Here is a 113,743-nt window from a genome sequence, read left to right on the forward strand (position 1 = left end):
CCACCACTCCCCGTGGCCCGCGGCCGGGCGCCCCTCACGTGCGCCCGGCCGCTTTCCCGCAAGCCCACCCGCCGAACGGTCGCGCCTTCGCCGTCGCGGGCCCCCGGAGGTGGGCAGATCATCGGTGCGAATCGCCCGTATCGGGATCAAAGCACACGAATACCTGCGGACGCCCGGTCGGACACGCCGGGACACGCGCGGACACGCCCGGGCGGCGGCGTACACAGGAATCCCACCCGCACCACCGAACCGGGAGAACCCGTGACCATCGCCACCGCCAAGCTCTCCGACCCCACCGTCCGCGCCGCCGTCGCCGCGATCAACGCCGGCGACCGGGACGCCTTCACCGCCCTGCTCACCGCGGACGCGACCATGTCCGACGACGGCAGCGACCGCGACCTGCAGGACTGGATCGACCGCGAGATCTTCACCGTCCGCGGCCACATGGAGGTGCAGACCGAGTCCTCCGGGGGCCGCGCGCTGATCGCCGACTACCGCAACGAGACCTGGGGCGAGATGCGCACCGCCTGGCGCTTCACCGTCCAGGACGGCCGGATCAGCCGCTTCGAGACCGGCCAGGCCTGACCGCTCAGCCCGGCAGGCAGTCGCGCACCGCCCGGACCAGCGTCCGCGAGCGGATGTCACCGGTCACCCCCGGCTGCATGCCGTTGGTGACGTAGCCGAAGCCCAGGCCCAGCTCCGGGTCGGCGAAGCCCAGCGAACCGCCCCGCCCGGGGTGGCCGAAGCTCGCCGGCGAGGCCATCGGCGAGGTCGGGCCGTGCCGGAAGAAGCCCAGCCCGAAGGAGGTGTTGACGATCAGCACCCGGTCCGGGCCGTCGGACTCCGCGGCCGCCGCCCGTGCCGACAGCCCGGGGCCGAGCAGCGGCGCGGTCGGCGCCCCGTCCACCGGCCCGGCCAGCGCCGCGTAGAAGCGGGCCAGCGAACGGGCCGTACCGATCCCGCCGGCCCCCGGGACCTCGGCGGCCCGCACTTGCGGGTCGTCGAGGCTCACGTCCGCCCGCACCGAGCCGAAGGCCCGCGAGGTCAGCGAGCCCGGGTCCCGGTAGGCGTCCCGGACGCCCGGCTTGGCCCGCAGCCGCAGCCCGCCGGCCGCGGGGCGCGCCGCCGCGGCCGGCAGGTCCACCAGCCGCCCGACCCGCGGCGCCGCCCCGGCGGGCAGCCCGATCCACAGGTCGAGGCCGAGCGGGCGGGCGATCTCCTCCGCGAAGTACCGGCCGACCGTGCGACCGCTCGCCCGCCGCACCACCTCCCCCACCAGCCAGCCGAAGGTGTACGGGTGGTAGCCGTGCGCCGTGCCCGGCTCCCAGGCCGGCGCCTGTGCGGCCACCGCCGCCGCGGCCGGCTCCCAGGCCAGCACCTCGGCCCGGCCCAGCGGCACGTCCAGCGCCGGCAGCCCCGCCCGGTGCGAGAGCAGCCAGCGCACGGGTATCCGCTCCTTGCCCGCCACCTTGAACTCCGGCCAGTACGCGGCCACCGGCGCGTCCAGGTCCAGCAGGCCGCGCTCGGCGAGCAGCAGCGCGGTGGTCGCGGTCAGGCCCTTGGTCACCGAGCGCAGCACCTGCGCGGTGTCCGCCGTCCACGGCACGTCCGGCCCGCCGTCCTCCGCGGGCCGGGCCTCGCCCGCCCACAGGTCCACCGTCTTGCGCCCGCGCACGTACAGCGCGAAGGCCGCGCCCAGCTCCCCGTGCTCCCGGAAGTTGCGGGCGAACGCCGCGCGCACGGGCTCGAAGCCCTCGGCCGTCCAGCCCTGGATCTCCACCACCGCGTGCCGCCTCTTTCCGTTCTCCGCCCCCCGTGAGCTGCCGGGAAACCCTAACCTGTCTGCCATGACCAACCCCGCCGAAGAGCTGCTGGACGTCGTCGACGAGCACGACCGGGTCACCGGGACCGCGCCCCGCGGGGAGGTGTACCGCCTCGGGCTGACCCACCGCTGCGTCTTCGTCCTGGTCCGCGATCCGGAGGGGCGGATCTTCGTCCACCGGCGGACCGACACCAAACTGTTCGCCCCCGGCGCGTACGACATGTTCGTCGGCGGCGTGGTCGGCGCCGGCGAGGGCTACCGGGAGGCCGCCGTGCGCGAGGCCGAGGAGGAGTTGGGCGTCACCGGCGTCCGGCCGCGCCCGCTGTTCAAGTTCCTCTTCCACCGGCCCGGCCTCTCCTGGTGGTGCGACCTGTACGAGGCCGACTGGGACGGCCCGGTCGCCCCGCAGGAGTCCGAGGTGGCCTGGTACGCCTGGCTGACCGAGGAGGAGCTGGCGCAGCGCCTCGCCGTCGACGACTTCGTCCCGGACGGGCGCGAGGCCTACCGCCGCTACCTCGAACGGTGACCCTCGGTAGGGTGGCGCCCATGGCTTCCCGTACGCCGTCGGCGGCGCCCAGGACAGAGGACGAGCGGGCCGGCACCGGGCCCTCGGGCGGCGAGCGGCCGCGCCGGCGCCTCAGCGTGGACGAGCGGCGCGAGCAGTTGATCGCCGTGGCCCTGGAGCTCTTCGGCCGCCGCCCGCCCGAGGAGGTGTCGATCGACGACATCGCCGCCGCGGCCGGCGCCTCCCGCCCGCTGGTCTACCACTACTTCCCCGGCAAGCAGGCGCTGTACGAGGAGTCGCTGCGCCGGGCCGGACGCGAACTGGCCGGACGCTTCGAGGAGCCCGCCGACGGCCCGCTGTCGGAGCGGCTGTACCGGGTGATGGGCCGCTACCTGGAGTTCGTGGAGAGCCACGGGCCCGGCTTCTCCGCCCTGCTGCGCGGCGGTTCGGTGGCGGCCAGCGCGGGCACCTCCGCGGTGATCGACGACGTCCGGCGGGCCGCGCACGACCAGATCCTGTCCCACCTCGCCCTGCCCTCGCCCTCCCCCGGACTGCGGCTGGCCGTCCGGGCCTGGATCGCCAACGCCGAGATCACCTCGCTGGAGTGGCTGGCCGAGCGGTCCGTCCCGCGCGAGGAGCTGCAGCTGCGCCTGGTCCAGGAGTTCGTCGCCTCGCTGGCACTGACCGCCGCCCGCGAGCCCGCACTCGCCGCCGAACTCGCCCGGTTCTTCACCGAGGAGCGCCCCGACGGCCCCACCGGGCGGCTGGTGCGCCAGCTCGCCGGACTGCTCGCCGTCCCCGGCATGGCCGAGGCGCTCGGCCCGCTGGCCGCACCCGGCCCCGACACGCCCCGGCCGCACTGACCGCGGGTCCTGCCGGAGCGTCACGATCCGGGAGCCGGGCCCCGGGCCGGTTCGGCCGCGTCGGCGGCCTCTGATAGGAATGTGCCCGGACCTGCGCACACCTGCGCGAGGCCGACGGACGAGCGAACGATCACGAGTGGAGCGGGGGGCTCATCAGGTGACCCAGGACGGCCAGTTCAGTACGGAAGCCGGTCCCTTCACACCGGCGGAGCGGATCGCCGCCAGCCTCGGCGCACTCACCGACGCGCTGTTCGACAAGAGCGTCTCGCGCGGCCCGGCCGCCGCGCTCACCGCGCTGCGCCCGCACGCGCACCCGAACGCCGAGACGCTGTTCAACCTCGCGCTCGCCCCCAACGGGCCGGTGCACACCGCGGTCGCCCGGCTCGGCACCGTCGTCAGCGCGGGCACCGCCCGCCCCGGCAGCGGCGCCGCCTTCGCCGGCCCGACCGTCGGCGCGCTGCTCGCCGGCCACGACGGCACCCGGGTGCGCGGCGCGGTCACCGGCGGCGGCACCCCGACCGCCGCCCTGTTCGAGCTCCCGGTGGCCGGCGAGGCCGCCGAACCCGGTCTGCGCCCGCCCTTCGCCCCCGCCCTGGCCGCACTGGCGGACGGCCAGCAGAGCCGCCGGCCGGTGGAACTGGCGACCGGCTCCGGCGCCGAGGTCCGGATGGTGGTCCCGCCCGGCTTCCATGCACTCACCTCCCCCGGCGGCGCGCCCGGCGTCTCCGCCCGGACGGTGCCCACCGGCCCGGTCGGCGGCAGCGGCACCGACGGCGACCCGGCCGCGCGGGCGGCGTCCGTCGAACTGACCGCCCATCTAGAGGAGGTCGCCGCCGAACTGTTCAGCGGCACCGGACCTGCCCCGCGCCGCGAGTTCGCGGTGGTCGCCGCCTCGCTGGCCGACCTGATCGCCTCCTCCGGCACCGTCTACGCCGGCCTGGCCGCCGTGGAGCACGACGGCAGGGCCGGCGAGGCCGTGCTCACCGTCGCACTGGCGCCCTACCCGCGTCCGATCACCGAACTGGCCACCGAGCTGGCCACCGTCCGCCGGCACGCCGAGGTCTGGACGGTGCTGCTGCCGGCCGGCCCCGCGGCCGTCCTGGTCGAGGCCCGCAGCGTTCCGGTGCCCGGCCCGCTCACCGCCGAGGGGCTGCGCCGCTCGGTGGTCACCTCGGTCGTGGAGGCGTTCGTCCCGCTGCCGGACGGCGGTTCGGTCCTCTGCGTCCAGCTGGCCACCGGGCAGTCCCAGGACTGGGAGCTGTACACGGAGGTCTTCGCGGAGCTGCTGAAGACCGTCCAGTTCGGCTGGGACGGCGTGCCGGGCCGGGTGGCCGCTCCGGTGACCGCCGCCGGCACGGTGCCGCCCGTCGCAGCGGCCGCAGCGCCGACCCCGCCGCAGGGCGTCCCGGTGGCACCCGTACCGACCGCCGGCCCGGCCGAGCCGCCGGTCGCCCCGCCCGCGCCGACCGCCGCCCCCGTGGAGCCGCCCGCCCCGGTCGCCCCGCCCGCCCCGGTGCCGCCGACCGCGCCGCCGGCCACGGTGCCCGCCTCGGTGTCGGCCCCGCCCGCCGCGCCGGCGGCCGAGCCCGAGCCGGAGCCGGCCCTGCGGGGGACGCCCGTGCGGATCCCCCCGGCCGACTTCAACCCGTTCGCCCCCGTCGCCGACGCGGAGCCGGCCGCGCCGCTCCCGGCCGGCAGCGAGGACGAGACGCTCAAGGGCACCCCGGTGATGATCCCGCCGCCGGACTTCAACCCCTTCGCCCCGCAGCCGACCCTCACCGACACCACCGTGCCCGTGGACGAGGAGGAGGAGCGCCGGCCCAAGGGCACCCCGGTGATGATCCCGCCCCCGGACTTCAACCCCTTCGCCCCGCAGCCCACCTCCACCCCCGCTGCGGCGGCGGCGCCGGCCCCGGCCGCCGCACCGGCTCCCGCGGCCGCTCCGGCCCACGACCCGTTCGGCACCGTGGTCGCGGCCGACGCGCCCAGCGACCCCTTCGGCACCACCGTGCCGCAGCCGTCCGCGCCGGTACCGCCGCCGCCCGCCGCCCCGCCGGCCGTCCCGGCCCCGGCGGCTGCCCCCGCCGCCGCGGCCTCCGCGGACGAGGACGGGGAGGAGCGCCGGCCCAAGGGCACCCCGGTGATGATTCCCCCGCCGGACTTCAACCCGTTCGCCCCGCAACCCACCTCCGCCGCGGCCGAACCCGAGCCCGAGCCGGCGCCGCCCGCGGCCCCGGAGACCAGCCCCTTCGGCTGAGCCGCACTCCGGGGGGACGACCCCGGCACCGACCCCGCCCGGCCCGGCGCACCCGTTGCGCCGGGCCGGCGGCGTCCGCGTCCGGCCCTCGCACCGCACGGCCCTCCTGACCTGGACACGGCCGGCAACTGGTACAGACCTATTGCCAGGTGCCGACCGGCTCCCTACCCTCGGGAGGCACGGATCCTCCGCGGCAAACCCCGACGGCCCGAGGCTCCGCTCCGCGCTGCACCCAGCCGGAGCGCGCACCTGCTCCACGCATCTGACACCTGCACCTGACTCACCTCCCCACAGGTACGGGGCAGTCCGGCCTGCCCGGACGCCCCGGGACAGGAGCCACCTCCATGCGTCGACGTCGGATCAGAATGCCGCTGCTGGCGGCCGGGACCCTGCTGGTCCCCCTGCTGGCCGTCGCCCTGCCCAACTCCACCGCCCACGCCGCCGGTTCGGCCACCGCCACGTTCGCCAAGGGCAGCGACTGGGGCACCGGGTGGGAGGGCGGCTACACGATCACCAACGGCACCACCACCGCACTCAACGGCTGGACCCTGGAGTTCGACCTGCCGTCCGGCAACACGGTGTCCTCACTCTGGAACGCCACCTACACGACCTCGGCGGCGCACGTCACCGTCAAGAACCCGGGCTGGGCGTCCACCCTGGCCCCCGGCGCCTCGTACAACTTCGGCTTCAACATCGGCGGCTCCTACAAGCCGCTGCTGAACTGCAGGTTGAACGGCAAGCCGTGCGACGGCAGCGGCGACGACACGGTCGCCCCGACCGTGCCCGGCAACCTCCAGGTCACCGGCACCACCGACACCACGGTCGACCTCGACTGGACGGACAGCACCGACAACGTCAAGGTCGCCGGCTACGAGGTCTACCAGGACGGCACCAAGGTCGCCACCACCAACGGCACCACCACCGCGGCCACCGTCCCGGGCCTGACCGCCGCCACCTCGTACCGGTTCACCGTGCAGGCGTACGACGAGGCGGGCAACCGCTCGGCCGCGGCCGGCCCGGTCACCGGCACCACCAAGGCCGCCGAGCCGGACACCCAGGCCCCGACCAAGCCCGGCACGCCCACGGTCACCGGCAGCGGTCCGAGCAGCATCTCGCTGGGCTGGACGCCGAGCACCGACAACCGCCGGGTGACCGCGTACGACGTCTACAACGGCACCGCACTGGTCCTCACCGTCACCGAGCCGGCGGCCACCGTACCCGGCCTGGCGCCCGACACCGAGTACACCTTCACCGTCCGGGCGCGCGACGCGGCCGGCAACGTCTCACCGGTCTCCGACCCGGGCAAGGGCCGCACCACCGACGGCAGCCTCCCGGCGCTGAAGATCGGCTACTTCACCCAGTGGTCGGTCTACGCCCGCGGCTACAGCGTCAAGAAGCTCGACACCTCGGGCAGCGCCGGCCGGCTGACCCACCTCAACTACGCCTTCGCCAACATCCACCCGAACACCAAGCAGTGCTTCATCACCAACAAGGCGGCCGGGCCGGACAACGACCCGAACGCGGGCGACGGCGCCGGTGACGCCTGGGCCGACTTCGGCCGGGGCTGGGACGCGGGCAGCTCGGTGGCCGGCACCACCGACACCTGGGACCAGAAGCTGGCCGGCAACTTCAACCAGCTGAAGCAGCTCAAGGCCAAGTACCCCAACCTCAAGATCCAGATCTCGCTGGGCGGTTGGTCGTACAGCAAGTGGTTCTCCGACGCCTCGCTCACCGACGCCTCGCGCAAGGCGCTGGTCAGCTCGTGCATCGACATGTACATCAAGGGCAACCTGCCGGTCATCGACGGCCGCGGCGGCGCCGGCAGCGCGGCCGGCATCTTCGACGGCGTGGACCTCGACTGGGAGTGGCCGAACTCCGAGGGCCACGTCGGCAACGTCATCCGGCCCCAGGACAAGGCCAACTACACCCTGCTGGCGCAGGAGTTCCGCCGCCAGCTGGACGCGCTCGGCGCCACCACCGGCAAGCACTACACCCTGAGCGCCTTCCTCCCGGCCGACCCGGCCAAGATCACCGCCGGGATCGACATCCCCGGCCTGTTCGGCGCCTTCGACTTCGCCACCATCCAGGGCTACGACTACCACGGCGGCTGGGAGAAGGTCACCAACCACCAGTCCGGCATCAAGGTCGGCGCGGGTGACCCGAACACCCCGGACCGCCAGTTCAGCTCCGAGATCGCCATCAACGCGTACGTCAACGGCGGCGCCCCGAAGAGCAAGCTGACCCTGGGCATCCCGTTCTACGGCCGCGGCTGGACGGGCGTGCCGCGCGGCACCACCAACGGCCTCTTCCAGACCGGCACCGGACCGGCACCGGGCACCTACGAGGCCGGGTTCGAGGACTACCACAAGCTCAAGACCATGGCCGCGGGCGGCGGTTACACCGTCTACCGCGACCCGGTCGCCGGCCACGCCTACATCTACAACGGGAGCGTCTTCTACACCTACGACGACCCGATCGAGATCGCCCGCAAGACCGCCTGGATCAAGTCCCAGAACCTGGGCGGCGCGATGATCTGGGCCTTCGACGGCGACACCGCCAACGGTGAACTGATGGCCGCGGTGGACAACGGCCTGAAGTAGGCACCCCGGCCCGACCCCGCACCGCCCCGTACGACCCTGTACGACCCGTACGGCGCCACCCGGCCCGTCCCGCCTAACCGGCGCGGCGGGCCAGGTGCACGACGTCCGGCACCCCGCGGGCCACCGGGATCTCCAGGGTCTCCACCCCGGAGAAGCCCGCCGCCCGCAGCGCGTCCTCGAAGGCCGCGGACGGCTGCGCGCTCCACACCGCCAGCACCCCGCCGGGCTGCAGCCGGTGCCACAGCACGGCGAGCCCGTCGGCGCCGTACAGCCCGGCGTTGGCGTCGGTGACCGTCCAGTCCGGCCCGTTGTCGATGTCCAGGCAGAGCGCGTGGTACCGCTCGCCGTCCGCGCCCGCCAGGTACTCCAGCAGGTCGGTGTGGAGCACGGCGACCCGCCCGTCCGCCAGCGCCCCGGCCGAGTGGGCGCCGAGCGGCCCGGTGCGGTGCCACTCGATGATCGCGCCCTCGCGCTCGACCACCGCGATCCGCCCCCACCGCGGTTCGGCCGTCGCGTACGCGAGCGAGAAGCCGACGCCCAGCCCACCGATCAGCACCGAGGGCCGCTCGACCTCCGCGCCCAGCGCGTCCAGCGCGGCCTGGACCAGCAACCGCTCGGAGCGGCCGTCCGCGGTGTCCATCAGGAAGCAGCCGTTGGCGATGATCTCGAAATGCTCCCCGCGCCGGCGCAGCACCACCTCTCCGTAGGGGCCCTCGCGCCGGTCGAGGGTGACGACGGCATCGAAGCCGTCCCGTTCGGGCAGGACCGTGGACATGCGCGTTCCTTCGGGCGCTCGGGAGCGAGGCGTACCCGCCCGACAATAGCCGAGCCGCCGGGGCTCCCGATCAGGTCGTGATCAGCACGCCCGCGTACGAGACGCCCGCGACCACCACCCAGGAGCCGAGCCCGAGCAGGGCGATCCGGCCGCCGGTACGGGCCAGGGTCGGCAGGTGGACGGCGCTGCCGAGGCCGAACAGGGCGGCGGCGAGCAGCAGCTCCTGGACGTGCCCGGCCAGGGCGAGCGCCGGTTCGGGGAGCAGTCCGGTGGTGCGCAGGGCGATCGCCGCCAGGAAGCCGCCCACGAAGAGCGGCAGCACCGGCGGGCGGGTGCCGCCGACCGCGGCGGCCCGGCGGGTGCGGCGCATCGCCAGGGCGACCCCGGCCACCAGCGGGGCGAGCGCGGCGACCCGCATCAGTTTGACCAGGACGGCCTCCCGCAGGGCGCCGGAGCCGCCGCTCTGCGCGGTGGCGACGACCTGGCCGACGTCGTGCACGCTCGCCCCGACCCAGCGGCCGAAGCCCTCGGCGTCCAGGCCGAGCGGGCCCTGCAGCAGCGGCAGGACGCCGATGGCGAGGGTGCCGCAGAGGGTCACCAGGGCGACCGAGGCGGCGACGTCCTCCTCGTCGCTGCCCGCGGCCTGGCTGACCGCGCCGATCGCGGAGGCGCCGCAGATGGAGTAGCCGGTGGCGACGAGCAGCGGCTGATCACCGGGCAGGCCGAGCCGGCGGCCGAGCCAGCAGGTGCCGGCGAAGGTGGCGGCGACGACGGTGGCGACCATGGCGACGGTGGCCCAGCCCAGGCCGAGCACGTCGCCGAGCGAGAGCTTGAGGCCCAGCAGCACGATGCCGATCCGCATCAGGCGCTTGCTCGCGAGGCCGAGCCCCGGCCGGGCGGCGCCGCGGACGAAGGGGCGCAGCCGGGGCAGGTGCGCGCAGGCGGTGCCGAGGACGACAGCGACGGTCAGCGCGGGGACGGCGGGCGCCAGCCGGTGGACGGCGAGGGCCGCGGCGACGCCGAGCGCGGCGAGCAGCAGGCCCGGGGTGTTGCCGCCGGTGAGCGGGGCCGGGACGCGGGCGCGGCTGCGGCTGCGGGGGCGGGTGTGCGGGGGCCGCAGGGCGGCGGGGGCGCTCACGGCCGGTCGGCCGGCAGCCGGTAGACGCGGCGGATGCTGGTGCCGAGCCGGGAGACGTCGGCGCCGTAGACGTGCACCGAGATGGCGGTGCCGGTACAGGAGTTGCGCACCAGGTGGATGTCGCCGGGCGGGGCGAAGGCGGCGACGCTGCCGGCCGGTCCGACCACGTGCTCGGTCTCGACGAGGTGGGCGCTGCGGCCGTCGGAGACCAGTCGGTAGCGGGTCTCGCTCTCCTGCCCCTGGTGGACGCCGGCCACGCACCAGGAGACGTGGTCGTGGATCGGGGTGTGCTGCCCGGGCAGCCAGACCAGGGCGACGACGGAGAAGCTGCCGTCGCCCTCGGCGTGCAGGACGTGCTGGCGGTAGCGCCCGGGGTCGCCCTCGCACTGGGCGGGGGTGAGCAGGTCGGCGCAGCCGAGGTGGGGGGCGAGGCGTTCGCCGACCAGGTAGGCGGTGAGCTCGGGCGGGAGTCCGCGGTCCACCACGGCGGCTATCTCGCCGACCAGGGCTGTCATACGCTCGGTGAGGCGGTCGCTGCCGACCGTGGCGGAGGGTGTCATGCCTGCAGGGTCGGCCCGGCGCACCCATCACGTCCAAGGAGGGTTTGTTGACCCTCCCCCCATCACCGCTTATGGGTTGCCGGGTGCCCCGGCTGCGCGTCCGTCCTGCTCAGCAGCCCAGCCGGGCCGCGGCGGCCGAGCGGAGCTGGTCGAGGACCAGCGCGGTCGCGGGTATCCGGTGGTGCTCGCGCAGCACGTACGCGCTGACCTGGCGGCGCAGGTGCGGTTCGACGGCGCGTCCGGTGACCTTGCGGTGGCACATGAAGGACAGCACCAGGGCGGGCATCAGGGCGATGCCGACGCCGGCGGCGACCAGGGACTGCACGGCGAGGTTGTCGTCGGTGGAGAAGACGATGTCCGGGGCGAAGCCCTCCTCCGCACAGACGTGCAGCAGGTTCGCCCGGCAGCGCGGGCAGCCGGCGATCCAGCGCTCGCCGGCGAGGTCGGCCAGCCGGACGGCGTGCCGGCGGCCGAGCGGGTGGCCGACCGGGAGGAGGACGGTGAGCAGGTCCTCCATGAGCGGGATCTCCTCCAGCTCGAAGGGGACGTCCGCGCCGGATCCGGGATAGCTGAAGGCCAGCGCGATGTCGCACTCGCCGCGCAGCAGCCGCTGCAGGGAGTCCGGCGGTTCGGCCTCCAGCAGCTCGACCCGCACCGCGGGGTGCTCGGCGAGCAGGCGGGCCATCGCCTCGGGGACGAGGGTGGCGTTGGCGCTGGGGAAGGCGCAGACCCGGACGCGTCCGGCGCGCAGCCGGGCGAGCGCGGCGAGCTGCTGCTGGGCGGCGCTGAGGCTGCCGAGGATCTGCTCGGCGTGCCGGGCGAGGGCCTCGCCTGCCTCGGTCAGGCGCAGTCCGCGTCCGGCCCGGGTGAACAGCGGGACGCCGACGGTGCGCTCCAGCGCCTTCATCTGCTGGGTGATGGCCGGCTGGGTGTAGCCGAGCTCGCGGGCCGCCGCCGAGTAGGAGCCGGCCCGCACCACCTCGTGGAAGGTCCTTATGTGCCGTGAGTCGAACACCCGGCAATCATAAGCAGACTTTGGGGTGCTCCGGCATTACCCCGTTCGCACCTATGGTTTCACCCGGACGCAGTAGCCCCACCGGCCGCTACCGCTCCGGCTCCCGCTACCGCTCCGGGCGCGGCTCCGGCGCCGGGGCAGGCCCGTGGTGACCTCGGCGCGGACGACCGGCGCCCCGCCCGGAGCCGGACGGGCCGCCCCGGGGGCGGTGGTCACTTGGTGCGCCGGCCCTTCAGCATCCAGCCCAGGACACCACCGGCCAGCAGGGTGCCCAGCAGGGCGATCCAGAGGGGGGCGGTGACCGTGAAGACCCAGAACTGGATCTTCACCTTTTCGAGGTTGGCGAACAGGAACCACACCGCGAGGATCACGATCACGCCGATCCCGATGTACCGGGTGGGGATGCCCGCGATCTCGTTCTGCCGGGAGCCGGACGAGCCGTCTGAAATCTTGGTCACAGCCGCAGTCTGCTGGCCGTCCGGTGATTTGTCCGGGTACGCGCCCGGGAGTAGCCCGCACGGGCTATCCCCGGCACGCCGCGAACGGGACGGCGGGCGGGGCCGGGACGGCGGGCGGGGCCGTCGCCCAGGCCCGGGTCTGGGGCCGGGCCTGCACCTTGGACCCGGACCCGGACCCCCAACCTCGGCCTGCCCCGGCCCGCCCCGCTACCGCTCGTCCCGCCAGGAGCGCCAGAGCGCCGCGTACGGTCCGCCGGCCGCCACCAGCTCCGGGTGGCTGCCGTACTCGCTGATCCGCCCGTCCTCGACCACCGCGATCACGTCCGCGTCGTGCGCGGTGTGCAGCCGGTGCGCGATGGCGATCACGGTGCGGCCCTCCAGCACCCGGGAGAGCGAGCGCTCCAGGTGCCGGGCGGCGCGGGGGTCGAGCAGCGAGGTGGCCTCGTCCAGCACCAGGGTGTGCGGGTCCGCCAGGACGAGCCGGGCGAGCGCCAGTTGCTGCGCCTGCGGCGGGGTCAGCGCGGTGCCGCCGGAGCCGACCTCGGTGTCCAGGCCCTCCGGCAGGGCGTCCGCCCACTCGTCGGCGTCCACCGCGGCCAGGGCGGCGCGCAGTTCGGGGTCGCCCGCGCCGGGCGCGGCCAGCAGCAGGTTGTCCCGCAGGGTGCCGACGAAGACGTGGTGCTCCTGGTTGACCAGCGCCACCTGGGCGCGCACCCGCTCGGCGGGCATCCTGGCCAGGGCCGCCCCGCCGAGGGTGACGCTGCCCCGGCCCGGCGCGTAGATGCCGGCCAGCAGCCGCCCCAGGGTGGACTTGCCGGCGCCGGACGGGCCGACCAGGGCCACCCGACTGCCCGGTGCGACCTCCAGACTGATGCCGTGCAGCACGTCGGCGCCCTCCCGGTAGCCGAACCGGACGTCCTTCGCCGCCACCTCGCGGCCCTGCGGCCGAACGGTGGCGTCGGCCTCCTGCTCGGGCACCTCGCGGACGCCGACCAGTCGGGCCAGCGAGGCCTGGCCGATCTGCAGTTCGTCGTACCAGCGCAGGATGAGGTCGACCGGGCCGGTCAGCGCCTGCGCGTACAGCACCCCGGTGGTCAGCTGGCCGACGGTGATCCAGCCGCGCAGGGTGAACAGCCCGCCCAGCACCAGCGTGCCCAGCACCGCCAGGGTGTAGACGGCGTCGATGGTCGGGAACCAGACCGAGCGCAGCCAGAGCGTGTAGCGCTCCCAGGAGAGCCACTCCGCGAGCTTGCGGTCGGTCAGCCGGACCCGCTCGTCGCCGAGCCGCAGCGCCTCGACCGTCCGCCCGGCGTCGACCGTCTCCGCGAGCACCGTGTTGACCGCGGCGTACCCGGCCGACTCGTTGCGGTACGACTGCGGTGCCCGCCGGAAGTACCAGCGGGAGCTGGCCAGCAGCAGCGGCAGGCCGATCAGCGAGGTCAGCGCGAGCAGCGGCGAGGTGACCAGCAGCGCGCCGAGCACCAGCAGCAGCGACACCACGGCGACGGCCAGCTCGGGCACCGCCTCGCGGACCGACTTGTCCAGCCGGTCGATGTCGGTGGTGCCGCGGGAGACCAGGTCGCCGGTGCCGGCCCGCTCCAGCACGCCGGGCGGCAGCGCCACCGAGCGGACCAGGAAGTCCTCCCGGAGGTCGGCCAGCACCCGTTCGCCGAGGATGCTACCGCGCAGCCGCGACCACCAGGTGAAGGCGGACTGCACGACGAGCGCCAGCAGGTACCAGGCGACCGCGGCGCCGATGGTCTCCCCGGTGGTGCCGGTGGCCAGCGACTCGACCAGGGTGCCCAGCACCCACGGGCCGACCAGCCCGGCCACGGTGGCCACCGAGTGCAGCAGGACGACGGAGGAGAAGTCGCCCCGGTGCCGGCGGGCCAGCAGTCCGACGTAGCCGCGCACGGCGGCCGGGGAGCCGACCGGCAGCGTGGTCGCCGGCCCGTGCTCCTGATGGACGGGGGGCTTCATGCGGTGCTCCTCGGCGGTTGCGTACGTACGGCGTGGGCGGCGTCGGCGGTGGTGATGGCGGCGGTGGTGGCGGCAGCAGCGTCGGCGGTGGCGACGGGGTTCACCGCACGCCCTCCGCGACCGGTGCCGGCTCCTCGTCGCGGGTGACCACGGCCCGGTAGGCCGGCTCGGTGCGCATCAGCTCCCGGTGGCGGCCAGTCGCGGCCACCCGTCCGTCGAGCACCAGCACCACCCGGTCGGCCCGGTCCAGCAGCAGCGGGCTGCTCGCCAGGACGACGGTGGTGCGCCCCTGCCGGACCTCCTGCAGGCCGCCCGCGATCCGGGACTCGGTGTGCGCGTCCACCGCACTGGTCGGCTCGTCCAGGACGAGCACCGGCGGGTCGGCGAGCAGCGCCCGGGCCAGTGCGAGCCGTTGGCGCTGCCCGCCGGAGAGCGAGCGGCCGCGCTCGGTGATCCGGGCCCGCATCGGGTCGCCGCCGCAGTCGGGCGAGCCGTCCACCAGGGCGTCCAGCACGTCCTCGGCGCGGGCCGCGGCCAGCGCGTCGGCAGCGGGCACCCGGCCCGTGGCGGGGATGTCCAGCAGTTCGGCGAGGGTGCCGGAGAGCAGCACCGGCTCCTTGTCGTGGACCAGCACCACCGCCCGCGCCTCGCTCAGCGGGACGTCGTCCAGTTCGGTGCCGCCGAGCCGGACGGAGGGCTGCGGCTGCTCGCCCTCCGCCAGCGGTACGTGGCCGCCGAGCCGCTCGGCGAGCGCGCCGGCGAAGTCCGGGTCGCCACAGACCACGGCGGTCAGCTCGCCGGCCCGCGCGGTCAGGCCGGTGACCGGGTCGTACAGGTCGCCCTGCTCCGGCCGGCCCAGCGCGGACCCGGCGGTCGCGGTCGTCCGGGCCAGCGAGAGCACCCGCACCGCGCGCCCGGCCGAGACCCGGGCCACGCTCCAGGCGTGCGCGGCCTCGCCGAGGATGCGCAGCGGGGAGGCCAGGAAGGCGGTCGCGCCGTACACCGCGACCAGGGTGCCGACGGTGATCCGCCCGTCGGCGGCCAGCCGCACGCCGTACCAGGTGACGCCGACCACGAACAGGCCGGGCAGCAGCACCTGCTGGGCCTGCATCAGCGACCAGACCCGGGCGGAGCGGACGGCCGCGGCGCGGACCTTCTGCGAGGCGGCCCGGTAGCGGTCGAGGAACAGCTCCTCGCCGCCGATTCCGCGCAGCACCCGCAGCCCGGCCACGGTGTCGGCGGCCAGCTCGGTCGCCTTGCCGCCGAGCGCCCGCTGCTCCGTGTAGCGCTTCTCGAAGGGCCCGAGCAGCGGCCAGACGGCGGCCGCCAGCACCGGCACGCCGAGCAGGACGGTGAGCCCGAGCAGCGGCTCGGTGGCCAGGACGACCGTGCTGACGCCCAGCCAGACCAGGACGGCGGCCCGGACCCGGGCGACCAGCTCGACGTACCAGCCGATCTTCTCGACGTCGCCGCTGCTGACCGCGACGATCTCGCCGGTGGCGATCCGGCGGGTCAGCCCGGCGCCCAGCCGGGAGGCCTGGCGGGCCACCAGCTGGCGGACGTGGGTGGCGGCGTGGATCCAGTTCCAGACCGCCTGGCGGTGCAGCATCACGGCGCCGAACGCGGCCAGCGCGGCCAGCAGGACGGCGAGCGCGCCGGCGCGCCAGAGGCCGGTGGAGTCGCCGTCGACGGCCGCCTGCACCCCCAGGCCGAGCGGGAGGGGCAGGGCGGCCTGACCGCCCATCTCCAGCAGCGCCCAGCAGGTGGAGAGCACCTGCCCGCGCCGCTGACCGCGCTGCAGCCAGCGCAGGAAGGCGAGGGGTGAGGAGAGGTCGGGGCTGCCGGGGTCGGTCAACGGCAGGGGCTTGAGCGGCATGACGCTCCGTTGGAGGTGGGACGGGCGGGGTGGTGCGGCGCCCGGCCCGGGTCACGGGTGGGCGCGGCACCCGGCCCGGGTCGGCCGCGGGGGCGGCGCACGGGCTCGGGGGAGGTCGCGGGGACGGCGCGGGGTGCGGGGAGGGCCGCCGGGCGGCCCGGCCGGGAGCGTCACGGCGGGAGGGGGGTCAGGAGGTCATGGGGTGAGACTGCCAACCCCGGTGTGAGCTGCGCAACACATTTTCCGAAGTGCTTCGCCCACGGACTCCTGCGGCACCGGATCGCGGCCGCACGGGTGTTTCCGGACCGCCCGAAAGTTTCTTCGCCGAATCGGGAACAAAGCCGCCGTCCCGCCGGTTGGGCCACTTCGGAATGAGCCGGACAACCGGAGGGCACCCCTTCTCGTGAGCAGCATCCCGAGCGTCACCCTGAACAACGGCCTGCAGATCCCGCAGCTGGGCTTCGGCGTGTGGCAGGTCCCGGACGACGAGGCCACCGCCGCCGTCCGCACCGCGATCGAGACGGGCTACCGCTCGATCGACACCGCCGCGGTGTACGAGAACGAGGTCGGCACCGGACGGGCCGTCACCGAGGCGGTCGCCGACGGCGTCGCCCGGGCGGACCTCTACATCACCACCAAGCTGTGGAACTCCGGCACCGCCGACTGGTCCGGCGCCCAGGGCCGGGACGCGGTGAAGCGCGCGTTCGACGCCTCGCTGGAGCGCCTGGGCCTCGACTACGTCGACCTGTACCTGATCCACTGGCCGCGCCCGATGCACGGCAGCTACCTCAACGTCTGGAAGGCCTTCGAGGAGCTCCTCGCCGACGGCCGGGTGAAGTCGGTCGGCGTGTCGAACTTCGGCACCGACCACCTGCGCCGCCTGCTCGACGAGTCCTCGGTCGTCCCGGTGCTGAACCAGGTCGAGCTGCACCCCTACCTCCCGCAGGAGGAGCTGCGCGCCTTCCACGCGGAGCACGGCATCGCCACCGAGGCGTGGAGCCCGCTCGGCCAGGGCAAGACGCTGCTCGGCGAGTCGGCGCTGACCCGGATCGCCGAGAAGCACGGCCGCACGACCGCCCAGGTGGTGCTGCGCTGGCACCTGCAGAGCGGCGTCATCGCGATCCCGAAGTCGGTCACCCCGGCCCGGATCAAGGAGAACCTGGACGTCACCGGCTTCGAGCTGGACGCGGACGACCTGGCCGCGATCGCCGGCATCGCCACCGACGAGCGGATCGGTCCGGACCCGCAGCAGTTCGACTGGAACTGAGCCGACCGGCGTTCCGGCCCGCACCGGACCGGAACGCCGAAGGCCGCCGCACCCCGCTCCAGGGGTGCGGCGGCCTCGGGCCGGCCATGCTCCGCAGGCATGCCCGCACGACGTACGAACCGGCCGCACGGCCGCACACGGACACGCCGTGCACGGCGGAGAGCGGACGGCGTCCTGCACGCGGCGTGCACACCGGCCCAGCAGCACCGGCCCACGCCGACTTCGCCGACGATCTTCTGGCGAATCGTTTTGGCTGACGAACCCGGACGACGGTCCGGGTCCGGCCCCGGCCGGAGCCTAGAGCCGCGCCGCCTTGCCGATCAGCGCCAGCGCCGCCTCGTGCTCGTGCTCCTCCAGCGGTGACAGCAGCAGCCGCTGGACCTCGGCCACACCGGCGGCCGAGCGGTGGAGCAGTTCCTGACCGGCCGGCGAGAGCGACAGCAGGTTGCGCCGCCCGTCCGACGGGTCCCGCCGGCGCTGCACCAGACCGCGGCGGACGAGACGGCTGACCATCTCGGCCATCGTGGCCTTGTCCAGCGACGCCAGCTCGCCGACCGTCCGCTGGTCCGAGCCGGGCTCCAGCTCCAGCGCGTCGAGCACCGCGTACTGCGGAGCGGTCAGCTCCGCACCGACGTGCTCCGACCAGAGCTTGGTGTGCACCTGCTGGCTCACCCTGATCAGGTAGCCGATCGCCCGCTGGGCGTCCAGCATCGGCCGCGCGTCCGAGAGGACGGCGACCTGTGCGGGCTCCAGCCTGGCTATCTTCGCCATCACGCGGACGATCTCCAGCTGCTCCTCGGGCGTGAGCGGCTCGAAGAGCGTGCGCTGCACCCGCACGACTCCGCCGGTGGCCTCGCGCACCGCCTGGGCACCGCTCTGCGAAAGGGCGAGCAGCTTGCGCCGGCCGTCGGCCGGGTCGCGGCGCCGCAGCACCAGGCCGCGCCGGACCAGCCGGGCGACCATCTCGGCCATCGTGGCCTTGTCCAGCGACGCCCGTTCGCCCACGGTCCGCTGGTCCGCGCCCGGTTCGAGGGCGAGGACCAGCAGTACGGCGAACTGCGGAGCCGTGAGATCGGCTCCGACGTGTTCGGACCACAGCCGGGTGTGAACCTGCTGTGCAACTCGAATCAGGTGTCCGGGCGACTGCTGCAGTCGCGCGGACACGCGGGTCGTCGGGATCTCCCCCAGCACCATGTATCCGTCCCGATGTCACACCCGGTGTGTGTGGGACACCCGGGTGGGGCAGTAACGGCGAGTGGGCGTCCCGCTGTGAGGGAGGGCGCTCCAGCCGTGCAGCCGGTGGCTGCTGGCGCACACTATACAAACGGCGGGCCCGTGCTGGCAGGCAGGGGCAGATAGTAGACGCAGGTTCGGCAAAGTTGGCATATTTACGCGCCGTACCGACCCGCCGGTAGCCCGTTCGCAGCAGAAAGCCGACCGGTCGGTCCTTACCCACGGTCACCTGCGGCTCTGTCCTCTGGTCGATACCCCTACTGGCGAGTAGGGTGTGGCCACCCCAGCGGTCCTCCCCACCGAGAGAGACGAGAAGCCAGCATGACCGAGCAGAACAGCGCACCCAGGGTCGCGGTCGTCACCGGCGCCGCGCGCGGCATCGGCGCCGCCACGGCGGAGCGACTGGCCGCCGACGGCTACGCGGTCGCGGTGGTCGACCTGGAGGAGGCAGCCGGCAAGGACACCGTCGACCGGATCACCGCCGCGGGCGGGCGCGCCCTGGCCGTCGGCGCCGACGTCTCGGACGCCGCGCAGGTCCAGGCCGCGGTGGACCGGATCGCCGCCGAGCTGGGCACGCCGGTCGTCCTGGTCAACAACGCGGGCGTGCTGCGCGACAACCTGCTCTTCAAGATGTCCGAGTCCGACTGGGACACGGTCATGAACGTCCACCTGCGCGGCGCCTTCCTGATGACCCGCGCGATCCAGAAGCACATGGTGGACGCCGGCTTCGGCCGCATCGTCAACCTCTCCTCCTCCTCCGCGCAGGGCAACCGCGGCCAGGCCAACTACTCCGCCGCCAAGGCCGGGCTGCAGGGCTTCACCAAGACGCTCGCCATCGAGCTGGGCAAGTTCGGAATCACCGCCAACGCGGTCGCCCCCGGATTCATCGCCACCGACATGACCGCCGCGACCGCCGCCCGGGTCGGCATGGAGTTCGAGGACTTCAAGGCCGCCGCCGCCACCCAGATCCCGGTGCAGCGCGTCGGTACGCCCGAGGACATCGCCCACACCATCTCGTTCCTCGCCTCCGAGGGATCGGGATTCGTCTCCGGCCAGGTCATCTACGTGGCCGGCGGCCCGCTGGACTGAACCTGTGACGCGTACGCGCCAAAGTACGCAGGGTGACCGCGGGGCGGCGGGCCGAGCAATCGACCAACCGCCCCGTTCATATTTTCGAATTCCCGGACACTGATTCGTTCATCGCGCTGACATTCGACCGGAGAACAGTCGAAATCCTCAACCGAACCATCGGTTTCACCCGGCACACATGCTTCTCCGGGCAAAAGCGAATACCTCCGGGAATGGCGCCGGTCCGGTCGGTAGGGTCACCCTCGTGCAAGCCCCGAGTGGATCACCGCAAGACCTGAACCCACCGCCGGGCCCCGCCGCGCCGCGGCAGCCGGACGACCACCGCGCCGCTCCGCGGACGGGACCGGCCGAGCCACCCGCGGGGCCGATCGCGCCGCGAACGGCCCCGTGCACGCCGACCGCGCTGCCCGGGCCCAGGACGGCGCCGCCCAGGACCGCGCCGCCGCGGTCCGCACCGCCCGCGTCCGCGGTGGCCGGGTCCAAGGTGACCGGGTCCGCGCCGCCCCGCGCCGGCGAGCCGGGCTGGCCGCCGATGAGCCGCCGTCAGGCCCGCCTGCTGGCGCTGACCTCCTTCGGGTACCTACTGGTGGTCGCCGGGGTGCTGCTCGACACCGTCCTGGTCGACCTCGACTGGTGGGTGCGCCTGCGCCGCCCCTACGACCGCTGGCCCAGCCTGGAGCCGTTCCTGGACAACTGGGTGGTGGCCGGGCAGCGCGGCCCCAGCGCGATCGCCGCCTGCGCCTGGCTGGCCTGGCGCGCCCACCGGCTGCAGCGGCTGAGACCGCTGCTGGTGATGGGCACCGCGCTGCTGCTGCTCAACATCACGGTCGGCGGCGTCAAGATCGTCACAGGCCGGCTCGGACCGCACTACGCCCACTACGTCGGATCGCCCGAGCTCTTCTCCGGCGGGACGATCTTCCCCTCCGGGCACACCGCCAACGCCGTGGTCACCTGGGGCGTCCTGGCCTACCTCGCGGTCCGCTGGCGGCGCACCGGTGCCGTGATCGCCGCCGCCACCGCCTGCTCGATCGGGCTCACCACGATCTACCTCGGCACCCACTGGGTGACGGACGTACTGGCGGGCTGGGCCGCCGGGCTGCTGGTACTGCTCTCGCTGCCGCTGCTCGAACCCCTGGTCGCCGCCACCGAGCAGCGGATCGCCGAACGCCGCGCCGCCAAGCGGCGACAGGCTCCGGCGCGCGACGGGTCGGCCGACCGGGTGAGCGGCTGACCGGGAGACCGGCTGACCGGCCTCAGCCCTCCCAGCTGCGTGCCACCACTCCGTCCCGGACGGCGAGGTTCAACCGGCCCTCCCGGTAGTCCATGGTCATCGCCGTCCCGGGCGGCAGGATCCGCACCGAGGCCCAGCCGTGCTTCCGCGCGAGCTCCTCGGCCCGCTCCACCGGCAGCCCCGCGTACTGCTCCGCGTCGACCTCCGCCATCGCCCCTCCCCCGCTCCGTCCCGCCCAGTCCCGCCCAGTCCCACTCGGTCCCGAACCCACCCGGGCACCGAACCGCACGGAGGAGCCGGACCGCCCGGACCCGGACGCCCTGACGCCCGTACACCGGAACGCCCGTACGCTGGAATCGTAGAGCCCGAGGAGGTGGACGGCCATGGGCACCCGGACACCGAGGCGTTGGCGCAGCGGCACCGAGCCGGCCACCGCGCGCAGCGACCTCAAGCTGCGCTACCTGCTGGCGCTGACCTTCACCCCGCTGTTCGCGCTCGCCACCGTCGCCTTCGCGGTCTGGGCGGCCACCGCCCCCGACTACGGCGCCCCCAGCAGCGGCACCCTCACCGGCTTCGCGGTGGCCTGCGGCCTGCTCACCGTGTTCGCCGCGGTCGACCTGGCCGTGGTGGTCCGCCGGCGGCGGACCGAGCTCTGACCCCGGACGACCGGTACCGCGCGGCCGACCGCTATCGCACTGCGGCGAGGACGCCCGCAGGGTCACCGGCCTGCCCGGTCGCCGTCCCCGTCCTCTCCCGTCCCTCCCCCGCGCCTCATTTGCTGCCGACCGCCTGCTTCACCAGCGTCCGCCCGAAGTCCCACATCAGGCCGGAGCCGCGGTGGGCGTCGTCCATGACGTCGGTGAAGGCGTCCATGAAGCGGTCGACGTCACGCTCGGTGATGATCAGCGGCGGGATCAGCTTGATCACTTCCAGGTGGTCGCCGGAGACCTGGGTGAGGATCCGGTGCCGCTGCAGCAGCGGGACGACCACCATCTGGGCGAACAGCCCCTTGCGCGCCGCCTGCAGGGCCGTCCAGCCGGTGCGCAGCTTCAGTGACTTGGGCCGCCCGAACTCGATGCCGATCATCAGTCCGCGGCCCCGGACCTCGGCCAGCAGCTCGTACTTGTCGACCAGTGCGGTGAGCCGCTCCTTGAAGTGGTCGCCGACCCGGCGGGCGTTCTCGACCACGCGCTCGTCGCGCAGCACCGCCAGGGTGGCGAGGCCGGCGGCCATCGCCTGGGCGTTGGAGCCGAAGCTGGCCGAGTGGACGAGCACCCGGTCCATCGAGGAGTAGACCTTCTCGAAGATCCAGCTCTTGCCGAGGGTCGCCCCGATCGGCACGTAGCCGCCGGAGAGCGCCTTGGCCGCGCAGACCAGGTCGGGCAGCACGCCCTCCTCGTGCTGGTAGGCGAAGAACTCGCCGGTGCGGCCGATCCCGGTCTGCACCTCGTCGCAGATCAGCAGGGCCTTGTGGTCGTGCAGCAGTTCCTGCGCGGCGCGCAGCCAGCCGGTCGGGGCGGACTGCACCCCCTTGCCCTGGATCGGCTCGACGATCAGCGCCGCGACGTCGCCCCGCTTCAGCTCCTTGGCCAGCGCGCCGAGGTCGCCGAGCGGAACGGCCGTGTCGGGCAGCAGCGGGTCGAAGCCCTTGCGGAAGCCGGCCTCGCCGTTGACGGAGAGCGAGCCGACGGTGAGTCCGTGGAAGGCGTGGTCGGCGTAGAGCACCCGGCGGCGCCCGGTGGCGTAGCGGGCGAACTTCAGTGCCGTCTCGACGGCCTCCGTCCCGCTGTTGCCGAAGAACACCCGGTCGAGTCCGGGGGTGTGGGCGAGCAGTTGCTCGGCGAGCAGGCCGGGCAGCGGCGGGCAGTCGAAGCGGACCAGGTCGGGCAGGTCGAGGTCGATCACCTGCCGGATCGCCGAGCGGACCACCGGGTGGTGGCGGCCGAGCGCGAAGATCCCGAAGCCGGCCAGCATGTCGAGGTACTGGTGGCCCTCGGCGTCGTAGAAGTACGGGCCCTCGGCGCGCTCGTAGTACTTGTCGAAGCCGATGGTGTGCAGCATCCGGGGCAACTGCGGGTTGAGGTGTCGGCTGTGCAACTCGTAGCGTTCGGGGCCTCGTTCGGCGATCAGTGCGGCGAGGTCGAAGCCTGGTCGGGTGCTGTCGGGGTCAGCCGGCATGGCGCGGGTCCGCTCCTCGGGTCGGTAGCAGGTGCTTGGCGAAGGCTGCGGTCTGGGCGGCGACCCCGGTGCCGGTGAGTCCGGCCTCCTCCAGGATCTCGCCGCGGGACGCGTGGGCGAGGAACTCCTGCGGGATGCCGAGCACCCGCAGCGGGGTGTCGACCCCGGCGTCGCGCAGGGCCTGGCCGACGGCGGCGCCGACGCCGCCCGTGCGCCCGTTGTCCTCGACGGTGACGACCAGCCGGTGGTCGGCGGCCAGGGCGGGCAGGGCCGGGTCGACCGGTTTGACCCAGCGCGGGTCGACGACGGTGGCGGTGAAGCCCTCGGCGAGCAGCAGTTCGGCGGCGTCCAGGCAGGCGGGTGCGGTGGTGCCGACGGCGACCAGCAGGATCTCCGGCAGGGGGCCGGTGCGCAGCAGGACGTCGAGGCCGCCGATGCGTTCGAGGGCGGGGACGGCGGGGCCGATGTCGGCCTTGGGGAAGCGCAGGACGGTCGGCGCGTCCTCGACGGCGACGGCCTCGCGCAGTTGGGCGCGCAGCTGGTCGGCGTCGCGCGGGGCGGCGATCCGCAGGCCGGGGACGACCTGGAGGATGGAGAGGTCCCACATGCCGTTGTGCGAGGGGCCGTCGGCGCCGGTGACCCCGGCCCGGTCGAGGACGAAGGTGACGCCGAGCCGGTGCAGGGCGACGTCCATCAGGACCTGGTCGAAGGCCCGGTTGAGGAAGGTCGCGTAGACGGCGACGACGGGGTGGAGCCCGCCGGTGGCGAGGCCGGCGGCGCTGGTGACGGCGTGCTGCTCGGCGATGCCGACGTCGTAGATGCGGTCGGGGTGGGCCTTGGCGAACTTGGCGAGGCCGACCGGCTGGAGCATGGCGGCGGTGATGGCCACGAGGTCGTCGCGCTCGCTGCCGAGGGCGACCATCTCGTCGCCGAAGACGGAGGTCCAGGAGACGCCTCTGCTGGGCGAGATGGGCAGGCAGGTGTACGGGTCGATCGGTCCGACGGCGTGGAAGCGGTCGGCCTCGTCCTGCTCGGCGGGCCGGTAGCCGCGGCCCTTGACGGTGAGGCAGTGGACGATGACCGGGCCGCCGAAGTTGCGGGCCTGGCGCAGGGCCTGTTCGACGGCGCCGACGTCGTGTCCGTCGATCGGGCCGAGGTACTTGAGGCCGAGGTCCTCGAACATGCCCTGCGGGGCGAAGGCGTCCTTGAAGCCCTTCTTGGCCCCGTGCAGGGCGTCGAAGATCGGCTGGCCGACGACGGGGGTGCGCTGCAGGGTGCCCTTGCCCCAGGAGAGGAAGCGCTCGTAGCCCTGGGTGGTGCGCAGGGTGGCGAGGTGGTGGGCGAGGCCGCCGACGGTCCGGGCGTAGGAGCGCTCGTTGTCGTTGACGACGATGACCAGCGGCCGGTCGCGGGCCTCGGCGATGTTGTTGAGGGCTTCCCAGGCGAGGCCGCCGGTGAGGGCGCCGTCGCCGGTGACGGCGACGGTGCTGCGGTCGTGCTGGCCGAGCAGCCGGGCGGCCTTGGCGAGGCCGTCGGCGTAGGAGAGGGCGGTGGAGGCGTGCGAGTTCTCGACCAGGTCGTGTTCGGACTCGGCGCGCGAGGGGTAGCCGGAGATGCCGCCCCTGGCGCGCAGCCGGCTGAAGTCCTGGCGTCCGGTGAGCAGTTTGTGGACGTAGCTCTGGTGCCCGGTGTCCCAGACGATCCGGTCGTGCGGGGAGTCGAAGACCCGGTGGAGGGCGATGGTGAGTTCGACGACGCCGAGGTTGGGGCCGAGGTGTCCTCCCGTCCGGGTGACGGCGCCGATCAGGAACTCGCGGATCTCGGCGGCGAGCAGCGGCAGGTCGGCGGCCGGGAGCTTCCGCAGGTCGGCCGGGCTGTGGACGCTGGAGAGCAGTGACATGTGTGCACCTCACGACTCGAAGCACTGCGGTGGCCCCCCTCGGGCCCGGCACGGACGGGCGGTCCGTGCCGGGTGGGTGGGTCAGTGGCCGCGGCCGGCGCCGAGGGTCTCGGTGATGGCGCGCAGCGACTCCTTGAGCGAGCCCATGGTGGCAAGCACGGCGGTGGGTTCGTAGCCGCAGTGCGCCATGCAGTTGGCGCAGCGCGGGTCCCGCCCGCGGCCGTACTTGCTCCAGTCGGTCTTCTCGATCAGTTCGCGGTAGGTGGGGACGTAGCCGTCGGCCATCAGGTAGCAGGGGCGCTGCCAGCCGAAGAGGGAGTAGTTGGGGATGCCCCAGGGGGTGCACTCGAAGTCGGCCTTGCCCTCCAGGAAGTCCAGGAAGAGCGGGCTGTGGTTGAGTCGCCAGCGGCGGCGGTTGCCGCCGGCGAAGGACTTGCGGAAGAGCTGGCGGGTCTGGTCGACCCCGAGGAAGTGCTCCTGGTCGGGCGCCTTCTCGTAGGCGTAGGCCGGGGAGATCATCATCTCGTCGACCTTGAGCTCATCGTTGAGGTAGTCGAGCACCTCGATGACGGTGGCGGGGGTGTCGGTGTTGAAGAAGGTGCTGTTGGTGGTGACCCGGAAGCCGCGCCGCTTGGCCTCCTTGATCGCGGCGACCGCCTCGTCGAAGGTGCCCTCCTTGGCCACCGACTCGTCGTGCCGCTCGCGCATGCCGTCGATGTGGACGGCGAAGGTGAAGTAGGGCGAGGGGGTGAACTTGTCCATCTTCTTGCGGAGCAGCAGCGCGTTGGTGCAGAGGAAGACGTATTTGCGGCGCTCGACGAGCTGGCGCACGATCTCGTCGATCTGCGGGTGCATCAGCGGTTCGCCGCCGGCGATCGAGACCATCGGCGCGCCGGACTCCAGGACGGCGCCGACCGCCTGGGCGACGGGCATCCGCTGCTTGAGCACGCCGGCCGGGTGCTGGATCTTGCCGCAGCCCTCGCAGGCCAGGTTGCACGCGAAGAGCGGTTCGAGTTCGACGATGATGGGGAATTTCGTGCGCCGTTTGAGCTTCTGCTGCATGAGGTAGGTGCCGACCCGCACGGTCTGGCGCAACGGCATGGCCATGGCTAGCTCGCCTCCTGGGGGAGCGTCGAGGGTGTGGGGTGGATGGGTGCGGTGGCGGGGCCCGGGGGCCGGCAGGCTTCGCGGTGCCAGGCGACCAGGGCGGGGACGGTCGCGCGCAGGGCCTGCCAGGCCCGGACGCCGGCCGGCAGGGTGCCGGGGCGCAGCAGTTCGCGCTCGGGGGTGTCGACGACCACCCGCAGGACGGCGGTCGGCAGAGCGGGGCGCAGTTCCTGGCGGACGGCGAGGACGGCGGCGGCCTCCATGTCGACGGCGAGGGCGCCCTGGAGGTGCAGGGCGCGCCGCTCCAGGCCGCGGACGACGTGGTCGGCGGTGTGGTGGACGCCGGTGTGGGCGGTCAGGCCGCGGGCGCGCAGGGCCCGGGTGAGTGCGGGGCCCGAGTCGATCGGGTACAGGTGGCCCTCGGCGTCGCGCACCCCGTCGGCGGCGATGACGTCGCCGGGGGTGATGCCGGGGGCGACGGCGGCGCCGAAGCCGGCCACCACGACGGCGCCGTAGCCGCCGGGGGCGGAGGTGAGCAGTTGGCGGACGGCCCGGGCGGCCCGGCGGCGGCCGACCCCGGTGCGGACCAGGACGGGCGGGCCGCCGGCCGCGTCGCGCCAGTCGCCGCCGCGCAGTGCCCAGACCTCGGGGCCGAGGGCGCAGAGCACGAGAAGCGGGGCCGGCTTCACCGGGCTGCGCCGATCGCCCGGGTGCCGAGGGCGCCGCCGTCGCGTCCCGGGCTGCCGTGCAGGTAGCGGCCGAGCGCGGTGATCGGGAAGACCAGCCGGTAGAGGTGGTAGTTGATGGAGAAGTCCCAGGGGAATCCGGTGCCGGTGAACTGGGGTTCGTCCCAGGTGCCCTCGGGCAGCTGGGTGCGGACGAGCCAGTCGACGCCGCGTTCGACGGCGGGGTTGGCCCGGCCGTCGGGGCCCTCGCCGGCCGCGAGCAGGGCCATCAGCGCCCAGGCGGTCTGCGAGGCGGTGGAGTCGCCGCGGCCGGCCCAGCGCGCCGGGTCCTCGTAGGAGCGCATGTCCTCGCCCCAGCCGCCGTCCGGGTTCTGCCGGCTCTCCAGCCAGTGGACGGCGCGGCGGACGGACGGGTGCTCGGCGGGGATGCCGACGGCGACCAGGGCGGGCAGGACGGAGCCGGTGCCGTAGATGTAGTTGGTGCCCCAGCGGCCGAACCAGGAGCCGTCGGCCTCCTGGTTGCGCAGCAGCCACTCCACGCCGCGGCGGGTGGGCGGGTCGTCGGCGCGGCCGACCTCGGCGAGCATCTCGACGACGTGCGCGGTGACGTCGGCGGAGGGCGGGTCGACGACCTCGCCGAAGTCGCAGAACGGCAGCTTGTTGGGCAGGGTGCTGGTGTTGTCGACGTCGAAGGCGCCCCAGGCGCCGTTGCGGGACTGCATGCCGAGGCTCCAGCGGACCCCGCGGTCGACGGCGGCGGCCACCTTGTCGGGGCTGGGGTGGGCGACCCGGCGCAGGGCGAGGAGGACCTCGGCGGTGTCGTCGATGTCGGGGTAGGTGTCGTTCTCGAACTCGAAGGCCCAGCCGCCGGGGGCGAGGGCGGGCCGGCGGACGGCCCAGTCGCCGGGCCGGGTGATCTCCTCGTCGAGCATCCAGTCGACGGCGGCGACCAGCGCGGGGTGGTCGGCGGGCAGGCCGCCGTCGACCAGGGCGATGGTGGCCAGGCAGGTGTCCCAGACCGGGGACTGGCAGGCCTCCATCCAGCGCCGGCCGTCGTCGGTGTGGACGGTGAAGCGGTCGAAGGAGGAGAGTCCGGCCCGCATCACCGGGTGGTCGAGCTCGTAGCCCTCCAGGTGCAGGGCGATCAGCGAGTAGACGGCGGGGGGCTGGATGCCGCCCCAGCAGCCGTCGGCCTCCTGCCGCTCGACGATCCAGCGGCAGGCGTGGGCGACGGCGAGGCGGCGCAGCGGGCGCAGGGCGTGCCGGTGGTAGGCGTGCAGCACCCGGTCGAGGCGTTCGAAGAGGCCCTCCCAGCTGGTGGCGGGGGCGGCGGGGCGGGCCGGGCAGGGGTCGGCCGGGTCGGTGTGCAGCTCGGTGAGCGGGAAGGGGGCCTGGTGGACCGGGCGGTGGGCGGAGACCACGGTCAGCGGGACGATGGTCTGCCGGGCCCAGCAGCCGAAGGCGTAGATGTTCAGGGGCAGCCACTTGGGCAGGAAGATGATCTCGGGCGGCATCTCCGGGAGCCGGCTCCAGGGCCACCAGCCGAAGAGGGCGAGCCAGATCCGGGTGAAGACCCGGGAGGCCGCGATGCCGCCGGTGGCGCGCACGTACCGGGCGGCGGCGGCCATGTGGGGGGCGGCGGGGTCGTCGCCGGCGAGTTTCAGTGCGACGTACGCCTCGACCGTGGTGGAGAGTTCGGGCGGGCCGCCGTGGAAGGTGGACCAGGTGCCGTCCTCGCGCTGCTGGGAGCGGATCCACTCGGCGGTGGCCTTGGTCTGCTCCTCGTCGCGGATGCCGAGGAACTCGCGGAGGAGGAGGTCCTCGGCGTCCATGGTGACGTTGGTCTCCAGGTCGCCCTTCCACCAGCCCTCGGGGTCCTGCAGGGCGAGCAGGTGGGCGGTGGCGCTCGCCAGTGCCGCCTCGGCGGACAGTGGCGGCGGGGGCGGTGCGGCTCCGGCGTCCGTCGGGCTGCCGCCCACCGCGACCGGCTCGGATTCGTACTCAGGGTCGAGCCGGCCGTTCGCGGTTGTTGTCAACGTAACGTCACCTCTCTCGTACCACCACGAATTCGGCGAGTGCGACGAAGTGCTCGCGCACCGTGTCGGGCATGGGTACCTCGTCCAGTGCGGCGAGGGCGGTCCTGTGCTGGCGGCGGGCCTCCTCCTGGGTCCAGGCCCGGCCGCCGGCCTCCTCGATCAGGGCGGCGCGGGCGGCGAGTTCGGTCTCGCCCTCCTCGCCGCGCCTGTGCGGGTCGGCCAGCTGCTCGGCCAGGCGCCGGGAGGCGCTGCCGCCCTCGGCGAGGGCGGCGGCGACCGGCAGGGACTTCTTGCGCTGGCGCAGGTCGCCCCAGTGCGGCTTGCCGGTGACCTCGGTGGCGCCCCAGATGCCGAGCAGGTCGTCGACGGCCTGGAAGGCGAGGCCGAGGTGGTGGCCGTAGCGCTGGAGGGCGTCCGAGGTCCGCTCGTCGGCCCCGGCCAGCACCGCGCCGATCGCCGAGGCCGCGGCGAGCAGCGCGCCGGTCTTGCCGCCCTCCATCTCCAGGCATTCGTTCACGGTCACGGTGTCGCGCTGCTCGAAGGCGACGTCCATGGCCTGGCCGTCGATGAGCTTACGGGTGGCGGTGGTGATCAGCCGGACGGCGCGCGCGGCATCGGTGGCACTGGCTCCGCCGGTCACCCCGGCGTCGAGCAGCACCTCCGTACCGAGCGTCGCCAGCGCGTCGCCCACCAGGATCGCCTGGGCCGGACCGAAGACGGTCCAGGCGGTGGCCCGGTGCCGTCGGGTCTCGTCACCGTCCATCAGATCATCATGAAGGAGGGAGAAATTGTGCACCAGTTCAACGGACACCCCACCGGGTACCCCGACCTCCGGAGGAGCACCCGCCGCCTGGGCCGACAGCAGGGCCAGTGCGGGGCGCACGGCCTTGCCGCCGTCGCCCTTGACCGGGGTACCGTCGCGGTCGATCCAGCCGAAGTGGTACGCCGCGACGGTGTCCATCGGTGCGGCCAAACGGGCGACGGTGGCCTTGAGCGGCGGGGTGCAGAGCGTCCGGGCGCGGGCGAGCAGCTCCGGCACCGAGACCGGTTCGGCGTGCGCCGTGCCTGAGCCGGCCGTGCCGGTGCGAGACTCCACGTGCGTTCCCTCTCCCTGGTGGTGCCGGGCCGTCGCGGACGGCCGGGCGCTAGCGATGTCGGTGGGGCCCGGGGTGCGGCCGGGGGTGCGGTCCGCCGGGCGGACGGCTGCTCTGACGGGGTCGGCGGGGGCCGTCACCGGGGCCACCGCCCGTCGCCGCGGTCGGCCGGGAGCCGCAGGCCCCGCGCGGCCAGGGCGGCGTCGGCCGCCGCGTGGCCGCTGCGGACCGCGCCCTCCATGGTCGCGGGCCAGCCGGTGGCGGTCCACGCACCGGCCAGCAGCAGGCCGGGGACCTTCGTCCGGGGGCCGGGGCGCAGCGCCGCCGTGCCGGGGGCCGGGTCGAAGGTCGCGGTGCGCTCCCGGGTGACGAAGAAGTCCAGCACCTCGGCCTCGGCGGCGGCCGGCAGCAGCCGGGCCAGCTCCGGGAGGTAGCGGCGGCGCAGCTCGGAGACCGGCAGGTCGATCTCGTCCTGCACGGCGGACTGCGAGAGCGCCAGGTACTGGGCGCCCGGGTGGGCCGCGCCGAGGGCGGTGCCGGCCAGGCCGGAGTGCGCGGTGCGGTCGAAGACCCACTGCACCGGCGAGCCGAGCGCCGCGAAGAACGGCCGGCGCAGCACCGGCCGGTCGTAGACCACGTGCACGTTGAGGATCGGCGCGGTGCCGAGGCCGGCGAGCCGCTCCTGCCCGTCGAGGGCGTCGGGCGGCAGCAGGTCGGCGGCGGTGTCCTGGGCGCCGGCCAGGACGACGGTGTCGGCGGTGAGCAGGTCGCCGCCCTCCAGTCGGACGGCGTGCTGCGGGGCGGCCGGCTTGAGCCCGGCCACCCGGGCGCGCAGCAGGACCTGCACGCCGGCCCGTTCGAGTTCGGCGAGCGCCGCGTCGTGGTGGATCCGGCCGAGCGGGACGGCGGCGATGCCGATGTCGGACGCGCCCGGGTCGGAGAGCAGGCCGGTCTTGAACACCATCGCGGCCAGGGCGAGGGAGACCTGGTCCGCCCTGGCGTTCAGGGTGGCGACCCCGACGAGGTCCCAGAGGGCGGCGACGGTGCGCTCGTTCTGCCCGTGCCGGCGCAGCCACTCCCCGAAGGAGAGCTCGTCCAGCGCCGGGTCGGCGAGGTCGAGCCGCTGCAGGGCGAGTGCGCCGCGCACCACCCGGGCCCGGTCGGCCGGGCGCAGGTGCGGGTAGCCGGCGAGGCTGCCGGCCAGGTGGAGCGGGACGGGCAGGGCGGCCCGGCGCAGTCGGCCCAGGGTCCGCACGGGGGCGCCGGCCGGGCCGCGCACGCCGAGGACGGGCACGTCCAGGCGCTCCTGGAGGTGGACCGAGCGGCCGGCCCCGAGGCGCTCCAGCAGGCCCCGGTAGGCGGTGCAGCAGCGCAGGTAGACGTGCTGGCCGTTGTCGACGGTCAGCTCGCCGCGCTTGAAGGAGAACGCGAGCCCGCCGAGCCGGGGGCGGCCCTCGACCAGGGTGACCCGGTGGTCCGCCTCGGCGAGGCGCAGCGCCGCGGTGATGCCCGCCAGACCGCCGCCGACCACGACGGCGGCCGGGCGCGCGGCATCGGCTCGCCCGGTCATCGGTCCTCCCCCTCGGGTGCGGAGCGGCGCACGTGGTGTGCGGCGGTTTGTGCGGTGGTGGTCACCGTCGACCCGAATCCACCCATACGTGATTCCCTGCTGACACAGCGTGACAGAACTGGGGCGAGAATCAAGAACGCCCCCCGGCGAGCCCGGAAAGCGCGACGTACGCCTTCTCCCAACCCGGCAGCGAGACCCGGCCGCGCAGCACCGACTCGGGGTCGGCGGCGATCCGGCCGAGCAGCCGGTGGTAGATGCCCGCCATCGCGGCGGTGCAGGCGCGGCTGCGCCGGTCGAGCATCGGCAGCAGCCGCAGGCCCTCTTCGAAGGCGCCCTGGGCGCGGGCGGCCTCGAAGGCCACCAGGCCCGCGAAGTCGGCGCCGGCCGGCGGCCTGGCGAGGGCGAAGCCCTGCTGGCAGCCGAAGCGCTGGAGGTCCTCGGCGGGCAGGTAGGTGCGCCCGTTGAGGGCGTCCTCGCGCAGGTCGCGCAGGATGTTGGTGAGCTGGAGCGCCAGGCCCAGGGTGTCGGCGTAGCGGGCCCCGAGCTCCGGGTCCTCGCAGCCGTAGACGCCGAGGGAGAGCCGGCCGATCGCACCGGCCACGCACCGGCAGTAGACCTTCAGCTCCTCGTAGGTCTGGTACTCGGCGCCCTTGAGGTCCATCTCGACGCCGTCGATCAGCTCGTCGAAGCCGCCGAGCGGGATCGGGAAGCGCCGGGCGGCGTCCGCCAGGGCGACCTTGATCGGGTCGGTGTCGTCCTCGGAGACCCGGCCCGCCCGGATCTCGTCCAGCAGCTCGCGGGTGCGCAGCAGCGCCTCGGCCTTGCGGTCCTCCGGGAGGTCGCCGTCGCCGATGTCGTCGACCCGCCGCGCGAGGGCGTACAGGGCCGACATGGCGAGCCGCTTGGGCTCCGGCAGCAGGCGGATGCCGTAGCTGAAATTGCGGGCCTGCAGGCCGGTGACTGCCTCGCAGTACCGGTAGGCCGCCATGACCTGCGCCGACGCCAGTGGTGATGCCGCCACTCGGGCGTTCACCTTCCCTTCGCGAAGATGGCCGCCGCCTTCGCTGCGAGGCGGCGCTTGTCCGGCTTCGCCTGCTGGGCGAGCACGTCGTACCCGGCGGCCTCGATGGCCGACAGGGCCGCGTACCCGCCTGCGGTGAATCCCGCCAGGAGCAGTCGAAGCCTCCCCCGAACCGTACCTACCAGCGGCGCACCGCGGTCGAGCAGGGTGCGGGCCCGGTCGACCTCGAAGGCGATCAGCTCGCGGACGGCGGGGCCGGCCGAGGGGGCGGCGAGGTCCTGCTCGGTGACGCCGAAGCGGTCGAGGTCCTCGGCGGGGAGGTAGATCCGGCCGCGGGCGAGGTCCTCGGCGACGTCCTGGAGGTGCTCGACGACCTGGAGGCCGCTGCAGATCCGGTCGGAGAGCTCGGTCCGATCGGGGGTCGAGACCCCGGCGATGCCCAGCACCAGGCGGCCGACCGGGTCGGCGGAGAGCGTGCAGTAGCCGAGGAGGTCGTCGTACGTGGCGTAGCGGGCCACCGTCTGGTCGACCCGGTTGGCCTCGATCAGGCGGCGGAACGGCTCCGGGGTGAGCGCGTGGCGGTCGACCGGGCCGGTCAGGGCGCGCATCAGGGGGTGGCGGGGGGCCTCGGCGGTGCCGGGGTGCAGGACGTGCTCGAAGACCCGGTCGAGGTCGCGTTCCAGGGCGTCCAGCAGGGCCAGCCGGAAGGCGGTACCGGTTTCCGCGGCGCGTTCGGCCACCGGGGTGACGGGCGCCCCGTCGGGCACGCCGAGGAGGCGGGCGGTGGCCCCGGGGTCGGCGAGGTCGCCGTCGCCGGCGTCGTCGACCAGGCGGGCGAAGCCGTAGACGGCCATCAGGTCGCTCCGCCAGGCGGCGGGCAGGAAGGCGGGGGCGACCGGGAAGTTCTCCGCGTCCGCCTTCCCCAGCGTGACCCCGGCCGTCAGGTCCGACGGGTCTCTGCTGGGCTGGGCACTGGGCTGGGCCGAAGCCGACACTGCTGTCACTCCCCCGTTCTACACCGCTCTGTTCCGTCGACCCGACTCGGACACGCGTCCGAATCCGGCCGTCACCTCCCGGCACGCCGTCCCCCGGCCCCAGCCTGACACCACCGGCCGGGACGGTGAAGGGCGCCCCGCCCGGCGCGCGGGGCGCTCACCCGCACAGCGGCGGTCCACCCGGAGTACGCGCGGGGCGGCCGCCGGCGTTCGACACGCCGGGAGGGCCGGCCCCGGGACTCCTCCCGGCGCCGGCCCTCCCCCGCGGGCACGCCCGTGCGCTACGGCCGCTCGCCGCGCTCGTAGCGGCCGACGACCTCCTCGGTGGGGCCGTCCATGATCAGCTCGCCGGCCTCGATCCAGATGGTCCGCTCGCAGACCTCGCGGATCGAGTTGTTGTCGTGGCTGACCAGGAAGACCGTACCGGCGGCCTTGCGCAGTTCGTTGATCCGCTCCTTGCTGCGCTGCTGGAAGGCCTGGTCGCCGGTGGCCAGCGCCTCGTCGATCAGCAGCACGTCGTGGGTCTTGGCCGCCGCGATGGAGAAGCGGAGCCGGGCGCCCATGCCGGAGGAGTACGTGCGCATCGGCAGCGAGATGAAGTCGCCCTTCTCGTTGATGCCCGAGAAGTCGACGATCTGCTGGTAGCGCTCCCGCACCTGGGCCGGGGTCATACCCATCGCCAGGCAGCCGAGGACCACGTTGCGCTCACCGGTCAGCTCGTTCATCAGCGCCGCGTTCACGCCGAGCAGCGAGGGCTGGCCGTTGGTGTAGATGCCGCCCTTCTCGGTCGGCAGCAGGCCCGCGATGGCGGCCAGCATGGTCGACTTGCCGGAGCCGTTGGATCCGATCAGGCCGATCGCCTCGCCCTTGTACGCGGTGAAGCTGATGCCGCGCACGGCGTGCACCTCGCGGACGCCGGAGCCGCGCTTGCGGCTGATGATCCGGCTCATCGCCGAGGTGGCGCTGCCCTTGCCGGAGCCGGCGCCGTGCACCCGGTAGACGATGTGGACGTCGTCCACGACCACGGTGGGCTCGCGCGCGACATCCGCGTCGTGCAGCGAGAGGTCCTTGCTCAGGTCGGTGTCAGCCACGGCCGTACTCCTCCTCGGCCTTCCAGAAGAAGACGTACCCGATGACGAACATGCCGAGCGCCCAGCCGATGCCGTACAGCCACTGGTGCGGCGGGAAGGCCTGGTGCTGCGGACTGTGGGGGTTGTAGATGACCGGCGCGAAGGCGTGCCGGAGCAGGTCCATGTAGACCGACGCCGGGTTGAGCTCCATCACCTTCTGCCAGAACGGCGGCCAGCTGTTGATCTTGTCCTGGATGCTGAACATCACGCCGGACAGGAACATCCAGGCCCGCATCGCGAACGGGATCAGCTGGGAGATGTCACTGGTCTTGGCGCCGATGCGGGCCATGACCAGGGCGACACCGGTGTTGAACAGCGACTGCAGGACGAGCACCGGGGCGACCGCCAGCCAGGTCCGGCCCGGCTCGATGCCGCTGGCCAGGACGACGCCGATCAGCACCACCATCGAGATCAGCAGCTGCTGGAGCTGGATCATCGTGAAGGCGATCGGCAGCGAGGCACGCGGGAAGTGCAGCGCGCGGATCAGCCCGAGGTTGTCGGAGATCGCCCGGGTGCCGGACTGCACCGCGTTCTGGGTGAACTGGAAGACGAAGACGCCGATGCAGAGCCAGGCGACGTACGTCCCGGGCGGGAAGTTGTCCTTGCTCTTCAGGATCATGCCGAAGACCAGGTAGAACACCGCGCAGTTCAGCAGCGGCGTGACCACCTGCCACAGCTGGCCGAGCTTGGCGTCCGTGTACTGCGCCACCAGGCGGGCGGTGGCGAACGCCCAGATGAAGTGGCGGCGGGCCCAGAGCTGCTTGGTGTAGGCGAACAGGCCGGGCCTTCTGCCGCTGACCGCCAGGCCGTACTTGTCCGCAAGCTGCTTCGGGGTCAGGCCCGCGTCAGCCCCCCTCGGGGCTGAGAGGCTGACGGGTTCACTCACTGTCGACACATTCGTCCTTCACGGGGGATCGGCCGGTGGGCCGGTCGGCGGGGTCCGCCGCCCGCGCGCCGGGCGATCCGCTGGGATCACGGGGGGAGTCCGGCCGGTGGAGCACCACCGGCCGCTGCGATCGGGTAACCGTACGGATCCGGAGACCGCACGGTCGGCCGACTGTCTGATCAACCGACCGTCCGGTCAGATGATCGGAGGTCGGCCCAGCCTGGTCAGTCGCCACACGGTACGCCATCGCATGGGCCGACGCGGACCGCAGGGTTCGCGCCAGCCGGCCCGGAACCCGCCCCACCAGGCCTTCAGCGCCTCGGGGGAGGGGCGGCGGGCCAGGGTCAGCAGGAACCAGGTTCCCAGATAGAGAGGCACCAACAGGGCCGGAAGGTTCCGTCGCGCGAGCCACACCCTGTTCCGGGCCACGTTGTGGAAGTACGCGGCGTGCCGGGCCGGCGAGGTCGCCGGGTGGTACAGCACCACGTCCGCCCGGTAGTCGATCGACCAGCCCGCGTCCAGCGCGCGCCAGGCGAGGTCGGTCTCCTCGTGCGCGTAGAAGAACTCCGCCGGCAGCTGGCCGGCCTGCGCGAACACCGAGCAGCGGACGGCACTGGCCCCGCCGAGGAAGGTGGTCACCCGGGAGGAGCGCAGCGGGTCGCTGGCGCGCAGCCGCGGCACGTGGCGGCGCTGGGTCGTCCCGGTCTCCGGGTCGGCGATCCGGAAGCTGACGATCCCCAGCCCCGGGTCGGCGGTGAACGCCTCGCGCAGCAGCGCGGCGGCGTCGGTACCGGGCAGCAGGCCGTCGTCGTCCAGGAAGAGGACCGCGTCGACGTCCCGGCCGTCCGGGCCGAACAGCTCGATGCCGACGTTGCGCCCACCCGGGATGCCCAGGTTCTCCGGCAGCGCGACGGCCCGCACACCCTCGGGCAGCGGCGGCAGCGCGGCGCCGTTGCCGACCACCGCCAGCTCCACCGCCGGGCCCTCCTGGGCGCGGACGGAGTCGATCAGGGCGTTCAGCTCGGCCGGGCGGTTGCCCATGGTGATGATCACCGCACCGAGCCGGAAGGTGTCGGCGCCGGTGCCGTTCGCGGTCGTGCCGCCCGTCGTCGCGGTGCTCATCGCAGCCTGCTGGAGAGGACGATGCTCAGCAGGTGCAGCACGGTCTGCAGCATGGCGATCGCGGCCAGCACGACCACCGCGAGGCGGGTGAAGAACAGTCCGCCGTGGACGGCGTCCGCGACGCCGGCGGCCAGGATGAACAGCGAGGCCTCGACCGCGCCGACCAGCCGGTGGAACTTCAGGAACGAGGCCGCCCGGCGGGCCTTGGCCACCGAGGACGAGCGCGGCACCGAGGCGCTGTCCTCGACCGCGGTCAGGCCGCTCCGGGCGCGGGCCACGTCCACCAGGTCCGTCTCGGACTTGATCAGGATGGCGCCCAGCGCGGCGAGCGTGCCGAGGAACGCCCACTCCCACTGCGAGCCGCCGCCCTCGCGGTGCAGCAGGTCGGTGGCGCGCAGGCCCAGACCGGTGAGCAGCGCGGCCTCGGACATGTAGTGGCCGACCCGGTCGAGGTACACGCCGGTGAGCGAGGTCTGCCGCCGCCAGCGGGCCACCTCGCCGTCCACGCAGTCCAGCAGCAGGTACACCTGGATGAGCAGCGCGCCGAGGACCGCACCGGCCACGCCCGGGACGACCAGGGCGGCGCCGGCGAGGATGCCGGTGAACATCATCAGGTAGGTCAGCCCGTTGGGCGTGATCGCCGTCATGGTGGACAGCACGCGGGTGATCCGCAGCGAGATCTTCCGCATGTAGAGGCGGCCCGCCCAGTGCTCGGCACTGCGGCGCTGGAGCATGCCCTCCGGGTGGATGACCGCGCGCAGCTCCTCGATCGAGGGGCGGCGGGTGAGGTCCACCGGGGGCCGGGCGGGGCCCTTCGGCTCGGGGGAGGAGGCGCCCTGGGCGGCGGGGTCAGCTGTTGACGGCTTGGACATAGTCGGCGTACGCGTCCCTGATTGCTGATGGGGAGAGGTCGAGGTGCTCAAGAATGGTGAAGCGGCCCGGCCGGGTGTTCGGAGCGTAGTGCACCGCCTCGGTGAACTCCGCATCGCTGAAGCCGATCTGAGCGGCGGTCACCGGCAGTCCGTGGCGCGCCAGGCGCTCCACGATCAGACCGGTCAGCTCGCGCTCGCCCCGCAGGAAGCTGGCGAAGGCGGCCCCGAGGCCGACCTGCTCGCCGTGCTGGGCGGACCGCTTGGGATACAGCACGTCCAGGGCATGCGAGATCTCGTGGCAGGCACCGGAGGAGGGTCTGGTGCTGCCCGCGATGGTCATCGCGATGCCGGACAGTACCAGGGCTTCCGCCAGCGCCGTCAGCAGGTCCCGGTCCTGCAGGGTGCCCGGGTGGCGCAGCAGGTTCTCGGCCGCCGAGCGGGCCATCGCCACGGCCAGACCGTCCACCGGCTCGCCGGTCTCGCGGTGGGACAGCTCCCAGTCCGCGCAGGCCGAGATGTTGGAGACCACGTCGCCGATCCCGGCGGCCACGAAGCGCGGCGGGGCCTGCCCGATCACGTCGAGGTCCACCACGATGCCGATCGGCCCGGGCACCCCGTACGACCCCCGGCCGGCGTCGTTGTCGAGGGTCGAGACCGGCGAGCAGATGCCGTCGTGCGCGAGGTTGGTGGCGACCGCGACCAGCGGCAGGCCGACCCGCGCCGCGGCGTACTTGGCCGCGTCGATGATCTTGCCGCCGCCGAGGCCCACCACGCAGTCGTAGTGCCCGCCGCGCATCTCCTCGGCCAGCAGCACCGCGCTGTCCAGGCTGCCGCCGTCCACGTGGTACCAGTCGGCGCCCGGCAGGGCGGGCTCCAGGCGCTCGCGCAGCACCGCCCCGGAACCGTTGCTGACCGCCACCGCGATCCGTCCCGAGGCCGACAGCCGGCGGTCCGCCAGGATGCCCGCCAGCGCGTCCAGTGCCCCGGAGCGGATCTCCACGAAGAGCGGCGACGGCACCAGCCGGGTCAGTACTGGCACGCGATCTCCCGCGCCTTCGCCAGGTCGTCGTGGTTGTCGACCTCGACCCAGGACACCTCGCCGATCGGCTGGACGTCGATGCGCAGACCGCGGTCCACCATCTCCTGGTAGCCGTCCTCGTAGTACAGCTGCGGGTCGCGCTCGAAGGTCGTCTGCAGGGCGGAGGCGAGGTCGTCGGCGGCCGACGGGTTGATCACGGTGACGCCGATGTACTCGCCGGAGGCCTCGGCCGGCTCCATCAGCTTGGTGATCCGGCGCATCCCGAGCACCGGGTCGGCGACGACCTTCATCTCCTCGTCGGCGAGCTTCTTCACCGTGTCCAGCGCCAGCAGGATGCCCGGGGCGGCGCCGGCCGCGGTGCGGGCCCGGTCGGCCTCCAGCATCGTCGCCTGGACGGAGGCCGGGTGGACGGTGTCGCCGTTGGCCAGCAGCAGGCCCTCGGCGAAGAGCTCGCGGGCGCACCAGAGCGAGTAGGCGTTGTTCCACTCCTCCGCCCGGTCGTTCTCGACCAGGGTGAGCCGCACGCCGTAGCGGCGCTCCAGGGCCTCCTTGCGGTCGTACACCGCCTCCTTGCGGTAGCCGACCACGATCGCCGCCTCGCGCAGCCCGACCTCGGCGAAGTTGCCGAGCGTGAGGTCCAGCACGGTCCGCTCCCCGTCGACCGGCACCAGCGCCTTCGGCAGGGTGTCGGTGTACGGGCGCAGGCGGCGGCCTGCGCCGGCTGCCAGGACGAGGCCGATCATGCGGTGTCTCCTGATCCGTCGTGCTGCTCTGGTGCCGCGCCGCCCCCGGGGAGGTGCGGGCCGATCGGCGCCGCGGCGTGCCGGGGCGCGGCACCGCGCGCGGCGCACGGGGCGCCGGTGCCGCGGTGGATGCGGGCACCGTGTCGTATGTGATGGTAGGCGACCGCGGCGACCAGCCCGAACGCGGCCGGAAGCCGCTCCGGGGACCCAGCCTGCCAGGCCAGGTCGAACATATCCCGAACGGGTTCCGAACAGTCCTGCTAATCCAACGCCCGGAATCGGCCGGGAAGCGTCATGATCCGCCCCGTTGTGCGTCGGATCCGCCCCCGCCGCCACCCATACGGCAGACTGGGGCACCGACGCCAGCGGTGCCCCCGCTGCCCCGACGGTGCCCCCGTTCGCCCCCGAAAGAGGCCTCATGCCGCAGAGTCTGCCGACCGACCCGAGCCGTCCCGCCCCCGCCGACACCGGTCTGGACGCGGGCTTGGACACCGGCCTCGACACCGGCCTCGACGTGAAGACGGACGTGCCGGTCGGCCCCGCGGACGCCGTCGGCACCGCCCCGGCCGGCACCCCCGGCGGCCCCGAGATCCTGCTGGAGCTCGTGGACGACGAGGGCCGCACCATCGGCACCGCCGAGAAGCTCTGGGCCCACCAGCAGCCCGGCCGGCTGCACCGCGCCTTCTCGGTCTTCCTCTTCGACCGCCAGGGCCGCCTGCTGCTCCAGCGCCGCGCCCTCGGCAAGTACCACTCCCCCGGCGTGTGGTCGAACACCTGCTGCGGCCACCCCTACCCCGACGAGCAGCCGTTCGTCGCCGCCGCCCGCCGCACCGCCGAGGAGCTGGGCGTCGCCCCCGCCCTGCTCTGCGAGGCCGGCACCGTCCGCTACGACCTGCCCGACGAGGCCTCCGGCCTGATCGAGCGCGAGTGGAACCACCTGTTCGTCGGCCTGGTCACCGCCCCCGTGCAGGCCGACCCGGCAGAGGTCGACGACCACGCGTTCGTCACCGCCGCCGAACTGCGCGAGCTGCAGGAGGAGCGGCCCTTCTCGGTGTGGTTCAACACCGTCTTCGAGGCCGCGCTGCCGGGCATCCGGGAGATCGCCGGGCGGGACTGGTAGGGCGTCGGCCGCCCCGGGGTACCCCTTCCGTCTACCCGTCGGGGGCTACTCGTCGAGGGGGCCTCTCGTCCGAGCGGGTCCTACTCGTCGAGCGGGCGGGGGATCGGCAGCGAGGCCCAGACCACCTTGCCGCCGTCCTCCGTCCGCTCCACGTCGCACACCCCGTTCGCCTGCAGCGTCACGCTCTTCACCAGCAGCAGCCCGCGCCCGCCGGTCCGGCCGGTGTCGCTCTCCAGCGCCTTCGGCCGGTACGGGTCGCCGTCCTCCACCGACACCCGCACCCAGCCGCCCGCGATCGACAGCTCGGCGGCCACCGCGGGCGACTTGTCCGCGGCGTGCGTCACCGCGTTGCCGACCAGCTCCGAGGTGATCAGCAGCAGGTCGTCCACCAGCTCCTGGTAGCGCACCCCGGCCATCCCCTGCGCCAGCAGCCGGTCCCGCACCGCGTGCCGGGTCCGCGGCACCGCCGCCTCCTCCACCGGTACGGCGAACCGCCACACGCCCTCGACGGGCCCGTCCGAGCGGCTGCGCCCGGCGGCCGCCGCCACCGCGCCCCGCCGTCTGCCGACGTCCTCGGCCGCGCTGCTCATCTGCTCCACGTCCAGCCGCCCTTCGTCCGGGGACCGCGGGAGACGGACGCTCCGCCCGGGCCCGTCACCACGGGCTCCCCCGGCGGCCTCGGCGCTCCCTCGGTCCACCGAGGCTAGGAGAGCGGCTGCCGTCTCCGCGGCACCGTCGACAACTTGCCCGTGTCGGACCGCTCCCGTCCGACCCTGATCGCCCTCCACCCCGAACCCGACCGAAACGTTCACGCTTCGCTCCCCTGCGCGCCATTCCGCGCCCCGCACCGCACCCCCGCCGTGCTCCGTCTGCGCCCCCGACGCGCCCCCGCCACCCAGCCACCGAAAACGCAGGTGAGAAGCACTCCGGAACCCTGGTAGTGTTCTCTCTGTCGCCGCGGGGGACAGCAGGAAAACCCCGAGGCAACACACCCGGTCCGGGTGGCGGAATGGCAGACGCGCTAGCTTGAGGTGCTAGTGCCCTTTATCGGGCGTGGGGGTTCAAGTCCCCCCTCGGACACAGCTGAGGACCCCTGGTTCACCAGGGGTCCTCTTCCTTTTCCGGGCGACGCGCCGTCAGCGCCCCGGACGCACGAAGTGCCGACCGGATGCGCGGTCGGCACTTCTCCGGAGCCCGTGCGGGCCGCCGGTCAGCCGCGGCGGGCGCGGCGGATGGCGGAGGTGACGACCGGGGGGAGGAGGTCGCCGGCGACGCGCTTGGCGACGTTGGTGGGGCGGCGGCGTTCGGCGGCGCGGGCGCGGCGGGCGGCGAGGTCGAGGGCGGCATCCTCCTGGGCGCGGCGGGCCTCGGCGAGGGTGCGGTCGGCCTCCTCGCGGGCGGCGACGGCGGCGAGGCGGCCGTGGTGGCGGGAGACCCGGAAGGGCTCGATGCCGTCGGAGGTGCCGTTGATCCGCAGCACCTGCTGGTGGGCGAGGGACTCGGTGGAGAGGTGACAGCCGCGGGCGAGGCCGATCCGGTCGAGCAGGTCGCGCTGGGCGGGCTCCGGGTCGCCCCAGGTGCCGTAGAACTTGCACTCGCTGAGGACGATCGGCTTGAGGCCGTGGTTGAAGACGGCCTCCCAGGTGGCCGCGGCGACGCCGGGGGTGTGCGCGGAGCGGTAGTCGTCGAGGACGACGACGCCCTCGGACTTGAGCGCGACCCGGGCGACCTGGAGGTCGCCGACGACGTGCTCGTAGAGGTGTGAGGCGTCGATGTGGATGAAGCGGAAGGCGTTGGCGGGGACCCGGCCGCCGGCCAGGATCGAGGTGGGCGCCTGGATGATCTCGGGGAGCGCGTCCTGGAAGGAGAGGTAGTTGGCCTCGAAGGCGGAGCGGGTCAGGGTCTTGCGGTAGGACATGACCATCTCGGCGGCGTTCTCGTCGTCCGGGGCGTCGGAGTCGAAGAGGTCGCAGACGGTGAAGGTCTCGCCGGGCTGGAGGTGCTCGCCGATGACGATGGCGCTGCGGCCGAGGTAGGCGCCCATCTCCATCAGGTCGCCGGCCAGGCCGGCCTTCTCCTGGCGGTTGAGGAACCAGTCGAAGAGGTGGCGGTCGTGGTCCCAGAACCAGCCGGGTACGTCGTCGAGCACGGCGGGCTCGGCGGGCCGCGGCTGCTCCGCGGTCTCGGCGTTGGTCACGGCGTCGGTCACTGGGAAGCTCCTTAGGCGATGCGGACGACCTGTGGGAACGATCTTTGACACACGTTGACGAGGAGGGGACTCGTCGCCCTGCCGCACGGGACGCCCCGCAGCCTGGCGCGGCCCATGCCGCGGTGGAGCCGATCTGCCCTGTCGTCGTCGGCTGCGCTGCCTGGACCCACCGGCAACAGTAATCCCGCACGGCCGAGTTCGCTGCAATCTACCGCCCGGCGATCGCTTGTGAGGAGGTTTGCCGCAGAAGAGTTTCGTGGACCGGCCTTTCGCCTCCGAAATGGTGAACCGGGCTGTCGGGGCGTCCAGTTCGCCCATGTGGGAGCCGGTGTGCGGGGCTTGCGGCGGCGGAAGTTCGATCAACGGTCGGCCGTCGGCCCTTGTGCTCGGCGGCTCGCGGCACGTTGACTTGCGCCATTCGTCAAGCGGCTGAACAGATGAACGCAGGAGAGGATCACCCGGGGTGCAGCACACGGATCAGTACATCGACGGCGCGTGGCGGCCGTCGCTCGACGGCGGGTCGATCCCGGTGCTGAACCCGGCGACCGAGGAGGTCGTCGCGCAGGTCCCGGCCGGTGCCGGGGCGGACGTGGAGGCCGCCGTGGCGGCGGCCCGGCGGGCGGCCCGGGCCTGGGGCGCGAGCACCCGCGAGGAGCGGCTGGCGCCGCTGACCCGACTGCGCGACGGCCTGGCCGCGCACCAGGAGGAGATCGCCGCGACGGTGGTCGCCGAACTGGGTGCGCCGATCGGCTTCGCCACCGCCGTGCACGCGGCGCTGCCGCTCACCGTCACCAACGCCTACCTGGGGATCCTCGCCGAGTACGGCTTCGAGGAGCGGATCGGCAACTCGCTGGTGCTGGCCGAGCCGGCCGGGGTGGTCGCGGCGATCACCCCGTGGAACTACCCGCTGCACCAGATCACCGCGAAGGTCGTCCCGGCGCTCGCCGCGGGCTGTCCGGTGGTGCTGAAGCCGTCCGAGGACACCCCGCTGGTGGCGCGGCTGTTCGCCCGGCTGGTGGACGCGGCCGGCTTCCCCGCCGGGGTGTTCAACCTGGTGACCGGCACCGGTGCGCAGGCGGGGGCGGCACTGGCCGCCCATCCCGGGGTGGACCTGGTGTCGTTCACCGGGTCGACGGCGGTCGGGCGGGCGGTGGCGGAGGCCGCCGGGCGCGGGATCAAGCGGGTGGCCCTGGAGTTGGGCGGCAAGTCCGCCAACGTGGTGCTGCCGGGCGCCGACCTGGCCCGCGCGGTGAACGCCAACGTGGCCAACGTCTTCGCCAACTCCGGCCAGACCTGCAGCGCGTGGACCCGGCTGCTGGTGCACGAGGACCGGTACGAGGAGGCGCTGGCGCTGGCCGCCGCGGCCGCGGCCAAGTACGTGCCGGGCGACCCGGCGGACCCGCGGACCCGGATCGGGCCGCTGGTGAACGCCCGGCAGCGGGAGCGGGTGCGCGGGTACGTCACCGGGGCGTTGGCCGAGGGCGCCCGGCTGGTGGCGGGCGGGGCGCAGGCGCCGGTGGAGACGCCGGTCGGCTTCTACGTGCGGCCGACCGTGCTGGCCGATGTCACGCCCGGCATGGCGGTGGCCCGGGAGGAGGTCTTCGGGCCGGTGCTGGCGGTGCTCGCCTACCGCGACGAGGACCACGCGGCCGAGATCGCCAACGGCACCGACTACGGTCTGGCGGCCGGGGTGTGGGCGGCGGACACCGACACCGCGGCCCGGTTCGCCCGACGGCTGGACGCCGGGCAGGTGGACCTCAACGGCGGGCGCTTCAACCCGCTTGCGCCGTTCGGCGGTTGGAAGCAGTCGGGCCTGGGGCGCGAGTTGGGGCGGGCGGGGCTGGAGGAGTTCCTGCAGTACAAGTCGCTGCAGTACTGACGGCGGGGCGCACCGGTCCGCCGTGCACGTCGCTGCCGTACCGACGGCGGGGCGCACCGGGCGGTGTCCGGTGCGCCCCGGCCTGGGGTCAGGACAGGTCGACGCCCGGGTAGAGCGGGAAGCCGGCCAGCAGGTCGGCGGCGCGCTTGGCGACGCTCTCGGCGAGCGCGGCGTCCAGGGCGTACTGGGCCTTGGAGGGCGCGCCGTTGGCGGCGGCCGCCGGGGAGGTGCCGCGCAGCACGGTGTCGATCAGGTCGGCGACCTCGTCCATCTCGGCGGCGCCCAGGCCGCGGGTGGTGAGGGCGGGGGTGCCGAGGCGGACGCCGGAGGTGTACCAGGCACCGTTGGGGTCCTGCGGGACGGCGTTGCGGTTGGTGACGATGCCGGAGTCCAGCAGTGCGGCCTCGGCCTGACGGCCGGTCAGGCCGTAGCCGGTGACGTCGGCGAGCACCAGGTGGTTGTCGGTGCCGCCGGTGACCAGGCGGGCGCCGCGGCGCAGCAGGCCCTCGGCGAGGGCGTTCGCGTTGTCGACGACCTGCCGGGCGTACTGCCGGAACTCGGGGCGGCGGGCCTCGGCGAAGGCGACGGCCTTGGCGGCCATCACGTGCGAGAGCGGGCCGCCGAGGACCAGCGGGCAGCCGCGGTCCACGTACTCGGCGAGTTCGGAGGTGCAGAGCACCATGCCGCCGCGCGGGCCGCGCAGCGACTTGTGGGTGGTGGTGGTGACGATGTGGGCGTGCGGCACGGGGTCGTGGTCGCCGGTGAGCACCTTGCCCGCGACCAGGCCGGCGAAGTGTGCCATGTCGACCATCAGGGTCGCGCCGACCTCGTCGGCGATCTCGCGCATGAGGCGGAAGTTCACCAGCCGCGGGTAGGCCGAGTAGCCCGCGACCAGGATGAGCGGGCGGAACTCGCGGGCGGTGGCGCGCAGGGCGTCGTAGTCGATCAGGCCGGTGGCCGGGTCGGTGCCGTAGCTGCGCTGCTCGAACATCTTGCCGGAGATGTTGGGGCGGAAGCCGTGGGTGAGGTGGCCGCCGGTGTCGAGGGACATGCCGAGCATCCGCTGGTTGCCGAGTTCGGCGCGCAGTTCGGCCCAGTCCTGCTCGCCGAGGTCGTTGACGTTGCGGACGCCGGCCCGCTGCAGGGCCGGGCTCTCGACGCGCTGCGAGAGGACGGCCCAGAAGGCGACCAGGTTGGCGTCGATGCCGGAGTGCGGCTGGACGTAGGCGTGTTCGGCGCCGAAGAGGGCACGGGCGTGCTCGGCGGCGAGCGACTCGACGGTGTCGACGTTGCGGCAGCCCGCGTAGAAGCGGCGGCCGGCGGTGCCCTCGGCGTACTTGTCGCTGAGCCAGTTGCCCATGGCGAGCAGGACGGCCGGGGAGGCGTAGTTCTCGCTGGCGATCAGCTTGAGGGACTCGCGCTGGTCGGCGATCTCGCGGCCGATGGCGTCGGCGATCCGGGGCTCGACGGCGCGTACGACGTCGAGGGCGCTGCGGAAGGCGGTGTTGGCCGCGGCGTCGGCGGCGGTGTGCGGGGCGGCGGGGGCGCCGGTCGCGGGTGCGGTGGGGTGCTCGGCCATGACGGTCTCCTGCGGAGGATCGGACGGCCCAGGCGCACGGCAACTGATACGTGATTCGGCACGGGGCCGCTTCCCGATGGTCGATTCCATCCCTGCGCGCCAGTCGCGGCCCATGCGGATCGTACCAATGCGGCGGGTCCTGTGGCGGAGATCTCACCATGCGGGACGGCGGCGGACATGACACGACTTTTGCGGCGTTATGCCCGTTCCTGTGCAACGGCAGTATTGCCGCACCGTGAAGCCGTCGGCGCAGCCGAAACAATTCCGCCGAGCACTCCTCCGAATGATTTGCGGAACTCCCGGCGCATCCGATCCAATGACGTCCGTCGGCCCTCCGGGAAACCCCCGGAATGGCCGTCCGGAAATGTACGTCGGCGCACCCGCACCACGGGGCGGCGGAGAATTCGGGGAGTACGGCTCGCATGGCAGTGGTCGAATCGGTCGAAGCGCCCGTCGGGGACTCCCCGGCCTCCCCGGCACCCGCCCCGCACGGCCCGCTGCGCACCGTGCTGCACCGGCTGCGCCGCGACCGGGTCGGCGCCGCCGCCCTCGCCGTGGTGGCCGCCTTCCTGCTGCTGGCCCTGGCCGCCCCGCCGATCTCCGCCCTGTACGGGAAGAACCCGGTGGAGCACTACGGGCAGAACACTCCCGGGCTGCTGAGCGACGGCGGGCTCCCGGTGCTGCCGAACGGCGGGATCTCGGGCGACTTCTGGTTCGGACTGGAGCCGGGCCTGGGCCGGGACGTGTTCACCCAACTGCTGTACGGCATCCGCACCTCGCTGCTGATCGCCTTCGCCGCGGCGGCCGTCACCACCGTGCTCGGGGTGCTGGCCGGGGTCGCGGTGGGCTACCTGGGCGGGCTCGCCGACCGGCTCTTCGGCTTCCTCTCGAACGTCCTGCTCGCCTTCCCGACCCTGCTCCTGCTGCTCGCGCTGAGCCCGGTGATCCAGTCCCGCCTGGTCGACCCGGGCACCGCCGAACCGGAGTGGATGCAGTTCCTGGTGCTGATCCTGGTGTTCTCGGCGTTCGGCTGGATTCCGCTCGCGCTTTCCCTGCGGGCTTCCGTGCGGTCGCTCCGGGAAAGGGATTTCGTGCAGTCCGCACGGGCCCAGGGGGCAGGCGGATTCCATATCGTCGTGCGCGAACTCCTGCCGAATGTCCGGGCGCAGCTGCTGGTGCACGCGACCATGGCGGTGCCGGCGTTCGTGGCCTCCGAGGCGGTGCTGTCCTTCCTCGGGGTGGGGATCACCGAGCCGGTGCCGGACTGGGGCCGGATGATCGCGCGCGGCTCCGAGGTCTTCCGGGCCGATCCGACGTACATGGCCTTCCCCGGCGTGGCCCTGCTGGTCTTCGTGCTCGCCTTCAACCTGCTCGGGGACGCGGTGCGCGACGCACTCGACCCCCGCGCCTCCCGCTGAGCGGTCCGCGCCCCGCACCACCGGACCCGCCGCCCCCGATCCGCACCCCCTCCGCACCGTTCCCACGGTTCCACCTTGATCGCCCCGGATGCCCGGGGCAGGGAGAGATTCGCCATGCGCTGGATCAAACCGTCCCTCGCCGTCGTCGCCACCGCGCTGCTGGCGACCTCCTGCTCGGCCGGCGCGGGCACCGGCGGCCCCGGTGGCACCGCCGCCCCGAAGGACACCTCGCCGCTGACCGCGGCGCTCGGCACCGAGAAGGACAGTGCCGGGCCCGCACCCGCCGTCCCCGGGGCCCGCCCGGGCGGCACGGTGAACGTGTACAACACCACCGACTTCCGCCACCTGGACCCGCAGAAGGTGTACGCCGGCGCCGCGTACAACACCTCGCTGCTCTGGGGCCGCCAGCTGACCCAGTACCAGGTGGTGGACGGGAAGGCGAAGCTGGTCGGCGACCTGGCCACCGACACCGGGCAGCCCTCGGACGGCGGCCGCACCTGGACATACCGGCTGAAGCAGGGCGTCGCCTGGGAGGACGGGCAGCCGATCACCTCCCAGCAGGTCAAGTACGGCATCCAGCGCAGCTTCGGCAAGGGCTACGAGGTCGGCCCGCCGTACTGGCCGCAGTGGCTGACCGGCGAGGCGAGCTACGAGGCGGCGCGCAAGAAGTACGGCGGCCCGCAGGACGGCGACCTCGCCGCGATCGAGACGCCGGACGACCGCACCCTCGTCCTCCGCTTCCCGCAGCCGCAGGCCGACGTGCCGTACATGGCGGCGCAGTCCTCGTCCTCGCCGGTGCGCAAGGACAAGGACACCGGCACCGACTACGACCGGCTGCCGTTCGCCAGCGGCCCGTACCGGATCGCCGAGCACGTCCAGAACACCCGCCTGGTGCTGGAGCGCAACCCGCACTGGAAGCCGGAGACCGACCCGATCCGCAGCCAGTACCCGGAGAGGTTCGTCTTCACCTTCGGCAAGGAGGCGCTCAACATCAACCAGGAGATCCTCTCCGGGCGGGACGGCGGCGCCGACGCCACCACCGTCGCCACCCAGCTCTCCCCCGAGCTGTACCAGACGGTCGACACCGACCCGAAGGCCAGGGACCTGGTGGTGACGGGCCGCCAGGGCGCCTTCGTCACCCAGCTGGTGATCAACAACGAGCGGGTGAAGGACGTCGAGGTCCGCCGGGCGCTGCACCTGGCGTACCCGCGCCAGCAGGCCCGCCAGGTGCTCGGCGGCAGCCGGGTCGGCGAACTGGCGAGCACGCTCAGCTCGCCGGCGCTGGTCGACTGGCAGAAGTACGACCTGTACCCGGCCAAGCCGGACGGCGACCCGGAGGCCGCCAAGCAGGCGCTCGCCAAGGCCGCGCAGCCGCCGGCGAGCCTCACCTACGCCTACGCCAACACGCCCAACGGGCAGCGGGTGGCGCAGGTGCTGGTGGACGGCTTCGCCAGGGCCGGGATCACGATCGTGCCCAAGCCGGTCGACCCCAAGGCGCTGCTGGACGAGGCGCACCGCCCCGACTCGCCGTACGACCTGTTCGAGGAGACCAGCTCGGTCGACTGGCCGACGCCCTCCACGCTGATCCCGTTCTCCTTCGACGGCCGGGCCAACAGCGACCTGAACTCGGCCCGCTACCGCAACGCCGCGGTCGACCGGGAGATCGACCGGATCAACGGGATCGGCGACCCGAAGGAGAAGGCCAAGGAGCTGTACGCGCTGGAGCGGACCGTGATGAAGGAGCTGCCGGTGCTGCCGTTCGCCTACCCGAACGTCAACCAGCTGCGCGGCAGCAACGTGGGCGGCACGTTCATCCACCCGATCTACGGCTCGGTCAGCCTGGCCTGGGTGTACCTGAAGTCCTGACCCCCGCCGGCCCGCCCGTCGGCCCGGCGCCCCGTCACCCGACGCCCGGCGCCCGGCGGGCGGGCCCGCCCGCCGCACGCACCCACGCCCACCGCACGCACCACCGACCCGCCCACCACGCCACCGTTTCGCACCGTTCGGACAAGGCCCATGCTCTCCTTCGCCCTGCGGCGGACCCTCCAGGCGTTCGCCGTCCTGCTCGCGGTCTCCGCCGCCGCGTTCGCCCTCTTCTACGCCGCCCCCGCCGACCCGGCCCGCGCCGCCTGCGGCCCGCGCTGCGACTCCGGCCAGGTCGCGGCGGTCCGCCAGAGCATGGGGCTGGACCAGCCGCTCCTCACCCAGTACACCGAGTACCTCGCCGGGATCGTGGCCGGCCGGGAGATCGCGGACGTCGACGGCTCGCCCATCGACTGCGCGGCACCCTGCCTCGGCTACTCCTACCGGCTGCACCAGCCGGTCACCGAGGCGCTGGTGGACCACCTGCCGGTCACCTTCTCGCTGACCGCGGGCGCCCTCGCGGTGCTGGTGGTGTTCGGCCTGGGCACCGGCTTCGTGACCGCGCTGCGGCACGGCACCCGCACCGACCGGCTGCTGTCCGGCTTCACCCTGGTCGGCGCCAGCGTCCAGATCTACTTCCTCGGGTACGTCGCCCAGTGGGGGCTGGTGTACACCACCGGGCTGCTGCCGCTGCCCTCCTACACCCCGCCGGCCGAGGACCCGGCCGCCTGGGCGGGCGGGATGCTGCTGCCCTGGATCGTCCTCGGGTTCGTCAACTCGGCGGTCTTCGCCCGGCTCTCGCGCTCACAGCTGCTGGAGACGATGGACGAGGAGTACGTCCGCACCGCGCGCGCCAAGGGCCTCGGCCGGCTGCGCACCCACCTCAGGTACACCTCGCGCGGGGCGGCCGGGCCGCTGGTGCAGCTGCTCGGACTGGAGGCGGGGGCGCTGCTCGGCGGCGCGGTGATCACCGAGACGGTGTTCGGGCTGAACGGCGTCGGCCGCTTCGCCACCGAGGCCGTCGCCGGGCAGGACCTGCCGGCCGTGGTCGGTGCGGTCCTGCTGGCGGCCTGCTTCGTGGTGCTGTTCGTGGCCCTGGCCGACCTCGCGGTCGCCCGGCTCGACCCGCGCATCCGCCCCAGCTGAACCCGCCGCCTCCCGGAGCCGAACGATGAGCCGAACCGTGAACCCCGCCGCCGCACCCGCCACTGCCGCCGCACCCGCTCTCCCTGCCGTCCCCGCCCCGCCCTCCGCAGGCGCCGGGGAGCCCGTCCTCGCCGTCCGGGACCTGTCCGTCACCTTCGCCGATCCGCGCGGCGGGCCGCCGGTGGCCGCGGTGCGCGGCCTCTCCTTCGACCTCGCCCGGGGCGAGGTGCTCGGATTGGTCGGCGAGTCCGGCTCCGGCAAGTCCGCCACCGGGCTGGCCGTGCTCGGCCTGCACGACCCCCGCTCCGCCACCGTCACCGGCTCGGTCCGGCTGGGCGCCCGCCCGGCCGACCCCGCCGGACGCACCCCCGGGAAGCCCGCCGAGGAGCTGGTCGGCGCCGCCGAACGGACCCTGCGCCGGGTGCGCGGCGGGCGGATCGCCCTGGTCTTCCAGGACGCCCTCACCTCGCTGAGCCCCTTCCACGGGGTGGGCGCCCAGCTCGCCGAGATGTACCGGCTGCACCACCCCGGCGCCGGGCGTGCCGAGGCCCGCGAGCGCGCCGCCGCGATGCTCGACCGGGTCGGCATCCCGGCCGCCCGGGCCCGCGAGTACCCGCACCGGTTCTCCGGCGGCCAGCGCCAGCGGGTGATGATCGCCATGGCGCTGATGAACGACCCGGACGTCCTGATCGCGGACGAGCCGACCACCGCGCTGGACGCCCGCGTGCAGCGGCAGGTGCTCGACCTGCTGGCCGACCTGCAGCGCGAGCACGGCACCGCCGTCCTGCTGGTCAGCCACGACCTCGGGGTGGTGGCCGGCACCACCGACCGGACCCTGGTGCTGCGCGGCGGCGAGGCGGTGGAGTCGGCGCCGACCCGCGAACTGCTCGCCGCGCCCCGGCACCCGTACACCCGGGCCCTGGTCGGCGCCGCGCTGACCCTCGCCACGGTGCCGGGCACCCCGCTGCCCGCGCTCGACGCGCCCGCGCCGCCGCCCCGGCCCGCCACCGCCACCGCCACCGCCACCGCCACCGCCACCGCCACCGGCAATGGAACCGGCAACGGCCGCGGCAACGGGAACGAACCCGGCACCGGCCGGTGGCTGATCGAGGTCGAGGACCTCGCGGTGCACTTCCCCGGCCGGCGCACCGCGCCCTGGCGCCCCGCCGAACCGCTGCGCGCCGTGGAGGGCGTGGGGCTGCGGATCGCCCCGGGCGAGACGCTCGGCCTGGTCGGCGAGTCCGGCTCCGGCAAGTCCACCACCGCCCGGGTGCTGGCGGGCCTCCAGGCACCCGCCGCCGGCCGGATCCGCTACGACGGGGTGGACGCCACCGCCCCCGACCGGGCACTGCGCCGCCGGCTCAGCCGCGAGATCCAGCTGGTCTTCCAGGACCCGTACGCCTCGCTCAACCCGCGTCGCACGGTCGCGCAGACCCTGGACACCCCGCTGCGTCTGCACACCGGCCTCTCCCCCGCCGAACGGCGTGAGCGCTCGGCCGAGTTGCTGGAGCAGGTCGGCCTGCGCGCCGACCACCTCGATCGCCACCCGCACGAGTTCTCCGGCGGGCAGCGCCAGCGGATCGGCATCGCCCGGGCGCTCGCCCCGTCGCCCCGGCTGATCATCGCCGACGAGCCGGTCTCCGCCCTCGACGTCTCGGTGCAGGCACAGGTGCTCAACCTGCTGATGGAGCTGCGCGACCGGCTCGGCGTCGCCTTCCTGTTCGTCTCGCACGACCTGGCGGTGGTGCGGCACTTCTGCGACCGGGTGGCGGTGCTGCACCGCGGGCGGCTGGTCGAGAGCACCGACCGCGACCGGCTGTTCTCCGCTCCGCACACGGACTACACCCGGGACCTGCTCGCCGCGGTGCACCGGCCCGGGGCGGCCGGGTAGGCGAGTGTGCCGAGTGGCCCGCGCGGCCGGTGGGACGCGGGGTAGCGTGGACACGTCAGTGCCGGGGCGGGTTCCGGGGGCTGCGGTGCGGGTACGGAATGCCGAGGGCCGTCACGGCCGCCGCCCGGCCGCAGGCTGCCGCGCCCGCCCGGGAGCGGTACCCGCCGAGCCGAGGACAGCACTATGACCACAGCCCACGTCAGCCCGCCGGCCCTGGTCCTGGGCCCGCACGTCGTCGCATCCGAGCGGATCCGGGACGACGTCCTCGCCCAGAACCCGGACTACCCGCCCCGCCAGGCCGCCACCGTGGCGAAGGCCCTGACCAACCTGCCCGGCACCCGGCGCTACTTCCAGCCGTACGAGGCCACCACCGCCCCCGACCGCACCGCGGCCGAGCGCAAGGCCACCGTGCTCGCCGACCTGCTGGCGGCCGGCGAGCGGGCCTGTGCCGGGGCGATGGCCAACGCCGGGGTGGACGCCGCCGACGTCGACTGCATCGTGGTCGCCAGCGCCACCGGCGACATGCTCCCCGGCCTGGACGTGCACCTCCAGCAGCGGCTGGGCCTGCGGCCCGGGATCAGCCGCCGCCCGATCACCCAACTCGCCTGCGCGGGCGGGGCGCAGGTGCTGATCATGGCCGAGGAGCACCTCGCCCGGCACCCCGGCGCTGTGGTGCTGGTGGTCGCCGCGGAGTCGCTGAGCTCGCTCCACCAGCGCACCCGGACCTCGGTCGAGGACCAGATCTACAAGGGCCTCTGGGGCGACCTGGTCGCCGCCGCGGTGGTCACCGCCGACCTGCGCGCCCCCGGCCTGCGGATCGACCACGTCCTGGAGTACACCCTGCCGGGCACCACCGACCGGTACCGCAAGTTCACCGACCACCGCGGCGACCACTTCGAGTCCACCCGCGCCTCGCTGCGCTCGGTCACCGACCTGGCGCCCACCCTGCTGGACTGGCTGGACGGGCACGGCGGCCGGGAGCTGGACTTCGGGGTCCTGCACCCCGGCGGGCCGGCGATCCTGGAGAAGCTGGGCGGGGTGCTCGGGGTGGACGGCGACTTCCTCGCGCACTCCCGGGCCGTCCTCGCCGAGGAGGGCAACCTCGGCGGCCCCACCGTCTTCTCGGTGCTGGCCCGCACCCACCGGACCCCGCCGCCGGCCGGGGCACGCGGGCTGGTGCTCGGGCTCGGCCCGGGCGTCGCGCTGGGCTCGCTGCTGGTCACCTGGGCCGAGCCGGGGAGCGCGGCGTGAGCGCCGCCGGCGGGCCGTTCCTGTACGTGGTGGTCTGCGCCTCGGGGGCCGCGCCGGGCGTCGGCACGCTGATCTCGGCCGCCCTGGAGGAGGGTTGGGAGGTCGGGGTGGTGGCCACCCCGCTCGCGCTCGGCTTCGTGGACGAGGCCGGACTCGCCGCGCTGACCGGCTACCCGGTGCGGTCGGCCTGGCGCCGCCCGGGCGACCCGCGGCCGCTGCCGCCCGCCGACGCGATCGCGGTCGCCCCGGCCACCTTCAACACCGTCAACAAGTGGGCCGCCGGTATCTCGGACACCCTCGCCCTGGGCATCCTCTGCGAGGCGTACGGGCAGGGCATCCCCACCGCCGTCCACCCCTGCCTCAGCGCCGCGCAGGCGGCCCACCCCGCGTACCGGGAGAGCCTGGCCCGGCTGCGCGCGATGGGCGTCCTGGTCGCGGACAGCACCCCGTTCGACTGGCCGCCGGTGCTGGACCTGCTGCGCCCGGTGCTGCACGCCCGACAGCGCTCCGAGGGCCGGTAGCCGGACGGCCCGGCGCTCCTGCGACTCCTGACGCTCCGACACGATCGCCCGGGGCGCCGGAGAACAGTTGCGAACCACTACGCTCTGAGTACTATCAATGGAGTGGTCCGAACGCCGGGCCGACCGACACCGAGGACGTGGATGCGCAAGCTCACCTATCTCATCGCCACCACCGTCGACGGCTTCATCGCCGCGCCCGACGGGGACTTCGAGTTCTTCATGCCCTACGTCAAGGGCGACTTCCTCACCCACCTGGTGACCGAGTACCCGGAGACCCTCCCCACCCCGGGCCGCGCCGCACTGGGCGCCGCGGACGCGCCGAACAAGCGCTTCGACACCGTCGTGATGGGCCGCGCCACCTACGACCCGGGACTGAAGGCCGGCCTGACCAGCCCGTACGCCCACCTGCGGCAGATCGTCCTCTCCCGCACGCTGACCGCCTCCCCGGACCCGGCCGTCGAGGTGACGGCGGAGGACCCGCTGACCCTGGTCCGCGCGCTGAAGCAGGAGGACGGGCTCGGCATCTGGCTCTGCGGCGGCGCCTCGCTGGCCCGCCAGCTGCTGCCGGAGATCGACGAACTGGTCGTCAAGATCTACCCGGTGGTGGCCGGTTCCGGCGTGCCGGCGTTCGGCGGCGCGGAGTTCGCCCCGCGCACCTTCGAACCGGTCGGGACGGAGTCCTTCGCCGAGGGCCCCGTGGTGGTCACCTACCGGAAGGCCGGGACGACGAGCTGATCACCAGACAGACGCCGGCCACCACGATCGAACCGCCGATGATCGTGGGGCCGGTGAGCGGCTCCGCCAGGATCAGCCACCCCAGCACCACCGCGACCACCGGGTTCACGTACGCGTAGGTGGAGACCAGGGTGAGCGGCGCCGAGCGCAGCAGCCAGGCGTACGCGCTGTAGCCGACCAGCGAACCGACCGCGATCAGGTAGCCGAGCGCCAGCCAGGACCGGCCGGAGACGTCGTCGAGCGCGAAGCCGTGCTGCTCGTTGCGGAGCAGGCCGACCAAAGTACTGCCGAGCCCGCCCGCCAGCATCTGGTAGGCGCTGCCGGCGAAGACGTTGCCCGGCATCGGGATCCGCTTGGCCGCGAACGAGCCGAGCGCCCACGTCACCGTCCCGGCGAGCACCGCCAGCACCCCGGCCAGGGCGATCGAGCCGCCGAACGCGGGCGCCGACAGGACCCCCAGCCCGACCAGGCCGAGCAGCACGCCGGCCAGCGCGACCGGCCGCGGCCGCTCCCCGCCGGCCACCGTCAGCATCACCATCCAGAGCGGCACCGCCGCCACCAGCAGCGCGGCCATCCCGGACGGGACGGACTCCTCGCCGAGCACCACCAGGCCGTTGCCGCCGGTGATCAGCAGCGCACCGACCAGCGCGGACGAGGCCAACTGCCGCCCGCTCACCCGCAGTTCGGCGAACCCTCCGCGCACCGCCACCACGGCCGCGAGCAGCGTCCCGGCGGCCAGGAAGCGGGCGCCGGAGGAGAGGAAGGCCGGCATCGTCTCCACCGCGACCCGGATCCCCAGGTACGTCGAGCCCCAGACCACGTACACCACCAGCAGCGCCGCCCAGACCGCGCCGCCCAGCCGGGGCACCCGGTCGGCCGGCGCTGCGGCGGTCTTGGCGGCGGGGCGGGCGGAGGCCGGCGCTGTCATGGGTGTCCCCCTTGGACGGTACTGTACGAAGCCACCGCTATGACAGCGCATCAGAGGCCACCCGCGCCAGTCCGTATCGCCAGGCGGTCGGATACCGTGGGCGCCCGCCCCCGCCGTGCCCCCGGAAGGTCCACCACCCGTGCCCGACGCCCTGCCCTTCTTCGTCTACGGCACGCTCCGCACCGGGGGCCGCAACCACGCCGTCCACCTGGCCGGCCGCTGCGCCGCCGTCCGCCCCGCCGTCCTGGAGGGCGCCGCCCTGCACGACGGCCCCGGATTCCCCTACGCCGTCCCGGACCCGGCGCACCGCATCGTCGGCGAACTGGTGACCGTCCGCCCCGGCGCCTACGCCCCCGCACTCGCCGCGCTCGACCGGCTGGAGGACTGCCGGGCGGACGGCACCGGCGAGTACGTGCGCGAGCGGCTGACCGTCACGGCCGACGACGGCGAGCACGTCGACGCCTGGGTCTACCTCGCCGGCCCCGCGGTCGCCGCCGCCCTGCGCAGCCAGCCCGCCCTGATCGCCTCGGGCGACTGGACCCGCCGCCGGGACTGACCCGCCCCGCGGGACCCGCACCCGGCGCCGCCCCGCCGTGCGGCCGTGCGGCCGTGCGCCGGACGAAACCTGCACCGGACGGACCTGCACCGCACGGCCCCGCGCCGGACGGACCTGCACCGCACGGACCTGCACCGGGCCGCCGGCATACCGCCAGGTAGGCTGCGGGCTTGCCCCGACCGCCTGCCGACTTGGATGCCCCCATGGACGCCGACCTCCCCCTCCCGATCGCCGTCGTCGGGATCGGGGCCGACGGCTGGTCCGGCCTCGCCGACCGCTCCCGGGCGGCCCTGCGCGCGGCCGAGGTCGTCGTCGGCGGCCCCCGGCAGCTCGACCTGCTGCCCGCCGCCGAGGTCCCCGCCGAACGCGTGCCCTGGCCCTCGCCGCTGCGCCCCGCCGTCCGCGACCTGCTCGCCCGCCACGAGGGCCGCCGGGTGGCCGTCCTCGCCAGCGGCGACCCGCTGTTCTTCGGCATCGGCCGCACCCTCGCCGAGACCGTCGGCGCCGACCGGCTGGACGTCCTGCCGCACCCCTCCTCCGTCTCCTACGCCTGCGCCCGGCTGGGCTGGCCGCTGGAGGCCACCGAGGTGGTCAGCCTGGTCGGCCGCCCCCTGGAAACGCTCGTCCTCGCCCTCCACCCCGGCCGCCGGCTGCTGGTGCTCAGCGCCGACGCCGACGGCCCGGCCGCGGTGGCCGGGCTGCTCACCGCGCACGGCTTCGGCGCCAGCCGGCTGCGGGTGCTCGAACAGCTCGGCGGGCCCCGCGAACGGGAGCTGGCCGGCCCCGCCGACGGCTGGCCGCACCCGGCCGGCGACCCGCTGAACATCGTCGCGGTCGAACTCGCCGGCACCACCCGCGGACAGCTCGTCCCCGGCCTGCCCGACGACGCGTACGAGAGCGACGGGCAGCTCACCAAGCGGCACGTGCGCGCCGCCACCCTCGCCACCCTCGCCCCCGCCCCCGGCGAACTGCTCTGGGACGTCGGCGGCGGCTCCGGCTCGATCGCCGTCGAATGGCTGCGCGCCCACCGCGACTGCCGCGCGGTGAGCATCGAACGCGACCCGGTGCGCGCCGAACGGATCACCCGCAACGCCGCCGCACTCGGCGTGCCCCGGCTGCAGGTGGTGACCGGCCCGGCGCCCGCCTCGCTGGCCGGACTGCCCGTCCCCGACGCCGTGTTCATCGGCGGCGGGCTCACCGCACCCGGCCTGCTGGACGCCTGCTGGGACGCCCTGCCGCCCGGCGGCCGACTGGTCGCCAACACCGTGACGCTGGAGTCGGAGGCGCTCCTCACCGCCTGGTACCGGCGCCACGGCGGCGAGCTGCTGCGGCTGGCCGTGGCGCACGCCGTCCCGGTGGGCGGCTTCACCGGCTGGCGCCAGGCCATGCCGGTCACCCAGTGGTCCGCCGTCAAGCCCGCCGGACCCGCCGCCGTCCCGGCCGGCGACCCGGCACCCGCCGACCCGCAGCCCGCCGAACCGCCCGCAGCCGACCGGCCGCACGCCTGACCCCCGGAGGAGCACCCCCGTGACCGTCCACTTCATCGGCGCCGGCCCCGGTGCCGCCGACCTGATCACCCTGCGCGGCCAGCGCATCCTCGCCCGCGCCGAGGTCTGCCTCTACGCCGGCAGCCTGGTGCCGCGCGAGCTGCTGGACGAGTGCCCGCCCGGCGCCCGGCTGGTCGACACCGCGCAGCTCACCCTGGACCAGATCGTCGCCGAACTGGTCGCCGCCCACGAGGCCGGCCAGGACGTCGCCCGGCTGCACTCCGGCGACCCGTCGGTGTTCAGCGCGGTCGCCGAGCAGATGCGACGCCTCGACGCGGCCGGCGTGCCGTACGAGGTCGTGCCGGGCGTGCCCGCCTTCGCCGCCGCGGCCGCCGCCCTCAAGCGGGAGCTGACCGTACCGACCGTCGGCCAGACGGTCATCCTGACCCGGATCTCCAAGCGGGCCACCCCGATGCCCGAGGGCGAGGACCTCGCCACCCTCGGCCGCAGCGGCGCCCTGCTGGTACTGCACCTCGCCGCCGGCTACGTCGACGACGTCGTCGAGCAGCTGCTGCCGCACTACGGCGCCGACTGCCCGGCCGCCGTGGTGGCCATGGCCAGCCGCCCGGACGAGCTGGTGCTGCGCGGCACGCTCGCCGACATCGCCGGGCAGGTGAAGGAGGCCGGCGTGGTGCGCACCGCGGTCATCATCGTCGGGCGCACGCTCGCCGCCGAGCAGTTCCGCGACAGCCACCTCTACTCCGCGGACCGCGAGCGCCCGCACGAGCCGTGCGGAGCCTGATGCCCGCCGAACCGCTGCCAGCGGGGTCGGCGCCCAGGTCGGCGGCGCCCCGGCGGGTGCTGGTCCTCGGCGGGACGACCGAGGCGCGGGCGCTGGCCGCCCTGCTCGCCGACGCCCCCGGACTGCGGGTGACCAGCTCCCTCGCCGGGCGGGTCGCCGAACCCCGGCTGCCCGCCGGCGAGGTGCGGATCGGCGGCTTCGGCGGGCCGGACGGGCTCGCCGACTGGCTGCGCGCCGAACGGATCGACGCCCTGGTCGACGCCACCCACCCGTTCGCCGGGGTGATGTCACAGAACGCCGCGCTCGCCGCCGCGACCACCGGCGTGCCGCTGCTCGCCCTGCGCCGGCCGGGCTGGCAGCCGGTGGACGGCGACACCTGGCACCCCGTCGACTCGCTCGCCGCGGCGGCCGACGCACTGCCCGGCCTCGGCCGGCGGATCTTCCTCACCACCGGGCGGCAGGGCCTCGGCGCCTTCGCCCACCTGGACGGGCTGCACTTCCTCGCCCGCTCGGTGGACCCGCCCGCCCCGCCGATGCCCGCCGCCACCGAAGTCCTGCTCGACCGGGGGCCGTTCACCCTGGACGGCGAGCGGGCGGTGCTCCGCGCGCACCGGATCGACGTCCTGGTCACCAAGGACAGCGGCGGCGCCGCCACCGCCCCCAAGCTCACCGCCGCCCGCGAACTCGGCCTCCCGGTCGTGATCGTCCGACGCCCCGACCCCCCCGCCGGCGTCCCCGTGGTCGGCACGGCGACGGAGGCGGCGCACTGGCTGGGGGTGGACGTCGCGCGCCTGCTGACCGGGCTCAGCGACTGAGCCCGGTCAGCAGGGCCTGCGGCGGTCGGATGCCCCCCGTCAGATGTCGCGGAAGGTCTCGATCCGGGCGCCGATCGAGTTGAGGCGCTCGGCGAGGTCCTCGTAACCGCGGTTGATGACGTAGACGTTGCGCAGCACCGAGGTGCCCTGGGCGGCGAGCATCGCCAACAGGATGACCACGGCGGGGCGCAGCGCGGGCGGGCACATCATCTCGGTGGCGCGCCAGCGGGTGGTGGGGCCCTGCACCAGGACGCGGTGCGGGTCCAGCAGCTTGACGTCCGCGCCGAGCCGGGTCAGCTCGGTGAGGTAGATGGCGCGGTTGTCGTACACCCAGTCGTGGATCATCGTGGTGCCGTGCGCCGAGGCGGCGATCACCGCGAAGAACGGCACGTTGTCGATGTTGATGCCGGGGAACGGCATCGGGTGGATGGTGTCGACCGGCGCGGTGAGCTTGGACGGGCGCACGGTGAGGTCGACCAGCCGGGTGCGGCCGTTGTGGGCCGGGTACTCGGGGCTGCGGTCGTAGTCGAGGCCCATGCCCTCCAGCACCGCGAGCTCGATCTCCAGGAACTCGATCGGCACCCTGCGGATCGTCAGCTCGGAGGAGGTGACCACGGCGGCGGCGAGCAGGCTCATCGCCTCGACCGGGTCCTCGGCCGGGGTGTAGTCGACGTCGCAGGTGATCTGCGGGACGCCGTGCACGGTGAGGGTGGTGGTGCCGATGCCCTCGATCCGCACGCCCAGCTTCTCCAGGAAGAAGCAGAGATCCTGGACCATGTAGTTCGGCGAGGCGTTGCGGATGACGCTGACGCCGTCGTGCCGGGCGGCGGCGAGCAGGGCGTTCTCGGTCACGGTGTCGCCGCGCTCGGTCAGCACGATCGGCCGGTCCAGCGGAGTGCCCGGCTGCACGGAGGCGTGGTACGCGCCGCCGGTGGTGGCGACTTCGAGCCCGAACCGGCGCAGCGCCGTCAGGTGCGGCTGGACGGTGCGGGTGCCGAGGTCGCAGCCGCCGGCGTACGGGATGGCGAAGGTGTCCGCGCGGTGCATCAGCGGGCCGAGGAACATCAGCACGCTGCGGGTGCGGCGGGCGGCCTCGACGTCCATCGCGGCGAGGTCGAGCTCGGCCGGCGGGGTGAGTTCGAGGTCGCGGCCGTCGTTGGTCCAGCGGCTCTTCACCCCGATGCTGTTGAGCACCTCCAGGATCCGGTAGACCTCTTCGATGCGGGCGACGCTGCGCAGCGTGGTGCGGCCGGTGGTGAGCAGCGAGGCGCAGAGGATGGCGACGCAGGCGTTCTTGCTGCTGCGCACGTCGATCGCGCCGGAGAGCCGGGTGCCGCCCGCGACGCGCAGGTGCATCGGGCCGGAGTAGCCGAGGGAGACGATCTCGCTGTCGAGGGCCTCGCCGATCCGGGCGATCATTTCGAGGCTGACGTTCTGCTTGCCCTGTTCGATCCGGTTGACCGCGCTCTGGCTGGTGCCGAGGGCCTCGCCGAGCTGGGCCTGGGACCAGCCGCGGTGCTGGCGCGCGGTACGGATGAGGGTGCCGATACGGGTGAGGTAGTCGCCTGTCACCCGCCAGACCATATCTCATGGTTGAGATAGCGACAGGGCCGAGGGCGGCCGAGACGATCCTTATGTCCGTTTCTCGCCCCGTATGCACGTCAGATCTTCACATCGGGGCAATGCTTCACATGGTGTCCGGCCCGACCGGTTCGGCCCGGCCGACGATGGTGCCGGCCCGGTCGATACAGATCACGTCCACCGCGACCGGCGAACCCACCAGGACGCCCAGCGCGGTGGCCCGTGCCGCCTCGGCGACCAGGTCGCCCAGCGGGACGCCGACCGCGCGGCAGAGCTGGATCGCCTCCAGCGCGGTGTTCGCTCCCGCGACCGCCGCGGCCAGCCCCTCGTCGGCGCCGCCGGCCCTGGCCAGCTCCGCGAGGTAGCCCTTGTCCACCTGGGAGCGGGCCGAGTGCAGGTCCAGGTGGCCGGCCGCCAGCTTGGAGAGCTTGGCGAAACCGCCCGCGATGGTCAGCCGCGGCACCGGGTGGCGCTTCAGGTACTTGAGCACGGCGCCCGCGAAGTCACCCATGTCCAGCAGGGCGTCCTCCGGCAGGCCGTGCACCGCGACCGCGACCTTCTCCGAGGTCGAGCCGGTGCAGCCCGCGACATGGGTGCGGCCGGCGGCCCGCGCCACGTCCACGCCGCGGCGGATGGAGTCGATCCAGGCGGAGCAGGAGTAGGGGACGACGATCCCGGTGGTGCCGAGGATCGACAGCCCGCCGAGGATGCCCAGGCGGGGGTTCCAGGTCGAGCGGGCGATCTCCTCGCCGTGGTCGACCGAGATCTCCACCACCACGTCGCCGCTGCCGCCGTGGGCCGCGGCGACCTCGGCGACGGCGTCCCGCATCATCTGCCGGGGCACCGGGTTGATCGCCGGCTCGCCCACCGGCAGCGGCAGGCCCGCCTTGGTGACCGTGCCCACGCCGGGGCCGGCCCGGAACACCACGCCGGTGCCGGGTTCGCCGGGCCGGACGGTCGACCGGATCAGGGCGCCGTGGGTGACGTCGGGGTCGTCGCCGGCGTCCTTCACCACCCCGGCCGTCGCCCGCCCACCGGCCGCCTCCTCGACGGCCAGCGCGAAGGCCGGCTGCTGGCCCTTGGGCAGGGTGATCACCACCGGGTCCGGGAAGGCCCCGGTCAGCAGCGCGGTGTACGCGGCCTTGGTCGCGGCCGTCGCGCAGGCCCCGGTCGTCCAGCCGTGCCGCAGCCCGCTGCTCTTCAGCTGCCCGGCCCGCCCACCGGCCGCCTCACCCATCACCGCACCACTTCCCTCGCACCGGCCCTGTCCGCCCCCCATCCTCCCCCGTCCGCACCCCGGGGACGGCCGGGGGCGCGCTGCAATTGTGTACACATGGTCCACTTCGTACACTCGACGTATGAGCGAGCAGTCCGTGGAGTCCGTATCGGTCCGTGAGGCGCGTGAGCACTTCGCGGACGTCATCGACCGCGCCGAGCGCGACGAGCCGACGGTGATCACCAGACGCGGGCGCGAGGTGGCCGCCGTCGTCCCGATAGAGCTGCTGCGCGAGTACCGGCAGTGGGAGGAGCGCGAGCTCATGCGCCTCGTCGAGGAGCGCCGCCACGAGCCGACCTACTCCCTGGAAGAGGTCATGGCCGAGACGCTGGCCAGGCCGGAGTGAAGTACACGACCCGGTTCACCGAGTCGGCCCGGGGCGAGTTGCGCAAGCTCTCCCGGTCGACGGCCGTGCTGGTCCTGCGCAAGCTCGCGGAGCTGGAGCAGGATCCGTACGGCTTCCACACCACCGCACTCGTCGGCCTTCCCGACCACCGCCGGCTGCGGGTCGGCGACTACCGGGTGGTCTACACCGTCGACGACGGCCGGCTGCTGGTGCTGGTGGTCCACCTCGGCCACCGCTCCAGCGTGTACCGGACCTGACGCCCGCCCCCGCCGGAGACCGTTCGACGGCCTCCGGCGGGGGCGGCGGGTCAGGCTTCGGGGTAGCGGCGCGGGGTCCAGACGACGTCGGGGTTCGGGCCGCGTTCGGCGTGCCGGGTCTGGGAGGAGCCGATGAGCAGGATGGTGCGCATGTCGACCTGGGCGGGGTCGAGGTCGGCCAGGCGCACGGTGCGGACGCGCTCGGTGGGCCCCCCGACGTCGCGGGCCATCACGACCGGGGTGTCCGGGGCGCGGTGCTCCAGCAGGAGGTCCTTGGCGCGGCCGACCTGGGTGGTGCGGGACTGCGAGCCGGGGTTGTAGAGCGCGAGGACGAGGTCGGCCGCGGCGGCGGCCCGCAGCCGCTGGGCGACGACGTCCCAGGGCTTGAGGCGGTCGGAGAGCGAGACGACCGCGTAGTCGTGGCCGAGCGGGGCGCCGGCCCGGGAGGCTGCGGCGTGCGCGGCGGTCATCCCGGGGACGATCCGGACCGGCACCTCGCGGTACGCCTCCTCGCAGGCGACCTCCAGGACGGCGGTGGCCATGGCGAAGACGCCGGGGTCGCCGGAGGAGACGACGGCGACGCGGTGGCCGCGCCGGGCGAGGTCGAGGGCGAACTCGGCGCGCTCGGACTCGACCTTGTTGTCGGAGCCGTGCCGCTGCTGGCCGGGCCGGACGGGCACCCGGTCGAGGTAGGTGGTGTAGCCGACGAGGTCGGTGGCGGCGGCGAGGGCGCCGCGGGCCTCGGGGGTGAGCCAGAGCGGTCCGGCGGGGCCGGTGCCGATGACGGTGACGCTGCCGGGGCCGTCGGTCGCGGGGGCCGGGGCGGGGGCCTCCAGCGGGGCGACCTTGCTGGGCAGGACGGCGACCGAGAAGTACGGCACGGTGTCGGCGTCGACCTCGGCGAGCGGCCGGGTGCGCTCGCCGTCCATGTAGGCCCGTTCGACGTACTGGGCGTCGGCCAGCCGGCCGGCCCGCTCCAGGGCGCGGCGGACGGTGGGGAAGGTGCGGCCGAGCTTCATGACGACGGCGGAGTCGGCGGCGGCGAGCCGCGCGGTGAGCTCCTCCTCGGGCAGGGTGCCCGGGATGATCGTCAGGGTCTCCTCGGCCTCGGTGAGCGGCTGTCCGAGCCGGGCGGCGGCGGCGCTGACGGAGGTGACGCCGGGGACGACCTCGGTCGGGTAGCGGTGCGCGAGCCGCTTGTGCATGTGCTGGTAGGAGCCGTAGAAGAGCGGGTCGCCCTCGGCGAGGACGACGACGTCGCGGCCGGCGTCGAGGTGGGCGGCGAGCCGGGCGCTCGCCTCCTCGTAGAAGTCGTCGAGGGCGCCGCGGTAGCCGCCGGGGTGGTCGGTGGTCTCGACGGTGATCGGGTAGACCAGCTTCTCCTCGATCTGGCTCCCGGTGAGGTACCGCTCGGCGATGGAGCGGGCGATGGAGCGGCCGTGCCGGGCGCTGTGGTAGGCCACCACGTCGGCCTTGCCGATGAGTTCGGCGGCGCGGACGGTGAGCAGGGACGGGTCGCCGGGGCCGAGCCCGACGCCGTACAGCCGGCCGGTGGGGTGCTGGGGCGCGCTCACTCTTCTTCACTCGCAATCGCGTTGACGGCGGCGGCGGCCATGGCGCTGCCGCCGCGCCGGCCGCGGATCACCAGGTGCTCCAGGCCGGCGGGGTGTTCGGCGAGGGCTTCCTTGGACTCCGCGGCGCCGATGAAGCCGACCGGGACGCCGATGACGGCGGCGGGGCGGGGGGCGCCCGCCTCGATCATTTCGAGCAGCCGGAACAGCGAGGTGGGCGCGTTGCCGACGGCGACGACGGCGCCCTCCAGCCGGGGCAGCCAGAGCTCCATGGCGGCGGCGCTGCGGGTGTTGCCCATCTTCCGGGCGAGTTCCGGGACGGCGGGGTCGGTGAGGGTGCAGATCACCTCGTTGTCGGCGGGCAGCCGCTTGCGGGTGACACCGCTGGCGACCATGTTGACGTCGCAGAGGACGGGCGCGCCGGCGTCGAGGGCGCGGCGCGCGGAGGCGACCACGCCGGGCGAGTACACCAGGTCCTCGACGAGGTCGGTCATGCCGCAGGCGTGGATCATCCGCACCGCGACCCGGGCGACGTCGGTCGGCAGGCCGGCCAGGTCGGACTCGGCCCGGATGGTGGCAAAGGACTGGCGGTAGATGGCCGCGCCGTCCTTCTCGTACTCGATCACTTCGTGGTCCTCCGGGCCTCGGCGACCGCCTCGGCCATCTGTTCGTCCGTCACGTCGACGGCGGTGCCGTCCACCGCCACCCGGTACCCCTGCCCGGTCGCCAGCACGTCCACCCACCGTCCGGCGGGGTGGCCGCAGCGCCGCTCGCAGCCGGACCAGTGCACCGGCAGGCCGCCGGTGACCGGGAGGTCGAGGGCCCGCGCCGCGTCCGTGCGGACGTCGGCGCGGGACTTGCCGCAGCCGGGCAGGCCGGTGCAGGCGGTGGCGCGGTCCCAGGGGGTGCCGGCGGCGGTGCGCAGGCCGGCCGCGGCGAGCGCGGGCAGCCGTGCGGGGTCGGCGCCGGGCAGCACGGCGCTGCGCCAGGGGGTGAGCCGCAGTTCGCCCGCGGCGGCGCCGGCGAGTTCCCGCCACTGGTCGGCGCGGGCCCGGCCGAAGCGCAGGCCGACGCAGAGTCCGCCGTCGAGTGCGCCGAGCGGGACGGGCGTGCCGGGGGCGGGGGGCAGCGGCCTGTCGCCTGGCGCCAGCAGGTCGGGGGCCTCGCGCAGGTGCCAGGCGCGGACGCCGGCGGCGCGCTGCGCGTCGAGGAAGCCGCGGGCGGCGTCGACGGCGGCGGCCACGGCCTCCGGGTGGGGGACGGCGCGGGCGGTGGCGGCCCGGCCGAGGCGCAGCAGGGCGGTGCCGTCCGGGCCTGCGATCAATGTCACATCGGCGTCGAGGGCGGCGACGTCGCCGCGGCCGTCGTCGAGGGCGAAGAGGAACTTGCCGGAGAGCGCGGCGGCCCAGGGGGCGGCGCAGAGGGCGGCGTCGAGGGCGCGCGCCCAGGCGCGGACGTCGGCGTGGCCGCCGGAGGGGGCGGGCGAGGCGACGATGTTGCGCACCCGCTCGTGGGTGTCGGAGGGGAGCAGTCCGGCGGCGCGCAGGTGCTCTCCGAGCTCCCGGCCGCAGTCGGCGGCGAGGCCGCGCAGTTGGACGTTGCCGCGCGAGGTCAGTTCCAGTCCGCCGTCGCCGAGTTCCTCGGCGGCGTCGGCCAGCGCGAGGGCCTGACGGACCGTCAGCAGGCCGCCGGGCAGGCGGACCCGGGCGAGGGCGCCGTCGTCGGCGGGGTGCAGACGCAGGGCCCCCGGGCAGGCGTCCGCGCGGCTGCGGTCGGGCAGGGCGGCGCCCGGCGCTGCGGCGTCGGGTGTCGGTGGCATGGCGGCGAGCATACCGATGATCCGATCGCTTGCCCCTGCTCGGCGGGCGGGGCCTGGATCACACCCTCGGCCGCTCTCCCCCAGGTCAGCCGTACCCCGTACGATGCTGCCGGGCGGTCCCGCGGGAGCGCCCGACGCCAGCGACGGCGCAGGGGAGGAAACCGGTGCGAACCCGGTGCGGTCCCGCCACTGTCATCACGGCCCGGTCGATCCGGTCGGCGCCGTGGGAGCCAGGAACTCCTGCCGTCCTCCACCGGCCCGGGGCGCGGACCCCGAGGAAGGCTTGAAGCCATGCGCTGCCGCATGCCCGTGCCCATGCCCGCCGACGAGGCCGGGAGGGCCTTCGCATGATTCTGCTGCTTTCGACGTCCGACACCGACCTGCTCAGTGCCCGCGCGTCCGAGGGGCCGGTCCGCTACCGCCTCGGCAACCCGGCCCGCCTGACGGCCGGGGAGCTGCCCGACCTGCTGGAGGGCACCGACCTGGTCGTGGTGCGCCTGCTCGGTGGCCGCCGCGCCTGGCAGGAGGGCCTGGACGCGCTGCTCGCCGGGCCCCGCCCGGTCGTGGTGCTGACGGGCGAGCAGGCCCCGGACGCCCAGTTGATGGAGCTGTCCACCGTCCCGGCCGGCATCGCCGCCGAGGCGCACGCCTACCTGGCGCACGGCGGTGCGGCCAACCTGGCCGAGCTGGGCGCCTTCCTGTCCGACACGGTGCTGCTGACCGGCCACGGCTTCGCGCCGCCGGCCTCGGCCCCGGCCTGGGGTCCGCTGGAGCGCGCGGAGCGCCCGGGCGACGGCCCGACCGTGGCGGTGCTCTACTACCGCGCCCACCACATGAGCGGCAACACCGCGTTCGTGGAGACCCTCTGCCGGGCGATCGAGGAGCAGGGCGCCCGGGCGCGGGCGTACTACTGCGCCTCGCTGCGCGGCGCCGAGCCGGAGCTGCTGGCCGCGCTGGGCGAGGCGGACGCGATCGTGACGACGGTGCTCGCCGCGGGCGGCACCCGTCCGGCCGACGCGCAGGCCGGCGGCGACGAGGAGGCCTGGGACGCGGGTGCGCTGGCCGCCCTGGACCGCCCGATCCTCCAGGCGCTCTGCCTGACCTGGTCGCGCGCCCAGTGGGAGGCGAGCGACGACGGCCTGTCGCCGCTGGACACCGCCACCCAGATCGCGGTGCCGGAGTTCGACGGCCGGCTGATCACCGTCCCGTTCTCCTTCAAGGAGCTGGACGAGGACGGTCTGACCGTCTACGCGGCGGACCCGGAGCGCGCCGCCCGGGTCGCCGGGGTGGCCGTGCGGCACGCCCGGCTGCGGCACGTCCCGGCCGCCGAGCGCCGGCTCGCCCTGGTGCTGTCCGCGTACCCGACCAAGCACGCCCGGGTCGGCAACGCGGTCGGCCTGGACACCCCGGCCAGTGCGGTGCGGCTGCTGGAGCGGCTGCGCGCCGAGGGCATGGACCTGGGCACCGGGCTGCCCGGCCTGGACGGCGGCGAGGACGACGGCCACGAGGGCGACGCGCTGATCCACGCGCTGATCGCGGCCGGCGGCTACGACCAGGACTGGCTGACCGAGGACCAGCTCGCCCGCAACCCGGTGCGCATCCCCGCCGCCGACTACCGCCGCTGGTACGCCCGGCTGCCGCAGGGCCTGCGCGAGCAGGTCGAGGAGCACTGGGGCCCGGCGCCCGGCGAGCTGTACGTGGACCGCTCGCAGAACCCGGACGGCGACATCGTGCTGGCCGCGATCCGCTCCGGCAACCTGCTGGTGCTGATCCAGCCGCCGCGCGGCTTCGGCGAGAACCCGGTGGCGATCTACCACGACCCGGACCTCCCGCCGTCCCACCACTACCTGGCCGCCTACCGCTGGATCGAGGCGGCGCAGGAGGACGGCGGCTTCGGGGCCCACGCCGTCATCCACCTCGGCAAGCACGGCAACCTGGAGTGGCTGCCGGGCAAGACCGCCGCGCTGTCCGCCGAGTGCGGTCCGGACGCCGTCCTCGGCGACCTGCCGCTGGTCTACCCGTTCCTGGTCAACGACCCGGGCGAGGGCACCCAGGCCAAGCGCCGCGCCCACGCCACCCTGGTCGACCACCTGGTGCCGCCGATGGCCCGCGCCGACTCGTACGGCGACATCGCGCGCCTGGAGCAGCTGCTCGACGAGCACTCCAACATCGCCGCGATGGACCCGGCCAAGCTGCCGGCGATCCGCGCCCAGATCTGGACGCTCATCCAGGCCGCCAAGCTGGACCACGACCTCGGCCTCGACGAGCGGCCCGAGGACGACGGCTTCGACGACTTCCTGCTGCACGTCGACGGCTGGCTGTGCGAGGTCAAGGACGCCCAGATCCGCGACGGCCTGCACGTCCTCGGCCAGGCGCCGGCGGGCACCGACCGGGTCAACATCGTGCTGGCGATCCTGCGGGCCCGCCAGATCTGGGGCGGGGTCAGCGCCCTGCCCGGCCTGCGCGAGGCGCTCGGCCTGGACGAGGCCGCGCTGACCCTGGGCGCCACCGACGCCGCCGAGGCGCAGGCCCGCGCCCTGGTGGAGGCGATGGAGGCGGCCGACTGGGCGCCCGACGCGGTGGCGGAGGTGGCCGCCGGCCTGCCCGACGCCGTCGCCGAGGTGCTGGCCTTCGCCGCGACCCAGGTGGTGCCGCGGCTGTCCGCGACCACCGACGAGCTGGACGCCGTACTGCACGCGCTGCAGGGCGGGTTCGTCCCGGCCGGGCCGTCCGGTTCGCCGCTGCGCGGGCTGGTCAACGTGCTGCCGACCGGCCGCAACTTCTACTCGGTCGACCCGAAGGCCGTCCCGAGCAAGCTCGCCTGGGAGACCGGCCAGGCGCTCGCCGCCTCGCTGGTCGAGCGGTACACGGCCGACAACGACGGCGCCTACCCGCCCTCGGTGGGCCTCTCGCTGTGGGGCACCAGCGCGATGCGCACGGCCGGCGACGACATCGCCGAGGCCTTCGCCCTGCTGGGCGTCCGGCCGGTCTGGGACGACGCCTCGCGCCGGGTCACCGGCCTGGAGGCGATCCCCGCGGCCGAGCTGGGCCGCCCGCGCATCGACGTCACGCTGCGGATCTCCGGCTTCTTCCGGGACGCCTTCCCGCACGTGGTCGCGCTGCTGGACGACGCGGTGCGCCTGGCCGCCGCCCAGGAGGAGCCGGCCGAGCAGAACTTCGTCCGCGCCCACGTCCAGGCCGACCTGGCCGTCCACGGCGACGAGCGCAAGGCCACCGTGCGCGTCTTCGGCTCCCGCCCGGGCACGTACGGGGCCGGCCTGCTCCAACTGATCGACAGCCGGGACTGGCGCACCGACGCCGACCTGGCCGAGGTGTACACGGTCTGGGGCGGCTACGCGTACGGCCGCGGGCTGGACGGGCGCCCGGCGCGCGAGGAGATGGAGACCGCCTACAAGCGGATCACCGTCGCCGCGAAGAACACCGACACCCGCGAGCACGACATCGCCGACTCGGACGACTACTTCCAGTACCACGGCGGCATGGTCGCCACCGTCCGCGCGCTCACCGGCAAGTCGCCGACCGCGTACATCGGCGACTCGACCCGCCCGGAGACCGTCCGGACCCGCACCCTGACCGAGGAGGCGGCCCGGGTCTTCCGCGCCCGGGTGGTCAACCCGCGCTGGATCGAGGCGATGCGCCGGCACGGCTACAAGGGCGCCTTCGAGATGGCGGCGACGGTCGACTACCTGTTCGGCTACGACGCCACCACCGGCGTGGTCGCGGACTGGATGTACGAGAAGCTGACCCAGGAGTACGTGCTCGACCCGGTCAACCGGGAGTTCCTGGCCGGTGCCAACCCGTGGGCGCTGCACGGCATCAGCGAGCGCCTGCTGGAGGCGGCCTCGCGCGGACTGTGGGAGAAGCCCGACCCGGAGCTGATCGAGCAGTTGCAGCAGGCGTTCCTGGAGACCGAGGGCGACCTGGAGGGCGACGAGGGCTGACCCCCGGCGGGCGGTGGGTGCGCGCCGGGGGGGGGTGCGCCCGACGGTACGCGCCGGGGGGTGCGCGCCGGGGGAGTCGATCTTCCCCGGCGCGCAGCCTGGCCCCGCCGCGCCCCGGAGCGGACAATCGGAAGGTGCCACTCCGACGCGCCCTCAGCCAGCCCGCCCGGTACGCCGCCCTCGGGGCCGGGGCCCTCCCGGTGCTCGCCTTCCCGGCCCCCGGCCTGTCCTGGCTCGCCTGGGCCGCCCTGGTCCCCGGACTGCTGCTGATGCAGCGCGCGCCGAGCGCCCGGGAGGCCGCCGTCCGCGGCTGGTGGTTCGGCTCCGGCTTCATCCTCGTCGCCATGTACTGGCTGGTGCCCTCGATCGGCCCCGGACTGCTGCCGCTCGCCCTGGTCTTCGGCGCCCTGCAGACCGGCCTCGGGTACGCCGTCTGGCGGCTGCTGCACCGCCCGCCGACCGCCCGCCGGGCCGCCGCCGCCCTGCTGGTCGTCCCCGCCGTCTGGGTGACCACCGAGTACGCCCGCTCCTGGCCGGCGCTCGGCGGCCCCTGGGCGCTGCTCGGCGCCACCCAGTGGCAGCACCCCGCGGTGCTGGCGCTCGCCTCGGTCGGCGGCGTCTGGCTGGTCAGCGCCGTCGTGGCCGCCGTCAACACCGCCGTCCTGATCGCCCTCACCACCGCCGAACACCGCCCGCGCGCCCTCGCCGCCGGCGCCGCCGTCCTGCTGCTGCTCAGCGGCCCGCTGCTGTTCGCGCTGCGCACCCAGCCCACCCCGGTCGGCCACCGCACCGTCGCGCTCGTCCAGGCCGGGGTGGTCGACGATCCGCAGGCCCGCTTCGACGCCGGCGCGGACGCCACCGCCGCCCTCGCCGGCCGGCCCGTCGACCTGATCGTCTGGGGCGAGAGCAGCACCACCACCGACCTGCAGCGCGACACCGCCGTCCTGGACCGGCTGCGCGCCCTCTCCGCCGCCACCGGCGCCCAGCTGCTCATCAACGAGGACGCCCGCACCGCCGACGGCCGGATCTCCAAGGACGCCGTGCTGATCGGCCCGGACGGCATCCTCGACCGTTACCGCAAGATCCGGCTCGTCCCGTTCGGCGAGTACATCCCGCTGCGCCCGGTGCTCGGCTGGCTCGCCGGCATCTCCCGCGCCGCGGGCGAGAACCGGCTGCCGGGAACCGAGTTCCACCCGCTGCCGGCCGAGGACCGCAGCGGCGACCCGCTGCCCGTCGGCACCCTGATCTGCTTCGAGTCGACCTTCCCCGACATGGCCCGCACCGCCGCCCGCGAGGGCGCCCGGATCCTCGTCTACCAGTCCTCGACCTCGACCTTCCAGGCCACCTGGGCCCCCGAGCAGCACGCCTCGCTGGCCGCCCTGCGCGCCGCCGAGACCGGCCGCCCCGCCGTGCAGGCCGCGCTCACCGGGGTCTCCGCCGCCTTCGACCCGCAGGGCCGCGAACTCGCCCGGCTCGGCACCGACCGGGCCGGCACCCTGGTCGTCCGGCTGCCGCTGACCGCCCCGGGCGCCGCCACCTGGTACGACCGCCTCGGTGACGTCGTGCCGTTCGCCGCACTGGCCGTCACCGCGGGCGCGGCCGCGGCCGACCTGCGGCGGCGCCGGCCGGCCGCGGTACGGGCGGCCGCGGTACGGGCGGCCGGCGCGTCCTCACAGGCGGCCGATCAGCCCTCGCGGCCCGCCAGGTAGATCCCGAACGCCGCGCCCTGCGGATCGCGCAGCACCGCGACCCGCGGCCCGCTCGGCACGTCCGTCGGCGGCATCAGCACGTCCGCGCCGAGGTTCCCGGCCCGGAACGCCGCCACGTCGACGTCCGCCACCGCGAAGTACGGCAGCCAGTGCGGCGGCACCTGCGGCGGGAAGCGGTCGTCCATCGCCAGCATGCCGCCGAAGTCCAGCCCCGCCAGCCCCCACTGGGTGTAGCCCTCGGACGGGTTCACCGTCCAGCCCAGGACCGCCGGGTAGAACGCCTTGGCGCCCTCCGGGTCACGGGTGAGCAGCTCCACCCAGCCGAGCGCGCCCGGCGCGTTGAACACCCCGGCCCCGGCCAGCGACCGGCCCTGCCAGAGCGCGAACACCGCACCGCTCGGATCCGCCGCGATCGCGAAGCGCCCCCACTCCAGCGCCTCCATCGGCTCCACCAGCAGCCGCCCGCCCGCCGCGGTCACCCGGGCCGCGCCCGCGTCGGCGTCGTCCACCGCGAAGGACACCGTCCACGCCGTCGGCTGCTCCGGCTCCATCAGCGGCGTGATCGCCGCCGCCAGGTCCTCGCCCAGCCGCATGAAGGTGTAGCCGCCGGCCTCGGCCCGCTCGTCGGGGTCGCGCCGCCAGGCGAACAGCTCGCCGTAGAACCGCCGGGCCCCCTCCGGGTCGGTGCTGCCCAGCTCCACCCAGCAGGGCCCGCCGGTCCTCAGGTCGTCGAACTTCATGGTGTGCCCCTTCAGGCGAGGTGGGGTGCGTCGTCCGCGGACGCGCCGGTGCCGGGGTGCGCGGGTGCCGGGGTGCGCGGGTGCTCGGCCTCAGGCGATGTCCAGGACGAGCTTGCCGCGGGTGTGGCCCGACTCGATCAGCGCCATCGCCTCCGCCGCGTGCTCCAGCGGGAAGCGGGCGGTGATGTGCGGGTCCAGTTCGCCCGCCGCGACCAGTCCAGCCAGTACGGCCAGGCTCTGCGAGGTCGTCGACCGGGTGATCTGCCGGCCCCCCAGCTCGGCCGCGGTCGGCGGGTCGACCGTGCTGACCAGCCGGGAACGGTCGGTGAGCACCTTCGCCGCGGCCCGCAGGTCGTGGCCGCCGACCAGGTCGAGCAGGCCGTCCACCCCGTCCGGCGCCGCCTTGCGGATCCGGTCCTCGACCCCGTCGCCGTACGGCACCTGCACCGCACCCAGCGACTCCACGAAGGCCCGGTTCGCATCGCTCGCCGTCCCGACCACCCGGATCCCGCGACTGCGGGCGATCTGCGCGGCCGCGCTGCCCACGCCGCCGGAGATCCCCAGGATCAGCAGGGTCTGCCCGGCGCCCAGGCCCACACCGCGCACCGCGTCGTCCGCCGTGCTCGCCGCCACCGGCAGCGCGGCGGCCTGCTCGAAGCCGATTCCCTCGGGCTTGAGCGCGCTGAGCCGGGCGACCAGCAGCGCCTGCTCGGCCCACGCGCCGTCGACGGTGATGCCGAACACCTCGTCACCCGGGGTGAAGCCGTCCACGCCCGGCCCGACCTGCTCGACGACCCCGGCCGCCTCGGAACCCAGCACGGCCGGCAGTTCCCGGCCCCGGCCCGCCAGCCCGCGGCGGACCTTCCAGTCGAAGGGGTTCACCCCGGCCGCCCGTACGGCGATCCGCAGCTGCCCCGGCCCCGGTTCCGGCGTCGGCCGGTCCAGGAACTCCTGGTTCTCCGGCCCGCCGTAGTCGACGAACCCGAACGCCCTGGACATCGTTGATCGCACTCCCTCGTCAGGGCCCTGGCCGGGCCGACCGCCCCCGGCCCAGCATGCGGCCCGCCCGCGCCGTCGGCCGTCCGCTGCTGCGCCGAACGGGGCGGACGGGATCGGTGCGGGGCGGGCGGGGCGGGCCTGCCGGGTGGGGGGTGCGGCTCGGGCACGCCGGCATGCTCTTTGCCGTTCCCGCAAAGCTGCTGGGCCGCGGTGGCAAACCGGCCCGAGGCTGGGCACACCAGCCGGCCGGGCACCCGCCCGGCGCACCGGCCCCGTACCCGGGAGGCAGACCGTGACCGTCCCAGCAGCAGCCGCCACCGCACCACCCGCTCCGGCGGGCGCCCCGCCCGACCGGCCCCCGCTGAGCGCCCGCCGGCGCTGGACGGTCCTCGCCGTCTGCTGCCTGAGCATGTTCCTGGTCGGCCTCGACACCACCATCGTCAACATCGGCCTGCCCGCAATCGGCGAGGGCCTCGGCGTCGGCACCCGCGGTCTCGAATGGACCGTCGACGCCTACACCCTGGTCCTCGCCGCCCTGCTCATCTCCGCCGGCGCGCTGGCCGACCGGTTCGGTCGGCGGCGGGTGTTCCGGCTCGGCCTGGTCGTCTTCGGTGCCGCCTCCGTGCTCTGCGCGCTCGCCCCGACGGTCGGCGCACTCATCGCCGCCCGGGCCCTCCAGGGCGTCGGCGCCTGCATGCTCAGCCCCGTCGCCCTGGCCATCGTGGTGAACGCGATGCCCGACCCGAAGGAGCGGGCCCGGGCGATCGGCGTCTGGGCGTCCGTGTTCGGCCTCAGCATGGCCGCCGGACCGCTCACCGGCGGCGCGCTCATCGGGGCGTTCGGCTGGCGGTGGGTGTTCTGGATCAACGTGCCGGTCGTCCTGGTCGCCCTCGCGCTCGCCGCCGTCTACGTCCCCGAGTCCCGCGCCCCGCGGGCCCGCCGCCTCGACCTCCCCGGCCAGGCCCTGCTGACCGTCGTCGTCGGCGCCTCCGTCGGCGCCCTGATCGAGGGCCCGCACCTCGGCTGGACCTCCCCCGCCGCCCTCGCCCTCTACACCGTCGCCGTCCTCGCGACCGCCGCGTTCGTCCGGGTCGAGGCCCGCCGCGACGAACCGCTGATGGACCTCGGGCTGTTCCGGCGCCCGGCCTTCGGCGGTGCGGCGCTCGGCGCGGTCGCCGTCTTCGTCGCCCTCAACGTCACGCTCCTGCTCAACACCCTGTACCTGCAGCAGAGTCGGGGCTGGACACCACTCGCCACCGGCCTCGCGACCCTGCCCATGGCGCTCGGCGCCACCGTGTTCGCCCCACTGTCCGGCATCCTGGTCGGCCGGACCGGCCCCCGCCTCCCGCTCACCCTGGCCGGCCTTCTCACCACCGCCGGCGGGCTCTGCCTCGTCGGCCTGCACCAGGACAGCAGCATCGCCCTGCTGCTGGTGGCGTACCTGCTCATCGGCATCGGGTTCGGCTTCGCCAACGCCCCGATCACCAACACCGCCGTCGGCGGCCTGCCGCAGTCCCGCGCCGGAGTCGCCGGCGCCATCACCTCCACCGCCCGCCAACTCGGCGCCGCCATCGGCATCGCCGTCGCCGGCGGCCTCGTCGCCGCCACCGGCCCGGCGGACCTCGCCGAGGCCTCGCGGCCGGGGTGGGTACTGGTCGCGGCCTGCGGACTGCTGCTGCTCGGCGTCGCCCGCACCGCGCAGCCGGCGGAGCGCGCGTAGCGGGGCGGGGGGCCGTAGGCGGGGGCGGGCGCGGGGCCGTCAGGTCCGGTGGAGGACCGTGACGGCCAGCGCCAGGAACAGGGCGGCACCGGTGAGGGTGCACGCCAGAACCGTACGGACGGGATGCGGCGAGCAGTGTCGCGGCAGGTGGCGGTGCCGCGCGGGCTCAGGCACCGGCGCGGCGGACGCGCTGCGCGGCCCGCAGCTGCTGCATCCCGGCCCGCAGGCGGGTCGCCGTGCCGGCCGGCGCCAACTCCTCCGGTCGGACGAACACCTCGACCCCGCCGCGCAGCGGCCGCAGCGGGACCAGACCGGCCTGCGGCTCGTCCATCACCTCCATGGTGCGGCCACGGTAGACGACGTGGTCCCCGGGAGCCGGAAACGGCGGCGGAGCAGTCATCAGCACCACGGCTCCAGCTCGTCGAAGTAGCGGGCGGCCTTCCCCGCGGTGCCGTCGGCCGCGTCGACGCCGTGCATCCGGAGCGTCGCCATGCCGTGCCCGACCTCGGTGACCACCAACGGGGTCGTGTAGCCGTCGGCCCGGAGATCACGGACCAGTTCGCCGACGATCGGCCGCCGTCTGGCGGCGGGCGGGAGGGCGGAGTCGGATTCGGGCAGCAAAGGATACCTCCGGGCATGCGGCGAGGGGGCGGGAACGGGGAACGAGTTGATCCCTCCGCACACCCAGTGTCACGCTGAGTACCCGCGGTCACCAAGGGTTTCCGCTGGACACCACACGGCTGTAAGGCAGCTCGGGAGCACAGCATGGCGGCACGCAAGCAGCAGCGGCAGGCTAACGACAACCCCTCCACCCCGGCCGAGATCTGGGGCGCGGAGCTGTTCCACTGGCGCTCGACCGTCCGCGGCATGCTGCAGAGCGATCTGGCCAAGTTGATGCACTGCGACCCCTCCTACATCAGCCAGTTGGAGACCGCGCGGCGCCGACCGAAGGAGCAGTTCGTCCGACAGCTCGACGAGCTGCTCGCAACGGGCGGTGTCCTGGAACGGCAGCTCGCATATCTGAAGCAGAACGTCTCGGACTACCATCCCAGTTGGTTCCGGCAGTACGTCGAGCTGGAGGGCAAGGCCGCCACCCTGCGCGAGTGGCATCCGTTCTACCTGTCCGGACTGCTCCAGACCGAGGAGTACGCCCGAGCCGTCTTCCGGACCTTCGGCGAGCCTCCGGACCGGGTCGACGAACTGACCGAGGCCCGGCTGAGTCGCCAGCGCCGGCTGTTCGATGCCAAACCGCTGCGGCTCAGCGTGGTGATGGACGAGGGAGTCCTCTGGCGCGTGATCGGCGACCACCACGTCATGACGGACCAGCTGCGCCACCTGCTGGAGCTCTCGCGGCGGCCGAACATCACCCTCCAGGTCGTGCCGCGCGACGCCGGTGTGATGGCACCCGGCAACCTGATGACGTTCCTCGACCTGCCGAAACACAACCGCTGGTTCTACACGGAGAGCCTGGATCGCGGATTCTGCACCGACGATCCGCTCGAACTCATGCAGCAGAACGATCACTATGATCGCATCCGGTCCCATGCCCTGACAGTGCGTGACTCCCGCTTCATGATTCAGCACATCCTGAAAGAGATGGTCAACATGAACCCGCAGCCCACGGACCCGGCGACCATCTCCTGGTTCAAGTCGACCCACTCGGGCGGCGGCAACGGCGGCTGCATCGAGGTCTCCACCGACCTCCTCTCGCTCGACCAGGTCCCCGTCCGCGACAGCAAGGACCCCGACGGGCCGAACCTCCTCTTCTCCACCGAGGCGTTCGCCGCCTTCCGGCAAGCGGTCGTCTCCGGCGAGTTCAGCCAGGGCGAGCAGTACCTCCACCCCTGATCAGGGGCCGTGACCGCGTTGTCAGAGGCACCTGGCAGAGTGGTTCCCATGCGCATCGACGCCTTCTGGACCCTCATCGAAACCTCCCGCCGACACGCCGCACTGCCCGACGACCGGCTCGACTGGCTGCGCCAGGAGCTGCGGGAGCAGCGGCCGGCCGACCTCGTCGCGTTCCACGGGTGGCTGGAGGAGACGACCGACCGCGCGTACTCCTGGGAGCTGTGGGCGGCCGCGGACCGGATCATGGGCGGCTACTGCTCGGACGACGGGTTCTGCTACTTCCGGCTCTGGCTGGTCGGCTGCGGCCGGGCGGCGTACGAGGCGGCGCTCGCCGACCCCGACTCGCTGGCCGAGCTGCCGGGGATCCGGCAGTTGGTCGGGCGTCCGATGTCGTCCTGGTGCGAGTCGGTGGAGTGGCCGGAGTGGGAGGAGCTCGACTACCTGGCCCAGGAGGTCCACGACGGCCTGACCGGCGCGGACGACGAGGGCGACGCCTTCTACGACGCGGTCGACGACTGGCACCCCGACGGTTCGCCGATGCCCGACGCCGACCCCACCGGTGAGCGGTGGGACGTCCGCGACCCGGCCGAGGCCGCCCGCCGCCTCCCCCGCCTGACCGCCCTCTTCCCGGCCGCCGCCACCCGCTGAGCCTGGAGGCCCCCTACCGGCGGCGCAGGGCCTGCGCCACGGTGAGGGCGGCCGGGGCGAGGGCGGTCGCGCCGTCCTCGATGTCCCACAGGGCGTTCTGCAGCAGGCGGCCGAGGGTCCAGCCGGCGGCCCGGTCGCGGTCCAGGCCGAGGACGTCGGTGAGCAGGTCGAAGCGGCGGCGCACCGTGCGCCCGGGGTCGCCCTTCGCCACCACCGCGTCCCAGCGGCTGTCGAGGGCCGGCCACAGGTCGAATCCGGGGTCGCCGGCGAGCGGTTCGGGGTCGATGGCGAGCCAGGGTTCGCGTTCGGCGGCGAGGACGTTGTCGTAGTGCAGGTCCCAGTGCAGCAGCCGGTCCCCGGGTTCGCCGGCCAGGTCCGCGACCGTCGCCGCCCAACCGTGGAGGAGCTGCCGCTCGGACGGGTCGGCGAGCGCGGCGACGGCCTCCGGCACCTGCTGCACCATGTCTGCCGCGACCTCACCGAGGCCGGGCAGGCCGGGCGGGGCGGGCACCGCGACCAGGCGGGCCTGGAGTTCGGCGAGGATGCGCATCGCCCGGTCGTCGTCCTCGACCGAGGCGAGCGTCCGGGCGCCGTCGGGCCGTTCCAGCCGTTCGAGGAGCATGGTGCTGCTCGCCTCGTCGTGGTCGAGCAGCCGGACGGCCCCGTTGCCGTTCCAGGTGCGCAGCCCGAGCAGCGCGGCTGCTGTCTCCGCCCGGGGCACCTGCAGCTTCAGGACAGCGCGCAGACCGTCCGCCGCCCGCCGGACCGGCAGCACCAGCGAGGCCTCCCCCGCCCCGGCCGCGCCGTCCCGCTCCAGGCCCCAGCGTTCCAGCAGGCCGGCCGCCAGCGCGGGCAGGTCGGCGAGCCAGGTCGCGCCCTCCTCCCCGAACGCCCGCACGTAGGACGCCGCCAGCGCGTCGGGGACCTCGACCGCCGGCGAACCACCCATGTCCCGTTCCTCCTAAGGACGTTGTCCTGCCCCACCCGCACCCCACCCGGGCGGTCCGTGCGATCCTACGAACCATGCCGACGCCGCACGAACGAATTCGCCGCAGCTACGACACCGTCGCCGAGGAGTACCACCGCCGGATCGGGGGCGAACTCGACCACAAGCCGCTGGACCGCGCCCTGCTCGCCGCCCTGCTGGAACAGTCCGCACCGGGCGCGCCGATCGCCGACCTCGGCTGCGGGCCGGGGCACGTGGCCGGGTGGCTGACCGCGCGCGGTGCCCGCGTGGTCGGGGTGGACCTCTCCCCCGGGATGGTCGAGGTGGCCCGCAAGGCGAACCCGGAGGCCGAGTTCCGGGTCGGCGACCTGCTGGAACTGCCCGCCGAGGACCGCGAGTTCGGCGCCGCGGTGGTCCTCTACTCGGTGATCCACCTGCGCCCCGCCGACCTCGGCCGGGCGTTCGCCGAACTGCGGCGCGTCCTGCGGCCCGGCGGGCGGGCCCTGGTGGCCTTCCACCTCGGCACGGAGGTCCGGCACCTCGACGAGTGGTGGGGGCACTCGGTGGACGTCGACTTCCAGTTCCTCGAAGCAGCGCATGTCGAACAGGAGTTGACGGCCGCCGGGTTCGCCCCGGAAGCACGCCTCGAACGCGCCGCCGGCCCCGAGGAGGCACCGACCCGCCGCGCCTACCTGCTGGTCCGCGCCGAACCCGCCACGGCCGCCGCTCCTCCAGCACCCTAGGCTCGATCCGTGAACGACCGACAGCACCACCTCCGCGACCTGCACATCCGGCCCGCCGGACCGGCCGACGCCCCGGCCGTCCTCGGCATGCTCGACGCCGCCGTCGCCTGGATGAACGAGCGCGGCAACACCCAGCAGTGGGGCACGATCCCGTACTCGCAGCGGCCCGACGGCCCGGCCCGCGTCGCGCGCTACCTCACCGAGAACCAGCCCCACCTCGCCGAACTCGACGGCATACCCGTCGGCGCCCTCGTCCTGGACACCGGCCCCAGCCCGCAGCTACCGATCGCCCCGGCCGGCGAACCCGAGCGGTACGTCCGGCTGCTGGTCTCGGACCGCCGCCACGCCGGGCTGGGCGTCGGCGCGGCCCTGCTCGCCCACGCCGCCGAGGAGACCCGGCGGGCCGGCGTCGCGCTCCTGCGGGTCGACTGCTGGGCGGGCGGCGGCGGCGAACTCGTCGCGTTCTACGAGCGCAACGGGTTCACCGCCACCGACCGCTTCCTGGACGGGGACTGGCCCGGTCAGGTGCTGACCCGCCGGATCGGCTGACCACCGCCTCCCGGCGGGGTCAGCCCGCCCGGATCAGCCCTGGCGCTCCACCGGGATCCACAACTGCACGTCGGCCTGCGAACCGTCCGCCGACAGTTGCATCCGCATGATCTCCGGACCGGGGCGGGCGGCGTACGGGTTCGACGGGAACCACTCGGTGTAGACGTCCCGCGACAGGTCACCCAGCGTCTGCGGGAACGGCCCGCTGCCGTCGAACACCGCCCAACTCCCCGCCGGAACGGCCAGCGTGTCGAAGCCGTCCGGCACCGCCGCATCCGAACGCGCCACCACCGCGTGGTAGTAGTCGAGGTCCGAGCCCTCCGTCCGGTTCTCGTCGATGTCGTCGACCACCGACACGATGCCCTCCGGCTCCCCGGCCGACAGCGCCCCGATCCGCTCCACCGTCTCCGCCGGAATGCTCTCGATGAACGCCGCGATCGACGGGTTCACCCCCGAACACACCAGCGGCACCCGCGCCTTGCGCCCCGCAACCAGGAACGCGTCCTTCTCCACAACCCGGTACTCCATGCTGCTTCTCCCTTCGACAACGAGCCGGAAGGACATCCGCGGCTGCGAGACCAGCACCGCCCCCGTCCGCCGGGCCTCACCCGGGCCGATGCCGTGCACCGCCCGGAACGCCCGCGCGAACGCCTCACCCGAGGTGTAGCCGTAGCGCACCGCCACCTCCAGCAGCGTCCGCTCCCCCGCCAGCACGTCCGCCCCCGCGACGGTCAACCGCCGCCGACGCACGTACTCCGACAGCGGCATCCCCGCGAGCACGGAGAACAGCCGGCGGAAGTGGTGCTCCGACGTGGCCGCGATCCGCGCCAGCTCCGCCACGTCGACCGGCCCGTCGAGCTGCCGTTCGATGTGCTCCATGGCCTGGTTGAGCCGATCCAGCATCCTGCGGATCCTCCCGTTCCTTCACTGCCACCACCGTAGGAAGAACCGCCCCCACCGCACCCGACATCTCCGTGCCCGCATCGGTCGGGTCCCGGCGGCCGCCCCGGGGGGACCAGGCCCGGACGGGCGGGCTACGCTGCGGCCATGCACGACCAGCACCGCCGCACCCGCGCGGTCGGTGTGCGTCCGCTCGTCGAGCTGGAGCCGACCGACCACCCGCTCGCCGTCGAGCAGCGCGAGGGCATCACCATGGCGCGGGTGCGGGAGTTCGCCGCCCAACTGCTGGGCGGCTGAGCGGCCGGCCGGCCAGCCCCGCGGGCTCAGGAACCGTCGGCGCGCACCGCGTAGACGTACCGCTTGCCCGCGTACTCGCTGCAGTTCCAGATCACCGACTCGCCGTACGCCCAGCCGGTGGTGGCCGAGCTGTGGAACGACAGGTCCTCGCAGCCGACCGCCAGCTTGGCGACCGTGGCGGTGGTGTCGGCGCCCGAGGTGAAGCTGCGGAGCGCGCCGTTGGCGCCGGCGTTGCTGGTGGCGAGGTAGTGCTTGCGCTGCTGCGACACCACCCCCTGGATCTTGCCCTGCTTGACGGTGACCGCCTCGGAGGCGGTCGTGGAGCCCAGCTTGCGGGTGGTGTAGTCGAGGTTCCAGCGGACCACCTTCGGCGTGGCGATCCTCGTGCCGTTGCCGTTCCAGCCGGTGCCCGTGTAGTCGACGGCCGGGGCGGCGAGGTCCACCGCGTACTCGCTGACGGTCAGGCTGTCGGGCGAGCTCGCGCGGTCCAGGCCGAGGCAGGAGTAGCGCAGCAGGGTGCCGGTGTTGTCGTAGGCACCGCTCTGCGGCAGGACGTAGCGGTAGTCGTAGGCGTAGTACTTGCCGTCGGCGTCGAGGCCGCAGACGTCCGGCTTGCCGCTCGCCACCTCGAAGACCGTGTCGAGGTCGAACACGCGCAGCCCCTTGGTGGTGTCCACCATGTACAGCAGGTTGCCGTACCAGAGGATGCCGCCCGCGTGCCGCTGCACGGGCGCGTAGCTGTACGCACCCGAGGCCGTCTTCACCGGCTCGACGAGCAGCACGTGGCGGTACCTGGGAGCGCCGGGCGTGGTGAAGTCGACGAAGGAGACCCGGACCCCCTTGTTGATCGGGAAGTTCGGCGTGCCGTTGCCGTCCGGGTCGGTGTCGAAGTACCAGGAGACGAGCACCACCCGCTTCCCGCCCCACACCCCGGACCCGAGCGCGTCCGCACTGGTGGTGACGCCCTGCGGCATCCACTCGGCGACGCCCTGGTCCCCCGGGTTCCAGCTGAACCCGTCCTGGAACGCCCCCACCCCGGCCGGGGCCGACGTCAGCCGCGACGCCTCCCGGTTGGCGTTGGCCAGCACATCGGCCACGGTCACCTTCGGCAGCCTCGCGGCGAGTCCGGCGGCCAGCGAGGCGTACGTGCCGTGGCCGTTCGACAGCCGCTCGGCGAGCGTGAACTGCCCGGCAGGAACCGTCGCCGCCTCCGCGACGGCGGGCGCGAGCGCAGAGCCGGCGAAGGCGGCGACGGGAGCGGCGGCGAGGCCCTTGACGAGCGTCCTGCGTGACATGGTCATGGGATCAGAACGTAGACGCAGCAACGGCATTGGGCAACTGCTGCATCAGGGCGCCCCGTCACCGTGCCGCGGCCTCGATCGCTGCGGCGATGCGCGGGGCGGCGAAGCGGGTGCCGCAGACGAAGCGCATCGGGGGGCCGAAGGTGTCGGCGGCGGTGAGGCCGGTGAAGTAGAGGCCGGGGACGGAGGATTCGAAGCCGCGGGAGAGGCGGGGGGCGCCGGTGGGGGCGCGGCGCAGGGCGTGGCGGACGCCTTCGGTGAGCAGGTCGAGGGCGGCGACGTCGATGCGGTAGCCGGTGGCGGCGAGGACGTGGTCGACCTCCAACGGGTCCCCGCCGACGGAGAGTTCGAGCCGGACCTCGCCGTTGGCGGTCTTGGCGGCGGTCACCGCGGTGCCGGTGCGGATGTCGAGGCGGCCCTCGACGCGCTCGCGCAGCCACCAGGCGCCGGCCGGGCCGAGGACGGTCCGGACCTTGCGGCGGCGGGCGTCGTCGGGCAGGTGCCGGAAGGCGCCGGCCAGGTGGCTGTAGGTGTACAGCGGCCAGCCGGGGCCGAGGTCGGAGGCGGGGGTGCGGAGCCGGGCGGCGAGCGGGCGGTCGCCGGGGCGGTCGATGTCGGGCGGGTCGCCGAAGAGCAGCCGGGGGGTGCGGGCGACGAGGGTGGGGGTGGCGCCGGCTTCGGCGAGCAGGGCGGCGCTCTCCAGGGCGGACTGGCCGGCGCCGACGACGGCCACCCGCTGCCCGGCGAAGGAGGTGAGGTCGTCGTGCTCGCAGGTGTGGGTGACGGCGCCGGTGGGGCGCAGCGCGTCGAAGGTCTCGGGCACGTACGCGAAGGCGCGTTGGCCGATCGCGACGACGACGGCGGAGGCGGCGATCTCCTCGCCGTCGTCGAGGGTGACCCGGGGGCCGCCGGCGCCGTGGCCGACGGTGCGGGCGCGGCGGGGCTCGGTGGCGGGGACGCGCTGGTCGCGGAACCAGTCGCCGTACCGCACGAACTCGGCGAGCGGGATGGCGTACCGGTCGCCGACCGGGGGAAGGCCGTGGGCTGCGCGGTAGGCGAGGTAGCCGTGGGTGGCCTCGGGGTCGGAGATGTTGGAGGCGCGCGGGGTGGACTTGAGGTACATGCCGCGCGGCATCCACCGGCGCCAGCCCTCCATGGTTGCGCCGAGGGTGAGGACCGGCAGGCGGCGGGCGGCGAGGTGGGCGGAGACGGCGAGTCCGTAGGGGCCGGCGCCGAGGACGACGACGGGGCGGGTGCTGGTCATGATGCACCTCCTGGGGTGGGTACGGGGGCGGGGCGGGGGTGGGTGCGGCGGAGGGCCCGGACGGCTGCCGAGGCGGTGCGCAGCAGTCGGCAGCCGAGGCCGAGAACGAGGTGGCGGACCACGCGGACGGTGAAGCGGGCGGCTTCGGCGAGCGCGGGCAGCGGGTCGTCGGGGGCGAGCCAGGCGCGCTCGGTGCGCCGGGCGGACCGGGGCAGGGGCGCGGTGCGGGGCAGGGGGCTGTCCATGGGGCGCCGGGCGAGGGCGGCGGTGGCGGTCGCGGTGACGGCGAGCAGGTCGAGTTGGCCGACGCCGTAGCCGCGGTCGAGTTGTGGGCCGTCCGGGACGGGGCGGCCGGTGAGGGAGAGGTGCAGGGCGCGGACGACGTCGATGCCGCCGGTGGTTTCGAAGAGGCGGAACTGGGCGCCGGTGCGGGGGTTGAAGTCGACCAGCTTGTACCGCCCGTCGCGCCGGTCGAACCGCCAGTCGAGGTCGGCGATACCGGCGTAGCCGATGCGCCGGCAGAGGCGGGTGGCGAGTTCGGCGAGTTCGGGGTTGGGCAGCGCCCGGGCCCGGGTGGTGACGCCGGCGCCGGGGGGCCAGGAGCGGAGTTTGCGGCCGGTGAAGACGGCGAGGGTGCGGCCGCCGGGGCCGCAGCAGAGGTGGGTGAACCAGTCCTCGGCGTGTTCGGCGGGAAGGTACTCCTGGGCGAGCACGTCGAGCGGGGCCGCCGTACCCGGGGTGCCGGGGCCGGCCGGCCCGAGGGCGGCGAGCAGCGCGGCCTCGTCGGGGACGACGGTGGTGTGGCCGACGACGGGGTGGCGCAGCCGGGCGAAGGGGCCGAGGTTCTTGAGGACCAGGGGGTAGCCGGTCCGGCGGGCGAAGGCGAGGAGTTCGTCGCGGTCGGCGGGGGCGCAGGAGGCGGGGGCGGGGGTGCCGGTGGCCTTGCAGAGGGCGTGCAGGCCGCCCTTGTCGGCGAGCCGGCGGGGCAGCGAGGGGTCGATCCGGGGCAGCAGCAGGTGGGGGGAGAGGACGTCGGCGTACTCGGCGAGCAGGACGGCGGACTCGTCGTCGGTGGTGATCGCGACGGCCCGGCGGCCGGTGGCGGCGTGCACGGCGGTGGCGGTGCCGCAGACGGCGGAGAGCAGGACGGCGGGCGGTTCGAGGCCGGTGGTGGGGCGGACGTGGGCGGCGGCGAGGTGGCGGGAGCAGGCGGTGGGGGTGAGGCGGTCCTCGACCATCGCGTGGACCGGGACGCCGAGCCGGCCGAGGGTGCGGACGGCTCCGAGTGCGCTGTGCGATTGCGGATAGCGACCGATCTTCACCAGCAGGGCGGGGACGGTCGGGTCGAGGTCGGGCCGGGTCATGGGGATCGCCTCCTTTCGCCGGGCGGTGGTGCGGTGGGTGGTGCGGTGGGTCGTGCGGTTCGGGTCGTGCGGTTCGGGTCGTGCGGTTCGGGGCCCGGGGTCACCGCTGCCAGACGGCGACCCAGTCGACCTTCAGTTGGGCCTCGCCGACCGCCGCGGGCGGCGACTGGAGGTAGCCGACGGCGAGGTTGATCACCAGTTCCATGGCGACCGAGGGGATCTTGGCGGGGTCGGTGACGGTGAACCAGGGCTGGCCGTCGACGTACCAGGTGACCCGGTCGGGCTGCCAGTCGACGGCGTACACGTGGTAGCCGGCGCCGAAGCCGCCCGGGCCGTAGTTCTGTCCGATGCTCCGGTCGGTGCCGTCGGCGGCGGGCCAGTGCAGGTTGCCGTGGACGTAGCGGTCGGTGTTGGGGAACTCCGCGATGTCGATCTCGGGCGGGGTGCCGCGGGTGGCCTCGGGGATCAGCCAGAAGGCCGGGAAGAAGCCGGTGGGCCGGTCGGGCAGTTCGATCGCGGCGGCGAACCAGCCGTAGGTGAAGGTGTGCCGGGGGGTGGCGTCCCAGTTGTCGCGCCCGGTGGTGACCATGCCGGCGGTCCAGGGGTAGGAGATGCCGTCGCTGCCGGGGGTGGTCCTGCGGTCGGCGGTGAGCACGAGTGCGCCGTCGCGGACGGCGACCTGGCCGGGCAGGTACCACTGGTCCTCGGCGTTGCCGGCGTTGGTGCAGCCGCGGCGGTTCCAGTCGTAGCAGGTGGCCCAGTCGGCGGTGTCGAGGTCGCCGGCGGTGAAGTCGTCGCGGAAGACCTCGCGCCAGGGGCCGGGGCCGGGCGGGTTGTCGGCCGGGACTGCGGCGGGGAGACCGGAGCCGCCGACCGGCCCGCCTGGGGCGGCGGGGCCGTGAGGTCCGGCGGCGGCTCCGGAGCATGCGGCGGTGAGGGCCAGCAGGGCCGCGGCGGCGAGGCCGACGGCGGTGCGGCGGGCCCGACCCGGCGTCCGGCGGGCGGTGGCCTCGCCGGGCTCCCCGGCTTCCACCTGCAGCTCGCGCTTCCCCTGCTCCCCGCGCTCCCCCTGCTCCACCTGTTCCCCGCGCTTCCCCTGCTCCCCCGGTCCCCCCGGCTCCCCCGCCCCCGCGGCGGGCGCCGTACGACGGGAGCCGGCCGTACGCTCCCGGCGCCGCAGGCGGGGAGGCCGGCCTGCGGGCAGGACGACGAGCAGGGTGGTGACCAGGGCGAGCGCACCCAGGGCACGCGGGACGGTGAGGGCCTGCGCCAGGTACAGGGCGGTGGCGGTGACGGTGGCGGCGGCGGCGCTCAGCGCGACCGCGAGGGCCGCGGTGGCGAGGACGTCCGAGCGGGCGCCGGAGCGGACCGGCACGGTACGGGCGCGGAGCACCATGGCCGCGCCGGGGGCGGTCAGCAGGAAGAGCAGCACCGCGGCGACCCGCAGCGGGTTCCCGGCAGGGAGGGCCGTGGCGGCCAGGGCGCACCAGCCGGAGAGGGCGAGGACGGCCCTGGGCGCCGGGTGCGGGTGCGGGACGGTCATCACCACCGGCTCCTCACCTGGAAGGGGCTCTGGTCCTCGATCTGGCCGCTGTGCTGGTAGACCACGGCGTCCGGTCCGCTGTAGACCAGCCGCAGGTCCTCCGAGGCGGTGGCGGCGGCCTTGACCTGGTCGACGGTGCCGGCCGGGAAGACGCCGGTGAGTTCGCACTCGGCGGCCTGGGCACGGGTGAGCACGAGGTACGAGGGGCCGAGGACCTTCGGGTCGTCCATGACCTCGGCGATCACGGTCGCGGGGTCGGTGAGCAGGGCGCGTTTGGTGTCCGGGTCGCTCTGGGTGAGGACGGCGCGTTCGATCTCGCCGTAGCGCCGCTCGCCGCCGGGCAGGTCGGGGGTGACGGACACGATCCGGGAACCGTACGGGGCGTGTTCGGTGACCTGGGTGAGGGCGGCGACCTCGTCGGGGGTGAAGCGGTTCATGTCCTCCTTGCTGTAGTAGCCGAGGACGAACCCGGTCAGCAGGGCGAGCACGGCGGCCCAGGAGAGCCACCAGCGCACCACCGGGCGCCGGGCGGGGAGCAGCACGGTGGCGATCAGCAGGGCGGCGGCGGGCAGGGCGAACAGGTAGGCCCGGAAGACCATTTCGCCGCCGTAGTTGTTGGCCATCAGCAGCGGTAGCGGGGCGACGAGCAGCAGCGGCAGCGGGGTGCGGCGCACCCAGCGGTGGCGCAGCACGGCGTACACCGCGAGCAGCAGGACGGCGCCGGTGAGGGCGCGGTCGGCCCAGGAGGCCATGACCTGCCCGGCGGCGGGTTCGGCGAGCCGCTGGAGGCCGGGGAGCGCGTTGTTGTCGGGCGAGGCGAGGGCGGCGATCAGGTCGTTGATGTTGCGCGAGATGTACGGGCGGGCGACGGTCGCGTTCCAGGCGAGGGTGAGGGCGACGGCCGAGGCGAGGACGGGCAGCACCACCCGGCGGTTGCGGCGGGGCAGCGCGAGCAGGGCGAGGAAGCTGATCAGCATCAGCGGGGTGAGCTGGTGGGAGCAGGCGATCGCCGCGATGAGGACGAGCAGCAGGGCGAACGGGCCGATCCGCCAGCCGCCGCGGGCGGAGAGGTCGGTGCCCCAGGTGAGCGCGCGGGCGCCGCTGTCCGCGGTGTCCGGCGCCGGGCCCGGGCCGGGCCGGTCGGCGTCGGGTCGGCCGGACTCCGGTGCGCCGGACTTCGGCCTGCGGGACTTCGGTCTGCGGGACTTCGGCCGTGCGCCGGCCTCCGGCCCGCCGGACGGGGCGCGGTCGCGGCGGGCGGCGGCCAGCTGGCGCAGGACCAGGGCGAGCACGGTGAGGAAGAGCAGGTAGGCGAAGGCCTGCGGGGAGAAGTAGTCCTGGCCGATCCAGGCGGTGGCGTAGTAGAGGAACACGCCGCCCCAGATCAGTCGGCGCTCGGCGGTGACCGCCCGGTAGATCAGCAGCAGCGGGCCGAGCAGCAGCACGTTGGCGATCACCGGGTACCAGGTGGCCCAGGTCTGGGCGGAGGTGAGCCCGGTGGCGCGCACCAGCAGGGCGTTGAGCTGGAAGAAGCCGGGCCACTGGTTGTAGACGTCGAGTTCGCCGGCGTTGGGGACGGGGCCGTCGTGGCGCAGCATCGCGTCGACGATGATCACGTGCTTCCAGGCCCAGGCGTAGCGCAGCTCGGGGTAGAGCAGGGTGGGGGTGGCGTGCAGCATCGCGATGAGGCCGAGCACGTGGGCGGCGGGCCACAGGCGGGGGCTGCGCGGGTCGCGCAGGGTGGCCAGGAAGCCGGCGGCGAGCAGGGCGAGTCCGGCCCAGAAGGTGGCCGGCAGCACCTGGACGAGGCCGAGGTCGCCCATGGCGTCGAGGTCGACGCGGGGCAGTGAGACGGCCCAGAGCACCAGGGCGGCGGGCAGGGCGAGGCGGGCGAACAGGGTGCCGGGGGCCGGTCGGCCGAAGCGCCGGAACCGGACGCCGGGGCGGGGGTCGGGCGGTGCGGTGGGGTCGGGGTCCGTACGGGTCGGGTCCGTGCGGGAGGGGTCGGGTCGGGTGGTGTCCGTGCGGGTCGGGTCCGTACGGGCGGGGGCGAGTCGGGTCGCCGTCCGCGGTCTGCGGATCGCCTGGTCAGCCATTGGAGGGCCTTCCGACGGGGCTGCCGACGGCGACGCGCAGTCGGCGGTAGGTGCGCCAGACCCTGGTGTAGGCACTTTCCGGGATCGGGCCGGTGCGGGGGCCGCGGCCCCGCGTCCAGTCGTCGAAGACGCGGCGCGGGGTGTCGGCCCGGACCATCAGCCGGCAGAGCCGCAGCACATTGTCGTGGGGGGAGCTGAACTTGTTCTCGACCGCCGTCGCGGAGGTCCAGCCCGCTTCGCGGACCCGGCGGCGGACGGCCGGGCTGGAGTAGCCGTGCGGGTAGGCGAAGGCGGTGGTCTCGTGGCCGAGGGCGTCCTCCAGGCGGTGCTTGCAGTCGACGATCTCGGCGGTGCAGCGGGCGGCCCGCAGGGTGTCGAGCTGCTCGTGGGTGACGGAGTGTCCGCCGATCTCGAAGCCGAGGGTGTCCAGGGTGGTGACCTGGCGCCAGTTGAGCATCGCGGCGGGCGGGAAGAGGCTGCCGGTGGCGGTGCCGCCGGGCGGGTGGAGCGCGCCGACGGTGAGGTAGAGGGTGGCGGGCAGGCCGCGTTCGACGAGCAGCGGGGCGGCCGTCCAGTAGAAGTCGGCGAAGCCGTCGTCGAAGGTGAGCACGGCGGCCCGGGGCGGCAGCGGCGGGCCGCCGAGGACGGCGCTGACCAGGCGGCGCAGCGGGACGACGTCCAGGCCGCTGTCGACGATGCGGTCGAGTTGGCGGCGGAACTCCGCGGGGGTGACGGTCCAGGGGGCGATCCACGGCGGCGGGTCGTCCGAGACGGAGTGCCACAGGAAGATCGGCACGGGGGTCATGGCCGGCTCCTGGCCGGGGTGGGCGGCCGGGCGGCGCTGCCGGACGGGGTGGCGGCGCCGACCGTGGCGGGTTCCGCGCGGGCCGGGGCGGCGGGGCGGTGGCCGAGGCGTCCGGTGAGGTAGCCGGCGGCGGCGAGGACGGCGCCGGTGCCGAGGGCGCCGGCGGCCCGGGGCCGGCCCGCGCGCAGCGAGCGCAGCACGGCGGCCGGGAGGGTGCGGCGGACGTAGCGGCGTTCGGCGGACAGCGCGGCGCGGGCGCCGGTGTGCCGGGCGACGACGGCCTTGGAGCGGCCCTCGGCCCAGCAGCGGGCGCGGAAGTAGGCCCAGGTGCCGCGGCTGGGCGGGACGTGCTGGCGGACCACCGCGGCCGGTTCGTAGCGCAGGACGGCGCCGGGGTTGCGGTCGGTGAGCCGCATGCACAGCTCGGTCTCCTCGCAGCCGAACGGGCTGGTGCCGATCCGGCCGAGGTCGCGGCGGAAGCCGCCGGCGGCGACCACCCGCTCGCGCCGGAAGGACATGTTGGCGCCGATGAAGTTGCGGACGGCGACGCCCTGTTCGGCGGCGCCGGGGTAGGAGCAGCCGACCACCCAGTCGTACTCGGGCGGGAACCAGCCGGGGCGGCCCTCCTCCCACCAGGAGTCGACCAGGCCGCCGACGCCGATCACCGCGGGGTCGCGGTAGCCGGCCAGCAGGTGGACGGTCCAGTCGGGGTCGGCCACCGCGTCGTCGTCCAGGAAGGCGAGGATCTCGCCGCCGGTGGCCGCGAGGCCGGTGTTGCGGGCTCCGGAGACGCCGGGGGCCTCGGTGCTCTCGACGACCGCGAGGTCTGGCCAGCGGGCGGTGATCCGGCGGGCGAGGGCGGGGTTGTTGTCGACGGCGACGACGAGTTCGGTGGGCGGGAGGTGCTGGGCGCGGATCGACTCGACGGCGGCGCAGAGGTCGTCCCAGCGGTCGTGGGTGTAGGTGCAGATGACGACGCTGAGCGTCGGGTCGGTGTTCATGCCGGGCTCCGATCCGGGGAGGGCAGCCAGCGCGGCAGTGCGGCCAGCAGCGGCAGGGCGAGGGCGGTGCCGGCCAGCAGCCAGGCCGTGCCGACGCCTTCGAGGCCGAGCACGGGCAGCAGGACGGCGGCGAGGCCGATGACCAGGACGGCGTAGACGAACTGCAGCAGGGCCAGTTTGGGCAGCGCCCGGCGGACCCGGGCGACGTTGATGGCCAGGCTGATCACGGCGGTCGGCAGCGCGGAGAGCGCCATCAGGCGCAGCACGGTGGTGCCGTGCTCGGCGTAGCCGGGGCCGAAGAGGGCGAGCAGCCAGGGGGCGCCGACGACCACCACGGCCACCACCGGTACGACCAGCAGCAGGGTGTGCCGCAGCGTGCGGCGGGCGTGCTCGGCGAGCCGTTCGGGTTCGCGGGCGGCCTCGACGACGAGCGAGCTGCCCATGGCGTAGGCGGCCATGTAGAGGCTGTCGGCGATCACCCAGGCGAGCGAGTAGTAGGCGTTCTGGGCGGCGCCGAGGGCGGCGAGCACCATCAGCGGGACGACGCTGCAGGCGGCGATGCCGGAGATGTTGCCGAGGTAGTCGGCGGCGGCGTAGCGGCCGACCCGCTGCGGGGCGGGGACGCCGGCGGTGTCGCGGCGCTGGTGGGCGGGGACGGCGTGGCGGAAGAGCACGACGTTGGTGACGAGGACGGCCGCGATCAGGGCGGCGGCCCAGGAGACCATGATGCCGGTGCCGACGGCGAGCGCCGCGCAGACGGCCAGGGCGGTGGCCTTGCCGACGGCGAAGAGGGTGTTCTCGCCGAGCACCCAGCCGGGTCGGCGCAGTCCGGTGAGGGCGCCGTCCTGCAGGACGAAGATCGAGTAGCCGGCGGTGACGGTGACGAAGGCGGCCGCGAGGACGGGCTCGCGCAGTCCGCCGAGGGCCGGGGACACCCACGGGACGATGAGCAGGAAGACCACCGCGGCGAGGGCGCTGGCCCCGGCGCTGACCGCGTAGCAGCGCAGCACCAGGCGGCGGGTGTGCCGGCCGGAGGTGGGCAGGAAGCGCACCAGGACGCCGTCGAGGTTGAAGCGGCCGAGGGCGGAGAGGAGGGCGGCGGCGGAGATCGCGGCGTAGGCGAGGCCGACGTTGTCGGCGCTGTACCAGCGGGTGGAGAAGAGCCAGAACAGCGCTCCGAGGCCGGCCGCGGCGGCGGAGCTGGCGGCCAGCAGGTGGCCGTTGCGGACGAGCGAGTCACCGGCCAGCGGCAGCCGGACGGCGCGGATCCGGGCGAGCAGGAGCGTGCGGTAGCTGCACTGGCAGGGCAGCGGCAGCGGGCAGGAGCAGCTGCGGCCCTTCAGGACCGTGCGGGAGGTGAGCAGGGACATCACGGCCGGGCTCCCGCGGTCATCCTGCGGTCCTCGCGGACGCTGCGCAGGTAGCCGAGCGGGCCGTAGGCGAGGCCGCGCAGTTCGAGGCGGCCGAGCCGGGCGAGCGCGGGGTCGCGCCGGGCGCCGGTGCGGTCGGGGGTACCGCGGGTGCGGGCGCGGCCGAGGCTGAGCCGCAGTCCGGCGGGCAGCCGGCGCAGCAGGTCGGCGAGCAGGGAGGGCCGGTGGGCGACGGCGGCGGTGAGGTACGCGCCGAAGCCGACGCCGAAGCCGTGGATCTGGGCCTCCAGCTCGGGCATGGTGCGCCGGTGGCGGTGCCAGACGAGGGCGTCGGGCTGGTAGGCGACGGTGTGGCCGGCGGTGAGGGTGCGCAGGAAGGCGAGCAGGTCCTCGCCGCCGCGGGTGGGGGTGCCGGTGCCGGTGGCGGGGTCGAAGCCGCCGATGGCGCGCAGTTCGGCGGTGCGGAAGGCCATGTTGGCGCCGGTGCCGAAGCGGCTGGTGGCGAAGGGCAGCAGGGCGTCGGCCGGGCTCTCGGCGAGGTTCCAGCGGCGGGGGGCGAAGCCCTTGCCGAAGCCGCAGTAGCGCTCGAAGAGGGCCTGCGCCTCGGTGTCGAGTTCGGCGGGCACCACCAGTCCGGTGACGCAGGCGGTGTGCGGGTCGGCGGCGAAGGCGGCGGCGAGGGCGGCGACCCAGCCGGGGTCGGCGAGGACGTCGTCGTCGGTGAAGGCGACGATGCTGCCGTGGGCGGCGGCGAGGCCGTGGTTGCGGGCGCGGGCGAGGCCCGGGAGGGGTTCGCAGAGGTAGCGGACCCGGCCGGGGTAGCGGGTGCGCAGCAGGCGGCGGACGCTGTCGTCGGTGGGGGCGTTGTCGACCACCAGGAACTCGGTGCGCGGGTGGTCGGTGGCGAGCAGGGCGTCGAGGGCGGCGGGCAGCAGGTCGGGGCGGCCGCGGGTGCAGACGATGACGCTGACGGTTTCGGTGTCCGCTCCGGGGTCGGCCACGGGTCGGGCGGCCGGGGCGGTGTCGAGTTCGCGGCGGGCGGCGGCGAGGAGGGTGCGGCGCAGCGCGTCCTGGGCGCCGGGGCCGCCGGGGGCGTCCGGGCCGGTGGGGGCGGGTGCGGTGACCAGGCCGAGCGGTCGGCCGCCGCGGCGGACCAGGGCGAGCACGGGTCCGTGCGGCCGGGCCGGGGCGGTGCGGCCGGGGGTGTGCAGGCCGGCGCTCTCGTCGAGGTCGAGTTCGACGACCTCGGCGGGGACCCGGTCGGGCACCGCGGCGGTCGGGCGGGGCGTGCGGCGGGCGGCGGGGCGGGTGGTGGTGGCGGGGCTCATGACGGCCGCCCTCCGGTGTGCGGGGCGTGGGGGCACCCGTCGGTGTGCGGGGTGGGCGGGGCGGTCACCGCGGGCGGGGTGCCCTGCCGGCCGGTGCGCAGGGCGCGCTCGTGCCAGCGGGCGGCGAGGTAGCCGAACGGGCCGAGCAGCAGGCCGCGGAACTCCCGGCGGCCGAGGGCGAGCAGGGCGCCCTCCTCGGCGACGGGGGCGCGCCGGGCGCGGTGGCGGCGGACGGTCTGCCAGCGCCAGAGCCCCTCGGGCAGCCGGACCAGCAGGTCGGCCAGGGCCCGGGGGCGGTGCACGACGGCGGCGGTCAGGTAGGCGCTGAAGCCGAAGCCGAAGTTGAACACCTGCCGGGTGAGGGCGTCGGGGTCCTGCGGGTGGGTGTGCCAGACGATGGCGTCGGGCTGGTAGGCGACGGTGTGGCCGCCGTGCAGGACCTGGAAGAAGGCGAGCAGTTCCTCGCCGCCGCGGGCGGCGGTGCCGGCGCCGGTGGCGGGGTCGAAGCCGCCGATGGCACGCAGGACCGCGGTGCGGAAGGCCATGTTGGCGCCGGAGCCGAAGCGGCCGACGGAGAAGCCGAGCAGCGGGTCGTCGGGGCGTTCGCGCAGGGACCAGTCCTGGGCGGCGAAGCCCCGGCCGTAGCCGCCGTACTGCTCCAGGGCGGCCTGGGCGGCGGTGGAGAGTTCGGCGGGCAGGACGAGGCCGGTGGCGCAGGCGATCCGGTCGTCGGCGCGGAAGGCGCGGGCGAGGGCGTCGACCCAGCCGGCGTCCACGATCAGGTCGTCGTCGGCGAAGGCCGTGATCTCGCCGCACGCGGCGGCGAGGCCGTGGTTGCGGGCGCGGGCCAGGCCCGGTACCGGCTCGCGCAGGTACCGGGCCCTGCCGGCGTAGCGGGTGCGCACCAGTTGTTCGGTGGCGTCGCTGTCGGGGGCGTTGTCCACCACCAGGACCTCGACGGCGGGGTAGCGGGTGCGCAGCAGTGAGTCGAGGCACCGCCGCAGCTGTCCGGGCCGGTTGCGGGTGCAGACGACCACGGAGACCGTGGGGTCGCCCGCAGGCACCCGGGCGCGGCCGACCCGACCAGGACGCGCCGCGGGTGTCGCGGTGGACAGGGCGGGAACGCGGAGTTCCCGGTGGGCGGCGTCGACCAGCGCGCGGCGCAGCGCGGCGGGTTCGCCCGCTGTGCCGGTGGCCGTGACCAGACCGAGCGGGTGTCCGTGCAGTCGCACCAACGCCAACACGCGGCCGGACGGGTCGACGGTACCGAGACCGCCGGGCGAGCGCAGCCCGCTCGGCTCGTCCAGGTCCAGTTCGACGACCCGGACGGGGGTGTAGAGCGAGTCGCGGGCGGCAGGGCGCGGGCAGGCAGCATCGGTGCGCCGGTCGGAGCCATTCATCATCGCTCCCCCGCGGCGGTGGTCGCCGAGGCCCGGGCGCCGGGACGCTCGGTGATCAGGGTCCTCAGCACCCGGCGGCCGTCGGAGACGGCGTGCAGGTGGGAGCGGCCACTGCGGCGGGGAAGTTCGAGGCTCGGCACTTCGGCCATCCGCAGGCCCGAGCGCAGCGCGTGGGTGATCATCTCGGCCTCGATCTCGAAGCCGGTGGAGCGCAGGTCGAGGGCGTCCAGGAAGGAGCGGCGGAAGGCGCAGAAGCCGTAGCACAGGTCGGTGAGGCTGGCCCGGTACAGCCGGTTGACCACGGTGATGAGGACGCGGTTGCCGAGTGAGCGGATGCGGGTGAGGTCGAGCGAGCCGCCGCCGGCGATGCAGCGCGAGCCCTTCACGAAGTCGTACCCGTTGTCGAGGAAGTGCAGGTAGTGCGGGATCTCGCCGGGCCACATGGAGCCGTCGGCGTCCATCATGACGACGTAGTCGCCGCGGGCGGCCTCGAAGCCGGTGCGCAGGGCGCTGCCCTTGCCGGGACCGTGCTGCTGGACGCTGCGGACGGTCGGCAGGCAGTGCCGGGCCATCGGGATCGTGGCGTCGTCGGAGGAGCCGTCGACGAGGATGACCTCGTCGACGCACCGCGGGATCTGCTCGAACACCCAGGGGATGTTGCGGGCCTCGTTGTGGGCGGGGATGACCAGGCTGACGCTGTGCGGGGTGGCGACGCGGTCGTCGGAGCGGCGCATCGGCCGGTGCTCGGGCTGCCGGTCGGTGGCCCGGCGGCGGGGCCGGCCGTCCGGCGGCGGGTACGGGCGGGCGTCGGGGGGCATGGTGGTGCTCATGGAGGGCGGCCTCTCGGCGGGGAGGCGGCGGGCGCGCGGCCGTGGGGCGGCGCGGGCCCCTGTTGTGACGGGGCGGGCCCGGTGCGCGACGGGGCGCAGGGCAGGGCCCCGGAGGAAGACAGCCGGTGACGGCTGTCGGAACGGTGGAGAGCGGCGGTCGGGAAACTCGGGTCGCAGGCTCTCGGGCGTCCGGAGGACGCCGGTGTTCGAATCTGGCGGATGTGCTCGCCACCCGGGGGCGGCTTCGGTGCCAGGGCCTCATCGTGCCCAGGTGACGCCCGCCACGTCAAGGGGTTTTGTCCGAATTGTTCCGATTCCCTTCGGGGCCGGGCCGCAGCCGGAGCCCCGCCGCCTCCCGGCCGGACGTCCAGCGGGCGGACGGCAGTTGACGGACGGCGAGCGCGCGGGCGCCGTCCGTCAACCGCCGACCGGGCGGCCCTCCGGCTCCTCGGCGATCCGACGGGCGATCTCGCCGGGCCGCACCGGCCGGCCGAAGTGCCAGCCCTGGGCCCAGTCGCAGCCGATCGCCCGGAGCCGTTCGGCGTCCCGGCGGGTCTCCACGCCCTCGGCGGTGACGGTCAGGCCGAGCGCGTGCGCCATCGACACCAGGCCGGTGACGATCCGCCAGCCGGTGGCCTCGTCCTTGGCCGGGTCGTGCAGGTCACCGACGAAGGAGCCGGCAATCTTCAGTCCGGAGACCGGCAGGTCGCGCAGGTAGGCGAGGTTGGACCAGCCGGTGCCGAAGTCGTCCACGGCGAGCGAGACTCCCAGGCCGACCAGGCCGTGCAGGGTGCGCAGCGCCTCGTCCTCGGGGCCGACCACGGTGGACTCGGTGATCTCCAGCTGGAGCTTGGCCGGATCGATGCCGGTGCTGTCGAGGATCCGCCCGAGGTCGGTGACCAGGGCGGCGCTGCGGGCCTGACGGACCGCCAGGTTGACGTTCAGCTGCGGGGCCCCGGTGCCGAACCGCCGTGCCCAGTCGGCGGCCTGACCGCACGCCTGCTCCAGGACCCAGCGGCCGAGCGGCATGATCAGGCCGGTCTCCTCGGCGGTGGCCACGAACTCGTCCGGGCCGAGCACGCCGAGCTGCGGGTGGCGCCAGCGCACCAATGCCTCGACGGCCGCCAGCCGGCCGGAGGCCAGCGCGTAGAGCGGCTGGTAGTCGATGAAGAACTCGCCGCGGTCCAGCGCGGCGGGCATCCGGACCGAGACGGCGTAGCGGCTGACCGCCCGGGCGTTCTCCTTCGGGTCGAAGAGCGTCCAGCGCCCGCGTCCGGCCTCCTTGGCCCGGTAGAGCGTCAGATCGGCGGCCCGGACGGCGGCGCCGGGGGTGGTGGTGGAGATCCGGCGCTCCAGGACGCCCACGCTGGCGCCGACGGCCAGTTTGTGATCCCCGATCAGCACCGGCCCGGCCAGCGCCTTGAGGACGGTCTTGGCGGCGGCGACGGCCTCCTGCTCGCCCCGGCAGTTCTCCAGCAGGACGACGAACTCGTCCCCGCCGAGCCGGGCGACCAGGTGGCCGAGCGGGGTGAGCGCGGCCTTCAGGCGGGCGGCGACGGCGGCGAGCAACTGGTCGCCGGTGTCGTGGCCGAGGCTGTCGTTGACGACCTTGAAGCCGTCCAGGTCGACGTAGCAGAGGCCGAAGCGGGCGCCGGGCTCGGGCTCCTCGAAGAGCTTCTCCAGCCGCTCGAAGAACGCGGCCCGGTTGGGGAGCCCGGTCAACGGGTCGTGGGTGGCCTGGTGGCGCAGCCGCTCCTGGAGGCGGTAGCGGTCGGTGATGTCCTCCAGCATCGCCACCTGGTACTGCGGCGTGCCGTCGTCGTCGCGGATCAGCGAGACCGTGAGGTGGGTCCAGACGACCTCGCCGTCCTGGCGGTAGTACGGCTTGTCGAACTGGAAGTACTCGCGTTTGCCGCTGATGAGGTCCTCGTACGCCTCCCAGACGCCGGGGGTGTCCTCGGGGTGGACGAGGTCGCCGACCCGGCGGCCCTGCATGTCGTCCGGGCCGGCGCCGAAGATCTCGCCGAGCGCCTTGTTGACCGCCAGGATGTTGCCGTCGGTGTCGCCGATGCCGATGCCGATGGCCGCGCTCTCGAAGAGCGCCCGGAAGCGGGCCTCGGAGGCGCGCAGCGCCCGTTCGGCCTCCTTGCGGGCGGTGTCGGCGGCGGTGCGGATGGCCTCCTGCTCGCGCAGGGTGCGTTCGCGCAGCGCCGCCGCCCAGCCGGCCGCGAACGCCCCGCAGAGCTCGGGTCCGCGGCCGTCGGCGACCGGGTGGGCGTGCAGCAGCTCGACCGCGCGGGCGAGCACCAGCGGGTCGGTGAAGTGGGCGTCGACGAGTTCGGCGCCGGCCTGGGCGGCCAGGTCCGACTCGAAGGGGTGGTCCTGCTGGGCGCGGTGCAGCAGCCCCGCGGTGCGGGCCACCAGTCGGCCGAGCAGGCCGGGGTGGACCGCGGCGCCGTGGTCGGTGGAGAGCAGGCGGGCCCAGGCCTCGTGGAAGCGCTCCGCCCCGCCCGCCGTCCCTCCCCCGCCCGCCGTCCCTCCCCCGGCCGCCGGGCCGCCGGGCACCGGCCCGGCATTCACCGCTTGAACCCCACGCCCACCAGGCCGGTCATCCGCTCGGGGTGGTCGCCGACGGCCTCCGGCGTCTCGGGGCGCCACTGCGGCAGGTAGACCACGCCCGGGTCGACCAGGTCGAAGCCGTCGAACAGGGCGGTGATCTGGTCGCGGTTGCGCATGGTCAGCGGGGTGGGCGTCATCCGGTACAGCCGCTGGTGGTCCTCCGCCTGGTCCGGCCGGCCCTCCAGGGAGGCGTGGCAGAGGGCCAGCGCGCTGCCGGACGGGACGGCGTCCCGCAGCACCGACACCAGCTTCCAGGGGTCGTCCTGGTCGGTGATGAAGTGCAGCACCGACACCAGCAGCACCGCGACCGGCTCGCCGGTCGCCGTCAGGGCCTGCACCTCGGGGCGGGCCAGCAGGTCGTCGAGGTCGCGCAGGTCGGCCTGGACGACGACGGACTGCGGGTCGTCGGCGAGCAGCAGCCGGCTGTGTGCGACGGCCACCGGGTCGTGGTCGACGTAGACGACCTCGCAGTCGGGGCGGACCGAGCGGGCGATCTCGTGCACGGCCCCGAAGGTCGGGATGCCGGAGCCGATGTCCAGGAAGCGGGTGACGCCGGACTCGGCGAGGAACTGCACCGCGCGCCGCAGGAAGGCCCGGTTGGAGCGCATGATCTGCGGCAGCTCGGGCCAGAGCGCGATGGCCTTGCGGGCCATCTCGCGGTCCACCTCGAAGTTGTGCGAACCGCCGAGGTAGTAGTCGTAGACCCGGGCGGCATTCGGCTTCTCCAGGTCCGTACCCTCCGGTACCCAGTTCGGTCGCCGCATCGTCAGGACTCCTCACTCCGTCGTGTCCGGTGCTTCTCCGGGCGGTCCGGTGCCGGGTCAGTGCCTGTAGTGGCAGCTGAGACTGATGAGACTACAAGCACAAAAGATCCTCCTCCGCACCCCGAACGCGTGCAAGCGGAGTTCTCCCGTCCTGCCGACCGGGCGCACAGGCCCGAGAATGGACCCGATGGCCGGACGCATCGAGGACTACGCCCTGATCGGCGACCTGCAGACCGCTGCCCTGGTGGGCCGGGACGGGTCTGTCGACTGGCTCTGCCTGCCCCGCTTCGACTCCCCCAGCTGCTTCGCCGGAATGCTCGGCGACCAGCGCCACGGCGCCTGGCGGATCGCCCCCGCCGGCGCCGGCGACTGCACCTCCCGCAGCTACCGGGGCGACAGCCTCGTCCTGGCGAGCGAGTGGCACACCCCCACCGGCTCGGTCCGGATCACCGACTTCATGCCCCGGCGCGGCGCCGGCGGCCGGCGCGCGCCCCAGCTGATCCGGATCGTCGAGGGCCTGGCCGGCGAGGTCCCGATGCGCGGCGAACTGCGCCTGCGCTTCAACTACGGCCGGATCGAGCCCTGGGTGCGCCGCACCGGCCGCCACCGGGTCGCCGTCGCCGGGCCCGACGCCGCCTGGCTGCGGGTGCCGCCCGGCGTCCACACCTACGGCGTCGACGGGGTCACCGCCTCCGACTTCACCGTCACCGCGGGCCGGCGCATCCCGTTCGTCCTCACCTGGCAGCCCTCCCACCTGTCGGCCGTCCAGCGCACCGACCCCGAGCGCGACCTGGCCGACACCGTCGACGAGTGGCAGGGCTGGGCGGCCGGCTGCCGCTACCGCGGGCAGTGGCGCGACGCCGTCCTGCGCTCGCTGATCACCCTCAAGGCGCTCGCCTACGCCCCCACCGGCGGCATCGTCGCCGCCCCCACCGCCTCGCTGCCCGAGGGCATCGGCGGCCTGCGCAACTGGGACTACCGCTTCTGCTGGCTGCGCGACTCCTCGATGACCCTCTCCGCCCTGTTACGCGGCGGCTTCCGCGAGGAGGCCGCGGCCTGGCGCCACTGGCTGCTGCGCGCCATCGCCGGCGACCCCGGCGACCTGCAGACCGTGTACGGCGTGGCGGGCGAGCGGGTGCTCGTCGAGACCACCGCCGACTGGCTGCCCGGCTACGAGGACTCCCGCCCGGTCCGCTTCGGCAACGCCGCCGTCGACCAGCTCCAGCTCGACGTGTACGGCGAGGTCGTCGACACCCTGCACCTGGCCTTCCTGGCCGGCATCCCGATGGAGCGCCACGTCTGGAGCCTGCTGCGCACCCTGATGGAGTACCTGGAAGGGCACTGGCGCGAGCCCGACGAGGGGCTGTGGGAGGTGCGCGGCGGGCGCCGGCACTTCGTCCACTCCAAGGTGATGGCCTGGGTGGCCGCCGACCGGGCCGTCCGCCTCGCCGAGGCCACCGGCCTGCCCGCACCCGTCGAGCGGTGGCGCGGGATGCGCGACGCCGTGCACGCCGACGTCTGCGCGAACGGCTACGACCGGCGGCGCGGTGTCTTCGTCCAGCACTACGGTGGGCACGGCCTCGACGCGGCCACCCTGTTCGTGGTCAAGAGCGGCTTCCTGCCGCCCGACGACCCCCGGGTGGTGCGCACCGTGGACGCCGTGCGCGACGGCCTCGACCACGGCGGGCTGGTCCGCCGCTACGCCGTCCGGGACGGCGCCGACGGGCTGCCCGGCGGCGAGGGCGCCTTCCTCGCCTGCTCCTTCTGGCTGGCCGACGCGCTCGCCGCGACCGGCCGGGCCGCCGAGGCCCGGGAACTGTTCGCCCGGGTGGTCGCACTCGCCAACGACCTCGGGCTGCTCTCCGAGCAGTGGGACCCGCGCGCCCGCCGCCAGCTCGGCAACACCCCGCAGGCGTTCAGCCACGTCGCCCTGGTCAACACCGCCTTCGACCTGGCCGAACCCGCGTGAGGCCGCTCCCGGCCCTCCTGACGGGGCGCCGCCCCGGCCCTACCCTCGGGCGGGTGGACCCCAACCACTACCGCTTCCGCAGCGTCTGGCGGCTGGCCGCCCCGCCCGAGGCCGTCTGCGCCGCGCTCGCCGACCTCTCCGAGTACCCGCGCTGGTGGCCGGAGATCCGCAGCGTCCGCCGGACCGGCGAGGACTCCGCCCAGGTGGTGGTCCGCGCGCTGCTGCCGTACCGGCTCCTGCTCACCCTGCACGCCGTCCGCCGCGACCCGGCCGCCGGGGTGCTGGAGGCCGAACTGCACGGCGACCTGGTCGGCTGGTGCCGCTGGACGGTCGGCGCGGACGGCACCGGCAGCCGCGCCCTGTTCGAGGAGGACTGCCGGCCCGGCAAGCCGCTGCTGCGCCGCCTGGCGCTGCCCGCCCGCCCGGTCTTCCGGGCCAACCACGGGCTGATGATGCACCGGGGCCGGCGCGGGCTGAGCAGCCTCCTCGCCGGGTAGGCGCACCGGCATGACCGACTTCGCCACCGCCTTCGACCGCTCCGGCACCGGCAGCAGCAAATGGGCCCGCACCGGCGGCCGCACCGGCGCGATCGCGCTCGGCCTGGCCGACATGGACCTGCCCGCCCCGCCCGCCGTCGCCGCGGCGCTGGCCGCCCGCGCCGCCCACCGCGCCTACGGGTACACGGTCTGCGACCCGGCCGGGCGGGAGCTGGTCGCCGACTGGTACCGGCGGCGGCACGCCGCGGCGGTCGACCCGGCGTGGGTGCTGCTGCTGCCGTTCGGCCCGCGCACCGCGCTCCGGCTGCTCCTGGAGGCGCTCGCCCCGGCGGGCGAGGTGCTCTTCCCCACCCCGGACTGGGGCGGCTTCGCCGAGCTCTGCCGGGCCGCCCGGCTGCCGCACCGGGCGCTGCCGCTGGACACCGACGGCGAGGGCTACCGGCTGCCACTGGACGCCTTCGCCCGGCACCGGCCCGGGGCCGTGCTGCTCAGCAACCCGCACAACCCCTCCGGTCGGGTCTGGACGGCCGGGGAGGTCCGCTCCCTCGCCGCGACCGCCGCCGCGGCCGGCGGCGTGCTGCTCTCCGACGAGGTGCACGGCGACCTCACCCATCCGGGCCACCGGCACCCGGTCGCGGTGGCCGTCGCCGACGGCCTCGCCGCGCACACCGTGACCCTCAACTCGGTCGGCAAGACCTTCAACACCTCGGGCATCCCCAGCTGCTTCGCGCTCGTCCCCGACGCCGGGCTGCGCACCCGGCTGACCGCCCTGATGGCCGGCTACGGCCTCTGGGAGGGCGGACTGCTGGAGCAGGCCGTCCAGGGCGCCGCGCTCGGCTCCGGCGGCCCCTGGCTGGACGCCCTGCTGCGCCACCTCGCCGCCGCCCGGGACCGGCTGACCGGGCTGCTCGGCCCCGCCGTCCGCTCCCGCCCGCAGTCCTCGTACCTGCTCTGGCTGGACGCCGCCGTCCTCGGCCTGCCTCCGGGATCGGCCCGCGCCGCACTGCTGGAGCGGTGCGGTCTGGAGACCGCCGACGGGGCCGGATTCGGGCCCGGCGGAACGGGTTCGCTGCGGCTGAACTACGCCCTCCCGACCCCCCTGCTGGACACCGTCGTCGACCGCCTGGCGACCCTCGGAGCACCCCTGACCTGCACGGACGAGGGTTGACCAAGTGTTTGCGAAGCGCCCGTGCATGGTCCGTAGCAGACTGGGCAGGGTAGACCGGGCCGCACACGTGATCCCGAGGATGGAGAGTCCGGTGATACCCGTACGACCGACCAGCCCGATCGACCGGCAGAGCGCGGGGCCTCCCCCCGCCGCGGTGCCGCAGGACGTGGAACCGCTGACCGAGGCCGCCGCGCTGAGCCATGTGCACGGGGTCTGCTTCAAGGTCGGGCCGCCCCGGCTGGTGGGCGTCGAGGTCGAGTGGTTCGCCCACGACGACCGATGTCCCACCGACCCGGTGGACTCCCGCCGCATCCGCGCCGCAGTGGATTTACTGACCGCGGACAGCCCCACCGGGGCCCTCCCCTCCGGATCGCTCCTCACTCTCGAACCCGGCGGACAGGTCGAGCTCAGCTCCCCGCCCGCCGGCAGCCTCACCGGCTGCATCGACGCCACCCGGCGCGACCTCGCCGCCCTGCGGACCGCCTTCTCGGCGCAGGGCCTGCGGCTCACCGGCACCGGGACGGACCCCCTCGCCAGACCCCGTCGGATGCTCACCGACCACCCGCGCTATCTGGCGATGGAACGTTTCTTCAACTCCGGCGGGCCCTGGGGCCGCATCATGATGACCGGCACCGCGTCCGTCCAGGTCTGCCTGGACGCCGGCGCGGAGAGCGGACCGCACGCCCTGGCCCGCCGCTGGCGGCTGACCCACCTGCTCGGCCCCGTGCTGGTCGCCGCCTTCGCCAACTCCCCACTGCTGGACGGCCGTCCCACCGGGTACCGGTCCACCCGGCAGACCGTCTGGTCGCGGATGGACCCGAGCCGCACCCTGGCCCCCGACCCCGACCACGGGGACCCGCGCGAGGCCTGGGCCCGGTACGTCCTGGACGCCGAGGTGCTCTGCATCCGCCGCACCGACACCCGGGCCTGGAGCGCCCCGGCCGGCCTCACCTTCCGCGACTGGCTGCGCGGCGCCGGCGACCGGCGCCCCACCCTGGCGGACCTCGACTACCACCGCACCACGCTCTTCCCGCCGGTGCGCCCGCGCGGCCACCTGGAGCTGCGCATGATCGACGCCCAGCCCGGCGACGGCTGGATCGTCCCGGCCGCCCTGACCACCGCGCTGCTGGACGACCCGGTCGCCGCCGACACCGCACTCGCCGCCCTCGAACCGCTGGCGGCCGCCGACGACGCGGCCAGCCGCGACCGGGCCCCGCGCACCGACAGCTGGCGCCGCGCCGCCGGCCTCGCCACGGCCGACCCCGAGCTGCGCCGCGCCGTCCTGGCCTGCTTCGCCGCCGCCGACGACGCACTCGGCCGGCTGCCCGGCGCGGAGGGCCTGCGCGCCACCGTCGCCGAGTTCGCCGAACGCTACCCGGCCCGCGGCCGCTGCCCGGCCGACGACCAGCTGGACGCCCACCGCTCCGGCACCCGACGCACTCCTCCGGAGGCCGCACCGTGCTGAACGACGCCCCTTCCCCCGCACCGGCGCCCCTCGGCGGGGCCGCGTCGCTGGAGCAGCTGCGCGAGGCCATCGCGACCGAACTGCTGGCCGCCCGGGCCCGCACCGCCGCGCTCACCGACTGCGTGGACGACCACGACCTCACCGCCCAGCACTCGCCGCTGATGTCCCCCCTGGTCTGGGACCTCGCGCACATCGGCAACCAGGAGGAGCTCTGGCTGCTGCGCAACGTCGGCGGGCGCGACCCCCTGCACCCCGAGATCGACCCGCTCTACGACGCCTTCGAGCACCCCCGCGCCGAGCGCCCCAGCCTGCCGCTGCTGCCGCCCGCCGAGGCCCGCGGCTACGCCGGCGACGTCCGCGGCCGGGTGCTGGACCTGCTCGCGACCAGTCCGCTGGAGGGCGCCCCGCTGCTCGACTCCGGCTTCGCCTTCGGCATGGTCGCCCAGCACGAGCAGCAGCACGACGAGACGATGCTGATCACCCACCAGCTGCGGGCCGGCGAACCCGCCCTGGCCGCTCCCCCGCCGCCGCCCGCCCCCGCGGACGCCGCCGGCCTGCCCGCCGAGGTGCTCGTCCCGGCCGGCCCGTTCACCATGGGCACCGACACCGAGCCCTGGGCCCTGGACAACGAGCGCCCCGCCCACCGGGTGGACCTGCCCGCGTACTGGCTGGACACCACCCCCGTGTCGAACGCCGCCTACCTGGAGTTCATCGGCGACGGCGGCTACGACGACCCGCGCTGGTGGAGCGCCGACGGCTGGACGCACCGGCAGCGGGCCGGCCTGACCGCACCGCTGTTCTGGCACCGGGACGGCGGGCACTGGCTGCGCCGGCGCTTCGGCGTCACCGAACCGGTGCCGCTGGACGAGCCGGTCCTGCACGTCAGCTGGTACGAGGCCGACGCGTACGCCCGCTGGGCCGGGCGCCGGCTGCCCACCGAGGCGGAGTGGGAGAAGGCCGCCCGGCACGACCCCGCCACCGACCGCTCGCGCCGCTACCCGTGGGGCGACGGCGCCCCCGCCACCGAGCACGCCAACCTCGGCCAGCGGCACCTGCGCCCGGCGCCGGTCGGCAGCTACCCCGAGGGCCGGTCCCCGTACGGGGCGCGGCAGTTGATGGGCGACGTCTGGGAGTGGACGGCCAGCGACTTCACCGGCTACCCGGGCTTCCGGGCCTGGCCGTACCGGGAGTACTCGGAGGTGTTCTTCGGGCCCGAGTACAAGGTGCTGCGCGGCGGCTGCTTCGCGGTGGCGCCGGTCGCCTGCCGGGGCACCTTCCGCAACTGGGACTACCCGGTGCGCCGGCAGATCTTCTCCGGCTTCCGGACCGCCCGCAGCGCCGAGCCCGAACCCCGGGAGCGTGCCTGATGTGCCGCCACCTCGCCTACACCGGGGAGCCGGTGGCGCCCCGGGAGCTGCTGGTCGCCCCGGAGTCCGGGCTGTACCGGCAGTCCTGGGCACCGCGGGCGCAGCGCTACGGCACGGTGAACGTCGACGGCTTCGGCCTCGGCTGGTACGCGGACGGCGACGAAGTCCCCGCGCGCTACCGGCGGGCCGGGCCGATCTGGGCCGACGCCGGCTTCGCCGACCTGGCCCGGGTGCTGCGCACCCGCACGCTGCTCGCCGCCGTCCGCTCGGCCACCGACGGCTGCGCGGCCGGCGAGGCCGCGGCGGCCCCGTTCGCGGCCGGGCCCTGGCTGTTCAGCCACAACGGCGCGATGGCCGGCTGGCCGGACAAGCTGGACGCGCTCGCCGGTCTGCTGCCGCCGGCCGAACTGCTCGCGCTGGAGGCCCGCAGCGACTCCGCGCTGATCTGGGCCCTGGTCCTGCACCGGCTGCGGGCCGGCGCCCCGCTCGACGAGGCGCTGGCGGGCACCGTCGCCGACGTGGCCGAGCACACCGAGGCCCGGCTCAACCTGCTGCTCACCGACGGCCGCGCGATCGCCGCGACCACGTGGGGCGACACCCTGCACCACCGACGGCTGCCCGGAGGGTCGCTGGTCGCCTCGGAGCCCTCCGACGACGATCCGTCCTGGACCGCAGTCCCGGACCGCTCGGTGCTGCTGGCGACCGCCGAGGGCCTCGCCGTCCGTCCGCTCTGAACCGCCCCTTCCTTTCAACCCTTGAAATGAGGACGAGTCCGTCATGAGCACATTCGACCTGACCCGGCTGCTGCCCGCCGACCACTTCAGCGACGCCTTGCGCCACGACGTGCAGCACGGTCTCACCTCCGATCCGAAGGCACTGCCCCCCAAGTGGTTCTACGACGCCCGGGGCAGCGAGCTGTTCGAGGAGATCACCCGGCTGCCCGAGTACTACCCGACCCGTGCCGAGCGCGAGATCCTCACCGCCCGGGCCGGGGAGATCGCCGCCGCCACCCGGGCCCGCACCCTGGTCGAACTGGGCTCCGGCTCCTCCGAGAAGACCAGGCTGCTGCTGGACGCCCTGCGCGACCTCGGCACGCTCGCCGCGTACGTGCCGGTGGACGTCAGCGAGAGCGCCCTGGCCGGGGCCGGCAAGGCGGTGGCCGCCGAGTACCCGGGCCTGGCCGTGCACGCCCTGCTCGCCGACTTCACCGCGGGCCTGGAGCTGCCGGACGCCGACGGCCCCCGGGTGGTCGCCTTCCTCGGCGGCACCCTGGGCAACCTGCTGCCCGCCGAGCGGGCCGCCTTCCTGCGCGGGCTGCGCGGCGCCCTGGCGCCCGGCGACTCGCTGCTGCTCGGCACCGACCTGGTCAAGGACCCGGCGGTGCTGGTCGCCGCGTACGACGACGCGGCCGGGGTGACCGCCGAGTTCAACAAGAACGTGCTCGACGTGCTGAACCGGGAGCTGGCCGCCGACTTCGACCCGGCGATGTTCCAGCACGTCGCGGTCTGGGACGCGGAGCAGGAGTGGATCGAGATGCGGCTGCGCTCGCTGCGCGCGCAGACCGTCAAGATCCCGGCGCTGGACCTCCCGGTGCACTTCGACGCGGGCGAGGAGATGCGCACCGAGGTGTCGGCCAAGTTCCGCCGGGAGCGGGTGGCGCAGGAGCTGGCGGCGGCCGGGCTGCGACTGGACCACTGGTGGACCGACGAGGCGGGCCGGTTCGGCCTCTCGCTCGCCACCGCGGCCGGGTGAGCCGCCGCGGTCCGGGGGCAGCTGTACGCTGCGAAGAGGTTTGATCATTCACCTTACGAAATCTCTTCACGACATAGCGCCCATCCCATGTACAACTCTTGAACATTGACGGGTTACGATCTCGGCGACCAGCTCAGCGTTGAGTACCAGGAGTCAAGATCGTGAGCGTCACCCAGCAGCGCCCGGGGGAAGCGGCCGGCACCGCGGACCGCCTCGGCTTCGTCGTCTTCATCACCGCCGCCGCGGCCCTCGGGGGGTTCCTGTTCGGCTACGACAGCTCCGTCATCAACGGCGCCGTCTCCGGCATCCAGGAGCGCTTCGGGGTCGGCGACGGCGTCACCGGGCTGATCGTCTCCTCGGCGCTGCTGGGCTCGGCCCTCGGCGCCGCCCTGGCCGGGCGGTTCGCCGACCGGCACGGCCGGATCCGGGTGATGAAGGCGGGCGCGCTGCTGTTCGCCGTCAGCTCGATCGGCTCGATGCTGCCGTTCTCCGCCTGGGACCTCGCCTTCTGGCGGGTCCTGGGCGGGGCGGCGATCGGCATCGCCTCGGTGATCGCCCCGACCTACATCGCCGAGGTGGCGCCGACGAAGTACCGGGGCCGGCTGGCCTCCTTCCAGCAGGCCGCGATCGTCCTCGGCATCGCGATATCCCAGCTGGTCAACTGGATGCTGGCGGAGTCCGCCGGCGGCGACACCCGCGGCGAACTGCTGGGCCTGGAGGCCTGGCAGTGGATGCTCGGGGCCTGCGTCCTGCCGGCCGCGGTCTACTTCGTCCTCGCCTCCCTGATCCCCGAGTCCCCGCGCTTCCTCATCTCGGCCGGCCGGCTGGACGAGGCCCGCACCGTGCTCGCCGAGGTCGAGGGCGCCGCGGTGGACACCGAGGCGCGGATCGCCGAGATCCGCGGCCTGATCGACACCGACCACCGCCCGCGCTTCCGCGACCTGCTCGGCGGGCGCTTCGGCCTGCTGCCGATCGTCTGGGCCGGCATCGGACTGTCGGTGTTCCAGCAGCTCGTCGGCATCAACGTGATCTTCTACTACTCGTCGATCCTCTGGCAGTCGGTCGGCATCGACACCTCCGACTCGCTGCTGATCAGCTTCATCGGCTCGGTCATCAACATCCTCGGCACCGTGGTCGCGATCCTGCTGGTCGACCGGGTCGGCCGCAAGCCGCTCGCCCTGGTCGGCTCGGCGGGCATGGCGGTGGCGCTCGGCGCCTGCGCCTGGGCGTTCTCCTCGGCCACCGGCAGCGGCGACCAGGTCACCCTGCCCGACCTCCAGGGCACCGTGGCGCTGGTCGCGGCCAACGCCTTCGTGCTGTTCTTCGCGATGTCCTGGGGCGTGGTCGTCTGGGTGATGCTCGGCGAGATGTTCCCCAACCGGATCCGCGCCGCCGCGCTCTCGGTGGCCGCCTCCGTGCAGTGGATCGCGAACTGGGCGATCACCGTGTCGTTCCCGTCGCTCGCCGACTGGAACCTCTCCGCGACCTACCTCGCCTACGCGGTGTTCGCCGCGCTCTCCTTCGCCTTCGTGGCGCGGTTCCTCAAGGAGACCAAGGGCGTGCGCCTGGAGGACATGGGCTGACCCCGGGCCCTACCCGCCCCGCGGCACGGCCACCGGCCCCCGCACCCTACGCGATTCGCCCGGGTGCGGGGGCCGAATCGTTCACTCCCTGCGGCCGCCCCGGCGCATCCGGTACTCCTGGTCGCCAGGAGGGATGTGTCCTTGATCTTCAACCGGCTCCGCACCCGCAGACCCGCGGCCGCACCCGGCGGCTGCCCGTACGCGCACCACCACCCGGCCCCGGGGAGCGCGCCCCGGCCCGGCCCCGCCCCGCGGCCCGCACCCCCGGCGCACGCCTTCACCGACCCCGCCGAGGCCACCGCGTTCGTCCACCAGTTCCACCGCGAGCAGCCCGCCGCCGGCGACCCGGCCGAACGGCTGCGCGCGGTGGCCGAGGAGATCGCGCGCACCGGCACCTACACCCACACACCCGCCGAGCTGGCGTACGGCGCCCGGCTGGCCTGGCGCAACGCCGCCCGCTGCATCGGCCGGCTGTACTGGCGCAGCCTGGTGGTGCGCGACCTGCGGCACCTCTCCGCCGCGGACGACCTCGCCGAGGAGTGCTTCGAGCACCTGCGGCTGGCCTCCAACGGCGGCCGGATCCGCCCAATGGTCTCGGTGTTCGCCCCCGACCGCCCCGGCCGGCCGGGACCGCGGATCCTCAACCAGCAGCTGGTCCGCTACGCCGGCCACCCCGCCGAGGACGGCGGCTGGACCGGCGACCCGGCCGGCGCCGCGCTCGCCGCCCGCGCCCGCGAACTCGGCTGGAAGGGCGGCGAGGAGCGCTTCGAGGTGCTGCCGCTGCTGATCGCCGAACGGGCCGGTGAGCAGCCCGCCTGCTACGGCCTGCCGGACGACACCACGCTGGAGGTGCCGCTCAGCCACCCCGAGCACCGCTGGTTCGCCGAGCTGGGGCTGCGCTGGTACGCGGTGCCCGCCATCAGCGACATGACCCTGGAGATCGGCGGGGTGCGCTACCCGGCCGCGCCGTTCAACGGCTGGTACATGGGCACCGAGATCGGCGCCCGCAACCTCACCGACGCCGACCGGTACGACATGCTCGGCACCGTCGCCGGCCGGCTCGGCCTGGACACCTCCAGCGACCGCACGCTCTGGCGCGACCGCGCCCTGGTGGAGCTCAACGTCGCGGTGCTGCACTCCTTCCAGGAGGCCGGGGTGACCATCGCCGACCACCACACCGAGTCGGAGCGCTTCCTCAAGCACGTCGCCCAGGAGCGGCGGCTGGGCCGGCCGACCCCCGCCGACTGGAGCTGGATCGTGCCGCCGGTGTCGGGCGGGCTGACCCCCGTCTACCACCGCTACTACGACCCGGTGGACCCCTCGCTGCGGCCCGCCTTCGTCACCCGCGAGCCCTGGACGGCCGCCGGGTAGCCCAGGCCCAGCCCGGCGAGGAGCGCGTCCAGCCCGGTCTCGAACGCGCCCTCGTCGACCGCCTCCCGGTGCCCCGCCAGCCGGTGCGCCTCGCCCAGGTGCGGGTAGTCGGCCGCGTCGTACACCCCGGCGTCCGCGGGGAAGCCCGCCGCGAAGGAGCCCAGCGCCGAACCGGTGACGAAGTACCGCATCAGCGCGCCGATCCGGGTGGCCTGCCCGCGCGGCCAGCCGGCGTCGACCAGGCAGCCGAAGACCGCGTCGGCCAGGCGCAGCGCGTTGGGCCGGCGGCCCGGCCCCTGGGCGAGCACCGGGACGATGTTGGGGTGCGCCGCCAGTGCGGCGCGGTAGGAGCGGGCCCAGGCGCGCAGCGGCTCCTGCCAGCCGTCGGGGTCGCGGAACATCGTGAGGTCCACCTCGCCGATGACGCTGTCGACGACGGCGTCGAGCAGGTCGTCCTTGGTGGCGAAGTGGTTGTAGAGCGAGGGGCCGCTGACCGACAGCTCGGTGGCCAGCCGGCGGGTGGAGAGCGCGGCCAGGCCCTCGGCGTCGACGATCCGCAGGGCGGTGCCGACGATGCGCTCACGGCTGAGCAGGGGCGTGCGGGGGCGGGCCATCGGGTGGGGTTCCTCGCCGGGGTCGTCGGGCCGGGGGTCGTAGCGGGATCGGGATCGTTGCGGGGTCGGGGGTCGGGGGCCGGGGTCGTTACGGGGTCGGGGCCTGGGGGCCTGGGGTCGGGGCCTGGGGTCGGGGCCTGGGGTCGGGGCCTGGGGTCGGCCGCCCATTCTGGCAGGCGCCCCTTCCCAGCGCGCCGCGGGCGGGGCTACAGTCCGGGTAAAACTTGCAGTGCTAGTTTATCCGCCAGCGCCCCCGAGCCGAGGTGTCAGCCGCCATGAACCTGGAACTGTCCGAGGAGCAGGCCGCCGTCCGCGCACTGGCCGCCGAGTTCACCGACCGCGAGATCGTCCCGCACGCCGCCGCGTGGGACCGCGCCGAGTCCGTCGACCGCGCGATCGTCGGCGAGCTCGGCAAGCTGGGCTTCCTCGGCCTCACCCTCCCCGAGGAGTACGGCGGCAGCGGCGGCGACCACCTCGCGTACTGCCTGGTCCTGGAGGAGCTGGGACGCGGCGACTCGGCCGTGCGCGGCATTGTCTCGGTCACCCTCGGGCTGGTCGCCAAATCCGTCCACGCCTACGGCGACGAGGAGCAGAAGCGGTACTGGCTGCCCCGGCTCACCGCCGGCACCGCCCTCGGCTGCTTCGCCCTCACCGAGCCCGGCACCGGCTCCGACGCCGCCAACCTCGCCACCCGCGCGGTGCGCGAGCGGCGTGGGGGCACCTCCCGCTCGAAGAGTGGGGGAGACTGGCTGATCAGCGGCACCAAGATGTTCATCACCAACGGCACCTGGGCCGACGTCGCCCTGGTCTTCGCCCGCACCGGTGGCGACGGCCACCGCGGCATCACCGCCTTCCTGGTGCCCACCGACGCGCCCGGCCTCACCCGCAACGAGATCCACGGCAAGCTCGGCCTGCGCGGCCAGGCCACCGCCGAACTCGTCCTCGACGCCGTCCGGGTGCCCGACGCGGCCCGGCTCGGCGAGGAGGGCACGGGCTTCACGGTCGCCATGGCCGCCCTCGCCAAGGGCCGGATGTCGGTGGCCGCCGGCTGCGTCGGCATCGCCCGTGCCTGCCTGGACGCCGCCGTCCGGTACGCCGGCGAGCGCGAGCAGTTCGGCCGCCCGATCGCCTCCCACCAGCTGGTGCAGGAGCTGCTCGCCGACATCGCCGTCGACGCGGACGCCGCCCGGCTGCTCACCTGGCGGGTCGCCGACCTCATCGACCGCGGCCTGCCGTTCGCCACCGAGTCCTCCGTCGCCAAGCTCTACGCGAGCGAGGCCGCCGTCCGGGCCGCCAACAACGCGCTCCAGGTCTTCGGCGGGTACGGCTACATCGACGAGTACCCCGTCGGGAAGTACCTGCGCGACGCGCGGGTGATGACCCTGTACGAGGGCACCAGCCAGATCCACAAGCTGCTCATCGGGCGCGCGCTCACCGGCGTCAACGCCTTCTGAGCCGCCCGCGCCCGGCTGCCCCGGCCGGTACCCGCCGGCCCTGCCCGCCCCGGCCCTACCCGTCCCGTCCCGTCCGTGTCCGCCGTGCCCGCCCCGCCCGACCGGTTCGGCCCATTCGGCCGGTCGGGCCCCGCTCGCCCGTTCCACCCGACCGACCATTCGATCAGGAGACCGACGACGTGCGTCCTGTCTACTTCGCCGCCGCCCGCCGCACACCCATCGGCCGGCTGCGCGGCGCGCTCTCGACCGTCCGCCCGGACGACCTCTCGGCGACCGTCCTGCGCGCCCTGCTCGCCGACGCCCCCGCCCTCGACCCGGCCCGCATCGACGACGTCTACTGGGGCGCCGCCAACCAGGCCGGCGAGGACAACCGCAACGCCGCCCGGATGGCCGTCCTGCTCGCCGGACTGCCCGACAGCGTCCCCGGCGCCACCGTCAACCGGCTCTGCGCCTCCGGCCTGGAGGCCGTCACCCTGGCCGCCCGCGCCATCGGCTCCGGCGAGGCCGACGTCGTCCTGGCCGGCGGCTGCGAGTCGATGACCCGCGCGCCGTTCGTCCTCCCCCGCCCCGACGAGGCCCTGCCGCACCGCATCGAGACCTACGACACCCGGCTCGGCTGGCGCCTCACCAACCCCCGGATGGCCGAACTGCACGGCGTCCTCTCCATGGGCGAGACCGCCGAGGAGGTCGCCGCCCGGCGCGGGATCGGCCGCGAACGGCAGGACGCCTTCGCCCTCCGCAGCCACCGGCTCGCCGCCGCGGCCCGCAAGGACGGGCACTTCGACGCCGAGCTGATCCCGGTCGAACGGCCCGACGGCGTCGTCGTCACCGCCGACGAGGGCATCCGCGAGGACTCCAGCCCGGAGAAGCTCGCCCGGCTGAAGCCGGTCTTCCGGGAGGGCGGCACCGTCACCGCCGGCAACGCCTCGCCGATGAACGACGGCGCGGCCGGACTGCTGCTGGTCGGCGAGGAGGCGCTGCACGACCTCGGACTCCAGCCGCTGGGCCGCTACGTGGCCGGTGCCTCCGCCGGGGTCCACCCCGACGTGATGGGCCTCGGCCCGGTACCGGCCACCCGCAAGGTGCTGGCCCGGGCCGGCTGGAGCGTCGCCGACGTGGCGGAGGCCGAGTTCAACGAGGCGTTCGCCGCCCAGGCGCTCGCCTGCGTCGACGAGTTGGGCTTCGACCCGGAGCTGGTCAACCCCTCCGGCGGCGCCATCGCGCTCGGCCACCCGCTCGGCGGCTCCGGTGCGCGCATCCTCACCACCCTGCTGCACCGCATGCGCCGCACCGGCGCCCGGCGCGGCCTCGCCACCATGTGCGTGGGCGTCGGCCAGGGTACCGCCGTGCTCGTCGAATCCGCCTGATCCGCCCCGCCCGCCCCGTTCACCCCGTTCGCCCCGTCCATCCCAAGGAGCTCCCCGTGACCCGTTTCACCGACAAGGTCGCCGTCGTCACCGGCGCCGCCCAGGGCATCGGTGCCGCCACCGCGCAGCTGCTCGCCGCCGAGGGCGCCGCGGTCGCCGTCGTCGACCTCACCGCCGAACGCGCCGCCGCCACCGTCGAGGCGATCACCGCCAAGGGCGGCACCGCCCGCGCGTACGGCTGCGACGTGGCCGACTACGACGCCGTCGAGGCCGTCTTCGCGCAGGTCGCCGG

Annotated in this window: 98 protein-coding genes, 1 tRNA gene, 1 pseudogene and 2 riboswitches (1 of these 102 cut by a window edge); of the genes and pseudogenes, 45 read left to right on the top strand and 55 right to left on the bottom strand. The window is 74.7% G+C overall.

Features of this window, described 5'->3' with window-relative positions; translation table 11 throughout:
* Nucleotides 1–261 precede the first annotated feature (261 nt).
* Nucleotides 262–585: a nuclear transport factor 2 family protein gene (locus tag ACWGB8_RS00755; RefSeq protein WP_452208838.1), complete on the top strand. Its 324-nt coding sequence runs from the start codon at nt 262–264 to the stop codon at nt 583–585.
* Nucleotides 586–589: 4 nt separating this feature from the next.
* Here the strand turns inward: ACWGB8_RS00755 and ACWGB8_RS00760 are convergent, their stop codons facing one another.
* Complete coding sequence (locus ACWGB8_RS00760; protein WP_452209051.1) at nt 590–1,780, bottom strand: serine hydrolase domain-containing protein; 1,191 nt, start codon at nt 1,778–1,780, stop codon at nt 590–592.
* 67 nt (nt 1,781–1,847) lie between these two features.
* Between ACWGB8_RS00760 and ACWGB8_RS00765 the strand changes: the two genes are divergently transcribed.
* From ACWGB8_RS00765 to ACWGB8_RS00780, 4 genes are all read left to right on the top strand, one after another.
* The gene (locus ACWGB8_RS00765) at nt 1,848–2,348 is read left to right on the top strand and encodes an NUDIX hydrolase (RefSeq protein WP_452208840.1); all 501 of its coding nucleotides are present in this window, start codon (nt 1,848–1,850) and stop codon (nt 2,346–2,348) included.
* Nucleotides 2,349–2,368: 20 nt separating this feature from the next.
* Entirely contained in the window at nt 2,369–3,190 is an 822-nt protein-coding gene (locus ACWGB8_RS00770) for a TetR/AcrR family transcriptional regulator (protein WP_452208842.1), read from the top strand.
* 157 nt (nt 3,191–3,347) lie between these two features.
* Entirely contained in the window at nt 3,348–5,447 is a 2,100-nt protein-coding gene (locus ACWGB8_RS00775; protein WP_452208843.1) for a hypothetical protein, read from the top strand.
* 344 nt (nt 5,448–5,791) lie between these two features.
* Nucleotides 5,792–8,047: a glycosyl hydrolase family 18 protein gene (locus ACWGB8_RS00780; protein ID WP_452208845.1), complete on the top strand. Its 2,256-nt coding sequence runs from the start codon at nt 5,792–5,794 to the stop codon at nt 8,045–8,047.
* A 73-nt stretch (nt 8,048–8,120) separates the two neighbouring features.
* Here ACWGB8_RS00780 and ACWGB8_RS00785 read toward each other — a convergent pair whose 3' ends face one another.
* The 7 genes from ACWGB8_RS00785 to ACWGB8_RS00815 form a co-directional block, all read right to left on the bottom strand.
* Nucleotides 8,121–8,822: a spermidine synthase gene (locus tag ACWGB8_RS00785; protein WP_452208847.1), complete on the bottom strand. Its 702-nt coding sequence runs from the start codon at nt 8,820–8,822 to the stop codon at nt 8,121–8,123.
* A gap of 70 nt (nt 8,823–8,892) precedes the next feature.
* Entirely contained in the window at nt 8,893–9,960 is a 1,068-nt protein-coding gene (locus ACWGB8_RS00790) for a YeiH family protein (RefSeq protein ID WP_452208848.1), read from the bottom strand.
* Nucleotides 9,957–10,520 carry a cysteine dioxygenase gene (locus tag ACWGB8_RS00795; protein ID WP_452208849.1) on the bottom strand — a complete coding sequence of 188 codons (564 nt, stop codon included), beginning with the start codon at nt 10,518–10,520 and terminating at the stop codon, nt 9,957–9,959. Before ACWGB8_RS00795 ends, ACWGB8_RS00790 begins: the two co-directional genes overlap by 4 nt.
* 109 nt (nt 10,521–10,629) lie before the next feature.
* Nucleotides 10,630–11,535 (bottom strand): LysR family transcriptional regulator, encoded by a 906-nt coding sequence (locus ACWGB8_RS00800; protein ID WP_452208851.1) that lies wholly within the window; start codon nt 11,533–11,535, stop codon nt 10,630–10,632.
* 212 nt (nt 11,536–11,747) lie between these two features.
* Nucleotides 11,748–11,993: a LapA family protein gene (locus tag ACWGB8_RS00805; protein ID WP_452208853.1), complete on the bottom strand. Its 246-nt coding sequence runs from the start codon at nt 11,991–11,993 to the stop codon at nt 11,748–11,750.
* 207 nt (nt 11,994–12,200) lie between these two features.
* Nucleotides 12,201–13,973, bottom strand: coding sequence for an ABC transporter ATP-binding protein (locus ACWGB8_RS00810; protein ID WP_452208855.1), 1,773 nt, complete (start codon nt 13,971–13,973; stop codon nt 12,201–12,203).
* A gap of 100 nt (nt 13,974–14,073) precedes the next feature.
* Entirely contained in the window at nt 14,074–15,849 is a 1,776-nt protein-coding gene (locus ACWGB8_RS00815; RefSeq protein WP_452208856.1) for an ABC transporter transmembrane domain-containing protein, read from the bottom strand.
* Nucleotides 15,850–16,252: 403 nt separating this feature from the next.
* Here ACWGB8_RS00815 and ACWGB8_RS00820 point away from each other — a divergent pair, with 403 nt between their 5' ends.
* Nucleotides 16,253–17,116, top strand: a complete 864-nt coding sequence (locus tag ACWGB8_RS00820; RefSeq protein WP_452208858.1) for an aldo/keto reductase — start codon at nt 16,253–16,255, stop codon at nt 17,114–17,116.
* 297 nt (nt 17,117–17,413) lie between these two features.
* Here the strand turns inward: ACWGB8_RS00820 and ACWGB8_RS00825 are convergent, their stop codons facing one another.
* Entirely contained in the window at nt 17,414–18,280 is an 867-nt protein-coding gene (locus tag ACWGB8_RS00825) for a MarR family winged helix-turn-helix transcriptional regulator (protein ID WP_452208860.1), read from the bottom strand.
* A gap of 390 nt (nt 18,281–18,670) precedes the next feature.
* Between ACWGB8_RS00825 and fabG (ACWGB8_RS00830) the strand changes: the two genes are divergently transcribed.
* Nucleotides 18,671–19,438: a 3-oxoacyl-ACP reductase FabG gene (fabG, locus tag ACWGB8_RS00830; RefSeq protein ID WP_452208861.1), complete on the top strand. Its 768-nt coding sequence runs from the start codon at nt 18,671–18,673 to the stop codon at nt 19,436–19,438.
* 532 nt (nt 19,439–19,970) lie between these two features.
* Nucleotides 19,971–20,669, top strand: coding sequence for a phosphatase PAP2 family protein (locus ACWGB8_RS00835; RefSeq protein WP_452208863.1), 699 nt, complete (start codon nt 19,971–19,973; stop codon nt 20,667–20,669).
* A 22-nt stretch (nt 20,670–20,691) separates the two neighbouring features.
* On the opposite strand, the gene ACWGB8_RS00840 is transcribed toward ACWGB8_RS00835, so the two are convergent.
* Nucleotides 20,692–20,880 (bottom strand): I78 family peptidase inhibitor, encoded by a 189-nt coding sequence (locus tag ACWGB8_RS00840; RefSeq protein ID WP_452208865.1) that lies wholly within the window; start codon nt 20,878–20,880, stop codon nt 20,692–20,694.
* Between the two features lie 172 nt (nt 20,881–21,052).
* On the opposite strand from ACWGB8_RS00840, the gene ACWGB8_RS00845 reads away from it, so the two are divergent.
* A complete protein-coding gene (locus ACWGB8_RS00845) occupies nt 21,053–21,325 on the top strand; it encodes a DUF6343 family protein (RefSeq protein ID WP_452208867.1) in 273 nt (90 codons plus the stop codon).
* Nucleotides 21,326–21,440: 115 nt separating this feature from the next.
* Here the strand turns inward: ACWGB8_RS00845 and ACWGB8_RS00850 are convergent, their stop codons facing one another.
* The 16 genes from ACWGB8_RS00850 to ACWGB8_RS00925 all read right to left on the bottom strand — a co-directional run bounded on the left by ACWGB8_RS00850 (nt 21,441) and on the right by ACWGB8_RS00925 (nt 39,281).
* Nucleotides 21,441–22,847 carry an aspartate aminotransferase family protein gene (locus ACWGB8_RS00850; RefSeq protein WP_452208869.1) on the bottom strand — a complete coding sequence of 469 codons (1,407 nt, stop codon included), beginning with the start codon at nt 22,845–22,847 and terminating at the stop codon, nt 21,441–21,443.
* Nucleotides 22,837–24,747 carry a 1-deoxy-D-xylulose-5-phosphate synthase gene (gene dxs / locus ACWGB8_RS00855; protein ID WP_452208871.1) on the bottom strand — a complete coding sequence of 637 codons (1,911 nt, stop codon included), beginning with the start codon at nt 24,745–24,747 and terminating at the stop codon, nt 22,837–22,839. The genes ACWGB8_RS00850 and dxs overlap by 11 nt, the downstream gene beginning before the upstream one ends.
* Nucleotides 24,748–24,828: 81 nt before the next feature.
* A complete protein-coding gene (hpnH, locus tag ACWGB8_RS00860; protein ID WP_452208873.1) occupies nt 24,829–25,854 on the bottom strand; it encodes an adenosyl-hopene transferase HpnH in 1,026 nt (341 codons plus the stop codon).
* Between the two features lie 2 nt (nt 25,855–25,856).
* Nucleotides 25,857–26,543 carry a phosphorylase family protein gene (locus ACWGB8_RS00865; protein ID WP_452208874.1) on the bottom strand — a complete coding sequence of 229 codons (687 nt, stop codon included), beginning with the start codon at nt 26,541–26,543 and terminating at the stop codon, nt 25,857–25,859.
* On the bottom strand, nt 26,540–28,576 hold the full coding sequence (gene shc, locus ACWGB8_RS00870) for a squalene--hopene cyclase (RefSeq protein ID WP_452208876.1): 2,037 nt from the start codon (nt 28,574–28,576) through the stop codon (nt 26,540–26,542). The genes ACWGB8_RS00865 and shc overlap by 4 nt, the downstream gene beginning before the upstream one ends.
* 7 nt (nt 28,577–28,583) lie before the next feature.
* Nucleotides 28,584–29,672: a polyprenyl synthetase family protein gene (locus tag ACWGB8_RS00875; RefSeq protein ID WP_452208878.1), complete on the bottom strand. Its 1,089-nt coding sequence runs from the start codon at nt 29,670–29,672 to the stop codon at nt 28,584–28,586.
* 134 nt (nt 29,673–29,806) lie between these two features.
* Nucleotides 29,807–31,240 (bottom strand): hydroxysqualene dehydroxylase HpnE, encoded by a 1,434-nt coding sequence (gene hpnE / locus ACWGB8_RS00880; protein ID WP_452208879.1) that lies wholly within the window; start codon nt 31,238–31,240, stop codon nt 29,807–29,809.
* 130 nt (nt 31,241–31,370) lie between these two features.
* Nucleotides 31,371–32,228, bottom strand: coding sequence for a presqualene diphosphate synthase HpnD (gene hpnD, locus ACWGB8_RS00885; protein WP_452209053.1), 858 nt, complete (start codon nt 32,226–32,228; stop codon nt 31,371–31,373).
* 41 nt (nt 32,229–32,269) lie between these two features.
* Nucleotides 32,270–33,256: a squalene synthase HpnC gene (gene hpnC, locus ACWGB8_RS00890; RefSeq protein ID WP_452209055.1), complete on the bottom strand. Its 987-nt coding sequence runs from the start codon at nt 33,254–33,256 to the stop codon at nt 32,270–32,272.
* A gap of 281 nt (nt 33,257–33,537) precedes the next feature.
* On the bottom strand, nt 33,538–34,347 hold the full coding sequence (locus ACWGB8_RS00895; protein WP_452208881.1) for an ABC transporter ATP-binding protein: 810 nt from the start codon (nt 34,345–34,347) through the stop codon (nt 33,538–33,540).
* Entirely contained in the window at nt 34,340–35,281 is a 942-nt protein-coding gene (locus ACWGB8_RS00900; RefSeq protein ID WP_452208883.1) for an ABC transporter permease, read from the bottom strand. The genes ACWGB8_RS00895 and ACWGB8_RS00900 overlap by 8 nt, the downstream gene beginning before the upstream one ends.
* A gap of 186 nt (nt 35,282–35,467) precedes the next feature.
* Nucleotides 35,468–36,394: a glycosyltransferase family 2 protein gene (locus ACWGB8_RS00905; protein ID WP_452208885.1), complete on the bottom strand. Its 927-nt coding sequence runs from the start codon at nt 36,392–36,394 to the stop codon at nt 35,468–35,470.
* Nucleotides 36,391–37,128 carry a CDP-alcohol phosphatidyltransferase family protein gene (locus ACWGB8_RS00910; RefSeq protein ID WP_452209057.1) on the bottom strand — a complete coding sequence of 246 codons (738 nt, stop codon included), beginning with the start codon at nt 37,126–37,128 and terminating at the stop codon, nt 36,391–36,393. Before ACWGB8_RS00910 ends, ACWGB8_RS00905 begins: the two co-directional genes overlap by 4 nt.
* A 115-nt stretch (nt 37,129–37,243) precedes the next feature.
* On the bottom strand, nt 37,244–38,305 hold the full coding sequence (locus ACWGB8_RS00915) for an iron-containing alcohol dehydrogenase family protein (RefSeq protein WP_452208887.1): 1,062 nt from the start codon (nt 38,303–38,305) through the stop codon (nt 37,244–37,246).
* The gene (locus ACWGB8_RS00920; RefSeq protein WP_452208889.1) at nt 38,293–39,048 is read right to left on the bottom strand and encodes a phosphocholine cytidylyltransferase family protein; all 756 of its coding nucleotides are present in this window, start codon (nt 39,046–39,048) and stop codon (nt 38,293–38,295) included. The genes ACWGB8_RS00915 and ACWGB8_RS00920 overlap by 13 nt, the downstream gene beginning before the upstream one ends.
* Nucleotides 39,045–39,281 (bottom strand): DUF5941 domain-containing protein, encoded by a 237-nt coding sequence (locus tag ACWGB8_RS00925; protein WP_452208891.1) that lies wholly within the window; start codon nt 39,279–39,281, stop codon nt 39,045–39,047. The genes ACWGB8_RS00920 and ACWGB8_RS00925 overlap by 4 nt, the downstream gene beginning before the upstream one ends.
* A 293-nt stretch (nt 39,282–39,574) precedes the next feature.
* Between ACWGB8_RS00925 and idi the strand changes: the two genes are divergently transcribed.
* Nucleotides 39,575–40,168 carry an isopentenyl-diphosphate Delta-isomerase gene (gene idi / locus ACWGB8_RS00930; RefSeq protein ID WP_452209059.1) on the top strand — a complete coding sequence of 198 codons (594 nt, stop codon included), beginning with the start codon at nt 39,575–39,577 and terminating at the stop codon, nt 40,166–40,168.
* 80 nt (nt 40,169–40,248) lie between these two features.
* Here idi and ACWGB8_RS00935 read toward each other — a convergent pair whose 3' ends face one another.
* Nucleotides 40,249–40,758, bottom strand: a complete 510-nt coding sequence (locus ACWGB8_RS00935; RefSeq protein ID WP_452209061.1) for an ATP-binding protein — start codon at nt 40,756–40,758, stop codon at nt 40,249–40,251.
* Nucleotides 40,759–41,163: 405 nt separating this feature from the next.
* Here ACWGB8_RS00935 and ACWGB8_RS00940 point away from each other — a divergent pair.
* Nucleotides 41,164–41,248, top strand: a tRNA-Leu gene (locus tag ACWGB8_RS00940).
* A gap of 130 nt (nt 41,249–41,378) precedes the next feature.
* Here the strand turns inward: ACWGB8_RS00940 and ACWGB8_RS00945 are convergent.
* The gene (locus ACWGB8_RS00945) at nt 41,379–42,377 is read right to left on the bottom strand and encodes a class I SAM-dependent methyltransferase (RefSeq protein WP_452208893.1); all 999 of its coding nucleotides are present in this window, start codon (nt 42,375–42,377) and stop codon (nt 41,379–41,381) included.
* Nucleotides 42,378–42,840: 463 nt separating this feature from the next.
* Between ACWGB8_RS00945 and ACWGB8_RS00950 the strand changes: the two genes are divergently transcribed.
* On the top strand, nt 42,841–44,256 hold the full coding sequence (locus ACWGB8_RS00950) for an aldehyde dehydrogenase family protein (RefSeq protein ID WP_452208895.1): 1,416 nt from the start codon (nt 42,841–42,843) through the stop codon (nt 44,254–44,256).
* 88 nt (nt 44,257–44,344) lie between these two features.
* On the opposite strand, the gene ACWGB8_RS00955 is transcribed toward ACWGB8_RS00950, so the two are convergent.
* On the bottom strand, nt 44,345–45,835 hold the full coding sequence (locus tag ACWGB8_RS00955) for a glycine hydroxymethyltransferase (RefSeq protein WP_452208897.1): 1,491 nt from the start codon (nt 45,833–45,835) through the stop codon (nt 44,345–44,347).
* A gap of 19 nt (nt 45,836–45,854) precedes the next feature.
* Nucleotides 45,855–45,952, bottom strand: a riboswitch (ZMP/ZTP riboswitch).
* Nucleotides 45,953–46,257: 305 nt separating this feature from the next.
* Between ACWGB8_RS00955 and ACWGB8_RS00960 the strand changes: the two genes are divergently transcribed.
* From ACWGB8_RS00960 to ACWGB8_RS00990, 7 genes are all read left to right on the top strand, one after another.
* Nucleotides 46,258–47,253, top strand: a complete 996-nt coding sequence (locus ACWGB8_RS00960; protein WP_452208899.1) for an ABC transporter permease — start codon at nt 46,258–46,260, stop codon at nt 47,251–47,253.
* A gap of 114 nt (nt 47,254–47,367) precedes the next feature.
* Complete coding sequence (locus ACWGB8_RS00965; protein WP_452208901.1) at nt 47,368–49,119, top strand: ABC transporter substrate-binding protein; 1,752 nt, start codon at nt 47,368–47,370, stop codon at nt 49,117–49,119.
* Between the two features lie 150 nt (nt 49,120–49,269).
* Complete coding sequence (locus tag ACWGB8_RS00970) at nt 49,270–50,262, top strand: ABC transporter permease (RefSeq protein ID WP_452208902.1); 993 nt, start codon at nt 49,270–49,272, stop codon at nt 50,260–50,262.
* Nucleotides 50,263–50,287: 25 nt separating this feature from the next.
* A complete protein-coding gene (locus tag ACWGB8_RS00975) occupies nt 50,288–52,153 on the top strand; it encodes a dipeptide ABC transporter ATP-binding protein (protein ID WP_452208904.1) in 1,866 nt (621 codons plus the stop codon).
* Between the two features lie 183 nt (nt 52,154–52,336).
* Nucleotides 52,337–53,404, top strand: coding sequence for a PhlD (locus tag ACWGB8_RS00980; RefSeq protein ID WP_452208906.1), 1,068 nt, complete (start codon nt 52,337–52,339; stop codon nt 53,402–53,404).
* Nucleotides 53,401–53,925: a flavoprotein gene (locus ACWGB8_RS00985; RefSeq protein WP_452208908.1), complete on the top strand. Its 525-nt coding sequence runs from the start codon at nt 53,401–53,403 to the stop codon at nt 53,923–53,925. Before ACWGB8_RS00980 ends, ACWGB8_RS00985 begins: the two co-directional genes overlap by 4 nt.
* Before the next feature lie 141 nt (nt 53,926–54,066).
* Nucleotides 54,067–54,660, top strand: coding sequence for a dihydrofolate reductase family protein (locus ACWGB8_RS00990; RefSeq protein ID WP_452208909.1), 594 nt, complete (start codon nt 54,067–54,069; stop codon nt 54,658–54,660).
* Here ACWGB8_RS00990 and ACWGB8_RS00995 read toward each other — a convergent pair.
* A complete protein-coding gene (locus ACWGB8_RS00995) occupies nt 54,629–55,588 on the bottom strand; it encodes an EamA family transporter (protein WP_452208911.1) in 960 nt (319 codons plus the stop codon). The genes ACWGB8_RS00990 and ACWGB8_RS00995 overlap by 32 nt on opposite strands.
* A 139-nt stretch (nt 55,589–55,727) precedes the next feature.
* Between ACWGB8_RS00995 and ACWGB8_RS01000 the strand changes: the two genes are divergently transcribed.
* The 4 genes from ACWGB8_RS01000 (at nt 55,728) to ACWGB8_RS01015 (ending at nt 59,248) form a co-directional block, all read left to right on the top strand.
* Nucleotides 55,728–56,144, top strand: a complete 417-nt coding sequence (locus ACWGB8_RS01000) for a gamma-glutamylcyclotransferase family protein (protein WP_452208913.1) — start codon at nt 55,728–55,730, stop codon at nt 56,142–56,144.
* Nucleotides 56,145–56,347: 203 nt separating this feature from the next.
* Nucleotides 56,348–57,652 (top strand): precorrin-6y C5,15-methyltransferase (decarboxylating) subunit CbiE, encoded by a 1,305-nt coding sequence (gene cbiE / locus ACWGB8_RS01005; RefSeq protein WP_452208915.1) that lies wholly within the window; start codon nt 56,348–56,350, stop codon nt 57,650–57,652.
* Between the two features lie 19 nt (nt 57,653–57,671).
* Complete coding sequence (cobM, locus tag ACWGB8_RS01010) at nt 57,672–58,433, top strand: precorrin-4 C(11)-methyltransferase (protein WP_452208917.1); 762 nt, start codon at nt 57,672–57,674, stop codon at nt 58,431–58,433.
* Nucleotides 58,433–59,248, top strand: coding sequence for a cobalt-precorrin-6A reductase (locus tag ACWGB8_RS01015; protein WP_452208919.1), 816 nt, complete (start codon nt 58,433–58,435; stop codon nt 59,246–59,248). The genes cobM and ACWGB8_RS01015 overlap by 1 nt, the downstream gene beginning before the upstream one ends.
* Nucleotides 59,249–59,287: 39 nt before the next feature.
* Here the strand turns inward: ACWGB8_RS01015 and ACWGB8_RS01020 are convergent, their stop codons facing one another.
* Nucleotides 59,288–60,820, bottom strand: coding sequence for a UDP-N-acetylglucosamine 1-carboxyvinyltransferase (locus ACWGB8_RS01020; RefSeq protein ID WP_452208921.1), 1,533 nt, complete (start codon nt 60,818–60,820; stop codon nt 59,288–59,290).
* A gap of 115 nt (nt 60,821–60,935) precedes the next feature.
* Nucleotides 60,936–62,066, bottom strand: coding sequence for a cobalt-precorrin-5B (C(1))-methyltransferase (locus tag ACWGB8_RS01025; protein ID WP_452208923.1), 1,131 nt, complete (start codon nt 62,064–62,066; stop codon nt 60,936–60,938).
* Between the two features lie 121 nt (nt 62,067–62,187).
* Between ACWGB8_RS01025 and ACWGB8_RS01030 the strand changes: the two genes are divergently transcribed.
* Together ACWGB8_RS01030 and ACWGB8_RS01035 are read left to right on the top strand one after the other, a co-directional pair.
* Nucleotides 62,188–62,451: a type II toxin-antitoxin system Phd/YefM family antitoxin gene (locus tag ACWGB8_RS01030; RefSeq protein ID WP_452208925.1), complete on the top strand. Its 264-nt coding sequence runs from the start codon at nt 62,188–62,190 to the stop codon at nt 62,449–62,451.
* Nucleotides 62,448–62,708, top strand: a complete 261-nt coding sequence (locus ACWGB8_RS01035) for a type II toxin-antitoxin system RelE family toxin (RefSeq protein WP_452208927.1) — start codon at nt 62,448–62,450, stop codon at nt 62,706–62,708. Before ACWGB8_RS01030 ends, ACWGB8_RS01035 begins: the two co-directional genes overlap by 4 nt.
* A 50-nt stretch (nt 62,709–62,758) precedes the next feature.
* Here ACWGB8_RS01035 and ACWGB8_RS01040 read toward each other — a convergent pair whose 3' ends face one another.
* From ACWGB8_RS01040 to ACWGB8_RS01050, 3 genes are read right to left on the bottom strand one after another with little or no spacing between them, the layout of a single operon-like run.
* Nucleotides 62,759–64,282, bottom strand: a complete 1,524-nt coding sequence (locus ACWGB8_RS01040) for a precorrin-2 C(20)-methyltransferase (protein ID WP_452208928.1) — start codon at nt 64,280–64,282, stop codon at nt 62,759–62,761.
* A complete protein-coding gene (locus ACWGB8_RS01045; RefSeq protein ID WP_452208930.1) occupies nt 64,279–64,905 on the bottom strand; it encodes a precorrin-8X methylmutase in 627 nt (208 codons plus the stop codon). The genes ACWGB8_RS01040 and ACWGB8_RS01045 overlap by 4 nt, the downstream gene beginning before the upstream one ends.
* On the bottom strand, nt 64,902–66,098 hold the full coding sequence (locus ACWGB8_RS01050; protein WP_452208932.1) for a cobalamin biosynthesis protein CobG: 1,197 nt from the start codon (nt 66,096–66,098) through the stop codon (nt 64,902–64,904). The genes ACWGB8_RS01045 and ACWGB8_RS01050 overlap by 4 nt, the downstream gene beginning before the upstream one ends.
* A 154-nt stretch (nt 66,099–66,252) precedes the next feature.
* Nucleotides 66,253–66,338, top strand: a riboswitch (cobalamin riboswitch).
* Nucleotides 66,339–66,445: 107 nt separating this feature from the next.
* On the opposite strand from ACWGB8_RS01050, the gene cobN reads away from it, so the two are divergent.
* Both cobN and lnt read left to right on the top strand, forming a co-directional pair.
* Nucleotides 66,446–70,060, top strand: a complete 3,615-nt coding sequence (gene cobN, locus ACWGB8_RS01055) for a cobaltochelatase subunit CobN (RefSeq protein ID WP_452208933.1) — start codon at nt 66,446–66,448, stop codon at nt 70,058–70,060.
* A gap of 134 nt (nt 70,061–70,194) precedes the next feature.
* Nucleotides 70,195–71,769 carry an apolipoprotein N-acyltransferase gene (gene lnt, locus ACWGB8_RS01060; RefSeq protein ID WP_452208935.1) on the top strand — a complete coding sequence of 525 codons (1,575 nt, stop codon included), beginning with the start codon at nt 70,195–70,197 and terminating at the stop codon, nt 71,767–71,769.
* On the opposite strand, the gene ACWGB8_RS01065 is transcribed toward lnt, so the two are convergent.
* The gene (locus ACWGB8_RS01065) at nt 71,745–72,509 is read right to left on the bottom strand and encodes a VOC family protein (RefSeq protein WP_452208937.1); all 765 of its coding nucleotides are present in this window, start codon (nt 72,507–72,509) and stop codon (nt 71,745–71,747) included. The two genes, lnt and ACWGB8_RS01065, sit on opposite strands and share 25 nt — an antisense overlap.
* Nucleotides 72,510–72,599: 90 nt before the next feature.
* Nucleotides 72,600–73,508, bottom strand: coding sequence for an NADP-dependent oxidoreductase (locus ACWGB8_RS01070; RefSeq protein ID WP_452208939.1), 909 nt, complete (start codon nt 73,506–73,508; stop codon nt 72,600–72,602).
* A 292-nt stretch (nt 73,509–73,800) separates the two neighbouring features.
* Between ACWGB8_RS01070 and ACWGB8_RS01075 the strand changes: the two genes are divergently transcribed.
* Nucleotides 73,801–75,228 (top strand): MFS transporter, encoded by a 1,428-nt coding sequence (locus ACWGB8_RS01075; protein ID WP_452208941.1) that lies wholly within the window; start codon nt 73,801–73,803, stop codon nt 75,226–75,228.
* A 166-nt stretch (nt 75,229–75,394) separates the two neighbouring features.
* Here ACWGB8_RS01075 and ACWGB8_RS01080 read toward each other — a convergent pair whose 3' ends face one another.
* Both ACWGB8_RS01080 and ACWGB8_RS01085 read right to left on the bottom strand, forming a co-directional pair.
* Nucleotides 75,395–75,559: a hypothetical protein gene (locus ACWGB8_RS01080; RefSeq protein WP_452208943.1), complete on the bottom strand. Its 165-nt coding sequence runs from the start codon at nt 75,557–75,559 to the stop codon at nt 75,395–75,397.
* A 68-nt stretch (nt 75,560–75,627) separates the two neighbouring features.
* On the bottom strand, nt 75,628–75,849 hold the full coding sequence (locus ACWGB8_RS01085) for a hypothetical protein (protein ID WP_452208944.1): 222 nt from the start codon (nt 75,847–75,849) through the stop codon (nt 75,628–75,630).
* A 144-nt stretch (nt 75,850–75,993) separates the two neighbouring features.
* Between ACWGB8_RS01085 and ACWGB8_RS01090 the strand changes: the two genes are divergently transcribed.
* Nucleotides 75,994–77,076 (top strand): Scr1 family TA system antitoxin-like transcriptional regulator, encoded by a 1,083-nt coding sequence (locus tag ACWGB8_RS01090; RefSeq protein WP_452208946.1) that lies wholly within the window; start codon nt 75,994–75,996, stop codon nt 77,074–77,076.
* 48 nt (nt 77,077–77,124) lie between these two features.
* Nucleotides 77,125–77,724, top strand: a complete 600-nt coding sequence (locus tag ACWGB8_RS01095) for a DUF4240 domain-containing protein (protein ID WP_452208948.1) — start codon at nt 77,125–77,127, stop codon at nt 77,722–77,724.
* A gap of 13 nt (nt 77,725–77,737) precedes the next feature.
* Here ACWGB8_RS01095 and ACWGB8_RS01100 read toward each other — a convergent pair whose 3' ends face one another.
* Nucleotides 77,738–78,673, bottom strand: a complete 936-nt coding sequence (locus ACWGB8_RS01100) for an aminoglycoside phosphotransferase family protein (protein WP_452208949.1) — start codon at nt 78,671–78,673, stop codon at nt 77,738–77,740.
* 74 nt (nt 78,674–78,747) lie between these two features.
* Here ACWGB8_RS01100 and ACWGB8_RS01105 point away from each other — a divergent pair, with 74 nt between their 5' ends.
* Both ACWGB8_RS01105 and ACWGB8_RS01110 read left to right on the top strand, forming a co-directional pair.
* Nucleotides 78,748–79,413, top strand: a complete 666-nt coding sequence (locus tag ACWGB8_RS01105; protein ID WP_452208951.1) for a class I SAM-dependent methyltransferase — start codon at nt 78,748–78,750, stop codon at nt 79,411–79,413.
* 87 nt (nt 79,414–79,500) lie between these two features.
* Nucleotides 79,501–79,962 carry a GNAT family N-acetyltransferase gene (locus ACWGB8_RS01110; RefSeq protein ID WP_452209063.1) on the top strand — a complete coding sequence of 154 codons (462 nt, stop codon included), beginning with the start codon at nt 79,501–79,503 and terminating at the stop codon, nt 79,960–79,962.
* Nucleotides 79,963–79,995: 33 nt separating this feature from the next.
* Here ACWGB8_RS01110 and ACWGB8_RS01115 read toward each other — a convergent pair whose 3' ends face one another.
* Nucleotides 79,996–80,865 (bottom strand): AraC family transcriptional regulator, encoded by an 870-nt coding sequence (locus tag ACWGB8_RS01115; RefSeq protein ID WP_452208953.1) that lies wholly within the window; start codon nt 80,863–80,865, stop codon nt 79,996–79,998.
* Nucleotides 80,866–81,030: 165 nt separating this feature from the next.
* Between ACWGB8_RS01115 and ACWGB8_RS01120 the strand changes: the two are divergent.
* A pseudogene (locus ACWGB8_RS01120) lies at nt 81,031–81,159 on the top strand (DUF2199 domain-containing protein); the annotation flags it as partial.
* 26 nt (nt 81,160–81,185) lie between these two features.
* Here ACWGB8_RS01120 and ACWGB8_RS01125 read toward each other — a convergent pair.
* The 13 genes from ACWGB8_RS01125 to ACWGB8_RS01185 form a co-directional block, all read right to left on the bottom strand.
* Nucleotides 81,186–82,460 (bottom strand): hypothetical protein, encoded by a 1,275-nt coding sequence (locus ACWGB8_RS01125; RefSeq protein WP_452208955.1) that lies wholly within the window; start codon nt 82,458–82,460, stop codon nt 81,186–81,188.
* A 58-nt stretch (nt 82,461–82,518) separates the two neighbouring features.
* The gene (locus ACWGB8_RS01130) at nt 82,519–83,724 is read right to left on the bottom strand and encodes an FAD-dependent oxidoreductase (RefSeq protein WP_452208957.1); all 1,206 of its coding nucleotides are present in this window, start codon (nt 83,722–83,724) and stop codon (nt 82,519–82,521) included.
* Nucleotides 83,721–85,088 (bottom strand): carboxylate--amine ligase, encoded by a 1,368-nt coding sequence (locus tag ACWGB8_RS01135; protein WP_452208959.1) that lies wholly within the window; start codon nt 85,086–85,088, stop codon nt 83,721–83,723. The genes ACWGB8_RS01130 and ACWGB8_RS01135 overlap by 4 nt, the downstream gene beginning before the upstream one ends.
* 100 nt (nt 85,089–85,188) lie before the next feature.
* Nucleotides 85,189–86,631 (bottom strand): glycoside hydrolase family 16 protein, encoded by a 1,443-nt coding sequence (locus ACWGB8_RS01140; RefSeq protein WP_452208961.1) that lies wholly within the window; start codon nt 86,629–86,631, stop codon nt 85,189–85,191.
* On the bottom strand, nt 86,631–88,727 hold the full coding sequence (locus tag ACWGB8_RS01145; RefSeq protein ID WP_452208962.1) for a glycosyltransferase: 2,097 nt from the start codon (nt 88,725–88,727) through the stop codon (nt 86,631–86,633). Before ACWGB8_RS01145 ends, ACWGB8_RS01140 begins: the two co-directional genes overlap by 1 nt.
* Nucleotides 88,720–89,532, bottom strand: coding sequence for a polysaccharide deacetylase family protein (locus ACWGB8_RS01150; protein WP_452208964.1), 813 nt, complete (start codon nt 89,530–89,532; stop codon nt 88,720–88,722). The genes ACWGB8_RS01145 and ACWGB8_RS01150 overlap by 8 nt, the downstream gene beginning before the upstream one ends.
* On the bottom strand, nt 89,529–90,533 hold the full coding sequence (locus ACWGB8_RS01155) for a glycosyltransferase family 2 protein (protein WP_452208966.1): 1,005 nt from the start codon (nt 90,531–90,533) through the stop codon (nt 89,529–89,531). The genes ACWGB8_RS01150 and ACWGB8_RS01155 overlap by 4 nt, the downstream gene beginning before the upstream one ends.
* Nucleotides 90,530–91,903, bottom strand: coding sequence for a lipopolysaccharide biosynthesis protein (locus tag ACWGB8_RS01160; RefSeq protein WP_452208968.1), 1,374 nt, complete (start codon nt 91,901–91,903; stop codon nt 90,530–90,532). The genes ACWGB8_RS01155 and ACWGB8_RS01160 overlap by 4 nt, the downstream gene beginning before the upstream one ends.
* A complete protein-coding gene (locus ACWGB8_RS01165; RefSeq protein ID WP_452208970.1) occupies nt 91,903–93,231 on the bottom strand; it encodes a glycosyltransferase in 1,329 nt (442 codons plus the stop codon). The genes ACWGB8_RS01160 and ACWGB8_RS01165 overlap by 1 nt, the downstream gene beginning before the upstream one ends.
* On the bottom strand, nt 93,228–94,634 hold the full coding sequence (locus tag ACWGB8_RS01170) for a glycosyltransferase family 2 protein (protein ID WP_452208972.1): 1,407 nt from the start codon (nt 94,632–94,634) through the stop codon (nt 93,228–93,230). The genes ACWGB8_RS01165 and ACWGB8_RS01170 overlap by 4 nt, the downstream gene beginning before the upstream one ends.
* Nucleotides 94,631–95,461 (bottom strand): glycosyltransferase family 2 protein, encoded by an 831-nt coding sequence (locus tag ACWGB8_RS01175; protein ID WP_452208974.1) that lies wholly within the window; start codon nt 95,459–95,461, stop codon nt 94,631–94,633. Before ACWGB8_RS01175 ends, ACWGB8_RS01170 begins: the two co-directional genes overlap by 4 nt.
* 417 nt (nt 95,462–95,878) lie before the next feature.
* The gene (locus ACWGB8_RS01180) at nt 95,879–98,041 is read right to left on the bottom strand and encodes a putative bifunctional diguanylate cyclase/phosphodiesterase (RefSeq protein WP_452208976.1); all 2,163 of its coding nucleotides are present in this window, start codon (nt 98,039–98,041) and stop codon (nt 95,879–95,881) included.
* Nucleotides 98,038–98,844: an SAM-dependent methyltransferase gene (locus ACWGB8_RS01185; RefSeq protein WP_452208978.1), complete on the bottom strand. Its 807-nt coding sequence runs from the start codon at nt 98,842–98,844 to the stop codon at nt 98,038–98,040. The genes ACWGB8_RS01180 and ACWGB8_RS01185 overlap by 4 nt, the downstream gene beginning before the upstream one ends.
* A gap of 187 nt (nt 98,845–99,031) precedes the next feature.
* On the opposite strand from ACWGB8_RS01185, the gene ACWGB8_RS01190 reads away from it, so the two are divergent.
* The 9 genes from ACWGB8_RS01190 (at nt 99,032) to ACWGB8_RS01230 (ending at nt 110,016) form a co-directional block, all read left to right on the top strand.
* Nucleotides 99,032–100,813: a glycoside hydrolase family 15 protein gene (locus ACWGB8_RS01190; RefSeq protein WP_452208980.1), complete on the top strand. Its 1,782-nt coding sequence runs from the start codon at nt 99,032–99,034 to the stop codon at nt 100,811–100,813.
* 53 nt (nt 100,814–100,866) lie between these two features.
* On the top strand, nt 100,867–101,310 hold the full coding sequence (locus ACWGB8_RS01195) for an SRPBCC family protein (protein ID WP_452208982.1): 444 nt from the start codon (nt 100,867–100,869) through the stop codon (nt 101,308–101,310).
* Nucleotides 101,311–101,320: 10 nt separating this feature from the next.
* Nucleotides 101,321–102,478: an aminotransferase class I/II-fold pyridoxal phosphate-dependent enzyme gene (locus tag ACWGB8_RS01200; RefSeq protein WP_452208984.1), complete on the top strand. Its 1,158-nt coding sequence runs from the start codon at nt 101,321–101,323 to the stop codon at nt 102,476–102,478.
* A 91-nt stretch (nt 102,479–102,569) separates the two neighbouring features.
* Nucleotides 102,570–103,943: an ergothioneine biosynthesis glutamate--cysteine ligase EgtA gene (egtA, locus tag ACWGB8_RS01205; protein WP_452208986.1), complete on the top strand. Its 1,374-nt coding sequence runs from the start codon at nt 102,570–102,572 to the stop codon at nt 103,941–103,943.
* Nucleotides 103,940–105,310: an ergothioneine biosynthesis protein EgtB gene (egtB, locus tag ACWGB8_RS01210; protein WP_452209065.1), complete on the top strand. Its 1,371-nt coding sequence runs from the start codon at nt 103,940–103,942 to the stop codon at nt 105,308–105,310. Before egtA ends, egtB begins: the two co-directional genes overlap by 4 nt.
* A complete protein-coding gene (gene egtC, locus ACWGB8_RS01215) occupies nt 105,310–106,044 on the top strand; it encodes an ergothioneine biosynthesis protein EgtC (RefSeq protein WP_452208988.1) in 735 nt (244 codons plus the stop codon). Before egtB ends, egtC begins: the two co-directional genes overlap by 1 nt.
* 43 nt (nt 106,045–106,087) lie before the next feature.
* Nucleotides 106,088–107,062, top strand: a complete 975-nt coding sequence (egtD, locus tag ACWGB8_RS01220; protein ID WP_452208990.1) for an L-histidine N(alpha)-methyltransferase — start codon at nt 106,088–106,090, stop codon at nt 107,060–107,062.
* Between the two features lie 161 nt (nt 107,063–107,223).
* A complete protein-coding gene (locus ACWGB8_RS01225) occupies nt 107,224–108,645 on the top strand; it encodes a sugar porter family MFS transporter (protein WP_452208992.1) in 1,422 nt (473 codons plus the stop codon).
* 135 nt (nt 108,646–108,780) lie between these two features.
* Nucleotides 108,781–110,016: a nitric oxide synthase oxygenase gene (locus ACWGB8_RS01230; protein ID WP_452208994.1), complete on the top strand. Its 1,236-nt coding sequence runs from the start codon at nt 108,781–108,783 to the stop codon at nt 110,014–110,016.
* Here the strand turns inward: ACWGB8_RS01230 and ACWGB8_RS01235 are convergent.
* Entirely contained in the window at nt 109,947–110,630 is a 684-nt protein-coding gene (locus ACWGB8_RS01235; RefSeq protein WP_452208997.1) for a TetR/AcrR family transcriptional regulator, read from the bottom strand. The two genes, ACWGB8_RS01230 and ACWGB8_RS01235, sit on opposite strands and share 70 nt — an antisense overlap.
* 275 nt (nt 110,631–110,905) lie before the next feature.
* Between ACWGB8_RS01235 and ACWGB8_RS01240 the strand changes: the two genes are divergently transcribed.
* The 3 genes from ACWGB8_RS01240 to fabG (ACWGB8_RS01250) all read left to right on the top strand — a co-directional run.
* Nucleotides 110,906–112,084 (top strand): acyl-CoA dehydrogenase family protein, encoded by a 1,179-nt coding sequence (locus ACWGB8_RS01240; RefSeq protein ID WP_452208999.1) that lies wholly within the window; start codon nt 110,906–110,908, stop codon nt 112,082–112,084.
* A gap of 179 nt (nt 112,085–112,263) precedes the next feature.
* A complete protein-coding gene (locus tag ACWGB8_RS01245) occupies nt 112,264–113,451 on the top strand; it encodes a thiolase family protein (protein ID WP_452209001.1) in 1,188 nt (395 codons plus the stop codon).
* Between the two features lie 56 nt (nt 113,452–113,507).
* Nucleotides 113,508–113,743, top strand: the 5' portion of a protein-coding gene (fabG, locus tag ACWGB8_RS01250; protein WP_452209002.1) for a 3-oxoacyl-ACP reductase FabG. Its footprint extends 523 nt past the window's final position; 236 of the gene's 759 nt are visible here — the first part of the coding sequence; its start codon is at nt 113,508–113,510; its stop codon lies off the right edge, out of view.

The sequence above is a fragment of the Kitasatospora sp. NPDC054939 genome, from assembly GCF_053610105.1.

Coding starts and splice junctions, on each gene's coding strand:
- ACWGB8_RS00765 (WP_452208840.1), top strand. CDS start 1,848: ATGACCAACCCCGCCGAAGAGCTGCTGGACGTCGTCGACGAGCACGAC.
- ACWGB8_RS00770 (WP_452208842.1), top strand. CDS start 2,369: ATGGCTTCCCGTACGCCGTCGGCGGCGCCCAGGACAGAGGACGAGCGG.
- ACWGB8_RS00780 (WP_452208845.1), top strand. CDS start 5,792: ATGCGTCGACGTCGGATCAGAATGCCGCTGCTGGCGGCCGGGACCCTG.
- ACWGB8_RS00785 (WP_452208847.1), bottom strand. CDS start 8,822: ATGTCCACGGTCCTGCCCGAACGGGACGGCTTCGATGCCGTCGTCACC.
- ACWGB8_RS00795 (WP_452208849.1), bottom strand. CDS start 10,520: ATGACACCCTCCGCCACGGTCGGCAGCGACCGCCTCACCGAGCGTATG.
- ACWGB8_RS00810 (WP_452208855.1), bottom strand. CDS start 13,973: ATGAAGCCCCCCGTCCATCAGGAGCACGGGCCGGCGACCACGCTGCCG.
- ACWGB8_RS00815 (WP_452208856.1), bottom strand. CDS start 15,849: ATGCCGCTCAAGCCCCTGCCGTTGACCGACCCCGGCAGCCCCGACCTC.
- fabG (WP_452208861.1), top strand. CDS start 18,671: ATGACCGAGCAGAACAGCGCACCCAGGGTCGCGGTCGTCACCGGCGCC.
- ACWGB8_RS00835 (WP_452208863.1), top strand. CDS start 19,971: ATGAGCCGCCGTCAGGCCCGCCTGCTGGCGCTGACCTCCTTCGGGTAC.
- ACWGB8_RS00840 (WP_452208865.1), bottom strand. CDS start 20,880: ATGGCGGAGGTCGACGCGGAGCAGTACGCGGGGCTGCCGGTGGAGCGG.
- ACWGB8_RS00845 (WP_452208867.1), top strand. CDS start 21,053: ATGGGCACCCGGACACCGAGGCGTTGGCGCAGCGGCACCGAGCCGGCC.
- ACWGB8_RS00850 (WP_452208869.1), bottom strand. CDS start 22,847: ATGCCGGCTGACCCCGACAGCACCCGACCAGGCTTCGACCTCGCCGCA.
- dxs (WP_452208871.1), bottom strand. CDS start 24,747: ATGTCACTGCTCTCCAGCGTCCACAGCCCGGCCGACCTGCGGAAGCTC.
- hpnH (WP_452208873.1), bottom strand. CDS start 25,854: ATGGCCATGCCGTTGCGCCAGACCGTGCGGGTCGGCACCTACCTCATG.
- hpnE (WP_452208879.1), bottom strand. CDS start 31,240: ATGACCGGGCGAGCCGATGCCGCGCGCCCGGCCGCCGTCGTGGTCGGC.
- hpnD (WP_452209053.1), bottom strand. CDS start 32,228: ATGGCGGCCTACCGGTACTGCGAGGCAGTCACCGGCCTGCAGGCCCGC.
- ACWGB8_RS00905 (WP_452208885.1), bottom strand. CDS start 36,394: ATGAGCACCGCGACGACGGGCGGCACGACCGCGAACGGCACCGGCGCC.
- ACWGB8_RS00910 (WP_452209057.1), bottom strand. CDS start 37,128: ATGCTCCAGCGCCGCAGTGCCGAGCACTGGGCGGGCCGCCTCTACATG.
- ACWGB8_RS00920 (WP_452208889.1), bottom strand. CDS start 39,048: ATGATCGGCCTCGTCCTGGCAGCCGGCGCAGGCCGCCGCCTGCGCCCG.
- ACWGB8_RS00925 (WP_452208891.1), bottom strand. CDS start 39,281: ATGTTCGACCTGGCCTGGCAGGCTGGGTCCCCGGAGCGGCTTCCGGCC.
- ACWGB8_RS00935 (WP_452209061.1), bottom strand. CDS start 40,758: ATGAGCAGCGCGGCCGAGGACGTCGGCAGACGGCGGGGCGCGGTGGCG.
- ACWGB8_RS00955 (WP_452208897.1), bottom strand. CDS start 45,835: ATGGCCGAGCACCCCACCGCACCCGCGACCGGCGCCCCCGCCGCCCCG.
- ACWGB8_RS00960 (WP_452208899.1), top strand. CDS start 46,258: ATGGCAGTGGTCGAATCGGTCGAAGCGCCCGTCGGGGACTCCCCGGCC.
- ACWGB8_RS00965 (WP_452208901.1), top strand. CDS start 47,368: ATGCGCTGGATCAAACCGTCCCTCGCCGTCGTCGCCACCGCGCTGCTG.
- ACWGB8_RS00970 (WP_452208902.1), top strand. CDS start 49,270: ATGCTCTCCTTCGCCCTGCGGCGGACCCTCCAGGCGTTCGCCGTCCTG.
- ACWGB8_RS00975 (WP_452208904.1), top strand. CDS start 50,288: ATGAGCCGAACCGTGAACCCCGCCGCCGCACCCGCCACTGCCGCCGCA.
- ACWGB8_RS00980 (WP_452208906.1), top strand. CDS start 52,337: ATGACCACAGCCCACGTCAGCCCGCCGGCCCTGGTCCTGGGCCCGCAC.
- ACWGB8_RS00990 (WP_452208909.1), top strand. CDS start 54,067: ATGCGCAAGCTCACCTATCTCATCGCCACCACCGTCGACGGCTTCATC.
- ACWGB8_RS00995 (WP_452208911.1), bottom strand. CDS start 55,588: ATGACAGCGCCGGCCTCCGCCCGCCCCGCCGCCAAGACCGCCGCAGCG.
- cbiE (WP_452208915.1), top strand. CDS start 56,348: ATGGACGCCGACCTCCCCCTCCCGATCGCCGTCGTCGGGATCGGGGCC.
- ACWGB8_RS01015 (WP_452208919.1), top strand. CDS start 58,433: ATGCCCGCCGAACCGCTGCCAGCGGGGTCGGCGCCCAGGTCGGCGGCG.
- ACWGB8_RS01025 (WP_452208923.1), bottom strand. CDS start 62,066: ATGGGTGAGGCGGCCGGTGGGCGGGCCGGGCAGCTGAAGAGCAGCGGG.
- ACWGB8_RS01030 (WP_452208925.1), top strand. CDS start 62,188: ATGAGCGAGCAGTCCGTGGAGTCCGTATCGGTCCGTGAGGCGCGTGAG.
- ACWGB8_RS01050 (WP_452208932.1), bottom strand. CDS start 66,098: ATGCCACCGACACCCGACGCCGCAGCGCCGGGCGCCGCCCTGCCCGAC.
- cobN (WP_452208933.1), top strand. CDS start 66,446: ATGATTCTGCTGCTTTCGACGTCCGACACCGACCTGCTCAGTGCCCGC.
- ACWGB8_RS01065 (WP_452208937.1), bottom strand. CDS start 72,509: ATGAAGTTCGACGACCTGAGGACCGGCGGGCCCTGCTGGGTGGAGCTG.
- ACWGB8_RS01070 (WP_452208939.1), bottom strand. CDS start 73,508: ATGTCCAGGGCGTTCGGGTTCGTCGACTACGGCGGGCCGGAGAACCAG.
- ACWGB8_RS01080 (WP_452208943.1), bottom strand. CDS start 75,559: ATGGACGAGCCGCAGGCCGGTCTGGTCCCGCTGCGGCCGCTGCGCGGC.
- ACWGB8_RS01090 (WP_452208946.1), top strand. CDS start 75,994: ATGGCGGCACGCAAGCAGCAGCGGCAGGCTAACGACAACCCCTCCACC.
- ACWGB8_RS01095 (WP_452208948.1), top strand. CDS start 77,125: ATGCGCATCGACGCCTTCTGGACCCTCATCGAAACCTCCCGCCGACAC.
- ACWGB8_RS01100 (WP_452208949.1), bottom strand. CDS start 78,673: ATGGGTGGTTCGCCGGCGGTCGAGGTCCCCGACGCGCTGGCGGCGTCC.
- ACWGB8_RS01105 (WP_452208951.1), top strand. CDS start 78,748: ATGCCGACGCCGCACGAACGAATTCGCCGCAGCTACGACACCGTCGCC.
- ACWGB8_RS01110 (WP_452209063.1), top strand. CDS start 79,501: ATGCTCGACGCCGCCGTCGCCTGGATGAACGAGCGCGGCAACACCCAG.
- ACWGB8_RS01115 (WP_452208953.1), bottom strand. CDS start 80,865: ATGCTGGATCGGCTCAACCAGGCCATGGAGCACATCGAACGGCAGCTC.
- ACWGB8_RS01125 (WP_452208955.1), bottom strand. CDS start 82,460: ATGACCATGTCACGCAGGACGCTCGTCAAGGGCCTCGCCGCCGCTCCC.
- ACWGB8_RS01130 (WP_452208957.1), bottom strand. CDS start 83,724: ATGACCAGCACCCGCCCCGTCGTCGTCCTCGGCGCCGGCCCCTACGGA.
- ACWGB8_RS01135 (WP_452208959.1), bottom strand. CDS start 85,088: ATGACCCGGCCCGACCTCGACCCGACCGTCCCCGCCCTGCTGGTGAAG.
- ACWGB8_RS01140 (WP_452208961.1), bottom strand. CDS start 86,631: ATGACCGTCCCGCACCCGCACCCGGCGCCCAGGGCCGTCCTCGCCCTC.
- ACWGB8_RS01145 (WP_452208962.1), bottom strand. CDS start 88,727: ATGGCTGACCAGGCGATCCGCAGACCGCGGACGGCGACCCGACTCGCC.
- ACWGB8_RS01150 (WP_452208964.1), bottom strand. CDS start 89,532: ATGACCCCCGTGCCGATCTTCCTGTGGCACTCCGTCTCGGACGACCCG.
- ACWGB8_RS01155 (WP_452208966.1), bottom strand. CDS start 90,533: ATGAACACCGACCCGACGCTCAGCGTCGTCATCTGCACCTACACCCAC.
- ACWGB8_RS01160 (WP_452208968.1), bottom strand. CDS start 91,903: ATGTCCCTGCTCACCTCCCGCACGGTCCTGAAGGGCCGCAGCTGCTCC.
- ACWGB8_RS01165 (WP_452208970.1), bottom strand. CDS start 93,231: ATGAGCCCCGCCACCACCACCCGCCCCGCCGCCCGCCGCACGCCCCGC.
- ACWGB8_RS01170 (WP_452208972.1), bottom strand. CDS start 94,634: ATGATGAATGGCTCCGACCGGCGCACCGATGCTGCCTGCCCGCGCCCT.
- ACWGB8_RS01175 (WP_452208974.1), bottom strand. CDS start 95,461: ATGAGCACCACCATGCCCCCCGACGCCCGCCCGTACCCGCCGCCGGAC.
- ACWGB8_RS01185 (WP_452208978.1), bottom strand. CDS start 98,844: ATGCGGCGACCGAACTGGGTACCGGAGGGTACGGACCTGGAGAAGCCG.
- ACWGB8_RS01190 (WP_452208980.1), top strand. CDS start 99,032: ATGGCCGGACGCATCGAGGACTACGCCCTGATCGGCGACCTGCAGACC.
- ACWGB8_RS01200 (WP_452208984.1), top strand. CDS start 101,321: ATGACCGACTTCGCCACCGCCTTCGACCGCTCCGGCACCGGCAGCAGC.
- egtC (WP_452208988.1), top strand. CDS start 105,310: ATGTGCCGCCACCTCGCCTACACCGGGGAGCCGGTGGCGCCCCGGGAG.
- egtD (WP_452208990.1), top strand. CDS start 106,088: ATGAGCACATTCGACCTGACCCGGCTGCTGCCCGCCGACCACTTCAGC.
- ACWGB8_RS01235 (WP_452208997.1), bottom strand. CDS start 110,630: ATGGCCCGCCCCCGCACGCCCCTGCTCAGCCGTGAGCGCATCGTCGGC.
- ACWGB8_RS01240 (WP_452208999.1), top strand. CDS start 110,906: ATGAACCTGGAACTGTCCGAGGAGCAGGCCGCCGTCCGCGCACTGGCC.